Below are 115,343 nucleotides of genomic sequence, written 5' to 3' on the forward strand. Positions count from 1 at the left end.
TGGTCGAAGACGATTCCCGCCTCTTCCACCTCGAGCGGCCGTGCATCCGGCGCGTTGGTCAGCCCTATCGGCTGGGAGATGAGCTCGGCGGAATTCTGGATCGTGCCGATATTGCGCATGATCCCGTTGAGCTGCGTCATCATGCGCCCGAGCAGCATGTTGAGCCGCAGCACGAGCCCCAGCGTGAAGGCAACGCCACCCGCAGTTATCGCGCCCGCGAGCCACAGGTCGACGGAGAGATAGGCAATCGTGGTGATCATGATGCCCGACAGCAGCGCCAGCGAGGAGCGGACCCCGGTCAGGAGCCGCGCGAAGGGCCGCAGCGTCGCCTGGAAACGGTCGAAACCGGACTTGATGTAACTGTCGTTCTCGTCCTCGCGGCCGAAGAGTTTCAGCGTCTGGATATTGCCGAAACTGTCGACCAGCCGCCCATTGAGCATGGAGCCCGCTTCCGCGGTTTCGCGGGCGTGACGGCGAATGCGCGGCACGAAATAGCGCGCCAGAATGGCAAAGATCACCACCCAGACACCGACGACCAGGGCCAGCCGCCAGTCGAGCTGGCCGACCAGCGCCATGGTCGAGACCGTGTAGATCAGCATGAACCAGGCGACCTGCAGAAGCGAGGTCATCAGATCCCCGGTGGCCTGCCCCGCCGACCAGACCTTGGTGACGATGCGGCCGGCGAAATCGTTCTGGAAGAACGACAGCGACTGGCGCGCCACATGGGCATAGGACTGCCAGCGCACCAGATTGAAGAAGTTGAGAACGATCACCTGTTCCTCGATCAGCGCGCCGAGCGCCACGACGAAGAACCGGCCGAACAGGATCACCAGCGCCATGACGGTCAGCTCGAATCCGTGATCGGCAAACATGCCTGACCAGCCGGACGCCTTGTCGGCGGTATCGAGGATGTCGACCACCCGCCCCACGAAGAAGAACAGCGCAGCTTCCAGCACCGCGACCGCACCGCCGAAAAAGGCCATGCCGGCAAACGGCCACCTGGCCTGCCGGACATAGTGCCAGACGAAGGCCAGGGTGGTTTCGGGCGGACGCAAGTCCCCACGGCGCCCGAAGGGATCGATCCAGCTTTCGAACAGACGGGCGACGGATTTGACGATCATGGGGTTGATATAGTCCTCGTCATCCCCGCCTCCAAGCAGGCCGCAGCGCGGATCACTCCGCCGCTGCCGATTTCTGGTCGTCACTGTTTTCGCTGTCGTCGATGAACCCGCCCGACTGACGCGACCACAGATCGGCGTAAAGACCGCCCGCGGCGATGAGCTCGTCATGCGTCCCCATCTCCACGATCCGGCCGTGATCGAGAACGATCAGCCGGTCCATCTCGGCAATGGTCGACAGCCGGTGGGCGATGGCGATCACCGTCTTGTTTTCCATCAGCTGGAACAGGTTTTCCTGGATCGCCGCCTCGACTTCCGAATCGAGCGCGGAGGTCGCCTCGTCGAGCACGAGGATCGGTGCATCCTTGAGGAAGACGCGCGCAATCGCCACACGCTGGCGCTGACCGCCGGAAAGCTTCACGCCACGCTCGCCGACATGGGTATCGAGCCCCTTGCGGCCGCCGGGATCCTCCAGCTCGCCGATGAACTCGAGCGCGTTGGCCTTGCGTGCCGCTTCGATGATGGCGTCTTCGCTGGCATCAGGTCTGCCATAGGCGATATTGTCGCGCACCGAACGGTGGAGCAGCGAAGTGTCCTGCGTGACCACGCCGATGGCCGCGCGCAGCGATTCCTGCGTGAGTTCAGAAATATCCTGTCCGTCGACGAGAATACGGCCGCCTTCGAGATTGTAGAAGCGCAGAAGCAGGTTGGTCAGCGTCGTCTTGCCCGCGCCCGAGCGTCCGACCAGACCGACCTTCTCCCCGGGCTTGATGTCGAGCGACAGATCCTCGATCACGCCACGCGCCTTGCCGTAGTGGAACCGCACGTTCTCGAAGCGGATCCCGCCCGGACCGGTGGCGAACGTCCTTGCCGACGCCGCATCGGTCACGTCGACCGGCTGGGTCATCATCTCCATGCCGTCCTGCACGATGCCGATATTCTCGAAGAGCCCCGAGACTTCCCACATGATCCACTGCGACATGCCGTTGAGGCGAAGCGCAAGGCCGATGGCGATCGCGATCGACCCGACAGACACCGCGCCATTGAGCCAGAAGCCGATGGCGAGCGCGGAGACGAGAAACAGCAGAAGCGCGTTGTTGAGATGCACGGTGATCTGGAACCAGGTGATCTTGCGCATCTGCCGATGCACCGATTGCAGGAACCGGTCCATTCCGCCGCGCGCATAATCCTCCTCGCGACGGCTGTGCGAGAACAGCTTCACCGTGGAGATATTGGTGTAGCTGTCGACCACCCGACCGGTCATGTCCGACCGTGCGTCGGCCTGGATGGCGGACAGATGCTTCAGCCGCGGCACGAAATAGACGAGCAGCCCGACATAGATCATCAGCCAGAGCAGGAGCGGGAGTGCCAGCACCCAGTCGGCACTGGCGACCAGCACCACCATGGCGATGAAGTAGACGCTGACATAGACGAAGACGTCGAGCAGCTTGATCACCGTCTCGCGGATCGAGAGCGAGGTCTGCATCACCTTCGTGGCGACCCGGCCCGCGAACTCGTTCGAGAAGAATGTCAGGCTCTGGCGCAGCAGACGGCGGTGCATCTGCCAGCGCGCGATCATGGCGTAGTTGCCGAGAAGGGTCTGGTGCAGGATCAGCGAATCGAGCGCAACCGCCAGCGGCAGGCCGAAAAGCACGAGCGCCGCCATGCCGGCAAGTCGCCAGCCTTCGCGCTGCAGGAACCCTTCCGGATCGGCCGCCGACAGCCAGTCGACGATCGAGCCCAGAAAGCCGAACAGCATCACTTCGCCGACCGAGATCAGCGCGGTGAGGACACCCATGGCGAGAAGCCAGGGCCAGGCGTCCTTGGAGTAATGCCAGCAGAAAGCCACGAGCCCCTTGGGAGGCGTATCCAGCGCCCTTTCGGGATAGGGATCGAGGCGCTTTTCAAACCAGTTGAACATGGGTCGGATCCTTGAATGCCCGAAACTGTACGGGCGGCATCCGGAGCTGCGGCAACGCGCTCGTCAGATGCGGGAAAAACGGGACGTCACGCAGGCTGCACAGCCGCGGACAGTTTGCAAAACGGGAAACGAGCAGACGCTCGCTAGGCCAGCAGTCGCGGAATGGCGATCCGTGGGCGGCCGGCTGCAGGGAGATATGGCATATTCTCGATCGATTTCATCAATGCCTCCCCGCTCGGATAAACAATGGATGTCCTTTAGCTGTTTCCGATGCCGAATTGAAGTCTCAATCGTCGTCGCGCGCCGCCTTGCCCCCAGGCTGTGGCGCAATCGCCACGACTTGCAGCTCGAACAAACCATCTTGAGCAACAGGGGCCGCTGGCGTAGCAGGACAGGATGACCAGACCAGCCATCGCCCTCTACCAGCCCGACATCCCCGGCAATACCGGCACCATCCTGCGCCTGGGCGCATGTCTCGGTTTCGATATCCACGTCATCGGCCCGGCGGGCTTCGACCTTTCCGACAGGGCGCTCAAACGCGCCGGCATGGATTACCTCGCCATCGCATCGCTGACCGACCACGTGTCCTGGGAAAGCTTCGAGGCCTGGCGCACTTCGGCGGGCCGACGGCTGATCCTGGCGACCACGAAGGCCAGGACGCCCTATTTCGAGATCGACTATCGCGCGGACGATATCGTCCTTTTCGGTCGCGAAAGCGCAGGCGTGCCCGACCACGTCCATGATCGAGCGGATGAACGCGTGACCATTCCGATGCGGCCGCAAGCCCGCTCGATCAACCTCGCCATCTCGGCCGGCATGGTCGCAGGCGAGCTGCTCCGCCGCTTCGGCCCCGGGCCGGACCCGGCGTAAACGCCTTGTCCCAGACATCCGTGCCGACATGATTGAGATCGCCCACGCCGCAACTGTCATTCGCTGCGGTGACAGGAGCGACAATCAGTCGGCGGTCGGAAGTCGCCGCATCGTGAATTCGATCCGGTCATCGGGCAGTTGCCGCCAGCTTTCCACCGCCGTCCAGTAGGCCTGTTTGGGCCATGAATCGAACCATTCCCGCGCCTTGCTGCGGGCTTCTTCGCGATCAAGCCGGAAGGTTTCGCGGATGAAGGAATCGGTCCTGTTGCGCGGACGCGCGTCCTGCGCTCGCGCCCGCCCCATCTGGCGGCGCAATCCATCAAGAGGCGGCGCTGGTCTGTTGTTGCGCATGTCTCTCTCCGACCTGACCTGATTGAATATAGGCCCGGCAAGACGAGATTCCGAGTCCTCTCTCCGCTTGCCGCGACATCGCATGGCTTTGCCTCGTGTCGCGCCGGTGCTATGGGAGCGCCGAAACGACAAGGTGCCCCATGAAACGACCCGAACTTCCCCGCGACATCCCCGCCGATATCGAAGCCAAGAAGCAGACCGCCCGCCAGTGGTTCGAGAAGCTGCGCGACGTGATCTGCAAGGGCTTCGAGGACCTCGAGGACGAGGTTTCCAACCAGCAATGCGAAGGAGAGCCGGGTCGCTTCGTCCGCTCGCCATGGGAACGTGAAGGTGGCGAGAGCGGCGGCGGCGTGATGTCGGTAATGAAGGGCCGGCTCTTCGAGAAGGTCGGCGTTCACACATCGACGGTCTTCGGCGAATTCTCCGAGGAGTTCCGCAAGCAGATCCCCGGCGCCGAGGAAGATCCCCGCTATTGGGCGAGCGGCATTTCGCTGATCTGCCATCCGGTCAATCCGCACGTGCCGACCGTTCACATGAACACCCGCATGGTGGTGACCACGAGCAACTGGTTCGGCGGCGGCGCCGACCTCACGCCCATGCTGGACGATCGACGCACCCAGGAAGACCCGGACACCCGGCTTTTCCACCGCGCCATGGAGCTTGCCTGCAATCGCCACGATGTGGCCGACTACCCGCGGCTGAAGGAATGGTGCGACGAATATTTCTATCTTCCGCACCGCAACGAGGCCCGCGGCATCGGCGGCATTTTCTACGACTGGCTGCACTCCTCGCAGGCAGACGGCGGCTGGGACGCCGATTTCGCCTTCACACAGGATGTCGGCAAGGCCTTCCATGTCGCCTATCCCAAGATCGTGCGTGCCAACTGGCACAAATCCTGGAGCGAGCACGAGCGCCGCGAACAGATGATCCGTCGCGGCCGCTATGTGGAGTTCAACCTGCTCTACGACCGCGGCACCATCTTCGGCCTGAAGACCGGCGGCAACGTGGAATCGATCCTCTCCTCGCTTCCGCCCACCGTTCTTTTTCCCTGAAACGGGTTCACATCGCGCAAAAACGGACTAGATTCGCAATTGTAGCCGGCCGAGCCGGATGCAGTCCGAATGCCTCCGGATGCGGGTCGGCCGGGTGACCGGAACGACCGGTTTCCCGTGACATCTGTCATCAGCAAGGGAGGTAGAAACCATGAAAAAGTTCGAATGTGCCGCTGTCGTGCCTGGTTGCCCATGGCACACGCGTTCCGACGACGAGGCCGATCTCGTCGCCCGCGCGGTCGATCACATGCGCCAGACCCATGGCGAGACGGTGATACGCGAGACGATGGTCGAACGGATCAAGGCCGCCATCACCGACGAGAAGGGCAAGGCCGCCTGATCGGGAATGCCGAACGGGAAGAGGCCTATTTCTTCTGCTCCGTCCGGGTCGCGATCTCCATCAGGCGGTCGCGATCCAGCGCAAAATTGCTTTCCACCCATTTGTCCTCGGCGAGCCTGAGCCGCTGCCCCACTTCCTCGCCCGGCGTCATGCCCGCATCTAGCAGATCCTTGCCTGAAATCGGCAATATCGGGCGGGTCCATTTTTCCGCCCGTTTCAACAGCGCGGACAGCCTGGCCATCTCCGACATCGCAGCCTCTTGCGCGTCCGCCGCACGGACCTTCACACTCGCCATCGCGATCTTCAACCGGTCGATGATCGCCTCGCGTCCGTGGCGGTACATCAGCCGGTCGAGCGCGGTTCCGGCAGTTGCGGGTTGAGGTGGCGTGGCCATCGCCCAATCGCAGATTCGCTGGCTTTCGGCCTTGCTGAACTTCAGCCGCTGGGCGAGCTTTTCCAGCCGGACCCGGTCGGGCGGCAGCATCGTCATCAGCCGCAGCAGCGGATCAGGCGACCAGCCGTGATCGTTCTCAACCTGGATCAGCCCCGGAATGGCATCGATGCCCCATTTCTCGGTTTCGGGAAGCAGGAAGGTCAGCACCCCGGTCTGCCGCATCCAGAGCAGCGCGCGGCCCGGATCGGGGGCCTTCAGAAGCGCCTTCATTTCCTTCCAGACGCGCTCGGCGGAGAGCTTGCCGAGGCTCTCCCTGTCCCGCACGCTCGCCTTGAGCCCCTCGGCGTCCGGCCGGCCGCCGCCATACCAGCCGAAAAACCGGAAGAAGCGCAGGATACGTAGATGATCCTCGGCGATCCGCTTCTCCGCCTCGCCGATGAAGCGGATCGTGCGGCTTTGAATGTCGGCGATCCCGCCCACCGGGTCGAGCACCCGACCGTCAGCGGCAGCGTAGAGCGCGTTGATGGTGAAATCGCGCCGTTCGGCATCGGCCTGCCAGTCGGTCCCGAAGGCCACCTCCGCATGGCGGCCGTCCGTGTCCACGTCCTTGCGCAAGGTGGTGATCTCGAAGCCGCGACCCTCGACGACCAGCGTCACCGTCCCATGGTCGATGCCGGTCGGCACCGGCTTGATGCCGGCAGTCCTGGCCCGCGCCATGACCTCGTCGGGCGTGAGCGTGGTCGCCATGTCGACATCGCCGACCGGCTCGCCCATGAGAGAATTGCGTATCGCGCCGCCGACAACACGCACTTCGCCGCCGTCGGCGTTCAGCAGATCGAATACCCGCCGCAGCGCCTTGTCCTGAAACCAGGCTTCACCGGCGACGCTTCTGTCAGTCCCGCTCACGCATAGAGCCTTTCATAAAGAACGCGGATTATGCCCGCGGTCACGCCCCAGATATATCGCTCGCCATAGGGCATGACGAAATAATGCCTCTCCCGGCCTTCCCACACGCGGCTTTCCTGCCGGTGATTGGCCGGATCCATGAGAAAGTCGAGCGGCACCTCGAAGATCGCGTCGACTTCCGCCGGGTTGGGTACGAGATCGAAACCCGGTTTGACAACAGAGAGAACCGGCGTGATGCGGAAACCGGTCATCGTCAGGTAATCCGGCAGATGGCCGACGACGTCCACGAGATCCGGGTCGAGCCCGATTTCCTCCTGCGCCTCGCGCTTGGCCGCGAAGTCGACACTGCCGTCGCCCGGATCCACCGCTCCGCCCGGAAAGGCGATCTGGCCGGAATGTTTCCGCAGTGTCGCCGTCCGCTGGGTCAGGATCACCCGCGCGTCGTTGCCATCCTCGATCACCGGGATCAGAACCGCAGCATCGCGCAACGTCGTCTGGTCGATCCCGAGCACCATGTCGGCATTGAGTGCATGATCGCCATGGGCAAGATAGGTCGGTCCCGGGCCGGTAACTTCGTCTTCGGGACGGTGCCTGCCGGCACGCGTGCGGAAATCCGCCGCATCATAACGCTGCAATGAGCCGACCATCAGCTCTGGCGCTCCAGTTCGGCCATCTCCATGACCGGGAACGTCGCGCCGCCGGAGCGGATGACGAACATCGCGGTGCCGTCGATGTCGGCCTCTTCCCCGTGTTCCAGAAGCTCGTATGTAACGGCACGCCCGACCAGCGCCTCCAGCCGTCCGCGCACCAGCACGTAAGGCTTGAGCTCATGATGCTCTCCGGAGACGACGAAGCGGATGGGATTATCCGCTGACGCGGTGACGACATCGCCGACATTGGTGCGGAAGCTGATCGATGGTTCCCCGTCCTTGTCTTCGCAGGTCATCTCGACGGCGAGGAAGGGGGCATCCTCGATCCTGATCCCGAGCTTTTCCACAGGCGTGACGAGATAGGTCTTTCCGTCCTCGTCCTTGCGCAGAACGGTCGAAAACAGCCGCACCAGCGCCGGACGTCCGATGGGGGTGCCCATGTAGAACCACGCGCCGTCCGACTTGATCTCCATGTCGATATCGCCGCAGAAGTCCGGGTTCCAGCGCTCCACCGGCGGGAGACCGTCCTTGCCGGCATTGCGGTCGCCGGCGGCACGCTCGATCAGGCTCTGGAGCCCCGCCGCACTAGCTGTTTTTGCCGATGAACTCATTTTCGCCATTCTACTGTCTGTCAATCGGGACCTGTCGCCGGTAACGAGATAGTCAAGTCGAAGCCACTTGTCAGCCTTGGCCGTCGGACTAAGCTTCCTGTTAGGGTATCGCGAATCGCTCTCAGACGAGAGCAGCGCCCCTGAAACGCCGGAGAATACCATGGGCATGATGGACACCTCCCCGCAACCCGCCGACAACACGCCCGATGCGAAAGCGATGGTGGCCGAGGCCGAAAAGGCGCTCGATGACATAGCAGCGATCAAGGACGCCGTCTCCGACGTCATCTTCGGTCAGGAAAGCGTGGTCGAGCGCACCCTGCTAGCCGTCCTGTCCGGCGGCCACGCGCTTCTGGTCGGCGTACCCGGCCTCGCCAAGACCAAGCTGGTGACGACGCTCGGCACGGTGCTCGGCCTGTCAGCCGCCCGCGTCCAGTTCACGCCCGACCTGATGCCGTCCGACATTCTCGGTTCGGAAGTGATGGACCAGGACGAAAAAGGCCGCCGCGCCTTCCGGTTCGTTCCCGGCCCGGTCTTCACCCAGCTTCTGATGGCGGACGAGATCAACCGCGCCTCCCCACGCACCCAGTCGGCGCTGCTGCAGGCCATGCAGGAATATCACGTTACCGTCGCCGGCCAGCCGCACAACCTGCCGACGCCGTTTCACGTGCTTGCCACCCAGAACCCGCTCGAGCAGGAAGGCACCTATCCGCTGCCCGAAGCCCAGCTCGACCGTTTTCTCCTGCAGGTCGACGTCCCCTATCCGGAGATGGATGCGGAACGCCGGATCCTGCTCGAAACCACCGGCGGCCGCGAGGCCGAAACCCGCCAGGCGATCACTGCCGAGCGGCTGATGGAGATCCAGGCGCTGATCCGCCGGATGCCGGTGCCCGACAGCGTGGTCGAGGCAATCCTGAAACTCACCCGATCGGCCCGCCCCGGCCACGGCAACGTTCGCACCGATGCGACGGTCGCCTGGGGCCCCGGCCCCCGCGCCGGCCAGGCGATGATGCTCTGTGCCCGCGCCCGCGCGCTCTATGACGGCCGTCTCGCCCCGTCCGTCGACGATGTTCGCGCCCTCGCCGAACCGGTGCTCCAGCACCGCATGGCGCTGACATTCGCCGCACGCGCCGAAGGCATCGGCATTCGCGACATCATTGCGGAACTCGCCGCATCGGAGGCGCTCTGAGCGTATGGCATCGATTGGCCGCCTTATTGACCCAACGCCGCGGCTGGACGTTCTGGCCCGCGCCAGGATGCGTGCCAGCCTGTTGCCCGACTGTCTTGCCGAGGCGCGTCGCGTCGCCAATACGGTGATTGCCGGCTGGCACGGTCGCCGCAAGCGCGGCATCGGCGAAACCTTCTGGCAGTTCCGGCCCTATGTCGATGGCGAGGCGCAATCGCGCATCGACTGGCGGCGCTCGGCCCGCGACGATCATCTTTATGTCCGCGATCGCGAATGGGAAGCCGCGCACACGGTCTGGCTCTGGGCCGATCTCTCGCCCTCCATGCATTATCAGAGCGATCTCGCCATTGCCTCGAAGGAAAGCCGCGCGCTGGTTCTCATGCTCGCGATTGCCGAATTGCTGTCGCGCTCGGGCGAACGCATCGGCTGCCCCGGCGTGATGGAACCGGTTTCCTCGCGCAGCGCCGCGGAACGGCTGGCGGTTGCCCTCTCGCATGCGTCTCTTGAAGGCGGCATGCCGGATCTCACCCATGTCGGACGGATGAGCGATGTCGTGCTGATCAGCGATTTCCTCGACGAGGAAGCCTCGCTCGAACGCACCATCGCCCCGGCGGCGCAACGCGGCGTGCGCGGCCACGCCGTCGAGATCCACGATCCCGCCGAAGAACGGTTTCCCTATTCCGGGCGTACCGAGTTCCGCGATCCCGAAACCGGGCAAAAACTGGTCGCCGGACGCGCGGAGACGATCGCCGAGGACTACCGCCGCGCCTGGCAGGCGCGCCGCGTCGCCATGTCGGAAGCCATCCGTCGCAAGGGCTGGAGCTTTCTCGCCCACGGAACCGACCGCCTGGCATCGGAAGCGCTCGCAACCCTTCACGGCCATCTTTCCGGACTCCCGACCACCGGCGGGGAGCGGAGCTGATGGGCGGGCTTCCCCTCGCCTTCGGCGCCCCCGCGATCCTGTTCGGCCTTGTGGCGCTGCCGGTCATCTGGTGGCTGTTACGGCTCACCCCGCCGCGACCGCAGGCCGAGCCCTTTGCCCCGCTTGCCATTCTCGCACGCGTTCTCAAACCCGAGGAAACCCCGTCGCACAGTCCTTGGTGGCTGACGGCGCTGCGCCTGCTCGTTGCGGCCCTCATCATCCTGGCGCTGTCGGAGCCGATCCTCAATCCGCGCGACAAGACGCTGTCGGCCAGCGGTCCGCTCGTGCTGATGATCGACAATGGCTGGGCAAGCGCTCCCGACTGGGACGATCGCGTGGCTGCCGCCGAGGACCTGATCTCCGAAGCGCGTGACGCCGACGTTCCGGTTTCGATCGCCTTCACCTCCGACCGCCGCAACGATGCCACCCCGATGAGCGCGTCCAATGCGCTCGAACAATTGCTGGCTGCTGCCCCCCGGCCGGCACGGCCCGAGCGCGGAGCAAGCGTGACAGCCGTGCAGGCGGCCCTGGCCGGAACCCCGCCCGGCACGATCGCCTATATCACCGATGGCATGGCGAGCGACGACGGTACCGAAGCCCTGGGCAGGCTCTTCGCCCTCGGTGCGGCCGATGTTCAGATCATCGGTTCGGCGACCGGCGCACCGGTGGCGCTGACGGATACCTCGAACGGCTCGGACGCACTGCAGATCGCTGCGACCCGGCTCGCGACCGAGGGTTCGATCAGCATCCCCGTCACCGCCCGCGACAGCCGCGGCAGGGACATCGCCCGCGGCGAAATAGCTTTCGAGGGCGGCTCGAACGCCGGGACCGGCGAAATCACCGCGCCTTTCGAAATACGCAACGACATCGCCCGGATCGACGTCGATGCCGGCCTGACGGCCGCCGGCGTCCGCCTCGTTGATGACAGTTTCCGGCGGCGCCGCGTGGCGCTCATCTCGGGCGAAGCGGCCGATCTGGCACAGCCGCTTCTTTCGCCGCTCTACTATATCGACAAGGCGCTCTCGCCCTATGCCGACCTCATCCATGCCCAGAGCGCAGACCTCGCGAAATCCATTCCGGCGCTGATCGAACGCCAGCCTGCCATCATCGTCATGGCGGATATCGGCTCGCTGCCCGAGCAGGAAGCCGTGGAACTGGAGCAGTGGATCGAGAATGGCGGCACCCTCGTGCGCTTCGCCGGCCCCCGATTGGCAGCAGCCGACAACGATACGCTGACGCCCGTCACCCTGCGGCGCGGCGAACGTGAACTTGGCGGCGCTTTGTCCTGGGACGCGCCGCAGCCGCTCGCCGATTATCCCGAAGGCAGCCCCTTTGCGGGACTTCCCGTGCCGCGCGACGTGACCGTGAACCGTCAGGTGCTTGCCGAGCCCTCCGCCGATCTCGCGGCCCGGACCTGGGCATCGCTGGCCGACGGAACGCCGCTGGTCACCGCCGCCGATCGCGGCGACGGCCGCATCGTCCTCTTCCATGTGACGGCCGAGGCGGGCTGGTCGAACCTGCCGATCTCCGGCCATTTCGTCGACATGTTGCGCCGGGTCGTCCAGCTGTCCAACAATGTGGGACGCGCCGGCGGCTCCTCCAACGCCGTCCTGCCGCCCTACCAGCTTCTCAGTGCGGCGGGTGCCCTTCTGCCCGCCTCCGGCGACGCCAAGCCGCTCGATCTTTCGGCCGGCCGGACGCCGCGGGCCGGCCCCGACAATCCGCCGGGCCTCTACGGCACCGAGGACGGATATGTGGCCCTCAATCTCTTCCAGAGCGACGAGCGCATCGAACCGCTTGACATCCCGGACGCCGGCGCCCCCGTCAGCCGTGCCTCGCTCGGCCGTGGCGACGCGCTCGATCTCAAGCCATGGCTTTTCGGCGCCGCTCTGCTCGGTCTGCTGATCGATACGCTCATCGTCCTCGTCATGGGCGGGGCGTTGCGCCGCCTGAGCCGCCGCCGTGTCACCGCCGCAACCGTCATTGTGTTCGCCGCCGGTTTCGCGCTCCTTGTCGCTGCCCCCGGCGCAATCGCGCAGGACAGCCAGCCGGGCGACGTCGATATCGTCGACAAGCTCGACCAGACCCACATGGCCTATGTGATCACCGGCGACGACGAGGTCGACCGCATCAGCCGCGAGGGATTGAACGGGCTTTCCAGCTACCTTGCCAATCGCACGGCGCTCGAACCGGGCGAACCGGTCGGGGTCGATATCGAAACCGATCAGCTCTCCTTCTATCCGCTGATCTACTGGCCGATGAGCGAACAGGCGCCGATGCCCTCGGAAGCCGCGATCAGCCGCATCGATGCCTATATGAAGAACGGTGGCTCGGTGCTGTTCGACACGCGCGATCGGATCGACGATCTGGGTGGTGCCACCGCCGGCCCGACGCGTCGCCTCCAGGCGATCCTGTCCGGTCTCGACATTCCGCCTCTCGAGCCTGTGCCCTCGGATCACGTTCTGACCAAGGCATTCTATCTGCTCGATGTCTTCCCCGGTCGATATGCCGATGGCCCGCTCTGGGTGGAAGCCACCGCAGCCAGCCAGGAAGAGGCAACCGCCGAGCGCCCCGCGCGTGCGGGCGACGGCGTGTCATCGATCCTGATCACCTCGAACGATTTCGCCGCCGCATGGGCCGAGGACGAGAACGGAAACCGGCTCTACCCCACGGTACCCAACGATCCGTGGCAGCGCGAATACGCCTACCGCGCCGGCGTCAACATCATGATGTACATGCTGACCGGCAACTACAAGTCCGACCAGGTTCACATCCCGGCGCTCCTCGAACGGCTGGGGCAGTAGCAGTAGCATGAACCTGAGTTTTGCCCCGTTCATTCCCCTGCCCCTGCTCATCGGCCTCGCGGTCGTCGCGGCGCTGCTCGCCGGCTGGGCGCTCTTCGTGCGTCAGCGCGGTTCGGTGATCCGCGCCATCGCGCTCGCCGCCCTCGTTCTGGCGCTCGCCAATCCCGTCGCAAGCTTCGAGGAACGCGCCCCGGTCAAGAGTGTCGTGGCCGTCGTCGTCGACCGTAGCCAGAGCCAGGATCTTGGCGATCGCACCGACCAGACGGACAAGGCGCTCACCGAACTCAAGGCGCGGCTCGACCGCTTCCCCGATTTCGACACGCGCATCATCGAAAGCCGTGGCGACCCGGATTCAGATTCTCCCTCCACCGATCTCTTCGAGGCGCTTTCCACCGGCATCAGGGACATTCCGACCTCGCGGCTGGCGGGCGCCGTGATGATCACCGACGGCCAGGTTCACGACGTGCCTGCAAGCGCCGAGGCGCTCGGCCTGGACGTGCCCGTCCACGGCCTGATCACCGGAGACGAGAACGAACTGGACCGCCGCATCGAGATTGTCCGCGCCCCGCGTTTCGGCATTGTCGGCGAGGATCAGGACATCGTCTATCGCGTGATGGTCGACGGCCGGCCCTCGAGCGGCCCGCTGCCGGTGACCATCCGCGTCAACGGCGAGGACCGCGGCATTGCCGATGCCGTGCCCGGCGAGGAAAGCACCTACACGCTGGAAGTTCCACGCGGGGGCAACAACATCGTCGAACTTGCCGTCGAGGAGGAACCCTCGGAAGTCTCGACCGCCAACAACCGCGCCGTGGCCCGTATCGAGGGCATCCGCGAAAACCTGCGGGTATTGCTTGTGTCCGGCGAACCGCATTCGGGCGAGCGCGCCTGGCGCAATCTGCTCAAATCCGACGCCTCGGTCGACCTGGTCCATTTCACCATCCTGCGCCCGCCGGAGAAGCAGGACGGCACGCCGATCACCGAACTCTCGCTGATCGCCTTCCCGACACGCGAACTCTTTGTCGAGAAAATAGAGGAATTCGATCTCATCATCTTCGACCGCTACCAGAACCGCGGTGTTCTGCCGGTGCTCTATTACGATTACATCGCCCAGTATGTAGAAAACGGCGGCGCCCTTCTGATCGCGTCCGGGCCTGAAATGTCGGGCATCGAATCCATCGCGCAGACCCCCCTGGCGCCTGTGCTTCCGGCCTTCCCGACCGGCAACATGGATGTCGAAGGATTTTATCCGCGCCTTACCGATGCCGGCCGGCGGCACCCCGTCACCCGCGAACTCCCGGGCGGCCTGCAGGAGCCGCCCGCCTGGGGCCGCTGGTTCCGCTCGGTTGCCGTCCAGAGCGTGGCCGGCGACACCGTCATGAAGGCAGCCAATGATGCGCCGCTGCTCATCCTCAATCGCCATGGCGAGGGCCGGGTTGCGATGCTGCTCTCCGACCAGGGTTGGCTCTGGGCCCGCGGCTTCGAGGGCGGCGGCCCGCATGTGGCGCTCTACCGCCGCATCGCGCATTGGCTGATGAAGGAACCCTCGCTCGAGGAGGAAGCACTCCGCGCCTCCGCCAGCGGCAGAACCCTGCGCGTCGAGCGCCAGACGATGGCCGATACCGCCAACCCGGTCACGCTCACCCTTCCATCAGGGGCAACGCGACAGCTCGCGCTGCAAAGCGAAAGCGACGGCCTTTTCGCCGCCGAACTGCCGCTCGACGAGTTCGGTCTGGTGGAAGCCCGCGACGGCGATCTGACGGCCCTCGCCCATATCGGTGCAATCGACGCGCCGGAGTTCCGCGCCACGGTCTCGACCACCGAGGTCCTGAGGCCCATTGCCGAGGAAACCGGCGGCATGGTCGCGCGGGTCTCGGGCGACAATGCCGTGCCGCAGATCCTGCCCGTCCGCTCCGGCTTCCGCGATAGCGGTGGCCGGCTGACGCTCCGCACATCGTCGGAAACCGTGCTGCTTGGCGTGCGCTCGGTGCCGCTCTTTGCCGGCTTCCTGGGACTGATGCTGATGATCCTGGCGCTCGGCGCCACCTGGTTCCGCGAAGGCCGCTAGAATGCCTCACCCGCGATTGCGGTGCCTGATCTCGCCTTCGAGATCGTCAGCCGTCAGCGTCTCGAAACAGGCGGCAAGCACCCGGCGCTGATCGACCGGCCCCGGCATCTTCAAGGCGCCCGGCCGCGTGGGCTGGAAACCGAGAGGCCCGTAATAGGGCGGATCCCCGATCAGAATAACCGCATGGCTGCCGGCGCGTTTCGCCCCGGCGACCGCGATCCTGACCAGTTCGCGCCCGATGCCGAGATTCTTGTGCGATGGCCGCACGGCAAGCGGGCCGAGAAGATGGGTCGGCGTATTCCCGGCCAGAATGGGCGTCATCCGCACGGAAGCGATCGTTTCGCCGTTGTCGGCGCAAACGAAGGAGAGATGGCGGTCGTGCGGCCCCTGCTCGCGAATGCGTTCGGCTGCGCGCGTAAAGCGTCCCGGTCCGAAAGCTTCCTCGTTGATGAGGTCGATTGCGGCGTCATGGGAAGCGTCTTCGGTGAGATAGACGAGATCGAGCTTGGACATGGGATTTTCCGGACAGGAGACTGAGAACGAGAACGCAGAAAGTGTCCCGCGTTTTCACGCGAGCGAAATCTTCAGCGTCGTCGGGTCGTCCGGCAGGTCATCAAGCTTTCATCTCCTTGAGGCATCGCTGATAGCAGAGCCCCCCGGCCGCGTCTACGGGAAAACACACCGTTCACCCCCTTCGCCTTCGAAAGCGGGCCGATTTGCCCTATGTTCCGGGAAAAGGAGTTTTGATCATGGGTATGCTCGACAATGGCGTCTGGAAGGACGTGTGGTACGACACCAAGTCGACGGGCGGGAAGTTCAAACGCTCGACGTCCTCGTTCAGAAACTGGGTGACGAAGGACGGCTCCGCGGGCCCGTCCGGCGAAGGTGGTTTCAAGGCCGAGGCCGGCCGCTACCATCTCTACGTCTCGCTCGCCTGCCCCTGGGCACATCGTACGCTGATCTTTCGGGAGCTGATGGGACTTCAGGATGCAATCAGCGTCGACATCGTCGACTACCATATGGGCGAGAACGGCTGGGAGTTCAAAAAGCGCGACGGCGCAACCGGCGACAGCCTGATGGACAAGGACTACCTGCACCAGGTCTATACGGAAGCCGACCCGCACTACACCGGCCGCGTCACCGTACCGGTTCTCTGGGACAAGCAGAAGAAGACCATCGTCTCCAACGAATCCGCCGAAATCATCCGCATGTTCAACTCGGCCTTTGCCGGGATCGCAGATCCGAAGGCTAACGACTTCTATCCCGAAGAGCTTCACGACGAGATCGATGAAATCAACGACCTCGTCTACCGGACCGTGAACAACGGCGTCTACAAGGCCGGATTTGCAACCGAGCAGGATGTCTACGAAAACAACGTCAACAAGCTCTTCGACACACTCGACAAGCTTGAAAAGCGACTTTCCGGCCAGCGCTATCTCGTTGGCGGAACGCTGACAGAAGCCGACTGGCGGCTTTTTACCACGCTCATCCGCTTCGATCCGGTCTATGTCGGCCACTTCAAGTGCAACATCCGCCGCATCGCGGACTATCCGAACCTTTACGGCTACATGCGCGAACTCTACCAGATGCCCGGCATCGCCGGCACGGTGAATTTCAAGCACATCCAGCACCACTATTACGGCAGCCACGGCACCATCAACCCGAACGGCATCGTGCCGGTGGGCCCGGTGATGGACCTCGATGCGCCGCATGGTCGCGACAGCCTCAAACAGGCTGCCTGACACACCAGGGCCCGGCGATCATCCGATAGCCGGGTCTTGTCATATAGAATTTACTGCATATATCTGAAGCAGACCATTCATTACGGGAGTTTCAGATGGCCTACACCATCGACCGCACATTCTCCGGCGCGAGCTTCGACGAAATCGTCGAGCGCACGCGTTCCGCGCTGTCCGACAACGGCTTCGGCGTCCTGACGGAGATCGACGTCTCCGCCACCATGAAGAAGAAGATCGACAAGGACGTTCCGCCCTATCTGATTCTCGGCGCCTGCAATCCGAACATGGCCTATCAGGCGATCGGCATCGAGCCGAAGATCGGTGCGATGCTGCCGTGCAACGTCATCGTGCGGAAGACCGGCGGCGACGACGTCACCGTCAGCGCCGTCGATCCCGTCGCTTCCATGCAGGCGATCGAGAACGAAAAGCTTCACTCCGTCGCCGGAGACGTCCGCTCGATGCTGGAGACCGTCGTCAAGGCGATCTGATCCGCCACCTTACGAGCGGATCTTGAAGCCGGTCTTGTACGTCCACCAGATCACGCCGAGGCAGAGAACCAGGAACAGCGCGATCATGGCGAGGCTCACGCCCACAGCGACATCCGCCATGCCGAAGAAGCTCCAGCGAAAGCCGGAGATCAAATAGACGACGGGGTTGAACAACGCCACCGTCTGCCAGCCTTCGGGCAACATCTCGATAGAGTAGAAGCTGCCGCCCAGGAACACCAGCGGCGTGACGACGAGCAGCGGCACCAGTTGCAGCTGCTCGAAGTTTTTCGACCACAGCCCGATGATGAAGCCGAACAGGCTGAACGAGATGCAGGTGAGCGCGAGGAAGGCGAGCATGGCCAACGGGTGCTGGACGTGCAGGTCGACGAAGAAGAACGCCGTGCCGAAGATGATCATGCCGATGAAAAGCGACTTCGTCGCCGCCGCGCCCACATAGCCGAGCACGATTTCCACGAACGACACCGGAGCGGCATTCACTTCATAGATCGAGCCGATGAATTTCGGGAAATAGATCCCGAACGAGGCATTCGAGATACTCTGCGTCAGCACCGAGAGCATGATCAGGCCTGGCACGATGAAAGCGCCGTAGGAGATGCCCTCCACCTCGTCGATGCGCGAACCGATCGCCGCACCGAAGACGATGAAATAGAGCGAGGTCGACAGAACCGGAGAAATCAGGCTCTGGGTGATGGTCCGGAAAAACCGCGCCATCTCGAAATAGTAAATGGAGGAAACCGCGCGGAAGTTCATGCCTGTTCCTTTACCAGTCCGACGAAGATCTCCTCGAGGGAACTCTGTTTCGTCTCGATGTCACGCAGCGTCAGCCCGGCGTTCTTGATGTCGGTGATCAGCGAGGTGATGCCGGTACGCTCGCCATTGGCTTCGTAGGCGTAGACGAGGGTCTGCTTGTCCGCGCCGAATTCCAGATCGTATCCAGCCAGCGCCGCGGGAATTTCGGCGAGCGGTTCGGTGAGCTCGATGCGGAGCTCCCGGTGCCCCATGCGGCGCATCAGCGAACGTGTCGGCTCGACCAGCAGGATCTCTCCCTTGTTGATGATGCCCACACGGTCGGCGATGGCCTCGGCTTCCTCGATATAGTGGGTCGTCAGAATGATGGTGACGCCTTCCTTCTTCAGCTGGCTCACGACCTCCCACATATCCTTTCGCAGTTCCACGTCGACACCCGCGGTCGGCTCGTCGAGAAAAAGGATCTTGGGGCTGTGGCAGAGCGCCTTGGCAATCAGGACGCGCCGCTTCATTCCACCCGAGAGTTCACGCGTCATCGCGTCCTTCTTGTCCCATAGGGACAGCCGGCGCAGCACGTTTTCGAGAAATTCGGGGTCGGGCCTCTTGCCGAAGAGGCCACGGGTGAAACGCAGGCCGTTATAGACCGTCTGGAAGGGTTCGAGCGCGATCTCCTGCGGCACCAGGCCGATGAGCTCGCGCGCCTTGCGGTAATCGCTGACGGTATCGTGCCCGCCCACGAGGATGCGTCCCTCGGAAAGATTGACCAGCCCGCAAATGATGGAAATGAGTGTCGTCTTGCCAGCGCCATTCGGCCCGAGAAGGGCAAGGATCTCACCTTCCTCGATATCAAGATTGACGTCCTTGAGCGCGTGGAAACCGCCCTCATAGGTCTTCGAAATATTCTCGACCTTGATAATCGGTGCCATGGGAAATGTGTCCGGAAAATTGGATCGTAAGATGAGCGGGAAATGTAAGCACTTGCCAGCGGGTTTCAAGTCGCACGAGCGCGATCCCCGTCACCAGAGAGCTTCCTGCTGACGCTTTCCGGCAAGCTCCTCGATCCGCCTGCGGGTGGCAGCCGTCGTTCCCTCCGGCAGGGCGTCGAGCCTGAAGAAGCCCGTCTCGACAATTTCCGCATCCGGCGCTTTGGGCGCGGTCTGCCGCACGAGACAACGGTAGAAGGCAACATGGTCGCGCCTGGACGTGCGCCGATTGTAATAGAGAGCCAGAAGCTCCGGCACGCCTATAATGGCCAGATTGCCCTCCTCCTGCAGCTCCCGCGCCAACGCTTCGCCCGCGGTCTGGCCGCGCTCGACGCCACCGCCGGGCATGTGCCAGCCGGGTACATAGGAGTGTCGCACGAGAAAGATCCGCCCCTCCTCGTCGAAGCAGGCCGCGCGCACGCCGAAGGTCATGGCACGGCTCAGAGCGAACCAGATATGGATGACGCGTGTCACCAGCCGCGCCCGGAACGAACGCATTTCCGGCGGGCGACCGCCATATTCCTGATCAGCCTTCATGTTTTCATTCGGCCCCTGCGCTTGCCGCGCATGCACCCCACCGCTATGTGAGGTGTCATGTTCCGCCTGGCTCATATTTCCGACGTCCATCTGGGTCCCCTGCCCAAGGTCTCCCTTTCCGAACTCGCTTCCAAGCGTATCACCGGTTATGTGAACTGGCGACGCAATCGCCGCAAGCACATGTTCGGCACCGCGCTCGAAGAGATCATCGAGGAGATGGCCGAGACCGAACTCGATCATGTCGCCATTACCGGCGATCTGGTCAATCTCGCAACCTCGACCGAGATCGAGACCGTCACGCAGTGGCTCGAGGTCAATTTCCTGCCCGAGCGGACGACGCTCGTTCCCGGCAATCACGACGCCTACGTGCCCGGCGCGCTCAAACATGCGGTCAAGGCCTGGAAACCATGGATCCTGGCCGGCGGCGAGGCCCATGGCGAAGGCACCTATTTTCCCACGCTCACCGAACGTGGCGACTGCGCCATCATCGGCATCTCGTCGGCCAACCCATCGCTGCCCTTCATGGCGACGGGCGATTTTTCCAGGAAACAGGCGAAGAAGGCCGGCGCCCTGCTGGCCGATGCCGGACGGCGCGGCAAGTTCCGTGTGGTGCTCATCCACCATCCTCCCGTCGAGGATGCGGCCAGCTGGCACAAGCGCCTGAAGGGCATCGGCAAGTTCCAGAAGATGATCCGCAAGAACGGCGCCGAACTGGTCCTGCATGGGCACACCCATCTGGATTCGCTCCATCACATCGCGACCGACAGGGGCAACATACCGGTCGTCGGCGTCGCCTCGGCGAGCCAGGGCCCCAAAGGCAAGAAGCCCAACGCCGGTTTCAACATGTTCGAGATTACCGGCAAGCCCGGCGAATGGCACCTCGTTCACCGTCGCTATACGCTCAACGACGACGGCCGTACCGTAAGCGAGAACACGCAAGCGCCCCGTGCCGCGACGCAAACGCCGGTGCCCGTGGGCTGACCTAGTTGAGCAGCGCGGTAATGCGGTCCCAGAATGCCGCGACAAGCGCCGCCGCCCCCGCCACGCATCCGAGGATGAACCACGACGCGCCGATGACGAAGCCCGCGCCCTTGCCGGGTTTTCTTTCGGGAACGACCGGTGCGGGCTCGATGGGCGCGGATGCGATGGCCGCCGGCTGCGCGGATCGGGAGGGACGCTCTTTGCGCCTGTCCTCTTCGGCCTCCAGGGCAAAACCATTCTGGCGCATGGCATCGAGATCGCCCGAAAGCATCCGCTCGCGCTCGATCACCCTTTCCGCGATGTAACGGGCCACGGTATCGGCGGCTTCCCTGACGTCGTTGGCTTCACCCAGAATGACGCGCCCGAGACGCGTATCGCGCACGACCCGATAGAGCCGCCGGTCGGGGCCCATATGCACATGGGCGACCGCATCGATCCAGAATCGCGGCTGCTGGCCGGTCGATATGCCGAAGTCGAACCTGTCGTCGGCGGGATCGACATCGTCGATCACCGATTGCAGCTCTTCGGCAAGCAGTTCGAGGCGGGCGCGATCGGCATCGCGCATGTCGACGACCACATCCGAACGCTCGGCAGCGGCGATCTTGACCTCGCGCACGATGTCGGTCAGCCGGCGATCGACGCCCTTCCGGCCGTGATTGTCGTTGCTGTTGTTGCTCATGACATTCTCCCGCTCCGGACCCGCATGCCGGGACAATCCGGCATATCCGGATGGTTAGGAATGTCTTAACACGGAAGGCGTTCCGCTGGCGAGTAGCCGAGCGTGGTTACGCCGGCCCCGGCGCAACTGCAGCGCGCAGAAAATCGGCCACGTCCCCGGGCCTTTCCTCGGGCAGCATATGTCCGGCACCGCCGAGCACCTCGAGGATGAAATTGGCCGGAAGATCGCCCTTGTCCGGACAGGGCAGAACCGTGTCGTCGGCTCCCCAGAGCGCGCGAACCGGCATCGGCAAGGCTGAAAGCTGCTCTTTCGGCAACACGCCCTGCCCCCTCTCGCGCCCGTCGGGGAACATCGCGGCATAGGTTTCGGCCAGGGCCTCCATCGCGCCGGGGGCTTGCCGGAACTCTGCAGCCGCCTGGAAGTATCCCTCCGGCACGTCGAGCCCCGGCCCTGCCATCTGCCGGATCACGGCTTCGAGTTCATCCGCATCCTCCGCCTTGGAGAACCGCTCCAGAAGACCCGCTTCGATGTCCGGGGCCATGCCGCCCGGGGCGATCAGATTGAGCGAGAGAACCTTGTCCGGTGCGCGCATCGCGACAAGTGCTGCCACTGCGCCGCCCATCGAGTGTCCGGCGGCATGAAACCGCTCGATCCCGTTCTCTTCGAGCGTCTCGAGGATGGCCTTGGCCATCCGTCCGGCGCCGCCGCGCCCGTCGGAATGGATGGATTTGCCGTGCCCCGGCAGATCGAAGATGATCAGCGGAACATCGTTCTTGAGGAGGGGAAAGACGCGGTTCCATGTCCGCATATTGCCGCCGAAGCCGTGAAGCAGGACGAGAGGCGCTCCCTCTGCCTTGCCGATCCGCCGGAAAGCCGGGTCATTGCGGCTACTCAAGTTGGCTGCCCTGATTCCATCCATTCAATCATGGCATCCAACAGTTCGTTGGTCGGGTATTCCAGTATGTCCTCCTCGGAAGAACCGCGACGAAGTTCGCGCTCCCAATACCACTCTTGAAACGCAGCATACTTACCCTGAATTTCCGAGGGACCAATTTTTGGAGCGTTCGCCTTCGCGACAAGCCAATTCCTGACAGAGCGGATTATCCTTATGAAATCCCCTCCGTGGGGCTGAATATCCCAACCGGATATGTCGGAAAGCGCTCTTTGATAATCCCATTTGTCGGCCTCCAAAACCAGAATGGCCTTCTCCTGGAGCGACTCCGCCCCAAAACGACTGCAACCGTAATCAATGCCAAGCTCAAACGGCATATTCATACGGGCATACTCACCCGCCTCAACCGCTTTACAACGACTGAGGTCATGGATTCCGTATTTGGAACTCCGAACGAGATCCAAAATGCGGTTAAGGCGAGGATTAGCGTTATTTGCATCCTCAGGCGCCAAGCGAGGAAAGAATCCCAAATAAATAACGCAAAAGGCCATCGCCTGAAGCAACGGCTGATATTCATCATCAAAGGGACAATTTATGAAGACCGAATTTTCAAAGGACGCAACCAACATCACCCCTTAGGTGGGAATGGATTACTGCCGTAAGAACTTCTCTCTCTAATTCGCCCGTCCGCCCCATGTATATATAGCTCAGTTTTCTGATTCTTCGCAATCTCACGCCCTTTGGCGATCGCTTCTTCCTGAGTACTGAAACGACTGGTCACTTTTGACGAGCCGGCCTTTCGGACGCTCCATTGCTTGTTTCCAGTCCGGACAACATGCTGGCCTTTGCGAGACATGACGCACCATCCACTCGATTGTTCTATTCGAGAATATAATAAACTCTGACGAGAATTTCATCAGGGAAAAGCGCCCGGAGGATGTTCCGGGCGCTTGTATTCGGTCAGGCGCTTTCCTGCATCTCGAGATAGCGGTTGGCCGCCGACACCACCGCGGCCAGCGAGGCGGCCACGATATTGGTGTTGATGCCGACACCGTAGACCTTGCCGGCCGGGCTTTCCATTTCCATGTAGCAGATCGCCGCCGCGTTGGAGCCGTGCTGCAGCGAGTGCTCGGAATAATTCGCCACAGTCATCTCGAAACCGAGATATTTCGACAGCGCGTTGACGAACCCGTCGATCGGCCCGGTGCCGCGACCCTCGATCTTTTTCGTCTCGCCATTGTCAACGATCTCCGCTTCCACCTGACGAACCTGCTTGTTGGAACTGTCGGTATGCGAGTGATGCTCGACGAAGTCGAGGCGCGCGCCAGGCTGCTCGACATAACGCTCGATGAAGCGTTCATAGATCGCCTTGGACGGAAGTTCCTTTCCTTCCTCATCCGTGATGCGCTGGATATCCTCGCGGAACTCCACCTGCAGGCCGCGCGGCAAATTGAGCCCGTAATCCTGGTTGAGGATGTAGGCGATGCCGCCCTTTCCCGACTGCGAGTTGATGCGGATGATGGCCTCGTAGGTGCGTCCCACATCCTGCGGGTCGATCGGCAGATAGGGCACTTCCCAATGCGGATCGTTGGCGACCTTGATCGCCTTCATGCCCTTGTTGATCGCATCCTGGTGCGAGCCTGAAAAGGCGGTGTAGACCAGCTCGCCCACATAGGGATGACGCTCCGGAATCACCATCTGGTTGGAATATTCGTAGACATCCTTGATGCGCTCGATCTCGGTGCAGTCGAGCTTCGGATCGACGCCCTGGGTGTACATGTTCAGGGCGAGCGTGACGACATCGACATTGCCGGTGCGCTCGCCATTGCCGAACAGCGTGCCTTCGACGCGGTCGGCACCTGCCATCAGACCCAGTTCGGTGGCTGCGATGCCGGTGCCGCGGTCATTGTGCGGATGCAGCGAAATGATGACGTTGTCGCGATTGTCGATATTGCGGCACATCCATTCGATCTGGTCCGCATAGATGTTCGGCGTCGCCATTTCCACGGTGGACGGCAGGTTGATGATGAGCTTGTTGTCGGCCGTCGGCCGGACTTCCTCGATGACCGCGTTGCAGATTTCGAGCGCCACTTCCAGCTCGGTGCCGGTAAAGCTCTCCGGCGAATACTGGAAACGGTAACCGCCGCCCGCCTTTTCGGCCATGTCGGTGATCATCTTGGCGGCATCGACGGCGATCTGCTTGATGCCGGCGACGTCCTTGTTGAAGACGACGCGGCGCTGCAGTTCCGAGGTCGAATTGTAGAAGTGGATGATCGGCTTGACCGAGCCTTCCAGCGATTCGAACGTACGCGTGATCAGTTCCGGCCGGCACTGCACCAGCACCTGCAGCGACACATCGTCGGGGACATTGCCCTGTTCGACGCACCAGCGGGCAAAATCGAAATCGGTCTGCGAGGCTGACGGGAAACCGATCTCGATTTCCTTGAAGCCCATGTTCAGGAGCAGCTGGAACATCCGCGCCTTGCGGTCATGGCCCATCGGGTTGACCAGCGACTGATTGCCGTCGCGCAGATCGACCGAACACCAGATCGGCGCCTTGTCGATAATCTTGCCCGGCCAGGTCCGGTCCGGGATGTTGACCTGCGGATAGGCGCGGTACTTGGCCGATGCGTCCGGCATACCGGGGGTGGCGGATCGCTTCTGGTTGGAAGTTGCGTCCATTGTCATCTCTCGCTTTCGCTCCGGCGCGGCATTAGGTGCCTGCTGAAAACCGGATTTCGACTGTCTAGTCAAGTTTGTGGGATCTGGCTTGAGAGGAGCTTGCGCATACGGCGGATCGACCGCCGGTCGCTCCTCAACGGGCCCGGCGATCGCCGCTAAGCGAGAGAAGAAGGAGGCCGCCGAGAAGCGCACGCGAACGCGCCGCGAAAACTGCGGCGTCGATCAGGGCTGATGTGAAGGCGGTCTTTTTCATGCGCTCCCAATACGCCAAGCCCCGTGGGAAGGCAAGCGGGAACTACACCGTGCGAAGAAAGCGATCAGAAGTCGAGGTTCCGGGAGTTGGAAATGATGTTGTACTCCACGCCTTCCGGCCGGTAGTCGATCTTGGCATTGCCTTCGAAATGGGCCGCGACGAAACGCTCGATCAGCTTGGTGCCGAAGCCCTGGCGTGTCGGCGGTTCCACCGGCGGTCCGCCATGCTCGCTCCAGCGAAACGAGAATTGCGTGTCCGCAAGTGCCCACTTGATGTCGATCCGTCCCGTATCGCTCGACAAGGCACCATACTTGATCGAGTTGGTGAAAAGCTCGTTGAGCGCCAGCGACAACGACAGGGCCTTGCGCCCCCGGAGCGCGATGACCGGTCCGTCTATATCGATGCGTCCGAGCGCAGTCATCCGACTGCCGACAATACTGTCGACGAGTTCCTTGATCGTGGCTTCCGGGTGATCCTCGGCCGTCAGCATCGCCTGGGCTTCGCCAAGTGACTTCAGCCTGTCCTGGAACACGGCCAGCTTGGCTTCCGTCTCCCCCTCACCTCTGAACGTCTGCCCTGCAAGCGCCGAGATCATCGCCACCAGATTGCCCATCCGGTGCCGGAGTTCAGCATTGACCGCGGAGACCTGCCTTTGCACCAGCACGGTTTCCGTGGTCTCCATCACCGTGTCCATCATTCCGCAGATGCGGCCGGTCTCGTCATAAATGGGGCTGTAGCAGAAGGTGAAATAGCAGTCTTCTTCGTAGCCGTGACGATTGATGGTGAGCGGGAAGTTCTCGATATAGATGCTCTCGCCCTGATAGGTCTTCTCCGTCATCGGACCGATCTGGTTCCAGACTTCCGACCAGACATCGCGAAACGAACGCCCCATGGCCTCGGGCTTGTGGCCGAGAATGGGCGCGAAGGCGTCATTATAGATCGTGGTCAGTCCCTCGCCCCAGACCAGCGCCTTCGGGAATTTCGAGGAGAGCATCAGGCTGACGATCGTCTTGAGCGAATTGGGCCAGCCTTCAGGATGTCCCAGCTCGGTGTTTTCCCAGTCGAGATTGCGGATTTTATCTGCACTGGTGCCGCTTCCACTCAGGAAGGACAGGCCATGATCGGCCATCGCAAAGCACCTCCAAACGCATAATCGCGCAAGACAATCATATCATCACCGGCACTGAGCGCTATAATATTTGACATGCCGCGCCATGCGCAACCGGCTCCGGCCGGACGATGGAACAATCCGGCTTCCTCGGTGGTTTGGCTTGAAACGAAATCAAAGGGGAGTTGCTCCATGACGACCGCAACGGAAGTCCGAAATCCAACCGCCTCGGACATCGCATCGGACGCGAAAGTCGCGACCGTCTACCGGATGGTCATGCCCGATCATGTCTGCCCCTACGGTCTGAAGACCAAGGCGCTGCTAGAGCGCAAGGGGTACGAGGTCGATGACCACTGGCTCGAAACCCGGCAGGAAACGGACGACTTCAAGGAGAAGCACGGCGTCAGCACCACGCCGCAGACCTTCATCGACGGCAAGCGCATCGGCGGCTATGACGACCTCCGGGAATTTTTCGGACAGGACGTGCCGAAGGAAGGCGACACGACCTATCAGCCGGTGATCGCCATCTTCTCGGTCGCCTTCCTGATGGCGCTCGCCTTCGCCTGGTCAGCGATCGGAACGGTGCTCGACTTCCGCGTGATCGAGTGGTTCATCGCAATCGCGATGACGTTGCTCGGCATCCAGAAACTGCAGGATGTGGAAGGCTTCTCGACCATGTTCCTGAACTACGACCTTCTGGCGCGTCGGAAGGTGGAATACGCCTATGTCTATCCTTTTGCCGAAACACTGGCTGGTGTGCTGATGATCGCCGGCGCGCTTGCCTGGCTGTCCGCCCCGCTTGCGCTCTTCGTCGGCACGGTCGGCGCGGTATCCGTCTTCAAGGCCGTCTATGTCGACAAGCGCGAACTCAAATGCGCCTGCGTCGGAGGATCATCATCCGTCCCGCTCGGCTTCATCTCGCTGACGGAAAACCTGATGATGGTCGCCATGGGGCTCTGGACGGGTGGTCGCTGGCTCGCAGGCATCTGAACCTGATCGGCCGCGCCAACGAAAAAGGCTCCCCGGATTCCGGGGAGCCTTTCGCATGTCTGAAGCTTTGCGGCGATCAGCCGGCGGCGCGCTGGCCGCCCTGACCGTTACCGCCACCGCCGGACTTGCGGCGCTTGGCGCGGAACGGGCGCTTGCCTTCCGGACGCGCTGCCTGGCCTTCACCGGAGCCGGCTTCCGGACGACCGCCCGGCTTGCCGTTGCGCGGGCGGCGGCGCTTCTGGCCGTTGCCGTTGCCGGCCTTCTGACCGCCCCGACCGGAACCGGTCTTGCCGGACCAGCCGCGATGACCGCGGCGCTGGCTTTCCTGCGGCTCTTGCTCGGCGCCCGAGGTTGCTTCCGCGATGCCCTCAGGCGTGGCGAGAACCGGAATCGAGAGCTTGATCAGCTTTTCGATATCCTTGAGCAGCGGACGCTCGTCCGGCGCGCAGAAAGCGATTGCGAGACCAGCCTTGCCTGCGCGGGCCGTACGGCCGATGCGGTGAACATAGACTTCCGGCACATTCGGCAGGTCGTGGTTGATGACCAGCGTCACGCCGGGCACGTCGATGCCGCGTGCCGCGATATCGGTCGCGACGAGGACATGCAGCGTGCCGTCGCGGAAACGCGCGAGCGCCTTCTCGCGCTGTCCCTGCGACTTGTTGCCGTGAATTGCGGCCGCCTCGATATTGGACTGGGCGAGCTTACGCACCAGCTTGTCGGCACCATGCTTGGTACGGGCAAACACGATGACCCGGTCGCCCTCGTGATCATGGATCACCGCGGCGAGTGCAGCGGGCTTGTTGCCGCTGTTGACATGCATGACGCCCTGCTCGATCCGGTCTGCGGTGCGCGCGGCAGGCGTCACCGCGACTTCGACCGGATTGCGCAGATACTTGGCCGACAGCTTGCGGATCTCGTCCGGCATGGTGGCCGAGAACAGCATCGCCTGGCGCTTTTCCGGCAGATGGCCGAAGACGCGGCGGATCGCCGGCATGAAGCCGATATCCATCATCTGGTCGGCCTCGTCGAGCACGACGAAACGGGTTTCATCGAGCGAGACCGCGCCTTGGCGAATGAGGTCTTCGAGACGCCCCGGCGTGGCAATCAGGATCTCGGCGCCGCCCGAGAGATTCTTCGTCTGCGTGTTGATGGACAGACCGCCGACGGCGAGCACGCTGCGCAGCTTCACACGGCGGGAGAAATCGCGCACCGACTTGTGGATCTGGGCGGCGAGTTCGCGGGTCGGCGACATGATCAGCGCATGGACCTTGCGCGGTTCTGCGCGGCGGCCGCCGGAAATCTTCTCGATGAGCGGCAGCGAGAATGCAGCGGTCTTGCCGGTGCCTGTCTGGGCGAGACCGACGACGTCGTTGCCCTTGAGCGCGGCAGGAATGGCGGCGAGCTGGATCGGTGTCGGCTCGGTGATCGAGAGCGAGTTCAGCGCGTCTAGGATCGGCTGTGAAAGGCCGAGTTGTTCAAATTTCATCTTGTCTTTCTTTCGGGCCGAAATGCGGGGCGCACGCAATTCTCATCAAACAGCGCCACCATTGCGTTCGGCAAACGAGTGTCACCCGGTGCGCGGGACTGCGCATCGGGGGGTCTTGTTTCTGCGCATCGCCGCCGGATGCACGTTGATTCTTCAGGTGGGAAAAGGGGGATCAGTTCGCGCCGCCAGCCCTCATTGGCTGGTCCTTACGCGCGAGAGCGGCCGAGTGGCCCCCATCCGGTTACGCCGCATAAGCCTGACAAAAGCGGCAAAGTCAAGGAATTCCGGTTTTCTCCTCCGGCGCGCTACTTGATCAGCACGCCTTCCTCCTTGGCCTTGTACGCGGGTTCGACGTGGATTGTCACCGTGACACCCGGTACTTCGGCCTTGATCACGCTTTCCAGCCGATCGCAGATCTCGTGGCTTTCCTCCACGGTCATCTGACCGTCGACGACGAGGTGGAATTCGACGAAACGCACCGCTCCGGCCACTCGCGACTTGATGTCGTGCGCCTCGATGGCGCCGGTCGCATTGGCCGCGATCACGTCACGGATACGGCTTTCCTCCATCGGATCGATCGCCCGGTCCATCAAGCCGTCGATCGAGGTACTGATGACCTTCCAGCCCTGCCAGAGAACGTTGCAGGCCACAACGAGCGCCAGCAGCGGATCGAGGATTGGCATGTCGAACGCGAGCGCCAGCACCAGGCCGGCAATGACGCCGCCCGAGGTCACGACGTCCGACATGATGTGATGGCCGTCGGCTGCCAGTGCCGGAGAGCGGTGGGTTCGGCCTTCGCGGATCAGAATGAAGGCCCAGACACCGTTGATGACTGCTGCGACGGCATTGACAGCCAGACCTGCGAGCGGCGCCTCGATCCGTTCCGGCTCGATGATGGCCGGCCAGGCCGCGTTGACGATCATGAGTGCGGCAAGCGCGATCAGGACCCCCTCGATGACGGCGGAAAAATATTCGGCCTTCGAGTGGCCGTAGGGATGGCCCTCGTCAGCCGGCTTGTGCGCATAGCCGATGACGAAAAACGCCACCAGCGCCGCGATCACGTTGACGATGGATTCCAGCGCGTCCGACAACAGCGCCACCGACCCGGTGATGTACCAGGCGCCGAGCTTCAATCCGAACACGATGAAGGCCAGCGGGATCGTCCAGAAGGCGAGCCGCCGAACCAGGGTTGCCCCTTGTGTCAAACCTCAGTCCTCCTGGATCGTATCGATATAGGCGAGGATGGCCTCGACCTGGTCGGGACGGGCAACGAAATCCGGCATGTCCGGATGGCCCGAGGTGATGTGTCCGGCGGCGAATGCCTCTTCCAGCGCATCGAGCGGGTAGCGGCGTGAAAGCGTACGGAACGGCGGTGCCTGATCGTGCGGGCTGGCATCACGCACGCCAACCGCATGGCAATTGGAGCAGTTCAACTCGACGAGTTCCCGCCCCTCTTCGACGAGGGGATCCCCGGCATGCGCCAGACCGGCCGTCAAGACGATGGAGCATGCGGCCGCCACGTGCCAGCCACCCTTTCGCATGTTGTCGGCCATCTGAAAGGACATTCCGCTCTCCCAGTCTCAAGGGTTCAGGCGGCGCGCTCCCTCGCGCGCTTGGCCAGATGCGCCACCACATTCTCGATCATGCGCATGCCGGCATCCTGCCCCAGCGTCATGATCGATTCGGGGTGGAATTGCACGGCCGCAATCGGCAGTTTCTCGTGTTCGATTGCCATGATCACGCCGTCGTCGGTTTCCGCGGTCACCCGGAACTCCTTCGGCAGGGAGGAATAGTCGGCGAAGATCGAGTGATATCGACCGACGGTCACCTCGTTCGGCAGCCCGGAGAAGATCACCCCGTTCCGCGACACCTTGATGCGCGAGGGCTTGCCGTGCATCGGGATCGCAAGCTGCCGGAGATCGCCGCCGAAGCTCTCGGCAAGGGCCTGCAAACCGAGACAGACGCCGAACATCGGCAGCTCACGCCTCCTCGCCGCCTTGATCGTGGCGTTGGTATTGAAGTCCTTCGGTGACCCCGGTCCGGGCGACAGCACCACGAGATCCGGATCAACTCGATCGAAGATTTCTTCGGGCACCGGCGACCGCACGGTCGTCACCTCCGCGCCGGTCTGGCGGAAATAATTCGCCAGCGTGTGGACAAAACTGTCCTCGTGATCGACGAGCAGGATACGCACGCCCTCGCCCACATTCGAGGCGTCGCGGCCGGAAGCCGACGCATTGCCGAGCCGTGCATCCCGGATTGCCGAGATCATCGCCGAGGCCTTGAGTTCGGTTTCGGCTTCTTCGTCCTCCGGGACGGAATCGAACAGAAGCGTGGCGCCGGCGCGGACTTCCGCCACGCCATCCTTGACGCGGATGGTGCGCAGCGTCAGCCCGGTATTCATGTCGCCGTTGAAATTCACCATGCCGATCGCCCCGCCATACCAGGCGCGCGGGCTCTTCTCGTTGTTCTCGAGAAAACGCATGGCCCAGAGCTTCGGCGCACCGGTCACCGTCACCGCCCATGTGTGTGACAGGAAGGCGTCGAATGCATCCATGCCGTCACGCAGACGGCCCTCGATATGATCGACCGTGTGGATGAGACGCGAATACATCTCGATCTGGCGGCGGCCGATCACCTTCACCGAACCCGGTTCGCAGACGCGGCTCTTGTCGTTGCGGTCGACATCCGAGCACATGGTGAGTTCGGACTCGTCCTTCTTCGAATTGAGCAGTTTCAGGATCTGCTCGGAATCCGAGATCGCATCGTCGCCGCGCTTGATCGTGCCCGAAATCGGGCAGGTTTCCACCCGGCGACCGTTGACGCGCACGAACATCTCCGGCGAGGCGCCGATCAGATATTCCTGGTTTCCGAGATTGATGAAGAAGGAATAGGGCGACGGGTTGATGGTCTTGAGCCGGCGCGAGATTTCGGACGGCTTGCTTTCGCAGCGTTCGAAGAAGGTCTGGCCGGGCACCACCTCGAAGAGATCGCCGCGCTGAAAACTCTCCTTGGCCTTGCGCACCAGTTCCGCATATTCGCCGGGCTGGTGATCGCCACGCGGGGGGATCGTGTCGGCAGACCTGAAGTCCTGCGGTGCGATATCGCCGTTCCTGCCCGCGGTGGTGATGTTGCCGAGAGCGAAGTCATAGCGGTCGATCCAGGCCTTGGCCGAATAATGGTCGACCACGAGGATCTCGTCGGGAAGATAAAGCACCATGTCGCGCTGGTCTTCGGGACGTTCGAGCTTGAACGGCACCGGATCGAACTGGAAGGTCAGATCGTAGCCGAACGCCCCGTAGAGGCCGATATTGCCGTCCTCGGACGAATGGAACAGGTCGGTGATCACACGCAGGACCGAAAACACGGTAGGCGCCTTGGAGCGCTCCTCCTCGGCGAAACTCCGGTCGGGTACTGCAACCTGGATTTCCACGAGGTCGGGCGAAGCGGAACTGACCGCGAAATCGGCATGACCTTGGAGCTTCGGCGCGATGATGGCGATCAGCGCCTGGCCGCGCTCGTTATAGGCTTCGAGCCGCACCGTCCGGTCGCGCGAGACGACACCGAGCGGCGGATCGACGATCGCCGTGTCCCAGCGGGTATAGCGGCCCGGATATTCGTAGTTGGAGGAAAAGACCGCTCCGCGGCAGGAATCGAGCTTGTCGATATAGCTCGAGATCGCCTCGCCATAGGCTGTCGGCCTGCGCCGCCGCGTGACTTCGATACCACCGCGCGTGGTGTAGCCCTCGCCGCCGTCTGCCAGTTCCACCGTTACCATCTCACCCTCCGTTTCGCCCGTTTGGTCATGTGCGGACGGCCGAAACAAAAAAGCCGCCTGGACCTGTTCCGGGCGGCTTGTTGATCATGCACACATGCGTGGTCAGCACCGCCTTCAGCGGGTCCACCACCAGTTCATGTTCTGTGCGCGATATTCCATGGCGTTCTCCTTACCGAAACGGGCGCGGCCGCGCAAGATGGATTGCTGGCAGAGACCCGTTGCGGCCTGCAATATCGGTCGCAGGCCGGCCCTGCCTCAGCCCATGTCGTAGGTGATGAAGACCAGGGTCACCAGCATGACGATCGCGGCTGCCACATAGAACGTGATCAGGCCGGCAAATCCGAAGATCGCAACCGAGGCGATGGCAAGCCCGATGATGGCCGCGAAGAAGATCGAAGTCTGCCGGACACCCTTGCGATAGGCGGCGTCATCGCCCGCGTCATGGGTCTTGGAAAGTTCGGCATTGGAGACCTGGCTATCGGTCATGATTTCATTCCTTCGGCGGCGCGGTCAGGCGGCAACAAACGTGCTGGATTGGCGGCAGGACAAGGCATGAGCGGCGGGCAAGCCTGTCTGCGGCTTTCGATACAAGGAACCGCGCCCTTTCGCAACGCGGCAAAAGGGCACGGTTACGAAAGGAAAAGAAGGCTGTCCGGCGACCATCCGTCCAAACTTGACAAAAGCTCTCCAGTTTTTGTTGACTCAAACGATCATGTTTTTTATGTGCCTTCATCGTGGTGCACGGACAGAGGTTCGAAGACCACCTCATAAGCCAGCCCTCTGGACGGATTTACCGCCCGACAGCCAGCCGATCACGTTGAGTCTCAGGAAGCGCAAGACGCGGACGGCCACGCGCGCTTCCGACAGGGGGTATTCATGTACGTAAGGTCTAATTGGCGCGCCATCCTCGCGGGCAGCAGCACTTTGGCGCTTCTCGCAACGCTTCCTGGCACTGCTTTCGCACAGGCAGCCACTTCGGGAGCGACTGAACTCGAAACCATCAGCGTAATCGGTGAAGGAGAGGCCGCGGATAAATCTCCGTTGACCCAGACCACGGATCGCGAAACTTTGGATCAGCGGCAGGTTGTCAGCTTCGAAGATTTCGCCCGGCGCGTTGACGCCGGTGTCAATTACAACTCTTCCAACAAAAGCATTAACCTCCGAGGCCTGGGTGACAATCGCGTCCTTACCCTCGTCGACGGCATCCGCCAGCCTTGGCTGACAGACCCGCGGGATGACGCCAAGGGAGGTGTCAACGCCTATGATTTTGACAGCATCTCCGCGCTCGACATCACCAAGGGCGCCGACTCGAGTCGCTACGGCTCTGGAGCGCTCGGCGGCGTGATCAACATTCGCACACTCGATCCCGAAGACCTCATCAAGGACGGAAGAAATTTTGGCGGAATAGTAAAGTCGACCTATGACAGCGCCGACGAGAGTATCAGCGGATCGGCCGCCGCCGCGGTCCGGTCAGGCGACAGCTGGTTCATGGTCCAGGGCGGCTACAAGCAGGGTCATGAACGAGACAATCAGGGTACCATTGGCGGTTACGAAGCGGATCGTACCATCGCCAACCCGATGGATTTCGACCAAGGCAATTTGCTCGCGAAATTCCATCAATATATCGAGGGCGGACACAGGCTTGGCCTGACCGCCGAATTGTACCGGCGCGATGACGACACTGACAACCTGCTCGGAACTACATCCGCAGATACCGGCACCGTTCTCTACGAACCCGGCACACTGAAAACCGGGGAAATCGTCGATCGTCAGCGCCTATCGCTATCCTATGATTTCCTTTCTCCCGACAATAGCGACTTCGTCGATGAAGCGAGCGTCCAGCTTTACTGGCAGAAGCAAAAACTCAATGGCACAACCCACGGCATTCGCGAGATCGACCCTCGCATGTTTGCTCCCGGTGGAGCGGCGTTGTTCTATGGCCCTCCATATGGTGTCTATAGCCGTGACAACCTGCTTGAACAGACAGCATACGGACTGACGGCAGACGCTTCCAGGGATCTGGCCCTCGGAGAACTCCTCCATACGTTGCGTTTTGGCGGAGAAGCCTATCTCCAGCAGACCCACCAGTATTCAGGTGGTATTGATAATTGTCCGGACGTCGATTGGGAGACAATCGCCCAGCCATACGGACCTCAAACCTGTCGTTTCCTGCATACGAATGCGTCAGACATGCCGGATGTCGACAGCACGGTTCTCGGCTTCTTCGTCGAGGACGACATTCAGCTGATGGACGGTCGCCTCACCCTCACACCTGGCATTCGGTTCGATTGGTTCAGCCATGACCCGAAATCAACCACAGCCTACGAGGATAGCCCGAACTACGATCCGTCATTTCTGCGAGCTACCGACGATTTTGGCATTTCGCCGAAATTGCGCCTTGCCTGGAAGGCGACAAGCGATCTCGAGGTTTTTGCCCAGTGGGCTCAAGGCTTCCGCGCCCCGTCCGTCACGGAACTCTATCAGAACTATGGCGCTCCGGGATCCTATGCCAGAATTGGCAACCCCGACCTCAAAACCGAGCGCAGCGACAACTTCGAGATCGGCGCGAATTATAGCTCCGGTGATTTTGCTCTGTCGGCAACGGTCTTCAACTCCTATTACCGCGACTTCATCGACACGGTCACCTTGGCGCCACCCGGTGGGGAATATCCTGTCGGCGGGATCCAAGGATATATCAACCGCGCCCACGTCAATATTTTCGGCGTCGAACTGGCAGGTCGGTGGAACATCACGAATGAATGGAGCACATGGGGTTCGCTTGCCTGGACCGAAGGTCGCGACACCGATACCGACGAATACCTCAATTCAGTCGCTCCTCTGAGGGCGATCATCGGGCTGGGCTATGCAAAAGAGAATTGGGGCGCGGATGTTTCGCTGACGGCCGCTTCGGAGCGCAACCATGTCAGCGGAAGCGGCTTCGTCGCCCCATCTTACGGGGTGTTTGATACGACCTTCTGGTGGGAGCCCGCGCAGGTGGAAGGCCTAAAGCTCCAGGCTGGCATCTACAATATCTTCGACGAGACCTATTGGGATGCGGTCAGCGTTCCCAACGGCGTGAGCGACACACGGCGGGATTACTATACAGAGGCGGGCCGATCATTCCGTGTGTCTCTGACGAAGACATTCTGAAACCGCAGGTCATTATTACAGACAAGCCTCGCTGCCTTTCAGCGGGGCTTGTTTTTCCGTGGTCGGTCCTCAGAACAGGCCCTCGATGTCGCCATTCTCCGACAGACCGATCCGCTCCGAGGATGGCGAGCGCGGCAGGCCCGGCATCGTCATGATGTCGCCGCAGACCGCGACGACGAAACCGGCGCCCGCCGAAAGCCGGACCTCGCGCACCGGCAGCGTGTGTCCGGTCGGAGCGCCGAGCTGCTTCGGGTCCGCGGAAAACGAATACTGCGTCTTGGCCATGCAGACCGGAAGCTTGCCGTAGCCCTGCTCCTCGAAGCGGGCGAGATCGTCGAGAACCGGTTTGGGTACCGTCACCTCGCCGGCGCGATAGATGCTGCGCGCCACCGTCTCGATCTTTTCGAGAAGCGGCATGCTGTCGGGATAGAGCGGCGAGAACTGCGCCTGTCCGCTCTCGGCGATTTCGGCCACCTTGTGCGCCAGCTCTTCCGTCCCGTCCGAGCCCTGCGCCCAGTGCCGGCAGAGGATCGCCTCGACGCCGAGAGCGTCGCAATAGTTCCGGATCGCCTCGATTTCATTGAGACTGTCGGTGGCGAAATGATTGATCGCCACGACCACGGGCACGCCGAAGCTCTGCACATTCTCGACATGGCGACCGAGATTGGCGCAGCCGGCCTGAAGCGCGCCGATATTCTCGGTCCCGAGCTGGTCCTTGGCGACGCCGCCGTTCATCTTGAGCGCGCGCACGGTAGCCACGACGACGGCGGCAGCCGGGCTGAGGCCTGCCTTGCGGCACTTGATGTCGAAGAACTTCTCCGCGCCGAGATCCGCGCCGAAGCCTGCCTCGGTGACCACGTAATCTGCAAGCTTGAGGGCGGCGCGGGTGGCGACGACCGAATTGCAGCCATGGGCGATATTGGCGAAAGGCCCGCCATGCACGAAGGCCGGCGTATGCTCGAGCGTCTGCACGAGGTTGGGCATCATCGCGTCCCGGAGAAGCACGGTCATCGGGCCTTCCGCCTTCAGGTCGCGCGCGAAGACCGGCGTCTTGTCGCGCCGCGCGCCGATGACGATATTGCCCAGCCGCCGCTGCAAGTCCCTGAGATCGCGCGCCAGGCACAGGATCGCCATGACTTCGGAGGCGACCGTGATGTCGAAACCGCTCTCGCGGGGATAGCCGTTGGCGGGACCGCCGAGCGAGGAAACGATCTGGCGCAGCGCGCGATCGTTCATGTCCACGACCCGTCGCCAGGTCACCCGGCGCACATCGATATCAAGCTCGTTGCCCCAGTGAATATGGTTGTCGATCAGCGCGGCGAGCAGGTTGTTGGCCGTGGTGATGGCATGGAAGTCGCCGGTGAAATGGAGATTGATATCCTCCATCGGCACCACCTGCGCCATGCCGCCGCCGGCCGCCCCGCCCTTGATGCCGAAATTCGGGCCCAGCGAGGGTTCGCGCAGGCAGATCGCCGTTTTCTTGCCGATGGCCGACAGCCCGTCGCCGAGGCCCACCGTGGTGGTGGTCTTGCCCTCGCCCGCAGGTGTCGGGCTGATGGCCGTCACGAGGATCAGCTTGCCATCCGGACGATCGGCAAGGCTGTCGATGAAATCTGCGGAAACCTTCGCCTTGTCATGGCCATAGGGCAGGAGATGCTCGCCCGGAATGCCCAGCCTTTCACCGATTTCGCCGATCGGCTTCTTGCTTGCGGCACGCGCGATCTCGATGTCGCTTCTGAATTCAGCCATGAAAAGGCCTCCCCGAAAAATCCCGTCTTTCGGAGAAGCCTTAATCGTCTTTGGCAAGGAATGCACGACCTGAAAGAACTTCCGGCCAGCCGCTCTCTCATGCCGTTTCCGACATGGGGAGCGGGCTATCCGTCGCCCATCGCAATCAGGCTGGCATTGCCACCGGACGCCGCGGTGTTGATCGAGACGACCTGCTCGAGCGCGAAGCGGGTCAGATAGTTCGGACCGCCAGCCTTGAAGCCGGTGCCCGAAAGCCCCGAACCGCCGAACGGCTGAGTGCCCACCACCGCGCCGATGATGTTGCGGTTGACATAGACATTGCCGGTATCAAGGCGATCGACAACCTTGCGGACCAGATCCTCGATACGGGTGTGAACGCCGAGGGTCAGCCCGAAGCCTGTAGCCTCGATCTTGTCGAGGACCGTGTCGAGGTCCCTGGCCTTCCAACGCACCACGTGAAGGACCGGACCGAAAATCTCGCGATCGAGCGCCTCGGCGCTGGACAGATCGACGATGGTCGGGGCGAAGAAGGTGCCTTCAGCCGGCACCTCGCCCTGAAAGCGCACCTTCTGCGTCTTGCGCATGGTCTCGACATGCTCGGTGAGCATCGCTTTCTGCTCGTTGTCGATCACCGGACCGATATCGGTCGAGGCCAGCATCGGATCGCCCAGAACGAGTTCGCGCGCGGCACCCTCGATCATTTCCAGCATGCGGTCGGCCACGTCCTCCTGCACGAAGAGAAGACGCAGGGCCGAGCAGCGCTGGCCTGCGGAGCGGAAGGCGGACATGACGACGTCATCGGCCACCTGTTCGGGCAGCGCGGTGCCATCGACGATCATCGCATTGAGGCCGCCCGTCTCCGCGATCAGCGGCACGATCGGGCCGTCCTTGGCGGCAAGCGTCCGGTTGATCGCCTGTGCGGTCTGGGTCGATCCGGTGAAAGCCACGCCGCCCAGTTTCGGATGTTTCGTGAGGGCGGCACCGACATCCCCCTCACCCGGCAGGAAGATCAGAGCATCCCCCGGGACCCCGGCATCGTGCAGGATCCGGATCGCCTCATAGGCAATCAGCGGGGTCTGCTCGGCCGGCTTGGCGATCACGGCATTTCCGGCGGCAAGCGCCGCGGTCACCTGGCCGAGGAAGATCGCCAGCGGAAAGTTCCAGGGCGCGATGCAGGCGAAAACCCCGCGTCCGCGCCAGCCCAGGCGGTTGTCCTCACCTGTGGGACCAGGCATGGCAGTCGGCGCGCCGAACATCTCGCGCGAGCGGTTGGCATAGTAGCGCAGGAAGTCTGTCGCTTCCCTCACCTCGGAAATGCCGTCCTCGATCGTCTTGCCGGCTTCGCGCGCCAGGAGCGCCAGCAGCCGGTCGCGCTCGGCTTCGAGCTTGTCGGCCGCGCGCTCCAGAATGACCGCTCGCGCCTCGGCCGAGGTTCGCGACCAGGTCCTGAAGCCCTTGAGAGCGGCTTCCATCGCAGCATCCACGTCGGAAGGCTGTGCGAAGACCACAGTCCCCACCTTCAGCGAGGGATCATGCGGCGCGCAGACGGTGAGCGCCTCGCCCTTCACGGTCAGCCCCGGCACCAGCGGCACGGCATCCACCGGAGCGGTGGAGCGCTGCATGTTGCCCGTCACCTCGTCGAGTTCATGCCGGTCGCCGAATTCGATGCCCGAGGAATTGCGCCGCCCGCCATAGATGGCGCCGGGCAGCGGGATGTTGGAGTTGCGCGCCGACCGGCCGTCCTCGATGCCAAGCTTCGCCGCGGGACGCTCGAGCAGATCCGAGATCGGGATTTTCCTGTCGCCCGCGACCGCGACAAAGGATGAGTTGGCGCCGTTTTCAAGCAACCGCCGCACCAGATAGGCCAGCAGGTCGCGATAGCCTCCGACCGGCGCGTAGACGCGGCAGGACACCCGCTCGTTCGTCTTCATAAGGCTGTCGTAGAGCACTTCGCCCATGCCATGCAGGCGCTGAAACTCGAAGCCCTTCAGTTCGCCCGCCATCTCCATGATGGTGGCAACGGTCAGGGCGTTGTGAGTGGCGAACTGCGGATACAGCACATCGCGCATGTCGAGCATCTGCCTTGCGCAGGCCAGATAGCTCAGGTCGGTCGCCGCCTTGCGGGTATAGACCGCGTAGTCGTCGAGCCCGCGCTCCTGCGCCCGCTTGATCTCGGTATCCCAGTAGGCGCCCTTGACGAGCCGCACCATCATCCGCTGCCCCGTCGACCGGCACAGGTCGCCGATATGGGCGATCACTTCCGGTGCACGTTTCTGGTAGGCCTGGATCGCCAGGCCGAAACCGTCCCAGCCGGCGAGCGAAGGATCGGTGAAGACACGATCGATGACATCGAGCGACAATTCCAGCCGGTCCACTTCCTCGGCGTCGATGGTGAAGTTGAGATCGTGCGCTTTCGCCATCTGCGCCAGTTCGATCACGTCGGGCACGAGTTCCTCGAGCACCTTCGCGGCATGGGTCGGCAGATAGCGCGGATGAAGTGCCGAGAGCTTGACCGAGATGCCCGGACGATCGGGCAGCTTCTTTCCGGCATTCATCTTCTTCGCCGCCTTGCCGATCGCCGCAATCGCGTCCGCGTAGGACTTGAAATAACGCCTGGCGTCGTCGCGGGTCCGGGCCCCTTCCCCCAGCATGTCGAAGGAGTGGCGATAACCCCGCGCTTCGTTCTTCGCCGCGCGCGACAGGGCATCCTCGATGGTTTCGCCGAGAACGAAATGGTGGCCGAGAAAGCGCATGGCCTGCCGCGTCGCTGTCCTGACGGTGGGCATGCCCATGCGCTTGACGAGACCGCGCATGACGCCTTCCGGCGTCTCGCCCGGCTTGATGACGCGGGCCGACATGCCCAGAGCCCAGGCGGAAGCCGATACGAACCAGCTTTCACCATGCGCTTCGTGCTCGCTCCAGTGTCCCTCGCGCAGCTTGTCTTCGATCAGCTTGTCCTGGGTGAGCGCATCCGGCACCCGCAGGAGCGCTTCGGCCAGCACCATAAGTGCCAGGCCCTCACGGGTCGAAAGTCCGTATTCGCGCAGGAAATCCTCGACCCCGCCGATCGTCCCCGCCCCGTCGCGGATCGCTTCGATCATCCGGGTGGCTCTCAGATCGATGGAGCGTTCCTGGGATTCGGTCAGTATGAGCTTCCTGCTGAAAGCCCGGATCAGGCGGTCGTCGTCCGGCGCATGCGGCGCGTGGAACGGTTCGACAGGCTTGGTGTCGAAAGTGGTGCGGGCGGAAACAGGCATCGAATGAACTCCCCGTGTTTTTCACACCATACTGGAAGCATGATTGGAAATCTCACCGATTATCGCTACCCTGACGGGGATAAAACTCGCATTCAGGAGATATTGCCGTGAATTCCAAAAGCCTGGACCGGATAGACCGCAAAATCCTGCGCACGGTGCAGGATGACGGCAAGCTGACGAACCTCCAACTTGCGGAAAAGATCAACCTGTCGCCGACCGCAACCGCCGAGCGGCTCAAGCGCCTGACCCGCGACGGCTTCATACTCGGCTATCAGGCGATGTTGTCCCCGGAAAAGCTGGATCTGGGCATGCTGGTCTATGTCGAGGTCAAGCTCGACCGGACCACGCCCGACGTCTTCGACGAGTTCGCAAGGGCCATTCGCAAGGCGGACGAGGTCATGGAATGCCACATGGTGGCAGGCGGCTTCGACTATCTCATCAAGGCAAGGGTTCAGGGCATGGAAACCTATCGTGCCTTCCTTTCGGATGTGATCCTTTCGCTCCCCGGAATTCGCGAAACGCACACTTATGCGGTCATGGAAGAAATCAAGAACACCGACAAGCTTCCCGTCTAAAGCCTTACGGTGTTAACTGTTTTCGTTCACGAAAAAACTCGACCACAGCGAGCATGGATGGTGACGAGCACCAATTTCGCGTATTAATAAAGCTGACACATGATCAGGTTCACCCCGAACCTGCCAGATTGACGGCGGCATTATCTGACCATGGCGGAACACGTTCAACTGCTCGACCGCTTGCGGACGGTCCATTCTGAAATCGAACTGACGAGATTGTTGCGGGAGACCGCCAGTCAGTTCTCCATGAGCCATTTCGCGATCTATGACGTTCCGGATGCAAATGCAGCAAGCTTGCGGCCCTATATTCGCCTGACGAATATGTCCGCGCAGTTTTATGAGGAATTCGACCGCCACGAATTGCTGCAGCTCTCCGCGCTTTTCCGGCTTTTGCAGAAATCGACCGCACCGAAAGTCTGGTGCAGCTCGTGTGACGGCCTGCGTTCCAGCGATCCGAGGAAACGGAAGTATCATTCCATTCTCGCCAAGGAAGGATTGACCTGCACCGCGATGATCCCCGTTCACCGGTGTGACGGTTCGCGCGGCGCGGTCGCCTTCGGTGGAGCGAGGGGACCGATCAACGCGGATGAACTGAGCAGCCTTTGCTTTATTGCCGCTCACGCCTACGAGGCTTTCGAGACCCTCACGCAGAAAGGCGCAGCCTGCCAGAGCGGGTCGACCGAATGCGGGCTAACCGCGCGCGAACTGGAAGTCCTGGACTGGGCTGCCAACGGCAAGACGACGGGTGAAATCGCATCGATCCTGTCATTGTCCGATCACACGGTAAACACCTACATGAACTCTGCGATGCGGAAAATGGATTGCGTCAACCGCACCCAACTCGTCGCCAAGGCTCTCCGGCTCAACCTGATAAACTGATCGGCGATTGCGCCTGCAGCCGGCCTACCGGTCGAGAATGTCCCGCATTTCGACCAGGTTGGACCTGACCCGCAGCACGTAAAACCCCATGGTCGCCAGATGCGACGGCATGATCCAGCTCGACTCGTTGCCGTTTGAAATGATGAACGGCGTCATGTTGAGCGCGGCGCGCAATTGCTCCTCGGTGCGGCTCCAGACGAGATCGATCCGGCGGTCCTTGTAGACATCGGAAAAGTCGGACTGGGTGGCGCGCAGGATCCCGTAATAGGCATAGAGCTGGCCGTAGGTGAACCAGAACCGGTCGTCGGCACGCACATCGAGCCAACCCATGTTGCTGGCTTCCATCTGCTGACGCAGGATATCCGACGTCGAACCGATGTCACCGGTGATGCGATCGAGGAACTGCAGCAGGTTGTCGGAACGGGCGTCGAACTCGCCGGTGCAATTCTCCAGTTCCGCATTGAATGCATTGAGCGCCTTGAGCGCCTCACGCTGCCGTTCCGGCGTCGACGGCTGCACGAAAGGCGGCGTGAATGTCAGCCACCAGGCATCCTCGTCATAGGCCATCGCCTGACGCGCATCCTGAAGGTTCTGGTTGATCTGCGAGGTTCCCCGGACACGGCCCAGCCTGTCGACGAGCTCGACCGTCGTGCGACGGATCACCTGATTGATGCCGAGCTGGAAGGCCGCCTTGTTGTCGAGGAAGGGGGTGTATTTCCAATCGAGCCCAAACAGGCCCGCCTTCGAGAGCGGCATCGACGGCACCCAGGTGTTCTGGTTGACGTTGTAGTCGATCAGGTCGCTCGTCACGTGCACGATCGCGGAAGGCTGGCACTTGCCGCCCTCGCCTTCGGCGACCGGCTCGCCCGGATTGGCTCCGCCGCTGACGAAGGCGTAACGGTCGGGATAGTCCGGGTCATAATTGGTCCAGCGGGCCGCCGACCAGATGAAATGGCCATAGCCGATGACCAGCAGAAGCAGGAGGAGAAGGATCGGCAGCCGGATCATCCAGCCGCGATGCGAATACCAGCGCCCGACCGCCACGAAGGGCCACAACAGGACTGCGATCAGCCAGCCTATGCCGCGTCCGATGGCGTTGAAAGCACGCGCGAAGAATTCAATCACGGGGTCAAGCATTGTCTCTGGCTCCGTCAATTCCGAACAGACGCGCCCTGAGCGCCGCCTTGTCGGAAAGGTAGGTGTTTGAAAGATGGGCCACAACATGCGACCGGTAATTTTCCGGATAGGTCTCGTAGGTTTCGTAAAAGCCCTGCTTGTCGAAAATGAAGCGGCTGACGAAATCGAAAGGTGAGAGCCGCGCCAGAAGCCTGTTGACCAGCCATTTGTCCTCGTGATGCGGATCCGCGCGCACCAGCAGCAACCGCCTGTCCGCCGCCACTTCGCTCATCCTGATCGTGCCGCCGAGCTCGAGTGCTCTCAGCGCCTCCTGGAAAAACGGATAGAGCCCGTCTTCGGCGACGGCGCGCGCATTGCGCTGGATCCAGGTCTGCAGCCAGACCGCATCCGCCCCGCTCAGATCGAGATCGGGCGAAATCCGGCGAATGACGTCGTGAACCGCCATAAGCGCGCGATGCGTATAAAGCCCCGAGGTCTCGACCCAGGAGGCCTGCGGAAGCTGAAGCCGCCCGGACCTGGCGAGATAGTCGAAGATGCGCTCGTGATCGCGGATATCGATATAGCTGACTTCCCATGGCCGGGAGCGACGGAAGCCCGGCGCTTCGCGGTCGCAAATCACCGTCATTCCCGTGCCGTCATGAAACAGGAAAACGCCGCCGAAATGACCGGCCCAGTAGGACTTGTGCGGGAAGACCAGCTTGTCGGGAACCAGCGGATTGAGGCGGATATCGCCGGTCGCCTTCGACAATTCGACCATCCGGCCGAGCATCGCATCGTCGCGCCAGCCCTCCTTCGATGTGGTCAGCGTATCCACCAGCATACGAAGCTCGGACGCCTTGGACAGCAATCCGTCAGCCGACAGCACCCGGAAACTGACCTCATCGATCTTCAGGAGGTCCTCGATGTCGTTGACCACCGCCACCGTCTCCTCGATCTCGCCGAACAGGGCATCCTTGATCGTCACCGCCGAAATCACCCGGCGGTTGCCGTCGAAGAAATCATGCATCAGCCCTGCGGTGTTGGAGAACTGGGTATGGATGACCGGCAGCCGCTCCTGCTCGGGCGTCAGGATGATGAAGCGGCGATTGACCCCGTTCGGATCGAGATAGGCCTGGTCGCCCAGTTCCTCGGCGATCTCCGGTGAATAGCCGGTCATGTCGATGCGGAAGGACTGCCTGGTCGTCGGCGGCAGGCCGAAGGCGGCAAGCGCCTTGTTGTAGCGGTCGATCAGATGCGGCGCATCGACCTTGAGAAGGTTGCCGAATATCAGCCGTGAGTTGACGAGCTGCCTCATGGGAACCGTGACGTCGTTATTATCGCAACCGGCCGATAGCCGACAGCGGTCGAGAATGCGGGCGCGACGCTGAAAGCACGGGAACCATCACCTAATTCCACCGCCCATCCTCCTTCATCGCGGTGATCTCCTTCAGCGCCCGATCGCGCTGCCGCTCGCGGCGAATGATATCGGTCACGGCCGCGTCGTCGGCGCGGTCGGTGTAGCGGAATTCGGAATCGGCATAGCGGTTGATTTCCTGCATCACCATGTCGATGGTGAAGGGCTCGCGCAATTCGGAAATCATCGCCAGCTTCTCGTCATAGGGTTTGTGAAGAAAGGGTTCGGGCGTCTCGAACCAGTCGTCCGGCAGGTCGAAATCCATCGCCCGCATCTTGATCGCATCGGTGATGTTCTTGATCGCCCGACCGGTGAAGCGCGGCTCGGCTTGCTTGATCATGTGCAGATAGACGCCGATGTCGCGCAGCGTCTTGGGCGCGCCATGCGCCTTTTCAAACCGTTCCCATACCGCCGCAAGCCCGTCCTCGTCGGGACGCGAATGATCCTCATAGGCGGACTTCACCGCCCGCTTGATTTCCTGGCTCGCATAGAGATCGTGGGAACCGAGCGGAATTGCGTGGTTCTTGCCGGCAAGCAGCGCGAAGATGTCGATATAGTCGGCTTCCGATTGCGGCCCGTCGATCAGCCAGCGTGCACCGGCGCGCTGCCTCAGCGCATCGTCGACGTTTTCGGGATAGTTGGAGAACATGCCGAAGCTGCAATTGCCGCGCACCACCGTGGTTGCGCCTGCAAAGGCTTCCATGAGGACGGCGGTAACTTCCTGCTGGCCAGAAGACGCCCTGTCGTCGGATCGCTTGGCCGCCACCTGGTCGATATCGTCGATCGTGCCGAAGCCTATGGCGCGCGGATTGATTACCGCATCGATGAAGGCCTTGCAGTTCTGCCCGGACTTACCCTGGTAGGACGAGATCTGGTCGACGCCGAAATTCTCGTAGTGAAACGCATAGCCGGCGACCTGGCAGTACTCGTTGATCAGCCCCGCCATCATCTGGATCAGGATCGTCTTGCCCGTACCCGGCGCCCCGTCGCCGATAAAGGTGAAGAGAAAGCCGCCGAGTTCCACGAACGGGTTCATCTGCCGCTCGAAGTCGTAGGCCATGATCATCCGGGACAACCGCATCGCCTGATGCTTGGCAAGATGGTTGCCGACGATCTCGTGCGGCTTCTTGAAGCTCATGGCAAGGGGCTTGCGGCGCTGCCCGGGCGCCACCTCGAAACCGTCGAGCGTGAAATTGTCGCTCTCGAGCCGGATGTGCGACTGCGCAAAACCGGAGAGCGCGGCAAAACGCGCAATCCGCGCCAGAAGCGCCTCGATGGCCTCGCGGGCGAAAGCCCGCGCCCGCGCCGTCATCGCCGCCGCATCGGATGCGCTGGAAATGGCACCGTCCAGCCCGGCGATCAGTGATTTGAGTGCATCCTGGGGCGTGTCGAACTCGATCTTCGGCTCGTCCCCCTCCTCGGCGGGCTCGCTTTCTCCCTCCAGCGTCTGCAGAAGATAGGCAGCGAAGGTGAAGGCCGCCACATAGCTCGAAGCACCGAGCAGATCACGAAACCGCTGGGCCTCCTCGCCTTGCAGCGGGGCGCCGAGATTGCGCGCCTTCAGATCCTCGAGATCGCTCTGACGCCCGAATGTATCTGCGACTGCCAGCGCGACTGCGATCCCGCGTCTGGCCCGATAGAGCAGCGTGTGCTGCGGGATCGAAAGCATCGGATCCTGCGGCGGCAGGCTGGCGATCGTCTTGGCCAGTTCCACTTCCTGTGTCCGCCGCATGCCGCCCGTGGAAACGGTGGAGACGAAGCGCCGCCCGGTGCCCGCAAGCGAGGTCCTGGAGGCGCCGTCATCGGAGCTGACGACGACGATCCGTGTCACCATCTGCTGCGCGGTGGATCGATGGGTCTCGATGTCGTCTTCCGACAAAGTGGTCAGTCCCGCGGTCTGGCTCATCGCATCAAACCTCCGTAATCACCTGGTTTCCCGAAATCACGTGCACGCGGTAATCGGCGAAGACACGCTCCGCCTCGCCCTCCGCGTAAAGCGCCTGATAGGCGTCATGCGGCACCAGCGCGTGTTTCTCGTATGCGCTCACCCCCTGGCGGACCGCCTCGAGGTTCTCGGTCTCGATGTGGAATTCCTCGGAGGCCGGCGTCGAACTCCACAAGCCTCGCTCGGCGGGCCGTTCGGCCTTGGAGAAGACTTCCTGGATCGTCCAGGTCAGCACCCAGCCATTGTCGGGATTGCGCACCCGCGACAGGATATCCGCCACCCGGCCGGAATTCTCGGTCACCCCGGCCGAATAGAACGGCCCAAGCACGATGCGGCGCAATTGCTTTGGATGCAGCTCGGGGAATTCCTTGTCGATAGTCTGCGCAATCGTCACCGGCGAGAGCGAATAAGCGCCGTTGCGCTCCACGCACCCATCGAAGGCGCGCGCCAGTTCGGGGTTCAACAGTCCGCCGACAGGCAGCGGAATGCGTACCGTCGGCTCGAGCTTTCCCTGATCGGTCACCAGCATCTCGCGCAGGCGTTCGGTCGAATCCTCGATGCTCGCCACATAGACCATCGGGAGGATATGGCTGCCGTCGAAGACGCCCCAGTGCACCACGTAGCTGGGCCGCATCGTCTTGGGGTTGACCGAGACCTTGATCGTTTCCGGCAGCACCAACGGCCCGAATGGCTCTCCCGCGCGCACGCCCTCGAGATAGAGCCGTTCGGCCATCTGGGTCTGCAACTTGCCGGGAAACGCCTTGTGCCGAAGAATGAAATCCGCCATCTCGGCCTTGATCGCATCGGCTGCCGGAATAGCCGCGAGCCGCTCTTCCGCCGTTTGGCGATCGTTTTCGAGTTCAAGCACGTTCTGGAAAACGGGAAACCCGCTTTCCGCGCGATTGACCCGGAAGCGTTCCATGAAGGCGACGCGGTTCTCCCAGGATGCGAAACTCGCCTCCAGCCGGTTGACGTAACCCGCCATCACCTGGCCGACGATCCCGTGGCCATAGATCGGTGAGGCATCGTCGGCGAGATAGAGGCGCAGCCCCTTGAGCGCCGCACGCATTGCCGCGAAATAGTTTTCGACCGGTTTGCGCGAAGGATCGCTGGCCATGCCGTCTCTCTCCGGAGCCGTCGTGACCATGCCCTACTGAACGTACTTGGCGGAGTTGTGCTTTTCCATCACCTCGGAAAACCGGCGCTGGAAGGCATCGTCGGCAAGCTTCTTGCGGCGCTGGATGTCCTGCGTGGACAGCATGTTCTTCTCATGCATCTCGAGAAGGTCGCCGATATGCTTCTGCGCGGCCGCGCCGATGCCGGCCATGGTTTCCTCCGCCGCCGTGTCGACCTTGGAACCGAGCGTGTTGATCTTGTGCGCCACATCCTGCTGGGCCGCGGTCTTCAGGGAATCCTCGAGCGACTTGTAGAGAACGATGCGCTGCTCGGTGTCGATGGTCAGCTTGTTGATCAGCGTCGACTGTGCCGCGATCTGGTTGTTGAGCGAATCCACGAAGGTCTGGAACATCGAGGTGTAGCGCTCGAGCGTCTGGCTTTCGGCCAGCAGCTCCTGCTCCTTGGCCTGTTTCTCGTTATACTCGGTGGCGAGCGCGGCCCGTTCGGATTCGAGATCCGTGCGCGTCTTCTGGTCGGTCGATGCCGCGATCCGGTTCTCGACATCCAGCAGCATCGGGTTGAGTTCCTCGATGCGCGCCTGCGTTTCCTCGAGCCTCGCCATCGTTGCCTTGCGGCGGTCGATCACCTTGATGAGACTCGCCTCGGAGGTCTTGTAGCGCTCCTCCAGAATGTTCTTCTGATCCTTGAGGATCACGACGATGGAGTCGGACTTGGCCAGAAGTTCCTGCAGGTTGCCGGCAAGCGACATGTTGCGCACACGGTCGGAGCGCATGCGCTGGGCGCGGGATTTGGAGAAGACCGAAACGACGTTCTCCCAGCCCGAATAGCCCTTCATGCTCTCGAACTCCGCGCCGAAGACATTGGTGGCGTCCTCGAGCCCGATGATGAGATCGGCGATATTGGCTTCCATCACCTTCTGCTGCTGCAGCACATCCTCGATGCGGGCATTCTCGATATCGAAATTGGTATCGCCGATCGCCTTGTCGCTGTCAGCCAGGCTTTCCAGCACCACGCCCGACTGCGTCAGCTTGCTGCGCATCTCGTCGATGGTCCGGCGTGTCTGTTGGATTTCCTTGTCGAAACTGGCAATGCTCGCCATGGCTGATCTCCACCTCTTTGCTCGAGTGCGCCACTCGCACCAAAGCCCCGCTGATCTTGTATACCAGCGGGTATCATATGGTAATCCTGAGGCCATGAAAAAAGCCGCCCGGTCCGGGCGGCTTCGATTTTCCTTCTGCGCTGCAAGTCGCTTACTCGGCGGCGGAAGGATCTTTCAGATAGGCGATGACGTTGGCGACGTCCTCGTCCTTGTTCAGGCCTGCAAAAGCCATCTTGGTCTTGGGCACCACCGCCTTGGGCTTGTGAAGATAGGCAGCCAGCGCTTCCTCGGTCCACTCCGGAACTTCAGCGGCATGCTCTTCCATGGCCTTGGAATATTTGTAGTCCTCGACCGAGGCGACCGGACGGCCGATGATGCCGTCGAGATGCGGCCCGACCTTGTTCTTGCCGTCTACGGCATGGCAGGCGGCGCACTTCTTGAAGACGGTCTTGCCGGCCACGGCGTCGCCGTCGGCATGGGCCGCGGTCGCGGCCAGGAGGCCGGCCACCATCGCCGCTCCAGCTAGAAAAATATGGGATTTGAACACGTTTTGTCCTCCGTGGCAGACGGTTGTGGCGGGTCGTCACTATCTGTCCCACCCGCGATCCAAAGGCAAGGAAAGTCGCGCGGCGTGAACGGCACTTTGCCTGAAATGGGCAATATGTCGCGGGATTTCAGGTGCTTGCCGTCAGGCTTCGCCACCCCTCATCGCATCCTCCCAGTGCCGCCGGCAGAGCGAGACATACTTGTCGTTGCCGCCCACCTCTATCTGCGCGCCCTCGCGAATGACCTCGCCGCTCTCATCCTGACGGACGACCATGGTCGCCTTTCGTCCGCAGTGGCAGATCGTGCGAACCTCGCGCAGACTGTCGGAGATCGCCAGCAGCGCCTCGGAGCCGGGGAAAAGCTTGCCGCGAAAATCGGTCCTCAGCCCGTAGGCCATGACCGGCACCCCGAGCCGGTCGGCGACCCGTGCCAGCTGCCACACCTGCTCTTCGGACAAGAACTGCGCCTCGTCGACAAAGACGCAGGCAATCGGGCCTTCCGACATGAGGCCGTTCACCACCTCATGGAGGTCGTCCTCGCTCCGGAACGGAATGGCCTCGGATGAAAGACCGATGCGCGAAGCGATCTTGCCGGCGCCGGCCCGGTCGTCGAGCGCTGCGGTAAACAGCACCGTGCGCATCCCCCGCTCACGATAGTTGTAGGAAGCCTGCAGCAGAAGCGTCGACTTGCCGGCATTCATCGTCGAGTAATTGAAATAGAGTTTGGCCACGGCGGTCAGCTTTCTCGGGGCATGATGATCTTCCTCCTAATGCCAACCCGTACCGGCGAAGACCACCGCCCCCTTGACCCTTTCAACAACTCTCTAAGTTCTGCTAGGAACGCACATGTACCCGCACGGGGCGCCATTTGGGCCATTACCTTCTTGAGTTTGAATCGTTTCAGTGCTTGTTTTTTTCTCAACCAACAGGGGAGCCATCACAGATGAAAAGAACCATCGCTCTTGCCGCGGCACTTGCCGCCGGTACCGTCACCGCATTCGCAGCCGAGCCCGACAGCTGCAAGGACGTTCGTTTCTCCGACGTCGGCTGGACTGACATCACCGCCACGACCGCGACCGCGACGGTTGTTCTCGACGCGCTCGGCTACGACACCGACATCAAGGTGCTCTCCGTGCCGGTGACCTACACCTCGCTGAAGAACAAGGACATCGACGTCTTCCTCGGCAACTGGATGCCGACCATGGAAGGCGACATCGCGCCCTACCGTGAAGACGGTTCGGTCGAAACCGTGCGCGAGAACCTGGAAGGCGCCAAATATACGCTCGCCACCAACGCCAAGGGCGCAGAGCTCGGCATCAAGTCCTTCGAGGACATCGCCAAGCACAAGGACGAACTCGACGGCAAGATCTACGGCATCGAGCCGGGCAATGACGGCAACCGCCTGATCCTCGACATGATCTCCGGCGACCAGTTCGGCCTGAAGGACTTCGAGGTCGTCGAATCCTCCGAGCAGGGCATGCTTGCACAGGTCGCCCGCGCCAAGAAGGCCGGTGAGCCTGTCGTCTTCCTTGGCTGGGAGCCGCACCCGATGAACGCCAATTTCGAGCTGACCTACCTGTCGGGCGGCGATGACGTCTTCGGCGCCGATTACGGCGGCGCGACCGTCTACACCAATGTCCGCCAGGGCTATGTTTCGGAATGCGCCAATGTCGGCAAGTTCCTCGGCAACCTGAAATTCTCGCTCGCCATGGAAAACGAGATCATGGGCGCAATTCTCGACGACGGCGAGGATCCGGAGGATGCAGCCGAAGCATGGCTCAAGAAGAACCCGGCCGTGCTCGACGACTGGCTTGCCGGAGTGACCACCTTCGACGGCGGCGACGCCATGGCTGCCGTCAAGGAAGAGCTCGATCTCTGATCGGACTCCAGCCTGACCGATACCGGGCGGCGATCGCGCCGTCCGGCTTTCATTCCCGCATTGAACTGCTTCCATTACCAAACAGAAGGTCTCCCACGTGGAATGGCTTGAAGACCACACGATCCCCATCGGCAAATGGTCAGAGGTTTTCGTCGACTGGCTCACCGATGATTTCGGCTGGTTGTTCGACGGAATTTCCTACGCCATCAGTCATCTGATCGACGCTCTCCTCTTCTGTCTCCAGACGCCCCACCCGCTCGTCATCGTCGCCGTATTCTGCGGCATCTCCTGGCTCCTGCGCCGCAAGATCGCGCCGGTTGCGCTGACCGGCATCGGACTTCTGTTCATCATCAACCAGGGCTATTGGGAAGAAACGACCGAGACGCTGGCGCTCGTCATCGCGGCAACTGCCGTGTGCATGCTGATCGGCGTGCCGCTCGGCATCGCCGCAGCGCGCCGCAAGTGGCTCTATTCCATTCTGAGACCCGTTCTCGATCTGATGCAGACGATCCCGACCTTCGTCTATCTCATTCCCGCATTGATCCTCTTCGGACTTGGCATGGTTCCGGGCCTGATATCGACCGTCATCTTCGCCATCCCCGCCCCCGTGCGCCTGACCCGTCTGGGCATTGCGGCCACGCCCACGCCGCTCAAGGAAGCCGCACTTGCCTTCGGCGCCACCAAGGGACAGGTGCTGACCAAGATCGAGCTGCCCTATGCGCTGCCGCAGATCATGGCCGGCCTGACCCAGACCATCATGCTCTCGCTGTCGATGGTGGTCATCGCCGCCCTCGTGGGTGCCGACGGTCTCGGCGTTCCTGTCGTGCGCGCGCTCAACACGGTCAATGTCGCCAAGGGCTTCGAAGCGGGGCTTTGCATCGTAATCCTCGCGATCGTGCTCGACCGCATGTTCCGCACCGAAGGGGAGGACGTGCAATGAGCAAAGCAGCCGTCACCATCCGCGACGTCGATATCATCTTCGGCGACAAGCCGGACAAGGCCCTCGGCCTTCTGGACCAGGGCGCGACCCGTGACGAGATCGCGGCCGAAACCGGCGCGGTCCTTGGGGTCGCCAATGCCGACATCGATATCCGGCAGGGCGAAATCCTCGTTCTGATGGGCCTCTCGGGCTCAGGCAAGTCGACGCTTCTTCGCGCCGTCAACGGGTTGGCGCCCGTTCGCCGCGGCACGGTCGAAGTGCAGTGCGGCGACGAGGTCACCAATCCCTATGCCTGTACGCCCAGACAACTCCGTCAGCTCAGGGCCGACCACGTCTCGATGGTCTTCCAGCAGTTCGGCCTCCTGCCATGGCGCACGGTTGCAGAGAATGTCGGGTTCGGCCTCGAACTCGCGGGCCAGAAACCGGCGCAGCGCAAGAAGCGCGTTGCCGAACAGCTCGAACTCGTCGGTCTCGCCGAATGGGCGGATCGCAAGGTCGGCGAACTTTCGGGCGGGATGCAGCAGCGCGTCGGACTGGCTCGCGCCTTCGCGACGGGTGCCCCGATACTCCTTATGGACGAGCCCTTTTCGGCGCTCGATCCGCTGATCCGCACGCGGCTTCAGGACGAATTGCTCGACTTCCAGCAGAAGCTGCACAAGACGATCCTCTTCGTCAGCCATGATCTCGACGAAGCCTTCCGCATCGGCAACCGCATCGCCATCATGGAAGCCGGGCGCATCGTCCAGTGCGGCACACCGCGCGAGATCGTCGACAATCCGGCCAACGAATATGTGGCCGATTTCGTGGCCAACATGAACCCGATCTCCATGCTGACGGCCGGCGACGTCATGGTTCCGGTCAGGCCCGGCACCGAGCAGGGACAGGTCACGGCGACAGTCAGACCGGAGACGCCGCTGGCGGAAGTCATGGATGCGCTCTCGCGCCGTCCCGGCACGATCGGCGTCATCCAGCGGGGAAGTGTCGCAGGGTCGATCTCGGCCCAGGACGTGGTCTCCGGCTTGACACGCCACAAGCGCGGGTGAACAAACCTCCCCGAGTTCATCAACCCGGGGAGGACAACCATGAAGGCTCAGGACAAGGCAGCGATCGTCACCGGCGGCGGCTCGGGACTGGGAGCGGCAACCGCCCGCAGGCTGGCCGCCGAAGGTGCGAAAGTCGCCCTGCTCGACGTCAATCTCGACCAGGCCGAAAAGGTCGCCGCCGAGATCGGCGGCATCGCCATTGCCTGCGACGTCTCGAGCGCGGATGCCGCCCAGGCGGCAGTCACCCAGGCGGCCGATGCCCATGGCGACGCCCGCATCCTCGTCAACTGTGCCGGCATCGCACCGGCGTCGCGCGTCGTGGGCCGGGAAGCCCCCCACGATCTCGATCTCTTCCGCAAGGTGATCGAAGTGAACCTCGTCGGCTCCTTCAACATGCTCCGCCTTGTCGCCGACCGCGCCGCCAAGCTCGATCCGCTGGAAGACGGAGAACGCGCGATCATCGTTTCCACCGCATCGGTCGCAGCCTTCGACGGCCAGATCGGCCAGGCCGCCTACTCGGCCTCCAAGGGCGGCGTCCACGCCATGGCATTGCCGATTGCCCGCGAGCTCGCCCGTTTCGGCATCCGCGTCAACACCATTGCGCCCGGCATTTTCGGCACCCCCATGGTCAAGGCCATGCCGCAGGAAGTCCAGGACAGCCTCGCGGCGTCCATCCCCTTCCCCTCGCGCCTGGGCACGCCGGAGGAATATGCCTCTCTCGTCATGCATATGGTTGAAAACGTGATGCTCAACGGCGAGACGGTTCGTCTCGACGGAGCCATCCGCATGGCACCCAAATAAGAGCCAGCTCAGCCCAACCGGAATGCGCGAATGACCGAGAAGAAAAAAGACGTGCTGCGCGAAACCGACGACGACGCGCGCACGCTCGCTCGCGGATTGGTGCGCGCGGCGCGTTACGCGGCGATCGCTGTCATCGATGCCGAGACCGGCCACCCCAATGCAAGCCGGGTTCTGACCGGCACCGACGTCGACGGCGTACCGGTGATCCTGATTTCCGCGCTGGCGCCGCACATGGCCGCGCTGAGGGCCGATCCGCGCGCCTCGCTTCTTTTCGGAGAGGTCGGCAAGGGCGACCCCCTCGCCCATGCCCGCCTCACGCTCAAATGTGTGGCCGAGGAAGTCGGACGCAACGACGATGCACATGCCCGCATCAAGCAGCGCTTCATCGCCCGCCATCCCAAGGCAAAACTCTATGTCGATTTCCCCGACTTCGCCTTTTTCCGCCTGGTGCCGAAAGCTGTCAGCCTCAATGGCGGTTTCGGGAAAGCCTATGCACCGACAGCGGATGATCTGATCATCGCCTCGCCCGTGATGACGGAACTCGCACAGCTTGAACCGTCGGGCGTCGCGCACATGAACAGCGACCACAAGGAGGCTGCGGATCTCTACGCAAAGGCCTTCGGTAAGTCCAAAAAGACCGGCTGGCGATTCGTCGGAATCGATGCGGCTGGTGTCGATCTGGCGTGCGGCGACGAAATCCTGCGTGTCAACTTCCTGGAAACACTCGTAAAAATTGAAGACTTGCGACCTTACCTGTCAGCACTTTTACGTAACGCACGAGAAATAACCTGAAATTTCTCATATTCGCTAGCAATTCATCAGGGAATCGCGATACAATATGTGCCAGTTCGGTTTACGGGATTGCTCATGAAGAATTGTAGCGCGAATTTAACGAAGAATGTCGATCAGGCGGCCAAGCTCCTCTCCACGATGGGGAATGCGAGACGCCTCCAGATCATTTGCATATTGCTGAACTCGGAGATTGCTGTCGGGGCCTTGGCAGACAAGATCGGCCTGAGCCAGTCGGCACTCTCGCAGCACCTTGCAAAGCTCCGCAAGCTCAACCTCGTCACCGCTCGCCGCGATGCCCAGCACCTGTACTACTCCCTGAATTCGGATGCCGCAGTGAAGGTCCTCGAAACGCTCGAGACCATCTACGGCGAGACGCGGATGAAAGCCAGCGCCTGAGCGGCTTGACCCGCCACCCAGCAGATCCCCATATGGAATCTGTCCCGGCAATCGCGCCGGGCAGACTGTGAGGATATGGGCATGGCTATCACCCTGAAAATCGAAGGCATGCACTGCGGCGGCTGCGTCAGCTCCGTGGAGAAGGCCGCGCGCAGCATCGACGGCGTCGACAATGTGACCGTAAGCCTGGACAAGGGCGAGCTCACCGCCGACGCGCAGGCCGGCAAGCTGGACCAGCTCGTCGCGGCGATCGAGGACAGCGGCTTCGACGTGGTCTCCCGCCGGACCGACTGACCCCGCCATTTTTCAATGCACGAGGGCAAGCCGGTGACCGCCACCCCCGATCATCTGACATTCGACATCACCGGCATGACCTGTGCAGCCTGTTCCGCACGCGTTGAAAAGGTGCTCTCGCGCCAGCCGGGCGTCGACAAGGCAAGCGTCAATCTGGCGCTCGAGCGCGCCGACATCTCCGGGTCCGGTCTCGACAGCGATGTCCTGGCGAAGGCCATAGGCAAGGCCGGCTACGGCGCGATCCTGCGCCGGACGGATTTCGCCGCCGCACGTCTGGCGGATGCGAAGCGCGATGCCGCCCGACGCGCCGAAGAACGCCAGACGTTTCTGCGCCTTGTCGTTTCCGCCCTTCTCACGCTGCCCATCATGATCGGCACGCTGCCGATGATGACCGGCCTTGGCGACTCCTGGATTGGCGCGGGATGGCAGGCCATCCTGACCACCGGTGTCATGCTCGCCTCAGGCACGCGCTTCTGGCGCGAGGCCTTTGGCGCCTTGCGCGGGGGATCGGCCAACATGGCAGTGCTGGTCAGTCTCGGCACCGGCGTGGCCTATTTCTGGTCGCTCTGGGTGATGGCGGCCCCTGGCACGGGCACCCATCATGCGCAAAGCATGGCATCGCATCTTCATTTCGAGGCGGCAGCCATGGTGCTCACCCTCGTCATGCTCGGCAAATATCTCGAAGCGCGCGCCAAGTCGGGTGCCGCGGGAGCCTTGAGGGCCCTCGGCAAGCTGCAACCGGATACCGCGGAAAGGATAATCGATACGGCCGGCAAGACGGAAAGGGTAGGTATCGAGACCCTCGCGATAGGCGACCGCATCATTATCCGCCCCGGCACCCGTGTTCCGGCGGATGGCCGCATCATCGAAGGCCGTTCTTCTCTCGATGAGGCCATGGTGACGGGCGAAAGCCTGCCGGTGCCCCGCGAACCCGGTGACATGGTGGTGACCGGCACCACCAATACCGATGGCGTGCTTACCGTGGAAGTGACCGCCGCCGGCGCCGATACGCGTCTGGCCCGCATGACGAGGCTCGTGGAGGAGGCCCAGACCGGCCAGGCGCCGGTTCAGAAACTGGTGGACCGCATCTCGGCAGTCTTCGTGCCGATCATCCTGGTGATCGCCGCCCTGACATTCGCGGGCTGGCTGATGGCCGGCTACGGCGTGGAACCCGCCATGGTCGCGGCGGTTGCCGTTCTGGTGATCGCCTGCCCTTGCGCACTCGGCCTGGCCACGCCGACGGCGCTCGTTGCCGGGACAGGAGCGGCAGCTCGCGCCGGGATCCTGATCCGCGATATAGAGACACTCGAGCGCGCCACATCGATCCACGCGATCGCGTTCGACAAGACGGGCACGCTGACCCGTGGCGAGCCGGAGATCACAGACATCCTGCCGGCGGACGACGTCGCTCCCGACGACCTGCTTGCGATCGCCGCGAGCATCGAAACCGCAAGCGAACATCCCCTCGCCCGCGCCGTCATTCGTCGCGCCGAAGGTAACGGCCTCGCCGTGCCGCAGGCCGAAGCAATCCGCGCCGTGCCCGGCATGGGTCTCGAAGGCCGGATCGACGGAACGATGATCCGCGTCGGCTCGCGGGCGTTTCTCCTGGCCGAAGCCGTCCATATTCCGGTTGAGGACGACCTGCACGCGGCCGGCACGCTTGCCCATGTTGCCCGTGGCGACCGCTGGATCGGCGCTCTCCGGCTGGCCGACGAATTGAGAGAGAATGCAGCCTCAACTATCGCGGAGCTGAACGAAGCCGAGATCCGGACCGTGATGCTGACCGGCGACAATGAGCCGACGGCACGCGACATCGCCACCCGCATCGGCCTTTCCGATTTCCGCTCGGGACTGAAACCCGATGACAAGCTGAAGGCGATCCGTACGCTTTCGCAGGAGACGAAGGGCCATGCTGCATTCGTCGGCGACGGTCTCAACGACGCCCCCGCCCTCGCCGCTGCAGATCTCGGCATTGCGATGGCCGGCGGCACCGACGCCGCGCGGGAAGCCGCCGACATCACCCTCATGCGCCCGGATCTGCGGCTGATCGCAGCCGCGCTCGACGTCGCGGGCAAGACCCGCCGGACCATCCGCTCGAATCTCGTTTGGGCCCTGATCTACAATCTGGTGGGCGTTCCGCTTGCCGCGTTCGGCATCTTGCCGCCGGTCTTTGCCGGGGCTGCCATGGCCTTCTCTTCCGTGTCGGTCGTGACCAATTCGGCCTTGATGGCGCGCTGGCGCCCGCGTTTCGAAAGAAGCTGAGTTTTCTGCAGAGAAAATTCGACGGGCATCGATGCCTTTGCAGGATCGATGCCCGTCGTGCGACAGCGAGTTGCCTCGTTGTGCCGCCGGTCGCACATATAGTAGCAGTAGCAAACTTGCCCAAGCCTTACGCAAATTTCCACTTGTCGATGACGTGATGCGGTGGCAGTAAAATACTTAGAATTCAATCAATTGGCACATGGGTAAGCCTGCCAACGCGCGGCAAACAGGCATTGCATGAGCAGACAAGACGGCAAAATTCGCTGGGGAATCGCCTCAACAGGCGCGGTTGCACATGCCTTCGCGCAGGATATCCGGTCGGCAAAAGGCGCCGTTCTGGCGGGCGTGGCATCGCGCGATCCGCAAAAGGCGCGACGCTTTGCCGGGAAACATCCGGGCATCAAGGCTTTCGACAGCCTGGACGCGATGGTCGCCTCCGATCTCATTGACGCCGTCTATGTCGCCAGCCCCCATTCGGCCCATCTCTCCCAGGCTCTGACAGCGCTCGAGGCACGCAAGCCGGTGCTGGTCGAAAAGCCGCTGACGACCTCCACAAGGGGGGTCAAGAGACTTTCGGAAGCCTCTTTCACGTCCAGGACCTTTGCCATGGAGGCCATGTGGACGCGTTATCTGCCGGCCGTCAGGGCCGCGCGCAAGGTGATCCGCGCCGGCCAGATCGGCACGATCCGCTCCATCCGCTCTGAACTCACCCGGCGACGCCCGTTCGACCCGAAGAACCGTTTCTTCGATCCCGCACAGGCTGGCGGTGCGCTCCTCGATATCGGCGTCTACCAGATTTCGCTTGCCTGCTTCTTTCTGGGCAAACCGGAGACCATCGAGGGCAGCTGGACCGAGGCGCCGACAGGTGTCGACGTGGCAGCCGAGCTGACCCTCGGTTTCGGAACGGCAACCGCCCACCTCTCCTGCGGCTTCGATCGCGACGGCGACAACCGCTTCATCATCGAGGGTGACAAGGGAACGCTGGTGCTCGGCATTCCCTTCATCGGCGCGCGCATCCTGGGTCGCTACAATTCGCCCGCGATGGCCGATCTCGCCTTTCCCGGGGGCGAGGGCTTCGCCGCGCGCTGGCGCCGCAAGATCGGCGCGAGGCTCCCGCTGCCCGGAGCGAAGCGCAAGATCTTCCCCGTGCCGGGGACCGGTCTGAGTTGCGAGATCGAGGCCGCCTCGAACGCGATCCGGGAAGGCCGCATGGAGGAACCGGACAACACCCTGTCCGACTCCCTCATGGTGATCGAGATCGTCGAGACAATTCTCGCGCAGGACCCGAAGAAGAGCTGGAAACCCGGACGATAACCGGGACTAGTGGAACTCCATCCCGGCCCCGCCCCGGCCGAGCGCCAGTGCGAGTTCGGTCAGATGCACCGCCCGTTCCGCGGTAAGAAGCGGTGCCGTTCCGCCTTCGATGGCCTTGGCGAGATCGGCGATGCCGGCGGCAAAATCGATCCGCGAGGGATAGCGAGGAAGCTTGCGGCCGCCATTGGCCGGATAGGGCACCACATGCCCTCCGAACAGCTTGCCGGGCAGATGTTTGCCGGACTTGCGCTCGTAGAGTTTCAGTAGCCGGGTCACGAACGGGTCCTTCTCGCCGAAGCGCGACAGGTGAACCGGCGAACGGTCATCCCAGAGATCGCGCACGATGATTGTTCCCGCATCCCCCACGATGGTGAGCGAACGGTCGCGCGGAGCAGCCAGCCCGCAGGTGATCCGCGCCACCGGTCCGGAGGCAAACTCGATACACCCCACCGAAAAGTCGGACGCCATCGCGAGATTCTCCGTCCCCGGTCCCTTGTCCGGAAACGCAAGTGCGGAGAAGCTCTGCACGCTCTTCGCCCGTCCGAAGAGGGCGAACAGCCAGGACAGCGCGTAACCGGCATGTTCGAGCGTGCAGCCGATCTCGAATTCGTGCATCCCTGGCCAGGGCGCTCCGGAAGCGGATCGCCATTCCTGCCAGTTGTCCCGGAAGACCGCGCCGTCCTCCATTTCGGCATAGACGAGCCGCGGCGTGCCGATCCGCCCCTCCTCGATCAACCGAGCGGTCAGAATCTGTGCATCGGACAGGGCGTTGGCCGGGGCACCGGAGAGAAAGAGCCCCTTGCTGTTCGCCAGATCGACGAGTTCGGCGGCCTGACCCGGCTCCATCGCCAGCGGCTTTTCGCAATAGACGTGGCGACCGGCTTCCAGCGCCAGGCGGTTGATCTCGAAATGAGCCTGGGGCGGCGCCAGATTGACGACGATATCCACAGTATCGTCGGCGAGAGCGGCCTCCAGCGAGGCGTAGCTGTGATGGCCATGAAAACGGCAGAACGCCTCGAGCCGCGCCGCATCGATGTCGAATGCACCGGCCACAACGAGGTTCGCATGATTGGCGAGTGTCCTGGAATAATAGTCGGCGACGAAACCCGTGCCGATGAGCGCAATTCTGGCCATCGATATCCTCTTCTATCGACAGTCGTATATAGCGCATCAGGTTAATTAGCAGTTTCCGATATTTCTGTATCGGCGAGAAACGCGGCCACCCACGAGAGCGCCGCATTCCAGTTGATGGCGACTTCGTTGGTCGAGTAGGACCAGTAGTCGTCGATGAAGCAGGCTTGCGGCGCACAGCCCTTGAGCTTTTCCTCCGCCACCGGATCGGCGGGCTGCTCGTTTGGACCGCCCGACAGCGCGCCCGTCGGTATCGGTGGCAGCGACGGCTCGATCGAATGCCCGAACATCAGCGAGAACTGGTTGTGCGCGTAGTCCGTGCCATAGCCTGTCACATAGGACAGTCCCATCGCGTTTCGGCCGAGAAGATAGTCCATGCTCTCGCGGACCCCCTCGAGATAATAGGACTTGCCGGAGATGTCGTAGGCAATGGCGGCGACGATCATGTTCTCCAAAACGGAGTGGTTCGAACCCCAGCCATAGCCCTGCCGAGGCTTGTACATCAAAGCGAAGCCCTCGCCCTTCTGGACCGCGAGATAGGTCTCCGCCGCCGCACGCACCGAAGCGCGGATCATGTCGAGTTCCGTCTTGGCGAGCTTTGATGGCACCGATGCCAGCTGCAGCCGCGCCCAGCCCGCAGTCTCGCGCCAGTCGATCCCGTCCGAGGAAAATACCCGTCCGTTCCAGTGCGGCGATGCCTTCAGCCGGTCGTGCCATTCCGCCTCGCCGGTGGTGAGATAGAGTTCGGCGGCTGCCCAGTAGAACTCGTCGGACACCTCCGGATCGTGGTAGTCGCCGCCGCCGTTCTGGCCGTCGGAAGCGGGTGCGATCATGTCAGGATGCGCTTCGGCTGCCGCATATGTCCGTCTGGCGATGTCCAGCAGTTTCTCCGCATAGGCGTCGTCATAGGGCTTGAACAGCCGCGCGCCCTGCGCCGCAGCTGCCGAGACATTCAGCGTTGCCGCCGTCGAGGGCGGATAGAGCACGCGCTGCTCGGGATCCTCGCTCGGCCGCATCGGACCGGGCAGCCAGCGCTCGCCGTGGACCTTGTGGTGGACCATGCCCGCCAGCGGCTCGCCATCCGGTACGATCATCGAAACCAGGAAGTCGAGCTCCCATTTCGCCTCGTCGAGAATGTCGGGGACGCCGTTGCCGGCTTCGGGGATGCGCAGGAGGCTGTCGGCGACATTCCCGGACTCCTTGCCACCGGAATGAAGCGACCGTTCATAGGCACCCATCAGCTGCGCCACCGCAATGCCGCCATTGACGACATATTTGCCGAAGTCGCCCGCATCGTACCATCCGCCGAGCACGTCGAGCCGATAATCGCAGGTCCTGGTCGTTCCAAAGATTTTGCGCGCGGTCTCGCCGTCGAGGCAGGGCACATCGGCATCGCCCTTGTTGGGCGCCACGCCGGCATGGCCGGCCGGTCTGCCATAGCCCTCACCTGCGATTGCGCCCTCGATCTCGAGCCCGGAGCGGAATGGATAGAAATAGGACATCGCATCCGTGCGCAGCCCGCCATACAGATGTTCGGAAATCGCGAAGGGGAAACTCTCTTCGCCCTCCACGTCCAGACGGTAGCCCTCGCCTGTCGCAGCGTTTTTCGAGAAATCGATCCAGTGAACTTTCAGTCCGGATGCGCGATCGAGGCCCATCGGCAGCGTGGTGCCCGATGCAATCTCGACGCCGGCTCCATCCACAAGCCGCCACGCGACGGGCTTGTTTTCCTCGTGAACCAGCGTCGCCCGCTTCGGACCGTCGCTCAGGTAACCGAGCTGGTTGATCCGGATCGATCTGGGCTCTTGCGCTTCCGCAGCCGCGGGAAGAGACGAGCAGTAAAATGCCGCAACGCCTGCGACGAGCGCAGGGAGAACTACGATGCGAGCCTTGGAAATTGCCATCTGCCGAACTCCGTTTTGCCGGGCCTGACCGCGCCGGCCGCTTCCGACCTTAAAAACATTTTCGCCTGAAGGAAGATTTAAGCCGGCCGCAAGCGCGACTGTACCGCAGGCGCGAACAATAAATTTGACCTTTTGATAAAATCGCCTCACACTGCCAATCGTCCCGAACAGGCGATGGTTCCGACCATATGACCTCAAAGAACGGGCATCCGGAAAACCGGACCTTTGGTTAAAGGGGAACACATGACCAGCACGCTTGAATCGGGCGATGTCCGTGCAGGACGCTTGTCGTCCGCGGAATACGCCGAGAATTTTTCCGATCTGCATCCGCCGCTCGACCGCCACGAGGCGCTCGTGGAGGCGGACCGCTGCTATTTCTGCTACGACGCGCCCTGCATGAACGCCTGTCCGACGTCGATCGACATTCCGCTGTTCATCCGCCAGATCCAGGCCGGCAATCCGGTCGGCGCGGCAAAGACCATTTTCGACCAGAACATTCTCGGCGGCATGTGCGCCCGCGTCTGCCCGACCGAAACGCTCTGCGAGGAAGTCTGCGTCCGTGAAGTGGCCGAGGGCAAGCCGGTCAAGATCGGCGAACTCCAGCGCCACGCGACGGACACCTACATGGCGCGCAATCTGCCCCATCCGTTCACGCGGGCTGCGTCCACCGGCAGGAAAATCGCCGTTGTCGGCGCAGGTCCAGCCGGCCTGTCCTGCGCCCACCGGCTGGCGCGCTACGGTCATGACGTCGTCATCCTGGAAGCGCGCGAGAAACCCGGCGGTCTCAACGAGTACGGCATCGCCTCCTACAAATCGACGAACGACTTCGCCCAGCGCGAGGTGGAATGGCTGATGCAGATCGGCGGGATCGAGATCCGGCTCGGCCAGAAGCTCGGCGATGATTTCGAGATCGAGGATCTGGTCAAGGACTACGACGCCGTCTTCGTCGGCATCGGCCTGCCTTCGGCCTACGCGCTCGACATTCCCGGGTCCGACCTGCCGGGCGTGGAATCGGCAATCGACTTCATTTCCCGCCTGCGCCAGACCGAAGACAAATCGACCCTGCCGGTCGGGCAGGACGTCGTGGTGGTCGGCGGCGGCATGACCGCGGTCGATGCAGCGATGCAGTCCAAGCTTCTCGGCGCACGCACCGTCTCCCTCGTCTATCGCCGCGGCCGCGAGCAGATGCCCGCCAGCCGCTACGAACAGGACCTGGCCGCAGCCAACGGCATTCACCTCATCTTCAACGCCATGCCGTCGAGGATCAACGGCGCCAACGCGGTCGAAAGCATGACCTTCGACTACACCACCAGCGAAGGCGGCAAGCTCAGGGCGACCGGCGAAACGTTCGAGGTCCCCGCGGATCAGATACTGGTCGCCATCGGACAATGGATGGACGCCGATACCGGCAACCTCCAGGCCTCTGGCAGCAAGACGCTCGAGCGCTCCGCGGCCAACAAGAGCCCCGCGCCCTACAACAAGGTCTGGGTGGGCGGCGACTGCGCTTACGGCGGCGAGGACCTCACGGTCACCGCCGTGGAGGACGGCAAGATTGCCGCCGAAAGCATTCACGCATCGCTTGCGGGTTAAGGAGAACGGACATGGCTGATCTTTCGACGAACTTCATCGGCATCAAGTCTCCCAATCCATTCTGGCTCGCCTCCGCCCCACCCACCGACAAGGCCTACAATGTCGAGCGCGCCTATGAAGCCGGCTGGGGCGGCGTCGTGTGGAAGACACTCGGCGAGGCCGGTCCGCCCGTCGTCAACGTCAACGGCCCGCGCTATGGCGCCATCTGGGGTCCCGATCGCCGGCTGCTCGGCCTCAACAACATCGAACTGATCACCGATCGCGATCTCGAAACCAACCTGCGGGAGATGACGGAAGTCAAGAAGCGCTGGCCCGACCGGGCGCTGATCGCCTCGATCATGGTCCCCTGCGAGGAGAAGAGCTGGCGTGATATCCTGCCGCGCATCGAAGACACCGGCGCCGACGGTATCGAGCTCAATTTCGGCTGCCCGCACGGCATGAGCGAACGCGGCATGGGCGCCGCTGTCGGCCAGGTGCCGGAATACATCCAGATGGTCACCGAGTGGTGCAAGCAATACGGCAAGCTGCCGGTGATCGTGAAGCTCACGCCCAACATCACCGATATCCGCTACCCGGCGCGCGCGGCGAACAAGGGTGGCGCGGATGCGGTATCCCTGATCAACACCATCTCTTCCATCGTCTCGGTCGATCTCGACAGTTTCTCGCCCAACCCGTCGATCGATGGACGTGGATCCCATGGCGGCTATTGCGGCCCGGCGGTCAAGCCGATCGCCTTGAACATGGTGGCGGAAATCGCTCGCGATGCCGAAACCCGCGGCCTGCCCATCTCCGGCATCGGCGGGGTCAACACCTGGCGTGATGCGGCCGAGTTCATCGCACTGGGCTGCGGGACGGTGCAGGTCTGCACCGCAGCGATGACCTACGGCTTCAAGATCGTTCAGGAGATGATTGAAGGCCTCTCCAACTACATGGACGAAAAGGGCTTCGAAACCATCGAGGACTTCCGCGGCATGGCCGTGCCGAACGTCACCGACTGGCAGTATCTCAACCTCAACTACATCACCAAGGCGAAGATCGATCAGGATCTCTGCATCAAGTGCGGCCGCTGCCACATCGCCTGCGAGGACACCTCGCATCAGGCGATCACGAGCCTGGTGGACGGGGTCCGTCACTTCGAGGTGATGGACGACGAGTGTGTCGGCTGTAATCTCTGCGTCAATGTCTGCCCGGTCGAGAACTGCATCTCGATGGTACCGATGGCGACCGGCGAAACAGACCCGCGCACCGGCAAGACCGTCCAGTCCGATTACGCCAACTGGACGATGCATCCGAACAACCCGATGGCCACCGAGGCCGCCGAATAGGCTCCCGCGAACAGTTCCTGATCACGTTCCGGCAGAAGGAGAGCCGCCCGGTCATTCGGGCGGCTCTTTTTGTGCGTGAGCGCCTACTCGTCCGGTCCGATGCGGATCACGCGCTTGCCGAAATTTTCGCCGCGCAGCAGGCCGATGAAGGCGCGTGGCGCATTCTCCAGGCCGTCGATCATCTCTTCGCGATACTTGATCCGGCCGTCCTTGAGCCAGCCGCCCATCGCCTTGGAGAATTCCGGGTAGAGATGGCCGAACGTGTTGAAGATGATGAAGCCGCGAACGGTAAGCTGCTTGCGCAGAATCTGTCCCATCAGCCAGTTCATCCTGTCCGGGCCGCCCGGCAGACTGGTCGCGTTGTAGCCGGAGACCAGTCCGCAGACGGGAACGCGGGCATTGACGTTGAGGAGCGGAATGACCGCGTCGAGCACCTTGCCACCGACATTTTCGAAATAGACGTCGATGCCATCCGTGCAGGCGGATTTCAGCTGATCGGCGAAATCACCGGCCTTGTGATCGATACAGGCATCGAAGCCGAGATCGTCGACCGCATGCCTGCACTTGTCCGGACCGCCGGCGATGCCGACGACGCGGCAGCCGAGAATCTTGCCGATCTGGCCGACCGTTGCGCCGACCGGGCCCGTGGCCGCGGCCACGACGATCGTCTCGCCTTCCTTCGGCGCGCCGATCTGCGTCAGTCCGGCCCAGGCGGTGAATCCCGGCATTCCCAGAATGCCGAGCGCCCAGGACGGATGGTCGGGGGACTTTCCGAGGTTCATCGCACCCTCGCCCGTGGAGATCGAGTAATCCTGCCAGCCGCCCTGCGAGAGCACCCAGTCGCCTTCTTCGAACCGCTTGACGTTGCTCTTCACCACTCGGCTGACCGTACCTGCCGTCATGACGCCGCCGATCTCGACGGGAGCCGCATAGGAGGGCGCGTCGCTCATCCGCCCGCGCATGTAGGGATCGAGCGAGAGATAGACCGTGCGAAGCAGCATCTCGCCCTCGCCCGGCTCCGGTACGGAGACGGTCTCCATGCGCAGCGTATTGTCGTCGGGCTCGCCCTTCGGGCGCTCGGCGAGCACCAGTTGGCGGTTGTTCTCGGATGCCTGGGACATGGATGACCTCCTTTGTCGTTCGAACCGTGCGGTCCGGGGATGGAAGTCTATCTAGGGCGATCGCCCAGTTCTCAAGCCCGCGGCTTCAATCCGTCGAGAAACAATGTTTCGAGAAAACGCGCAGCATCCTCGAAGCGCCCTTCGCCCCCCCGGCCAGGGCCGAGAATGGCACGCACCTGAACGTCGAAATCGGCGTAATGCTGTGTCGTCGACCAGATCGCGAAAAGCATGTGGCGCGGGTCGGCCTTGTTGAGACGCCCGGCTTTCATCCAGCCTGAAATCACCTCGGACTTTTCGTCCACCAGTTCCCTGAGCCGGGTCTCGAGCATCTTCCGGATACGCGGAGCCCCCTGCAGTATCTCGTTGGCGAAGAGGCGGCTTTCGCGCGGGAAATCACGCGACATCTCGAGCTTGCGGCGGATATACATCCTGAGTTCCGGAATGGGGTCGCCGTTCTCGTTGAGACTTTCGAGCGGCTCCAGCCAGGTATCGAGAAGCCGGTCCAGAAGCGCTTCGTAAATGTCCTGCTTGCGGCGGAAATAATACAGGAGGTTCGGCTTGGACATGCCCGCACCATCGGCGATCTGGTCGACGGTGGCGCCACGGAATCCGTGAAGGGAAAAGGCGTCGAGCGCAGCATCGAGAATGCGCGCCTCGTTCTCGGTCTGGATGCGCGTCTTGCGCGGTTCCGGATTGTGATCCATCGCCGCTATGCCTCTATCCGTCTCGTTGCGCGCTTCGCAAATTTCACCCCCACATTCCCGTCCTTCCAATCGCCTCTTTCGCCCTTGACCGCGTCATTGGCGCTGATAGAGTTTTATCAAACAGTCAATTTCCGTAGCACAGCTTTGCGCGCGGAACCAAGCACCACAAAAACGGGCACTGACTGGATACATAAGCTTCAGGCTATGGGGAACACATGTCGAACCGTACCACCGTCACGCCGAACGACCTTCGGGCATTCTGGATGCCGTTTACGGCAAATCGCCAGTTCAAGCAGGACCCGCGCATGCTGGTCGCTGCGAAGGACATGCATTTCACCTCTTCCGACGGCCGCGAGATCCTTGACGGCACCGCCGGACTCTGGTGCGTCAATGCCGGCCACTGCCGCCCGAAAATCACCGAGGCGATCAGCCGGCAGGCCGGCGAGCTGGACTATGCGCCCGCCTTCCAGATGGGCCACCCCAAGGCTTTCGAACTGGCCAACCGCCTCATCGACATCGCGCCCGATCACATGGGCCATGTGCTCTTCACCAATTCCGGATCGGAGTCCGTCGATACCGCGCTGAAGGTCGCGCTCGCCTATCACCGCGCCAGGGGCGAGGGTTCGCGCTTCCGCCTGATCGGTCGTGAGCGCGGCTATCATGGCGTCAATTTCGGTGGCATCTCGGTCGGCGGCATCGTCACCAACCGCAAGATGTTCGGTACGCTGCTGACCGGCGTCGACCACCTGCCCCACACCCACCTCCCGGGCAAGAACACCTTCACCAGGGGCGTGCCCGAGCATGGCGCCGACCTGGCCGACGAACTCAGCCGCATCGTCACGCTGCACGATCCCTCCACCATCGCGGCCGTGATCGTGGAACCGGTCGCAGGCTCGACCGGCGTGCTGATCCCGCCGAAGGGCTACCTGCAGAAGCTGCGCGAGATCTGCACCCAGCATGGCATTCTTCTGATCTTCGACGAGGTCATTACCGGCTATGGACGTCTCGGCGCTGCCTTCGCGGCCGATTATTTCGGCGTGAAGCCGGACATCATGGTCACCGCCAAGGGCCTGACCAACGGCGTGATCCCGATGGGTGCGGTCTTCGTCACGCCCGAGATCCACGACGCCTTCATGAACGGCCCGGAACACCTGATCGAGTTCTTTCACGGCTACACCTATTCGGGCAATCCGATCGCCTCGGCCGCCGCTCTTGCCACCCTCGAGACCTACAAGGAAGAGGGGCTTTTCGAACGCGCAAGCGAACTCGCGCCCTATTGGGAAGAGGGGCTGCATTCGCTCAAGGGCGAACCGCACGTCACCGATATCCGCAATATCGGCCTCGTCGGCGCGGTCGAGCTGGAACCGATCGCGGGCTCGCCGACCAAGCGCGCCTTCTCGTGCTTCCTGCGCGCATGGGAAAAGGGCCTCCTGATCCGCACCACCGGCGACATCATCGCGCTGTCACCGCCGCTGATCATCTCGAAAGACCAGATCGACCAGATCATCGATACGCTGCGCTCCGTCCTCAACGAGGTCGATTGATGGCCCCCATTCGGGCCATCGCGCAGTCACCGGCAGCCGCCTCGCGGCACGCCGCCAAAACAATCCCGCCGCTGAACGAACACGGACCGGGCATGATCGTCATGCCCGGCTCGAGACGACACGTTTCGGACTGACAGGAGACAGACCATGGCCGCACCGGCAGCTAACATGAAGATCAACGCCGACAGGCTCTGGGATTCGCTGAGGGAGATGGCCGGGATCGGCCCCGGCGTTGCGGGCGGCAACAATCGGCAAACGGTCACCGACGAGGACGGCGAGGGCCGGCATCTGTTCCGGAAATGGTGCGAGGATGCAGGCCTGACCATGGGCGTCGATACCATGGGCAACATGTTCATGACGCGTCCCGGCACCGATCCCGATGCCCTCCCCGTCTATGTCGGCTCTCACCTCGACACCCAGCCGACCGGCGGCAAATATGACGGCGTTCTGGGCGTGCTCGGCGGTCTCGAGCTCGTCCGCACGCTCAATGATCTTGGCGTGAAGACCAGGCATCCGATCGTGGTCACCAACTGGACCAACGAGGAGGGCACCCGCTTTGCGCCGGCCATGCTCGCCTCCGGGGTCTTCGCCGGCATTCACGAGCAGGACTGGGCCTATGAGCGCACCGACGCCAAGGGCAGGAAATTCGGCGACGAACTGGCGCGCATCGGCTGGAAGGGCAAGGAGCAGGTGGGCGCGCGCAAGATGCACGCCTTCTTCGAACTCCACATCGAGCAGGGTCCCATCCTCGAGGCCGAAGGCAGGGATATCGGTGTCGTCACCCATGGCCAGGGGCTCTCCTGGACCCAGGTGACCATCACCGGCAAGGAAGCGCATACCGGCTCCACCCCGATGCCGATGCGGCGCAATGCGGGCCTCGGCATGGCGAAGGTGCTCCAGCTCGTCGACGAGATCGCCTGGAGCCACAAGCCCGACGCGGTGGGAGCTGCCGGCCATATCGACGTCCATCCGAATTCGCGCAACGTCATTCCCGGCAAGGTCGTCTTCACCGTCGACTTCCGCTCGCCCAATCTCGCCGTCATCGAGGACATGGAAAAGCGCCTCAAGGAGGGCGCCAGGAAGATCTGCGACGAGATGGAGCTCGGCATCGAGTTCGAGAAGGTCGGCGGCTTCGATCCGGTCGAGTTCGACGAGACATGCGTAACCGCCATCCGCAACGCCGCCGAGCGGCTGGGCTACTCGCACCGCAACATCATCTCCGGCGCCGGCCACGATGCCTGCTGGATCAACCGCGTGGCGCCCACCGCCATGGTCATGTGCCCCTGCGTCGACGGCTTGTCCCACAACGAGGCCGAAGAGATCACCAGGGAATGGGCCGCCGCCGGCGCAGAGGTGCTGATGCATGCGGTCGTCGAAACCGCGGAGATTGTGGAGTGAGCCCCGATCGCTTATATTTCGCCCATCGAAGGGTGATGCGATGTCCGACGAGGTCACGAACGAACTCATCTACGAGACACTCCGGCGCGTGCAGGAAACCCTCTCTCTGCACACGCAGTATCACCTTGAGGTCAAGGAACGTCTCGGCTTTCTCGAACAACAATATGCGAGGATTTCGCGTCGCGTTGATCGCATCGACGAACGCCTCGACCGCGTCGAGCGGCGGCTCGACCTCACCGACGCCTGAGCTGCGCTTCGCTTCACGATACAGTTTGCGGGGGCACGCTTTATGACGACCGCAACCATCTTCGCCTTCGCCGCAATGGCAGCACTTCTCATCATGTCGCCCGGCCCGAATGGGGTGCTGATCGCCAAGACGGTGCCCACCTCTGGACGTGGCGCGGGCTTTGCCAATATCGCCGGTTTCATGCTTGCCTTCTTCGTCCACGGCACCTTCGCGATATTCGGCCTGTCGCTCGTTCTCATGCAGTCGGCGCACCTCTTTCTCGCCGTCAAGCTTCTGGGCGCGGGCTATCTGATCTGGATCGGCATCAAGGCGCTGCGCCAGGCATGGCGTAACCCTCCCGCGCCAGTCGCCGAGGTCGCTCCGGCGCGGCGCCGGCGAAAGCTGACCGCGGCATTCATCGAGGGCTTTCTCACCAACGCGCTCAATCCCAAGGTGGCGATGTTCTATCTCGCTGCGTTCCCGCAGTTCATCCCGCATGACACGGCTTCCCCGGCTTCGGCCTATCTGCTGGTCGCCATCCATGCCACGCTGAATGCGGTCTGGTTCGTTCCGATGGTCCTGCTTTTCGACCGGCTGTCGGTCGCAGCCCGCAGCGGTCGCATGCAGCGATGGATCAAGGGCGCGACCGGAGCGATCTTCGTCGGCTTCGGCATCAAGCTTGCGACATTGCGCCCATGACCCGGCAATCTGGAGAAATTTCATGAGTTCGGCAGCCAAGGTCGTCCCGATCGAAAAGACCGACGAGCGCCAGCTCCGCATCGACCTCGCCGCCGCCCTAAGGCTCGCCGCACGCAATGACTGGCACGAGGGCGTCGCGAACCACTTCTCGGCAGCCGTCTCGCCGGAGGGAAAGACGTTTCTCGTCAATCCGCGATGGAAGCATTTTTCCCGCGCCAAGGCCTCCGAGCTCCTGCTTGTCGATGCCGACGATCCCGAGACCATGAAGCGCGAGGATGCGCCCGATCCGTCCGCCTGGTCGATCCACTCGGCGATCCATCGCAACCTGCCTCATGCCCGCGTCGCGCTGCATCTGCATCCGCCCTATGCGACGACGCTGGCGACGCTGAAGGACCCGGCCATCCATCCGATCGATCAGGTCACCGCGCGCTTCTACAATCGTCTCGCCATCGACCGGTCCTTCGGCGGCATCGCAACCGAGGAAGCCGAGGGCGAGCGCATCGCCGCCACCATCGGCAACCATTCCGCCGTCATGATGGGCAATCACGGCGTGACCACCGTCGGCCAGACGGTCGCCGAGGCCTTCGACGCCATGTACCATCTCGAGCGCGCGGCCCGGACGATGGTGCTGGCCTATTCGACTGGCCGCGAGCTCAACATCATGCCGCACGACCTCGCCGAGGCGACGGCTGCGGAATGGGACGTCTACAAGGACGCCGAAGAAGCCCATTTCGCCGAGATGAAACGGATCCTCGACGCGGAGGACCCCTCCTACGCCGATTGATCCGACCACATGAAAAAATGAGACAAGGGGAATGCAAATGAGCAGCAAGGTCATCAAGAACGGAACCATCGTAACGGCCGACCTGACCTACAAGTCGGATGTGAAGATCGAGAACGGCATCATCACGGAAATCGGCCCGGATCTTTCCGGCGACGAGACGCTCGACGCGACCGGCTGCTACGTGATGCCGGGCGGCATCGATCCCCACGTCCACCTCGAAATGCCCTTCATGGGCACCTACTCCTCTGACGATTTCGAGAGCGGCACCCGCGCCGCGCTTGCCGGCGGCACCACCATGGTGGTCGATTTCTGTCTGCCCAACCCGGACCAGTCGCTGCTCGAGGCGCTGCAGCGCTGGGACAACAAGTCGACGCGGGCCAATTGCGACTACTCCTTTCACATGGCGATCACCTGGTGGGGCGAGCAGGTCTTCAACGAGATGGAGACGGTCGTCCGCGAAAAGGGGATCAACACCTTCAAGCACTTCATGGCCTACAAGGGCGCGCTGATGGTGCAGGACGACGAGATGTACGCCTCCTTCCAGCGTTGCGCCGAGCTGGGCGCCATGCCGCTGGTCCATGCCGAGAACGGCGACGTGGTGGCGGACCTCTCGGCCCGTCTTCTGGCCGAGGGCAATAACGGACCGGAGGCGCACGCCTATTCCCGCCCGCCGCAGGTCGAGGGCGAGGCCACCAACCGCGCCATCATGATCGCCGACATGGCGGGCGTGCCGCTCTATGTCGTCCACACCTCCTGCGAACAGAGCCACGAGGCCATCCGCCGCGCTCGCCAGAACGGCATGCGCGTCTATGGAGAGCCGCTCATCCAGCATCTCACCCTCGATGAAAGCGAATATTTCGACAAGGACTGGGACCACGCCGCCCGCCGGGTGATGTCGCCGCCCTTCCGCAACAAGCAGCACCAGGATTCGCTCTGGGCCGGCCTGCAGTCGGGCTCGCTGCAGGTGGTCGCCACCGACCATTGCGCCTTCACCACCGACCAGAAGCGTTTCGGCGTCGGCGATTTCACCAAGATCCCGAACGGCACCGGCGGCCTCGAGGACCGGATGCCGATGCTCTGGACCTATGGCGTGGCGACGGGCCGGCTGACGATGAACGAGTTCGTCGCCGTCACCTCCACCAACATCGCCAAGATCCTCAACTGCTACCCGCAGAAGGGTGCCATCCTCGTCGGCGCGGACGCCGATATCGTCGTCTGGGATCCGGAAAAGGAAAAGACGATCTCCGCCAAGTCCCAGCAATCGGCGATCGACTACAACGTCTTCGAAGGCAAGAAGGTGAAGGGCCTGCCACGCTTCACGCTTTCGCGCGGCAAGGTCTCGGTGACCGACGGCAAGATGACCAATGAGGAAGGCTGGGGCAAGTTCGTCAAGCGCGAACCCTACGGCGCCGTCAACAAGGCGCTTTCGACCTGGAAGGAAATTTCCGCCCCGCGCAAGATCGAGCGGACAGGCATTCCCGCTTCGGGAGTGTGAGGCTTGGTTGGCGCCAGCTCCACTCCGCCCCTCGCCAGCGTTCTCGAAGCCGCGCTCTATGTCGATGACCTCGACGCGGCGAAGGGGTTTTACGGCGACGTGCTCGGCCTCGAAAAGATCACCGAGGTGGAGGGCCGTCATGTCTTCTATCGCGCCGGCGAAACCGTGGTGCTGCTCTTCATTGCCGAACAGACGCGCATTCCGACGACCAACGCAAAGCTTCCCGTCCCGCCGCATGGCGCGGACGGGCCGGGCCATCTGTGCTTTGCCGCCGATGCGGCGGCGCTGGAAGCCTGGCACGAGAGGCTGGAGCATGCCGGCATCGGGATCGAGGCCGATTTCGAATGGCCGAACGGCGCCCGCTCGATCTATGTCCGTGATCCGGCGGGCAATTCGATCGAGTTCGCCGAGCCGAAACTGTGGGCGTAGGCCCAAACAAGGGGATAGACAGTCATGATCAACGTCGCACTCGTCACCGCCGGAGGCTCGGGCATGGGCGCCGCAGCTGCGCGCAAACTCGCAGAGACCGGCCATGCGGTCGCCATTCTCTCCTCCTCCGGCAAGGGCGAGGCGCTCGCCGACGAGCTCGGCGGCCTCGGCGTCACCGGCTCGAACCAGAACGAGGACGACCTTAAAAAACTTGTCGACGGCGCCATGGAGCGCTGGGGCCGCATCGACGTGCTGGTCAATTCCGCCGGCCACGGGCCGCGTGCGCCGGTGCTCGAACTCACCGACGAGGACTGGCACACCGGCCTCGATGTCTACATGCTTTCGGCGGTTCGCCCGACCCGCCTCGTGACCCCGATCATGGTCGAGCAGAAGGCCGGCGCGATCATAAACATCTCGACCTTCGCCGCCTTCGAGCCCGATCCGGTCTTCCCGACCTCGGGCGTCTTTCGCGCCGGTCTCGCCGCCTTCTGCAAGCTCTATTCGGACAGATATGCGCCCGATAACGTGCGAATGAACAATGTATTGCCAGGCTTCATAGACAGCCTGCCTGAAAAAGAGGCATTCCGCGGACGAATCCCCATGGAACGCTATGGAAAAGTCGAGGAAATCGCGGAAACCATTGCGTTTCTGGCCTCCGACGGTGCAGGGTACATCACAGGCCAGAACATCAGGGTAGACGGGGGAATTACGCGGTCGGTATGAGTACAATGCCAGTCATTTCAGCAAGAAACCTGGACCTCGTCTTCCAGACCGGCGACGGCTCGGTCCAGGCGTTGTCCGATATCACGCTCGACATCGAAAAGGGCGAATTCGTCTCCCTCATCGGCCCCTCGGGCTGCGGCAAGACCACACTCCTGAGGGTGATCGCCGATCTTGAGAAACCGACCGCCGGCTCGATCACCGTCAACGGCACGACGCCTGAAAATGCACGCCTCGACGGCGCCTACGGCTATGTCTTCCAGCAAGCAGCCCTCTTCCCGTGGCGCACGATCGCCGACAACGTGGCGCTGCCCCTGGAGATCATGGGGCTGGGCGCCGAGGAAAAGGCGTCCCGCATCAAGCGCAATCTCGACCTCGTCAACCTGACCGGCTTCGAGAAGAAGTTTCCCTGGCAACTCTCCGGCGGCATGCAGCAGCGCGCGTCCATCGCCCGCGCACTCGCCGTCGAGCCCGACATGCTTCTGATGGACGAACCCTTCGGAGCGCTGGACGAGATCGTCCGCGACCACCTCAATGAAGAACTGCTGAAGCTCTGGGCCACCACGAAGAAGACCGTCGTCTTCGTCACGCACTCGATCCCGGAAGCCGTCTATCTGTCGACGAGGATTGTCGTCATGAGCCCGCGACCGGGCCGCATTCACGAGATCATCGACTGCGACCTCGGCGACGACCGGCCGCTCGACATACGCGAAACCCCGGAATTCCTGCGGATCGCTCACCAGGTCCGCGACGGCCTGCGCGAGGGACATAGCGATGAGGCGTGAGGCGCGACCATGATTACCATGCGCGACTTCTTCACCGGAAGGCTGGTGCCGGTTCTCACCATTCTCGCGGCGATCGTGGTCATCTGGTACGGCGCGGCCGTGGCGCTCAACGCGCCTGTCCTGCGCGACTTCGAAAAACGCGCCGGCGAGCAGACCCAGGGGATGGAGTTCATCCTCAAGACCTGGTCGCAGCCCAAACCCACAATGCCCGCGCCACATCAGGTGGCTGCCGCCTTCTGGAAATACACCGTCGGCGTCAAGCTCAGTTCCAACCGCAGCCTGATCTACCACTCCTGGGTCACGCTTTCCGCCACGCTTCTGGGCTTCGCCATGGGCACCGCGCTCGGCGTCGTCATCGCGATCTCGATCGTTCACGTGCCCGCGCTCGACAAGTCGCTGCTGCCCTGGATCATCACCTCGCAGACCGTGCCCATCCTGGCGGTGGCGCCCATGATCATCGTGCTTCTCGCAGCCATCGGCGTGACCGGACTTCTGCCCAAAGCGCTGATCTCGACCTATCTCTCATTCTTCCCTGTCGCCGTCGGCATGGTGAAGGGCCTGCGCTCGCCCGACATCCTGCACATGGACCTGATGCGCACCTATTCGGCAAGCCGCTCGCAGGTGCTGTGGAAGCTCAGGATTCCCGCTTCGGTGCCGTTCTTCTTCGCCTCGATCAAGGTGGCGATCGCCGCTTCGCTGATCGGCGCCATCGTCGGTGAACTGCCGACCGGCGCCGTCGCGGGCATCGGCTCCAAACTGCTGGCGGGCTCGTATTACAGCCAGACGATCGACATTTTCGCAGCGCTCATCGCAGGCTCGATCTGCGCCATCCTGCTGGTAACACTTGTCGACATCACCGGACGCTTTGTCGAACGCCGCATGGGAGTAAAGCCATGATCGCGTTTCGTCCCAACTGGCAGGCGATTGCCGCCTTCCTCGCCGGTCTGGCGAGCCTCGTCGCCCTGCCCTTCACGGCCACGATGGAAACCGGCGCCTCGCTCCTGGTCACGGTGATCGTGGTTGGCGCGTCGGTTCTCTCGATGCTGAAGCTGCGCCCCGCAGTCGAAGCCGTCATTCTCGCGGTCGCCAGCCATGGCGCAGCCTGGCTCTTGATAGGCGGACTGGAGGATGCCTTCGGCACCGCCACCTTCGGCTATTTCGCGAGCCTCGCCGCCGCCTGGCTTCTTGCCTGGCGACTGGTGACGGTTCTCTCGGAAATGAAACTGACTTCGGTCACGGCACAGCGCACGGTATCCCTGATCGTGCCCGCCATCTTCGGCATCTGGATCCTGATCCTGTGGGAGGCGCTGACGCGCGGCGGAGGTGTGCCCTTCGTGCTTCTGCCGCCGCCCTCCTCCATCGGTGCGCGCATCGTCACCTCGACCAACATCCTCGCCGCCGACTTCGTGCAGACCGTCTTGAAGGCCGTGTTCATCGGCTATCTGATCGGCACCCTGTCGGGCTTCGTGGTCGCGGTCCTCGCCGACCGGTTCCGGTTTCTCGCAGCCGGGCTTCTGCCCATCGGCAACATGGTGGCTGCCTTGCCGATGATCGGCATCGCCCCCATCATGGTGATCTGGTTCGGCTTCGACTGGCATTCCAAGGCCGCCGTCGTGGTCGTCATGACCTTCTTCCCGATGCTCGTGAACACGCTCGCAGGCCTCGCCGCCACCGGTCACATGGAGCGCGACCTGATGCGCACCTATGGCGCCAGCCACTGGCAGGTGCTGGGCAAGCTGCGGTTGCCGGTCGCCATGCCCTTCATCTTCAACGCCCTCAAGATCAATTCGACTCTCGCGCTCATCGGTGCGATCGTGGCCGAATTCTTCGGGACGCCGGTCGTCGGCATGGGCTTCCGCATTTCGACCGAGGTCGGTCGGATGAACCTCGACATGGTATGGGCGGAAATCGCGCTCGCGGCTGTGGTGGGGTCCTTGTTCTACGGCCTGCTCGCGCTTGCCGAGCGGATCGTGACATTCTGGCATCCAAGCTATCGTTGATGGCGCGGGGCCACTTCCAGAGGAGAATAAACGCATGAAAAAAATGCTCAGCACCCTTGCTACCACCGTCGCCATCACTTTTCTCGCCGGCAGCGCCCATGCCGCCGACGAGGTGACCCTGCAGCTCAAATGGGTGGCCCAGGCCCAGTTCGCCGGCTACTACGTCGCCAAGGACAAAGGCTTTTACGAGGACGCCGATCTCGACGTCACCATCAAGCCCGGCGGTCCCGACATCGCCCCGGAACAGGTGATCGCCGGCGGTGGCGCCGATGTGATCGTCGACTGGATGGGTGGCGCGCTTGCGGCCCGCGAGAAGGGCGTCGGCCTCGTCAACATCGCCCAGCCCTTCAAGAAGGCCGGCATGGAGCTGGTCTGCCCGAAGGACGGCCCGATCCAGACCACCGAGGACTTCCCGGGCCACACGCTCGGTGTCTGGTTCTTCGGAAACGAGTATCCGTTCTACGCCTGGATGAACAAGCTCGGCATTTCCACCGAAGGCGGCGATGGCGGCGTGACCGTGCTCAAGCAGAGCTTCGACGTCCAGCCGCTCATCCAGAAACAGGCCGACTGCATCTCGGTGATGACCTATAACGAGTACTGGCAGCTGATGGATGCCGGCTACAAGCCGGAAGACCTCGTCGTCTTCAACTATTCGGAACTGGGCGTCGACCTTCTCGAGGACGGCCTCTATGCCATGGAAGACGATCTCAAGGATCCGGAATTCGCCGACAAGATGGTGCGTTTCGTTTCGGCTTCGATGAAAGGCTGGAAATATGCCATCGAAAACCCGGATGAAGCCGCCGAAATCGTCATGGACAATGGCGGTCAGGACGAGAACCATCAGAAGCGCATGATGGGTGAAGTCGCCAAGCTCATCGGCGAGCCGGATGCCAAGCTGATCGAAGCGGCCTACGAGCGTACCGCGCAGGCTCTTCTCGACCAGAAGATCATCGAGACAGAGCCTTCAGGCGCGTGGACCGCGGACATCACCGACAAGGTGACCGTGGAATAACGCGTTCCAGCTTGTGAAAAGTCATGCGGCCGGCGGCAACGCCGGCCGTTTTGCTATAGTGAGCAAACGAGATTCGAACGGAGCCTTCGCCAATGACCAGCCGCCTTACCGACCGCATCGACCAGGGACAGGGCAAGACGAAAGCGGACATCGTCTTGAAGGGCGGCCGCCTCTACGATCTCGTCAGCGGTGAATTGCGCGAGGGCGACATCGCCATCTGCGGCGAGACTGTCGTGGGAACGCTGGAGCGTTATGAGGGCGTCGAGGAGATCGACATCTCCGGCCGCATCGTGGTGCCGGGCTTCATCGACACCCATCTCCACATCGAATCCTCGCTCGTCACGCCGCATGAATTCGACCGCTGCGTCCTGCCGCGCGGTATCACCACTGCGATCTGCGATCCCCACGAGATCGCCAACGTGCTCGGCGTGCCCGGTATCCGTTTCTTCCTCGATTCCGCCGAGCGCACGATCATGGATGTGCGTGTTCAGCTCTCCAGTTGCGTGCCGGCCACGCATCTCGAAACCGCGGGCGCCGAACTGAAGATCGAGGATCTGCTCCCGTTCCGCGACCACCCCAAGGTCATCGGTCTCGCCGAGTTCATGAACTTCCCGGGCCTGCTGGCAAAGGATCCCATCTGCATCGCCAAGCTGGAGGCCTTCCAGGGCGGACACATAGATGGCCATGCGCCTCTGGTGCGCGGTTATGCCTTGAATGGCTATCTTTCAGCCGGCATTCGCACCGATCACGAGACGACCACCGCGGAGGAAGCGCTCGAAAAGCTCTCCAAGGGCATGCATATTCTCGTCCGCGAAGGATCCGTCAGCCGCGATCTCGACGCGCTGATCCCGATCATGACCGAGCGCAACTCGCCCTTCCTGGCGCTGTGCACGGATGATCGCAATCCGCTCGACATCGCCGAGCACGGCCATCTCGACTACATGATCCGCCATGCGATCGCGCAAGGCGCCGATCCCCTCGCCGTCTATCGCGCCGCCTCGATCTCCGGTGCCCGAGCGTTCGGACTGCGCGACCGCGGCCTCGTGGCGCCGGGCTGGCGCGCCGATCTCGTGGTGCTCGACAGTCTCGAGGGCTGTAATGCGCAGATGGTGTTTTCCGCCGGGCGGCTGGTGACAGACGAACTCTTCGCCACCCGCGAAGACGTTGCGCCCGTGGGACTTGAAAGCGTGAGGGCACCCCGCGTCGAACCGGCAACCTTCGCCGTGCGCAAGAACAATCCGGAGACCGCCGTCATCGGCATCCTGCCGGGCAAGATCATTACCGAGAAACGCATGCTCACCCTCGATGTCTCCGAGGGCGAGAAACATGCCGACATCGACCGCGACATCCTGAAGGTCACGGTCATCGAGCGTCACGGGAAAAACGGCAACATCTCGACCGGCTTTGTGCAGGGCTTCGGCCTCAAGCACGGCGCCATCGCCTCCACCGTCGGCCATGACAGCCATAATCTCTGCGTCATCGGCGCCGACGAGGTCTCGATGGCGACGGCAGCCAACCGCATGGCCGAGATCGGCGGCGGCTTCGTGGTGGCCGAGGACGAAACGGTGATAGCGGAGATCGCGCTTCCGGTGGCGGGCCTGATGAGCCTCGAACCCTACGAAAAGGTGCGCGAGCTCTTGATCCCGCTCCGCAAGGCCGCTCGCGATCTCGGCGGCACGCTGGAAGAACCCTTCCTCCAGCTCGCCTTCCTGCCGCTGCCGGTCATCCCCCACCTGAAGATCTCCGACCGCGGCATGGTCGACGTCGACGCCTTCGAGATCATCGAGGCGTAAGCGAGATCGGCAAAAGCGACTTTCTGATAGGAAAACCCAAACTCTCTACTCGTCATTCTCGGGCTTGCCCCGAGAATCCATACCGTGATGCTGGCCGAACGGCATGGATGCCCGGATCAAGTCCGGGCATGACGACAGAGTGGCACTTCACTCAGCCTTCACGCTGTCTGCCGAAAGCCCCTTGATCAGCGCGAAACCGTTGGCGCCGAGTTTGAGGATCTCGCCGGCCATCTCGCAGTTTCGCGAGACGGGCTCGGGCGTGGCCTTCTGGCCAAGTGTCAGCGCCTGAGGCGCGCTGGAGAGATTGAACAGGCAGAGCAGGCCGTCCGCCCCCTCGCCCCGCGCAAAGCCGAGCACCGGCTCGGGCAGATCGGCAAAACTCGTCACCCCGCTCATCAGGGCGTCAGAGCTTTTTCGGTACGCCAGCATCTCGCGGTAATAGGCGAGCACCGAATTGGGATCGTCGTCCTGCCGGTCGACCGCGTGCGCCGCCTGTTCGGGCTTGACCGGCAGCCACGGCTTGGCGTCGGAAAACCCGCCATGCTCGGCCTGCGCCTGCCAGACCATCGGCGTGCGGCAGCCGTCGCGGCCCTTGTATTCGGGCCAGAAGGTGATGCCGGGCGGGTCGACGAGCTCCTCGAAGGCGAGTTCCGTTTCGGTCTGCCCGAGTTCTTCGCCCTGATAGAGGCAGATCGTCCCTTCGAGCGAGAGGAGAAGGGCAGCGGCCTGGCGGGCGAGCGCATCGGGATCGTCGGAATGCCTGGCCCAGCGGCTGACATGACGGATGACGTCGTGGTTGGAAAAGCTCCAGCACGGCCAGCCGTTGCGGTCACGCGCGGCGTCGTAAAAGGCCTTCACGCATTTCCGGAAATGTGCCGCGGAGAACTGATCGCTCAGCATTTCGAAGGAATAGGCCATGTGCAGCTTGTCGCCGTCGGCGGTGTACTCGGCCATGATGGCGTTCGCCTTGTGGCTTTCGCCGACCTCGCCCACCATCATGCGTGCGTCGTACTTGTCCATCGTCTCGCGCATGCGCCTGAGGAAAGGGACGTTCTCGGGGCGGGTCTTGGAATAGACATGGTCCTGCATGTCGTAGGGACGCACCGCGTTTCGTCCGGCGGCCGTCATCAGCGGCGGGTTGTTCCTCAGCCGCGTGTCGTGGAAATAGTAGTTCACGGTGTCGAGCCGGAACCCGTCGACGCCGCGGTCGAGCCAGAACTCCATGATGTCCAGGATTTCGTCCTGCACCGCCCTGTTGTGGAAATTCAGGTCCGGCTGCGAGGTGAGGAAGTTGTGCAGGTAATATTGCCGCCGGCGGGTATCCCACTGCCAGGCGGAACCACCGAACACGGAAGGCCAGTGATTGGGCACGAAGCCGTCCTCGTCGGCATCCGCCCAGACATACCAGTCGGCTTTCGGATTGTCGCGCGACGAGCGGCTTTCCTCGAACCACGGATGCCGGTCGGATGAATGGGAATAGACCTGGTCGACGATGACTTTGAGGCCGAGCTCGTGCGCACGCGCGATCAGCCTGTCGAAATCCTCCAGCGTGCCGAAAGTCGGGTCGATATCGCGATAATCGGAGACGTCATAGCCCATGTCCTCCATGGGCGAGGTGAAGATCGGAGACAGCCAGATGGCGTCGACCCCGAGCGAGGCGACATGATCGAGCCGGCCGGTGATCCCCTTGAGGTCACCCATGCCGTCGCCGTTGGAATCCTGAAAGGAGCGAGGGTAAATCTGGTAGATGACCGCGCCACGCCACCAGTCGGATTTCGTCTCTGCCATTCTAGCCTCCGCTATCGGGTTTCACCTGAAGCTGATCAGCCCCGGAACCCGAATGCAAGGGTCAGGCGGCAGGTTGTTCCTCGATACCGAGAAGAAGATTGATCGATGGACGGGATTTGACCAGATCATCGATCGAATATTGCGACAGAACCTCGAAGAAGGCGCCGAGTGCCTTTCGGAGCGCGCCGTTCAGGCCGCAGGAATCGACCAGCGGGCAATCCGCCATGTCGTTCTCGAAACATTCCGCCATGGCGAAATTCTCTTCCGTCACGGTCACGACATCCACCAGCGTGATCTCTTCGGCGGGACGCGCCAGGCGAATTCCGCCGTTGCGGCCGCGCACGGTTTCGACAAGCCCGGCCTTTGTCAGCGGCTGCAGGATCTTGAACAGAAACAGTTCGGAGACGTTGTAAGCCTTGGCGATCTCGGCAATACGGCTGAGTTGCCCCTTGTTCGCGCCGCAATACATCAATATCCGGATAGCGTAGTTGGTCTGGCGGGTCAGTCGCATCATGCACTCCTCGGTGGCGCTATCCTAGTTTAGAATGATTCAAGCAGAAAAGTGAACCTTTTTATTCAGGTTTTTTCCACAAATCACGGCTGGCGCGGTTTACGCGGATGAAACCTTGCAAGCATTGAATGTGTTGGCAAGGGAATTGGGAATGACAATGGCAATCGAAGACGAATTCGAAAAGAAAAACGGTTTCCCGCGCTCGGCGGCGACATTGGAGAATTGGCGCCGGCAACCTTTCAGCCGCTGGTCGTTCCGCAACGCCGCGGAACTGGTGCCCTCCGCGCGCATCGCCACGGATATGCCGCGTCCCCTGCCCCAGCGCATCCGCAATCAGGAACTCATGGCAAGCCCCGTGCAGCCCGGTTCGGGTGAAACCGTTGCGTGGTTCCTCGCCCGCAGCCAGACCGACAGCTTCGTCATGTCGCGCGATGGCCGCATCGTTGCCGAGTGGCATGCGACAGGCGTCGACCGGGAAGACCCGCATCTCGTCTTCTCGATCACCAAGTCGATCACCGCGCTGGTCTTCGCCATCCTCGAGGAAGACGGTCTCATCGATCCGTCCCTCTCCGTCGGCATGATCCTGCCCGAAACGCGCAAAAGCGCTTTCGGCGACGCCACATTGCGGGAACTTCTCGACATGCGCGTGAGCCTCGACTTCGAGGAATCCTACCTGTCGGATGGCGACTATGCCCGCTATCGCCGCGCCATGCTGTGGAACCCGCCGCAGGCAGGCCAGCCGGACGAAGGCCTCTTCAAGATGCTCTGCAGCTTGCGCAAGGGAGAGGCAGCCCACGGCGGAGCGCATGCCTACCAGTCGCCCAATTCCGACATGCTGGGCATGGTCATCGAGAAGGTGTCAGGCCGCCGCTTCACCGATCTGGTGTCCGACCTCATATGGAAGCCGCTCGGTGCTTCCGCGGACGCATTCCTGACGGTTGACCGCCTTGGCGCCCCGCGCACGGCCGGCGGCTTCTCGTGCCGTCCGCATGATCTGCTTCTGCTGGGCGAAATGATGATGAACGAAGGCGTCGGCCAGGCCGGGCGCATCATCCCCGCGCGTTTCATCCACGACATGATGAAAAACGGCGACGAGAAGATCTGGGCCGAAGGCGACCAGGCGGACTTTCTTCCGCACGGACGCTACCGCAGCCAGTGGTATCAGGTCGGGGGCGACCGCCAGGCATTCCTGGCGGCAGGCATCCACGGCCAGTATCTGTATGTCGATCCGGAAACACGCACCGTCATCGTCAAATACGCCTCGCAGGACGAACCGGCGGACGATCCTCTCGATCAGGAAAACCTCGCCTTTTTCCGCCGCCTCTGCACGGAGCAGGTGGCAGCGGAAAGCTGGAGCTGACCGCCCTATTCGAAAACGATCCTGGGTGCTGAACGGGCCTGCCCTCCGGCACCCTCAAGTCCGGCCTTAACGCCCTCGGCAATATCGAGATAGGCCCTGGCGTGCGGACCATCCGGTTCGCAGGCGACCACCGGCTTGCCCGCATCCGAGGTCTCGCGGATCGGCATGGCGAGCGGCACTTCGCCCAGGAACGGCACACCCAGCTTTTCCGCTTCGGCACGCGCGCCGCCATGACCGAAAATGTCATGACGTCCGCCGCAGTCGGGACAGACGAAATGGCTCATGTTCTCGACTAGGCCCAGGATCGGGATATTCACGCGCTTGAACATGTTGATGCCCTTGCGCGCGTCGAGAAGTGCGAGATCCTGCGGCGTCGATACGATGACCGCGCCGGCCAGCGGCACCTGCTGCGCCATGGTCAGCTGCGCGTCGCCGGTGCCTGGCGGCATGTCGACCACCAGGACATCGAGTTCGCCCCAGGCGACCTCGCGCAGCATCTGTGTCAGCGCCGACATCACCATCGGACCGCGCCAGATCATCGGCGTCTCTTCCTCGACGAGGAATCCGATCGACATGATCTTCAGCCCGTAATTCTCCATCGGCTTGAGCATGCGGCCCTCAAGCTGCTCGGGACGCCCGCTCACCCCCGTCAGCCGCGGCACCGAGGGGCCGTAGATATCGGCATCGAGAAGCCCGACGCGGAGACCCTTGGCCTTCAGCGCCAATGCGATATTGACGGCGGTCGTCGACTTGCCGACGCCGCCCTTGCCCGAGGCGACGGCGATGATCTTCGAGACACCGGGGATATCGACCTTGGCTCTTCCGCCACCCTGGCCTGGGGCACCCTGTCCCGGCGCCGTAGCGTGGGAATGGCCGTGACCGCCCTGCGCAGGACGCTGCTGCGGAGCGGACGAGGCCGGCGTGCTGCCGCCTTCACGTGCAGCGGTAAGTGCCACCATCGCGCTCTTCAGACCCTCGACCTGCAGCGCGGCTTTTTCCGCGGCCATCCGCATGGGCTCGAGTTCCTGAGCCTTTTCGGCCGGAACGGTCAGCGAGAAATAGGCCTTGCCGTCGGCAATGAAGATATCCGACACGATGCCGAGCGTAACGATATCGGTTTCCAGGTCCGGGCCGCGCACACTTCGCAGCTTGTCGAGAATCTGTTCCTTGGTGACTGTCAATTGACGCTCCCATGCCTTCATTCAGTTCCTCACATAAGGGTCATCGCATCGCGTTCCAATGGCTTTCGGCCCGAAGCGCTCAATTCCTTTTCTCGCGGACAAGAAAGAGCGGGATAACGCGGCAATCGCCGCCGATCTCCAAAGGCGAGGAGATTTCCCGCAGCCCGTCACGGCTCAGCCCGGCTGAACGCCGTGCCGGTATTGCGCAATGTGCGAAGAACTGATTTCGGTATGGTTGCGCTGCGCGATGAATTGAAGAAGCTGCTGCTCTGAACGCGGTATTGTGAGGTGCCGGCCATGTCTTTGGAAACCCTGCTCGCATTCGTGCTGGCGTCGAGCATTATCGAGATCACGCCGGGCCCGAACATGGGTTATCTCGCCGTGGTTTCGCTCGGCGAAGGCCGGCGCGCCGGTTTTCTCACCGTTCTCGGCATCGCCCTGGGCCTCGCGACGATCGGCACCGCATCCGCCATGGGACTTGCGGGCATCGTCTCCAACTCGCCACTGGCCTATGAATTCCTGCGCTGGAGCGGCGTGATCTTCATGCTGTATCTCGCCTATGACGCCTGGCGATCGGGGAATGAAGAAGAGGTCAGGCATTCCTCTGTCGCCCACTTCCGGCGCGGGCTGGTCACCAATCTCCTCAACCCGAAAGCCGCGATATTCTTTCTCACTGTCATCCCCGCATTCCTGCCGGGCGAGGTCGAAAATCTTGCCGCCAACCTGCTTCTCGTGGCGATCTATGTCGCTGTCGCAACGGTCATTCATGGCGGGATCGTGCTGCTTGCCGACAGTCTCGCGCCGTTTCTCACCGATCCGCAAAGATCGCTTCGCATCAGGCGGCTTCTGGCCGTTCTTCTCGCTTGCGTGGCGATCTGGTTCGGCTTTTCGACGGCAAACCCGGGATAGGTCCGGCTCAAAACATCAGGGAAGCAATACCAAGGAGTGCCGGCAGCGCCTGAACATAGAAAATCCGGCGTGACACGGTGACAGCGCCGTAGACACCTGCGGCGGCAACACAGCCGAAGAAGAAGAGCGCAATGTGCGACTGCCAGACCGGATTGGTGATCATCAGCGACCAGATCAGCCCGGCTGCGAGAAAGCCGTTATACAGCCCCTGATTGGCGGCCATCGCCTTGGTCGGCGCGAACATCTCTTTCGGCAGACCGCGAAAGACCTTCGGTCCGCGGCTCTCCCAGACGAACATCTCCAGCCACACGATGTAGAGATGAATTGCTGCCACCAGAACAGCGATGATAGCGCTGACGACCGACACGTGCGCCTCCCCGATTGAAACGAGAAACGACACTGACCGCATAGTCCGGCGCTGGCAACGCCCGAGCTTGCCTCATCCCCTGCTTTGCGCAGCCTAGCCGCAGGAGGCGGAGCGTCCGGCATTGCGACCGGAGAAAATGCAGCCGCCGAGGAAGGTGCCCTCAAGCGCGTTGTAGCCGTGATAACCGCCACCGCCGAACCCGGCCGCCTCTCCCACGGCGAAGAGCCCGGGAACGGGATTGCCGTCGAGACCGAGCACCCGCGCGTCGAGATCCGTCTCGAGACCGCCCAGCGTCTTGCGGGTGAGGATATGCAGCTTCACCGCGATGAGCGGCCCCTTGTCCTTGTCGAGGATCTTGTGCGGGCGCGCGGTGCGGATCAGCTTGTCACCGCGATAGTTCCGCGCGCCGTTGATTGCCACAACCTGCATGTCCTTGGAGAAGGGATTGTCGATCTGCGCATCGCGCGCGGCGATCTGGCTGCGCAATTTCTCGGTATCGATGTGATGATCCGGCGCAAGCCCGTTCATCCGTTCGACGAGCGTATCGAGATCATCCGCGACGATGAAATCCGCACCGTTTTTCTTGAAGGCCTCGACCGGAGCCGGCGCGCCCCTGGCGCCGAGCCTGGCTTTCAGCACCTCGATCCACTTCTTCGACACCAGGTCCGGGTTCTGCTCGGAACCGGAGAGCGCGAATTCCTTCTCGATGATTTTCTGGGTCAGCACGAACCAGGAGTGCTCATGGCCTCGCCTGCGGATTTCCTTGAGCGTGGAAAGTGTATCGAATCCGGGCAGGCAGGGGACCGGAAGACGCTCGCCATCGGCGTCGAACCACATCGATGACGGCCCGGGCAGGATGCGGATCCCGTGATTGGGCCAGATCGGATTCCAGTTCTGCAGGCCCTCGGTGTAATGCCACATGCGGTCGCCATTGATCACCCTGCCCCCCGCCTCCTGGGTGATGCCGATCATGCGGCCATCGACATGGGCCGGCACGCCGGCCACCATGAATTTCGGCGGCGGCCCCAGCCGGTCGATCGGCCAGTTCCTGCGCACCAGGTCGAAATTGCCGCCAATGCCGCCCGAGGCCACGATCACCGATGAGGCGCCGAGCCGAAAATCACCGGTCACATCCCGGTTCGTCGGCTGCCCGCGCGCGGCGGTGTCGCTTGCCAGAATGGCGCCATGTACGCCGGTCACCACGCCATCCACCGTGTCGATACCATCCACCCGATGGCGAAAGCGGCATTCGATCAGCCCCTTCTGGCGATGTTCGTTGACCCGGCGGAGGAACTGCTCCATCGAGCCGGGACCGCTGCCCCAGGTGATGTGGAAGCGCGGCACCGAATTGCCGTGGCCGTATCCCAGCCCACCGCCGCGTTCGGCCCAGCCGACCACGGGAAACCAGCGCAGCCCCATCCGATGCAGCCAGGAACGCATTTCGCCGGCGGCAAAATCGACATAGGCCTCGGCCCAGCGGCGCGGCCAGAAGTCTTCCGGGCGATCGAAGCCGGCCGACCCCATCCAGTCCGAAAGGGCGAGCTCACGGTTGTCGCGAATGCCCATGCGCCGCTGCTCGGGCGTGTCGATCATGAACAGCCCGCCCAGCGACCAGAACGCCTGGCCGCCGAGAAATCCTTCCGGCTCCTGATCGAGAATGATGACCTTCTTGCCGCGATCGCCCAGTTCGGCGGCAGCTGCGAGACCCGCAAGCCCTCCACCGACGACGATGACATCCGCATCCGCCATGCCTGCCTCCCTGCAGGTTGTTCATTAGCGGTGACTATGACGAATATTGCGGCTTACGCAAACCCCTGACTGCGTAAGCTCGGCGGAGGGATCAGAAGGCAACCGCCTTGAACCTGCGGGTCTGTTCCGTCAGCGCCTGCTCCGTGGGCAATCGCTCCATCGAGGACGCGCCGTAGAAGCCGTGGCAGTTCCCTGTATTGGCGAGCATGTAGGCGGCATCTTCCGGCGAGGAGACCGGGCCGCCATGCACGAGCACGATCGCGTCCCTGTTCACCTTCATCGCCGCTTCCGCCCATTCCTCCGCCATGGCGGGGCAGTCCTCGAGCTTGAGCGCCGTCTCCGCGCCGATCGAACCGCCGGTCGTGAGGCCGAAATGGCAGACGATGATGTCGGCCCCCGCTTTGGCCATCTCGGCCGCTTCGTCGGCATTGAAGACGTAGGGCGTGGTCAGCATGTCCATCTTGCTCGCAAGCCGGATCAGATCGATCTCCCGGCCGTAGGACATCCCGGTCTCCTCGAGATTCTTGCGGAAATTCCCGTCAATCAGCCCGACGGTCGGAAAATTCTGGATGCCGGCGAAGCCGAGATCCTTCAGGTGAGCGAGAAAATGGTCGAAGATGCAGAAGGGATCGGTCCCGTTGACGCCCGCGAGCACCGGCGTTTTCGTCACCACCGGAAGGATTTCCCGCGCCATCTCGACGACGACGTCATTGGCGTTGCCATAGGCCATCATGCCGGAAAGCGAACCTCGCCCCGCCATGCGGTAACGGCCTGAATTGTAGATGACGATGAGATCGATGCCGCCGGCTTCCTCGCACTTGGCAGAAAGGCCCGTGCCCGCACCACCGCCGATGATCGGGACACGCTCGGCCTTCATCTTCTGGAACCTGGCCATCAGGTCCCTGCGCTCGAATCTCGGCATGCCGTCCCTCCCTTGCGCGAACCAAACTGGTCCGACCAGATTTTCGCCGAGAGTATGAGAGGGTGCGTGCGGGATCAACAGAAATGATCGACCCCGCACGAAATGTCTTGGAATCAGTCGACGTGAACGCCGATGACGCCGAGGCAGTCCCCCGGCTGAACGAGGCCCGGGAAGTGTCTCGATATCAGCACGCCGGTCTTGTGCGAGAGATATTCGACGGGCGCCTCACCCGTCTTTTCGGTCGCCCAGATACGCGCGATCGGCTGCCCCTTCTCAACCGCCTCGCCGAGATCGACGAGCGGCTCGATAAGGCCGCGGACTTCCGAGAAGACGAAGCACTCGTGATCCGGCATGTCGAGGAAGGTGCTCGGCTGGCGCTCGATCTCCCCCTTCATGATCCCCGCATGCTTGAGAACGTTGCGCACGCCGCGCCTGGCGATCCGCGCGGAATTGGCCGAAGCCGTTCCGCCGCCGCCGAGTTCTGTCGTCACGAATACCTTGCCGTGGTTTTCGACCTCGGTATCGTACATGCCGACATTGTCGATCTCCAGAAGCCGCATCGTGTAGGGCGCGTTGAACGCGTCCACCGCTTCGGCGCATTGCCGCTCCTGCTCCTTGTCCTCAAGCACGTGCGAACAGGCGAACGGGACGAAATCGAGCGTCTTTCCGCCCGAGTGGAAATCGACCACCAGATGCGCCATCGGCACCAGTTGGGTCGCGAAGTAATCGGCAATCTTCTCGGTCACCGTTCCGTCGGGCTTGCCGGGGAAGGTGCGGTTGAGATTGCGTCCGTCGATCGGCGAAACCCGCCTTCCGGCCATGAAGGCCGGAAAGTTGAACGCCGGCACGATGATCACGCGACCGGTAATGTCGGACGGTTCGAGACTGTGAGCGAGATCCTGAAGGGCGATCGGCCCCTCATATTCGTCGCCGTGGTTCGCGCCGGTCAGAAGGGCCGTCGGCCCCTCCCCGTTCCTGATCACACAGATCGGGATCATCACCGATCCCCAGGCGGAATCATCCCGGCTGTAGGGCAGCTTCAGAAAGCCGTGATGCTTGCCGTCGACGTCGAAGGGGATCGTCGGCGAAATCGGATTGGTCGCCATCCGGTCAGCCCTTCACGAACATCTTGCGGGGGACGTTGGCGAAGCATTCCGGCCCGCCTTCCTTGATGACGATGCTCTCGGTGATCTCGAAGCCCCAGCTGTCCATCCAAAGGCCGGTCATGAAATGGAAGGTCATGTTCTCCTCGAGCACCGTCTTGTCGCCCGAGCGGAGCGACATGGTGCGCTCGCCCCAGTCCGGCGGATAGGACAGACCGATCGGGTAGCCGGTGCGGTTGTCCTTGGTGATCCCGTGTTTCTTCAGAACGCCGTAGAAGGCGTTTGCGACGTCCTCGCAGAGATTTCCCGGCCGGGCCATTTCGAGCCCCGCCTCCATGCCCTCGAGCACCGCCTTTTCGGCATTGACGAAGGTATCCGTCGGCTTGCCGAGAAACACCGTGCGCGACAGCGGGCAGTGATAGCGGCGATAGACACCGGCGATCTCGAAGAAGGTACCCTCGCCCAGCCGCAGGGGTTCGTCGCTCCAGGTCAGGTGTGGTGCCGATGCATCGATACCCGACGGCAGGAGCGGCACGATGGCCGGATAGTCGCCGCCGAAACCATAGTCGCTGTCGAACCTCAGGGCGGCGTCATAGATGTCGGCCACCAGATCGCATTTGCGAATGCCGGGTTCGACCTTCTCGAAAATGCGCTGGTGCATGCGCTCGACGATACGCGCGGCGCGGTGCATGTAGAGAAGTTCCTGATCGGATTTCACCGCGCGCTGCCAGTTCACCAGACTGTTGGCATTGACGAAGGTGGCATTGGGAAGATGCTGCTGCAGCGAGGCATGGGCCTGCGCGCTGTAGTAGTAATTGTCCATCTCGACGCCGACGCGCTTCTTGTCCCAGCCGCGCTCCTCGAGCCGCTCGGCGAGAAAGTCCATCGGGTGGCGAACCTCGGACTGCACATAATGGTCGGGATAGCCGATCATGTCGTCTTCCGACATGAAACAGGTGCGCTTCGCACCGTTGCGATCCTGGCCGCGACCGAACCAGACGGGGTCGCCGTCGGGACCGACGATGACGCATTGGTGCACATAGAACGACCAGCCGTCATAACCTGTCAGCCAGGCCATGTTGGAGGGGTCCGAGACGATCAGGACCTCCACCTCGCGTTCTTCCATAGCCTTGCGCGTCTTGTCGATACGCCGGGCAAACTCACTGCGGGAAAAGGCCAGTTGCGGTGCAGACATGTCTGTTACTTTCTATGCCGTATGACTGCTGATCATGCCTCGGAGTCGAAAGCGACGCCGAGACCCATTTGACCTGCCCTCTTCAGGGCCAGGGTTGCGATGGCCGTGTCCTGGACCCCTGTTCCGGTCAGGTCGGCAATGGTGATGGCGGAAGGCGACAGGCGCGCCTTGGCCGCACCCGTGATGATCTCTCCGAGTTCGGCGAAGCGCTTGTCGGCAGACACAACGCCCGCCTCGATCGCCGAACGCAGCTCGCCGAGTTCGGCGGTCTGCGACTGTCGGTCGGGCACATAGGCATCAGCCCTGGCCAGACACTCAGGCTCGATCTCGTTCTTGGAATGCTGGTCGGACCCCATGGCGGTGACGTGCTGCCCCGGCCTGAGCCAATCCGCCTTCAGAACCGGCTCGATCGCGGGCGTTGTGGTGATCACGATATCCGCCTCGCTGACGGCAGCCTCCGGATCGGTCATAGCCACAGCCTCGATCCCGTCCTCGGTCTTGATCCGCTCGGCCAGCGCCTCTGCCTTGGCCATGTCACGCGCCCAGAACAGCGCCTTCTTCACCGGACGGACGAGCGTCAGCGCCTGCAGTTGAAGCCGCGCCTGCATGCCCGCACCGAAAATGCAGACCGTCGCCGCATCCTCACGCGAGCAGTGTTTCGCCGCCACCGCGCCGGCCGCCGCCGTGCGCACATCGGTGAGATAGCCATTGTCGAGAAGCAGGGCCTCGAGCACCCCGGTCTTCGCCGAGAAGACCATCATCAGGCCGGACGTACTCGGCAGACCGATCTTCGGATTGTCGAAGAAGCCGGGCGAGACCTTGATGGCAAAACTGTCGAGACCCGGCACATAGGCCGTTTTGACATCGACCTCGCCATTGGCCTCCCTGATCGCAAGGCTCAGGATCGGCGGCATGACGACTTTTCCTCCGGCAAGCGCGGCAAAGGCCTTCTCGACGCAATCGACCGCGTCGCCGTCGAGCGGCACGGCTTTCCTGAGGTCGGACTGGGTGAGGATCTTGACCTTCGGCATCAGGCTACCTCCTTCATCAGATCGACATCCTCGCCGCCGATGACGCGGAAGTGCTGTTCCATGTCCACATTGCCGCCAGACAGGATCAGCGCGATCGGTCCCTTCGGCTTGAATTTTTGCGCGATGACCGCGGCGATCCCGACGGCGCCGGAGCCTTCGACGATCTGCCGCTCCTGCCAGTAGGCATGGCGCATGCCGGTGGCGATCTGGGCCTCGTTGATCAGGTAGGTTTCATCGACCAGGTCGCGGGTCATCGCGAAGGTCAGGCGGTTGAACAAACCGATGCCGCCGCCGAGGGAATCCGCGAGCGTCGGCAATTCCTCGACCTCGACGGGCTGACCGGCCTCGAGGCTTGCAATCATCGCCGCCCCGCGCTCCATCGTGATGCCGATGATGCGAATGTCCTTGTTGATGGCCTTGCAGGCTGCCGCCACTCCGGCGATCAGCCCGCCGCCCGACAGCGGCACGACGACGGTCTCGACATCCGGAACCTGGTCGACGATTTCGAGACCCAGCGTCCCCTGTCCCGCAATCACCGAGGGATGATCGAAGGGCGGGATCATCGTCATGCCGTCGGCGACCAGCTTGTCGACTTCCGCCTGGGCTTCGTCCTGCGACCTGCCGACGATGCGCACTTCCGCGCCGAGCGCGCGAATGCCGTCGACCTTCACCTGCGGCACCAGCCGCGACATGCAGATCACGCAACGCACACCCGCAGCCTTCGCGGCATGAGCCAGACCCCGGCCGTGATTGCCGGTGGACACGCCGACGACACCGGCCGAACGTTCCGTGTCCGACAGACGGGCAACCGCATTGGCCGCCCCGCGCAGCTTGAAACTGCCGGTATGCTGGAGGTGTTCGAGCTTGAGATGCACCGGCACGCCGGCGATCCGTGAAAGCGTGTCGGAGAGATTGACCGGCGTCTGGCGGATGGTCGAGGCAATGCGATCGCGCGCCGCCTCGATTTCCTCGAGACCGATGAAATCTGACTGTGTCATGCTGCAAATCCTTCATCCACGCCATCGAGCTGCAGCGTGAAAAGTCGTCCGTATTCTGTGGGGCGCCAGTCCTTGAACCCGCCGCGGCGCAGCATCTCCCAGGCACTCGCCTGGTTGGACGTCACCACTGGTTTGCCGGTGCGTTTCTCGATCTCGGAAATCGCGCCAACCGCCGGGAAAGCGGTGCAGGAGAGAAAGATCGCCTCGTTGTCCGGCCCGTCGGCGGCAATTGCCGCTTCGACGATCGTCCGTTTCGAAACCCGCGCCATGTCGCGGTCGTCAGCAAGCCCGAGGCAGTGATGGCTCGTGATGTCGAAACCACTCGAGGCGAAATAGTTTGCCACCGCTTCGCTCGCCTCCGGCAGATACGGGGTGACGATGGCGATGCGCTGCACGCCGAGGGCCTTGAAAGCACGCGCCGACGCGCCCGTCGGCAGCACCACCGGAATGCCGGGCCGCGCGGCATGGATGAACCGCTCGACCGTTTCCACTCCGATTGTGGCGGATGCCGAGGTACAGGAATAGCAAATCCCGACAAGCGGCACGCCGGGTGTTATCAGCGCCGCAGCGTCGGTGAGCAGCGGCGCCATCTTGCGCAGGTTCTCGGGAGTGGTCGGATTGGCATAATGCACGCGCGTCGTGTGCACGACCGCTTCGGGCGGAAAGATCCGCACGAAATCCGGCTCCGTGGTCATGTCGGTCGCAAGCGCGATGAGCCCGAAGCGCACCGTGTTGCCCGGGCTCTCGTAGCCGATCTGTTGCGGCGATATGGAAACTTGTGGCTCCGCCATCACGCTCTCCGGGAAACCTGCCAAAGCACCGCGTCAGACAACGAGCACCGGGCACGACGCCAGGCTCGTCACCTTGTGGGAGACGCTGCCCAGCAGAAAGCCCTCGATATCGCCCATGCCCCGGCTGCCGACGACGATCAGATCGGCGTCGTGCTCGGCGGAGAACCTGACAATGGTGCGCGCCGGCTGGCCACTCTTGATGAAGGCGCGGAACCTGGTGGCTCCGGCTTCCTTGGCAAGCACCTTGGCCTCGTCCGCCACCTCCTTGGCATAGCCGCGCATGGCGTCGTCTATGTTCTCGGGATTCTGCGGGCGTACCATCGACATCGAAGCCTCCAGCAGCGAGTGGTGCCGGAAGACGGTCAGCATGAGCAGCTCGGCATCATACTGCACCTGCATCTTCGCGCCGTAGTGGATGGCCTTCTTGGAGCCTTCCGAACCGTCGACAGCGACGACAATCGTCTTGAACATCCGTTTTCCTCCCGGTTGTTATCTGAACGCCAGGTCGCGGGCGAAGAGTGCGATCTGCGGGAAGAAGATCAGGGCCACCGCAACACCCAGAAGGATCAAGATGAAGGGCGGCGTCCCGCGGATCACCTCGATATAGGGTCGCTTGAAGACCGCTATCGCCGTGAAGATGTCGCAGCCGAACGGCGGCGTGGCGGAACCGATCGCCACCTGCAGCGTGATGATGGTGCCCACGAGCACCGGATCGAGACCGACCGCATCGACCACCGGTGCGAAGATCGGTACCAGAACGAGGATGACCACGATCGGATCGACGAACATGCAGCCGATGAAGAACGCGATCGAAATGACGAACAGAACGCCGATGGGGCCCATCTCGGTGATGCCGATGGCACCGAGGATGGCCTGAGGCACCTGCGCGAACGAGATCACCCAGGAGAAGGCCGCGCCGGCGGCCACCAGGATGAACACCACCGCCGTGATCAGGCCGGTCGACTTGGCAGTCTGGTAGACCTCGGCGACCGTGATCGACCGGAAGACGATTACTTCCAATAGCAGGGCATAGAGCACGCAGGCCGCAGCGGCCTCGGTGGGGCTGAACACGCCGCCATAGATGCCGCCGATGATGATGACCGGAAAGCCCATCGGCCAGAGAGCCGCAAGCAGGGCCTTGCCGCGCTCTGACCACGTCGCGCGCTCCTCGGTCGGCACGTTGTTACGCACCGCGTAGATGTAGCTGTAGATAGAGAACAGGACGAGGATGAGCAGTCCCGGACCGATGCCGGCAATGAAGAGCTCTGCAATCGACGTATTGGAGACCACGCCATAGATGATCATGCCGATCGACGGCGGGATCAGGAAGGCGATGTCCGAGGCGTTGACGATCAGCGCCAGGATAAAGCTGTCCTTGTAGCCGGCCTTCAGCATGCGCGGACGCAAGGGCGAGCCGACGGCGACGACCGTTGCCTGGGTGGAACCGGATACCGCGCCGAAAAGCGTGCATGCCGCAGCCGTTGAGACGGCCAGACCGCCACGGATGTGGCCCACGAAAGCCATCACCAGATCGATCAGACGTCCGGCGGACTGCCCGCGCGTCATGATGTCGGCGGCGAAGATGAACATGGGGACCGCGATCAGCGAGGCAGGACGGATGCCCGCCATCATCTGCTGGACCATGGTTTCCATCTGCCCCATGCCGCCGAACATCGTGAAGAAGCCGATGAAGGCGCCGACGATCAGCGGGATCATCATCGGAAAGCCGAGGAGCAGGAGGACGATCATCGCGATGAAAATTGTAGCTGCCATGATTGCGTCCTCAGATCTCGAGTTCGTCTTCTTCGTATCCCTCGAGCACGCTCGTCGAGAGATAGATGTCCCGTGACGTCATGTTCTTGATGGCCGTCAGCACGTATTGCGCGCCGGTCATGAAGAAGCCGATCGGCACCCAGATCAGGGTGATCCAGACGGGAATCTGAAGGGCGGGAAGAACGCGGCCGCGCGAGGCCTGCGTCAGGATGTAGGTGGTTGCGTAATAACACAGCCCGAACATGAAGACCGCGGTCACCAGCGCGATGCCGACCATCAGCGACTTGCGGACATTGCTGGGCAGGGCATCGTAGATCGCCGACATGCGGATGTGGCGTCCGTGCCGCGCTGCATAGGAAATGCCCGCGAATGTGATGAGAATGATGAGGATGCGGTTGAGCTCTTCGGAGAAGAAGAGGCTTTGCTGGAATACGAAACGGCCCACCACGTTGGAGACCGTATTCAGCGCCATCAGCAGGACGCCGCTGGCGAGAAAGAAGGATTCGATCCGGCTGATGGTCGTGTCGATCACGCCCAGAACGCCGGGCAGGCTGGTTTCATGCCGGTCGATACTATCGTCACCGCTGTCGGTCATGGCACATGTCCCCGATACTGGAGGAGACCGGGCGGGCCGAAACCCGCCCGGTCCTGTTTCTGATGATTAGTCCGGACGGATCGGGGCTCAGCCTTCTTCGGCGGCCTTCAGATCGGCCTTCATCTGGTCGAGGATCTTCTGACCGGAATCGCCGGTCATCTCGATGAAGGTCTTCTCGACGTCCTTGGCGGCTTCCTTGAAGCACTTGCGCTGCTCTTCATCGAGCACCGTGACCTTCATCTCGGGCTTGGCATCCGTGATCTTCTTCAGCTCGGAATCGGCCAGGCCCTTCTGGTAGTCGACGATGTAGTCGTAGGCTTCCGTCGAGGCCTTCTCGATGAGCTTCTGGTCGTCTTCGCCCAGTCCGTCGAAGAAGTCCTTGTTGGCCATCACCGCAGTGGTGAAGTTGTTGTGGCCGGCATAGGTGATGTAGTCGGTCACCTCATAGAGCTTCGTCGAATACAGGAAGAAGGTCGGGTTTTCCTGTCCCTGAATGATGTTGGTCTGCAACGAACCGTAGACTTCACCCCACGGCAGCGGCGTCGGCGTGGCGCCGAAAGCCTTGTAGCTCTCGACCAGGAGCGGGTTGGTCATCACGCGGAACTTCACGCCCTCGAGGTCGGCGCAGGATTCCACCGGCTCCTTGGTGGTCATGGCGACTTCGCCTTCAGGGAACATCGTGAGGAGCTCGAGACCCTGCTGGGCATAGAGCTCGGGGAACATCTCGTTGACGGCCTTGGAATCCTTGTAGAAACGCGCGAGCTGGTCCTGGTCGGTCGGCAGCAGGTACGGCACGAAGAAGACCTGGGCTTCCGGGATCAGCGAACCGGTGAAGCCGGGCGACTGATCGACGAACTGGAGAATGCCGGCCTGGGCCTGTTCCATGATGTCGGCGGATTCACCGAGCGTACCGAACGGGAAGAGCTGGATCTCGTGATCGGAATTGGCCTCGATCACTTCCTTGAACTTCTGGGCGTACTTGCCCTGCACCTCGTCCATGGCTTCCTCGAAGGCATACTTCCAGGTAGCTGCATGGGCGGTTCCGATACCTGCGATGGTGATCACGGCCGCAGCGACGGAACTGAAAAGGGTTCGCTTGTTGATGCGCATAAATGGTTACTCCTCTTGTGTTTGTGCGCGACCGCAATGGAGTAAGGGCCTGCCACGGCGATGCCGGGCAGGAATGTTGCCTCGATTTCGGTCTGCGCTGTCTCCGGCGTCTACGATCCGAATTGATCGTGGCCGGTGTTCCCGCTCTATGTTTATTATTGTTCTGATTTCACAACGGTGAAACAATGACAATTTCGAGTCAACGATTATATTAAATCATTACAATCTGAGTTCAACCCCGCTGACGGACAAAGCCAGCCGCGCCGGCGGACTTTGCCTGTTCTTCGAACTAGGGGACTGGTCGCCCGCGGCAACCCTAATTGGTCAGAAGCGCCGGCTCGAAGCGGCTTCGGACGAGCCGGGCGATGACCCTCAGGCCACTTTCCAGCATCTCGATCGACTGCCCGCCGAGGCACACGCGCACCGCCGGCTCGGGATGATCCTCGGCAATCGCGAACGCGCCTCCCGGCGCCACCGCCACACCCTGCTGGCGGGCATGGGAGACGAAATCATCCTCGCTCCAGCCGGCAGGCATCGGCAACCAGATATGCATGCCGTTCGGCGAGGATCTGAAGGGAACGCCCGCCAGAATGATCTCGGCCAGCCGGTTGCGTTCTGCGAAGGCTTCGCTCTGGTAGCGTGCAAGCTTCTCGGCCGTTCCGTCCTCTATCCAGCGCGCGGCGATTTCCGCCAGCATCGGCGTTGCCATCCAGTTGGTAACGAGATGCCTGTTCGCAGTAGCCGCTTCCAGCACCTCCGGCATGACGAGAAAACCCAGCCGGAGGCCCGGCATGACGCATTTTGTCAGCCCCGTGAAATAGAAGGAGCGCTCCGGCGCCATGTTGGCGATGGGTGCCGGCCGATTGGCCTGGATGGGGCCCCAGGCGTCGTTCTCGATGATGATCATGTCGCGCTGACGCGCGACCTCCACGAGCGCGCGACGCCGCTCTTCAGGCATGATGCGAGCCTGCGGGCCAAGGCCTGCGGGCATGAGATAGACAGCGCGAACGGTCTCGCGCAGGCTCAGCCGCTCGAGCGCCTCGGGTATCATGCCATGGTCGTCCGACGGCACCCCGCGAAGACGATAGCCCAGATAGCCGGCAAGAGGCTTGAGCGTATGATGCGTCAGCGCCTCCGCTGCGATCAGGTCGCCGCCATTGGCCGCGGTCAGGATCGCCAGCGTCATCGAGGGGCTCGACCCGTTGGTGATCATCAGCCCTTGCGATTGCAGGTCGATGCCGCAATTCTTCAGCCACTTGAGCGAGCTCTCGCGGTATTTTCCGAGCGCGGTTACGGGCCTGAAAGAGGCGTAGACCGACGTCGGAAGTGTCTCGGCGAGATCCCTCAGCGCCTGCTTCATCAGTTCCGCATGCATAGGCTCGAGCACCGGCTTGAGCAGCGACAGATCGATCGTCGGACCGTCCGGATTGCGCGGCAGATAGGGTGTCCGGGTCTCGTTGCGTATCGCCCGCACAAAGGTGCCCCGGCCCACTTCGCCGGAGATGACGCCACGCCTGATCAACTCGTCATAGGCGCGCCCCACCGTCTGCACGCTCAACCCGAGATCATAGGCGAGATTGCGATGAGTGGGGAGACGGTCGCCGTGCTTCAACTGACCGCTTTCGATCGCCTGCATGACCGCATCGGCCAGCGAACGATAGGCGGGACGACGAAGCGTCCCGGGTTGTGGAGGCCATATTGTCATGGTTTAGTGTGACCCGAAAAAGGGACAATTGACAAGCCCCTGCCCGCTCTTTGGAAACCCGTAATGATCAAGCTCGACGACCGCGATATCAAGATTTTGTCCGTACTCGACCGCGAGGGACGCATCTCCAAGACGGAGCTGGCCAGGCGCGTCTCCCTCTCGGCCACACCTTGCTGGGAACGGCTGCAGCGGCTTGAAAAGGCGGGCATCATTTCCGCCTACCGTGCGGAAATCAGCCTGAAGAAGATTGCTGCCCATGTTGAGGTCTTCGTGATGGCCGAACTCGAGAATCACCGGGTCGAAACCATGCAGGGTTTCGAGCGTGCGGTAGAGCGCTACGACGAGATCGTCAATTGCTGGGCACTGGGAGGCGGCTACGATTATCTGCTTCATATCGTCTGCAGGGACATCGACACCTACCAGCGCATGATCGACCAGCTGCTCGGCGAGGGCGCGGGCTTTGCGCGTTATTTCACCTATATCGTCACCAAGCCCGTCAAATCCGGCAGCATTCCCTTCGAGAGCCTGCTGCCGGCGAGCGGCAGGCGGTGACTTTCTCTCCCTTTCACCCCGGCAAGAAGAGGAATCCTCTGCCAGAGCGCTGTCGATAAGAGGATCCGACTGCCAGTCCCCGGTTAGTCTCGACGCATCGGATTGCCCGCCTGAAGGGCGATCCCTCACAGACGAAACGGGAGAGAGACATGGCAAAAGCGCACCGCATCGATATCGACCGTCCGGACATGTCGCGCCTCGACGATCCCAAGCTCCTGCGCAGCTTCTCCTACATTGACGGAAAGTGGACGGCTGCGACCGACGGCGCGGCGTTGCGCGTGACGAACCCGGCTGACGGCTCCGAATTCGGCGAGATCGCCGCCTTGAGCAGCGACGAGAGCGCGGCCGCAGTCGAAGCCGCACAGACCGCCTTCGCCGGATGGGCGGCCCTGCTGCCGCAGGTACGCTCGAAAATCCTGCGCCGCTGGTTCGACCTCATGGGCGAACACCGTGAGGATCTCGCCCGCATCATGGTTCTCGAACAGGGCAAGCCGATCTCGGAAGCCCGTGGCGAGATCGACTATGCGGCAGCCTTCATCGAGTTCTACGCGGAGGAGGCCAAGCGCCCCAATATCGAGAGCGTCACCTCCCACCTGCCCGACGCGGAGGTGGAGGTCTGGCGCGAGCCGCTCGGCGTTGCAGCTCTCATTACCCCCTGGAACTTCCCTTCCGCCATGATCACCCGCAAGGCCGCGGCAGCCCTTGCCGCCGGCTGCACGGTGCTGGTTCATCCCTCGGCGGAAACCCCGTTCTCGGCGCTCGCACTGGCAGAGCTCGCCGAACGCGCAGGGCTTCCCGCCGGTGTCTTCAATGTGGTGACCGGCGACGCCGCCACGATCGTCGAACCGTGGCTCAACGATGCCCGCGTCCGGGCCCTGTCCTTCACCGGCTCCACGGAAATCGGAAAACACCTCTTCCGCCGTTCCGCCGATACGGTAAAGCGGCTGGTGCTCGAACTGGGCGGTCATGCGCCCTTCATCCTCTTTGCCGATGCCGATATGGATCAGGCCGTCGACGAGGCGATCAAGGCCAAGTTCGCGACCTCCGGGCAGGACTGCCTGGGCGCCAACCGCTTCTTCGTGGAACGCTCGGTCTACCAGGCGTTCTGCGAAAAATTCGCCGCCCGCACGGCCATGCTGTCCGTCGGCATCGGCATGGACGATCCCGATATCGGGCCGCTGATGAACGAGAAAGCGGTCGCCAAGCAGCGACAGCATGTCGAAGACGCAGTCAAGAAGGGGGCGCACGTTCTGACCGGCGGCAAGGGCCATGAGGCCGGCGATCTCTTCTTCGAGCCGACCGTTCTTGCCGATGTGTCCGCCGACGCCCTCATCATGCACGAGGAAACATTCGGCCCCGTCGCTGCGATCGCCCCCTTCGACACGGAAGAGGAAGCGCTCGCCCGCGCCAACGACACCGAATATGGCCTCGTGGCCTATCTCCACACCCAGGACCCACGCCGCATCTACCGCGCCAGCCGGGCGCTGCAATTCGGCATGGTCGCCGTCAACCGCACCAAGGTCACCGGCGCACCGATACCCTTCGGCGGCATGAAACAGTCCGGCGTCGAACGCGAAGGGTCGCGTCTCGGCATGGAAGCCTTCACCGAAGTCAAATATGTCTGCCGCGACTGGGCCTGAGCCCGCGGCAGAGCCTCGCAAGACGACGCACGAACGATAATCGAAAGGAAAGCCGATGCTACGCAACGACCAGCTCGACCAGTGGGATCACGACCACTTCTTCCATCCCTCGACCCATCTGGGTCAGTTCGCCCGTGGTGAGCTGAAGAACCGGATCGTCACCGGCGGCCAAGGCGCCCACATCTCCGACCGCGAAGGCAACAAGCTGCTCGACGCCTTTGCCGGCCTCTATTGCGTCAACATCGGCTATGGCCGTCAGGAAGTGGCCGACGCCATTGCCGAGCAGGCAAGGGAGCTCGCTTATTATCACTCCTATGTCGGCCACGGCACGGAAGCCTCGGTCACCCTCGCCAAGATGATCATCGACCGCGCGCCCGCCAACATGAGCCGCGTCTATTTCGGCCTTTCGGGTTCGGATGCCAACGAGACCAACGTCAAACTCGTCTGGTACTACAACAACATTCTCGGCCGTCCCGAGAAGAAGAAGATCATCTCGCGCTGGCGCGGCTATCATGGATCCGGCCTGATGACCGGCTCGCTGACCGGCCTCGCACTGTTCCACAAGAAGTTCGACCTGCCGCTCACCAACGTCATCCATACGGAGGCACCCTATTATTACCGCCGCGACGATCTCACCCTGTCGGAAGACGATTTCGTCGTTCATTGCGCCCGTGAACTCGAAGCCCTGATCGAGCGCGAAGGTGCCGACACCATCGCAGCCTTCATCGGCGAGCCGGTCCTCGGCACCGGTGGCATCGTGCCGCCGCCCGCAGGCTACTGGGAAGCCATCCAGGACGTCCTGAAAAAGCACGACATCCTGCTGATCGCCGACGAAGTGGTAACCGGCTTCGGCCGTCTCGGCACCATGTTCGGCTCCGCCCATTACGGCATCGAGCCCGACATCATCACCATCGCCAAGGGGCTGACTTCGGCCTATGCCCCGCTGTCCGGCTCGATCATCTCGGACAAGGTCTGGAAGGTGCTAGAGCAGGGTACCGACGAGAACGGCCCGATCGGACACGGCTGGACCTATTCGGCGCACCCGATCGGCGCGGCAGCCGGCGTTGCCAACCTCCAGCTTCTCGACAAGCTGAACCTTGTTTCGAATGCCGGCGAGACCGGAGCCTATCTCAACAAGGCCATGTCCGATGCGCTGGGCGATCACGCCAATATCGGCCAGATCCGCGGCGAAGGCATGCTGTGCGCCGTCGAATTCGTCGAGGACCGCGACAGCCGCACCTTCTTCGATCCGTCGAAGAAGGTCGGACCGTCCGTCTCCGCCGCCATGCTCAAGCGGGGCGTGATTGCCCGCGCCATGCCGCAGGGCGACATCATCGGCTACGCGCCGCCATTCTGCCTGACCCGCGAGGAAGCCGACACCATCGTTTCGGCCACCGTCGATGCGGTCAGGGAAGTGCTCGGCTAAGCACCGCCGCAACCCGAAAGACGAAAGCGCGGGATCGCAAGACCCCGCGCTTTTTCATTGCCGAGCAATCGCTTCGTTCAGCGCTTGCGCAATCCGTCGACGAAGACGTCGATGAGCCGCAGGGCCGCCGTCGGCCCGCCGCTCTGGTTCTGCGAATAATAGATGCCGACGAGCGCGCGGAAGACGTCTTCCGGCCCGATGTCGTCCCGGAGCGTGCCGTCGCCGACCCCGCGATCGATCAGCATGCCGATCGACCCCGTCATCTTGTCCATCGAATAGGTTTTCAGTTCGTCCGATGCCTGTGTGGCCAGCTGCAGCGCCTCGATCATGCCTTTCTTGGTCGCGAAAAGTCGGACGCTCGCATGGATCCAGCGCTGGAGCGCCGTCACCGGCTCCACCTGCTCGCGCAGCAGTTCCTCGGCGAGCGCATGGAGGATGTCGACCTCATTGCGGTAAACCGCCTCGAACAGCTCTTCGCGTGTCGGGAAATGCCGGTAGAGTGTCCCGATCCCCACGCCCGCCTCACGCGCCACGGCCTCGAGACTCGCCTGCCCGCCGCCCGCGCCGAAGACAGTGGACGCTGCCGCCAGAAGCTTCTCCCGGTTCCTCAGTGAATCCGCCCGCGGTTTGCGCCTTGCCTTGCTCGTTTCCGGTGCCATTTTGTTTTTATACACTCATACTCTTGATAAACGGAGGGGTCCTCCGTATATTATCGCTACGCGCGGAATCCTCACAAGCTGCAGCTCGTGTCGTTCCGTCCGGATGCCGAACCGTGCGCGTCGGTCCCCGTCCCTGCGTCCCATCTCCGCGTTCCCGCGCGGCCAGTCCCGAACATATCCTGAATGGAGTACCTCATGTCACTCTCCATCAGCCTCGCCATCAATGGTCGTCAGCATGACGTCGCGCTTAACGATCCGCGCGTCACACTGCTCGACCTGCTTCGCGAGCGCCTCGATCTTCCCGGAACCAAGAAAGGCTGCGACCGCGGTCAGTGCGGCGCGTGCACCGTACTCGTCGACGGTCGACGCATCAACTCCTGCCTCGCTCTTGCCGCCAGCATGGACGGCGCCGAAATCACCACCATCGAAGGCCTTGCGGAGGGAGACGAGCTCCACCCGGTCCAGGCCGCCTTCATCGAGCACGACGCCTTCCAGTGCGGCTACTGCACTCCCGGGCAGATCATGAGCGCCGTCGGCCTCATCAAGGAAGGCATGGCCGGCGACGATCCCGAACGCGTCCGCGAACTCATGAGCGGCAATATCTGCCGCTGCGGCGCCTATCAGGGCATCACCGAGGCCGTGCTGGAGGCCGGCCGCAAGGCCGCCGAGAACGCACAGCCCCAGACCGGAAACCCGGATACCGGAAAGGACGCCGCATGAAACCCTTCGACTATATCCGTCCCGCCACCCTCGCCGAGGCAGTCACCGAAGCCGCCAGACCCGGATCTGCCTATCTTGCCGGCGGAACCAACATGCTCGATCTCATGAAGGTCGGGGCTGCCGCTCCCGAACGCCTCGTCGACATCACCCGGCTTCCCGGGCTCGATGCCGTCGAGTGGCTGCCCGATGGCGGGGTGCGCATCGGCGCGCTGGTGCGCAACTCCGACCTCGCCTACGACGCCCGCTTCGCAGCAAGCTTTCCGATGGTGGCCGAAGCGCTGCTGTCGGGAGCCTCGGCGCAACTGCGCAACGCCGCCACCGTCGGCGGCAACCTGATGCAGCGCACCCGCTGCGCCTATTTCCAGGATCCCGCAAGCGCCTGCAACCGGCGTGAATCGGGTTCGGGTTGCGATGCCCGCGACGGCGAGAACCGGATGCACGCCGTTCTGGGCTTCACCGAGCACTGCATTGCCGTGCATGCGTCGGATTTCTGCGTCCCGCTGGTCGCACTCGGCGCCGAAGTCGAGGTCGAAAGCTCCGACGGCAAGCGCACGATCCCGATCGACGAGCTGCATCTTCTGCCCGGCGACACCCCGCAGATGGAGACGGCGCTGCGGCGCGGCGAACTGATCACCGGCGTGAAGCTGCCGGCCGGAGCTGCCGCCTTTTCCGGTCATGCCCGCTACCTCAAGCTGCGCGAACGCACCTCCTATGCCTTCGCCGTGGTTTCGGCCGCCGCTGCGCTCCAGATCGAGGACGGGCGCATTGCCGAGGCCCGCATCGCCCTCGGGGGCGTTGCCGCCAAGCCCTGGCGCGCCGCGGAAGCCGAGGCCTCGCTCGTCGGCATCGAACCCTCGCAACCGGCCTTTGCCCGTGCCGGCGAGATCGCGCTCGCCAGTGCCCATCCCTCCGGCGCCAACGCCTTCAAGATCGAACTCGCCCGCCGGATCGTCACCCGCGTCCTGACCCGCGCCCTCGAGGGGACGCCGGAGCGGATGCCCGCCCTGCCTGGCTCGCCCTTCGCGGCCCGGCCGGACAAAACCTCGGGAGTTGCCCATGTCTGAACAAATGTCGCCTGAACGGATGTCACCCGAAACGCAGACCACATTCCCTCGCCATGTCCGGCACGGCTCCAATTCCGGCCAGCCTGTCAGCCGCCGCGACGGCCGGCTCAAGGTCACGGGGGCGGCCACCTATGCGGCCGACAATCACCCCGAGGGACTGCTTCACGCGGTGATCGCCACCTCGACGATCGCCCGCGGCCGGGTCCGCTCTCTCGATGTCGAGGCCGCCAAGGCACACCCCGGGGTGGTCGAGGTGATCACGCCGGCCAACCGCATGCCCCTCCACCACGACCCGAACGAAAAGATGCCGCCCTTCGGGTTCCGGGTCGAGGTTTTGCAGGACGACACCGTTCGCTACGTCAACCAGCCGATCGCCGTCGTCGTCGCCGAGACACTGGAAGCCGCCACCGAAGGTGTGCGCCTTCTCGCTCCCCGCTATGAGGAGGAGGACGCCCGCACCGGTCTCGACAACGGTCTTCGCCATGAGGCGCAATCCGTCGGCGTCGGCGCGCCGGGCACCGTTTCCTTCGGCGATCTCGATGCGGGCCTCAAGGGCGCAGCGCGGGTGACCGAAGGCGACTACTCGACGCCCCCGCAATATCACAACGCCATGGAGCCGCATGCGGTCGTGGCCGAGTGGGACGGCGACACCGTCACCATCGACATGCCCAACCAGGCGCTTCGCATGAGTGCGGCTTCCTATGCCGCCTATTTTGGCATTCCCGCCGAAAACGTGCTGATCCGCTCGCCTTTCCTCGGCGGCGGGTTCGGCTCCAAGGCGATCCTCAACGGTCCGCAGATCCTCGGCATCCTGGCTGCGCGTCAGCTCGGTCGCCCGGTCAAACTGGTCCTCACCCGGGCGCAGATGTATGGCCCCGTCGGCCATCGTGGCCGGACATGGCAGAAACTCCGGCTCGGAACGGGCGATGACGGGAAACTCACCGCGCTCCATCACCACTCGATCGGAGCGACCTCGAGTTTCGACGACTTTGTCGAGCCCGCCGCCAACGCCTCGCTCATGCTCTACGAAAGCCCGGCGATCCGCGTCGAGCACGAGGGCCTGCGTCTGGATATCGGCACACCGGGGCCGATGCGCGCGCCGGGCGAAGCCTCCGGTTCCGCCTCGCTCGAAATCGCCATGGACGAAGCGGCCGAGGCCTGCGGCATGGATCCCCTGGCCTTCCGGCTTGCCAACTATGCCGAAACCCAGCCGGGAACAGGCAAGCCCTTCTCCTCCAAGGCACTGCGCGAGTGCTACGAGCAGGGAGCCGCAGCCTTCGGATGGGCCGGTCGTCCGCTCGAGGCGGGCACCATGCGCGACGAGAACGGCTTTCTGGTCGGCTGGGGCATGGGAACTGCGGTCTTCCCCTGCCCGCAGTTCCCCGCCGAGGCCCGCGCGACGCTGCGTGCCGACGGCACCGCGCTCGTCGAGACCGGTGGCGCCGACATGGGCCAGGGCGCATGGACCGCGCTGGCTCAGCTCGCCGCCGAATCCCTCGGCCTCGACCTCGACAAGGTCGAGTTCCACTCGGGCCGGTCCGACCTTCCCGATGGCGGTGTCGCGGGTGGTTCCGGCCATACCGCGAGCGCTGGTCAGGCGCTGTCGAATGCCGGTGGCGACGTGATCGCCCGGCTCACGGAACTTGCCACCGGCGACCCGGACTCGCCTCTCTTCGGAGCCGGCAATATCGGGGTCGTGGCAGCCGAGGGGCGGCTCCACCGCCGCGACGACGAGACCCGCAGCCAGTCCTACGCGGACATCCTCGCGCGAGCCGGGCAGAAGGAGCTTGTCGGCACCGGCAAATCGGGCCGCGATCCGGCCTCGGCCGAGGCCTTCGCCATGCATTCGCACGGTGCGGTCTTCGCCGAGGTGAAGATCGATCCCAACCTGATGCAGGTCAGGGTCTCACGTCTCGTAGGCGCCTTCGCGGCCGGCCGGATCATCAACCCCAAACTGGTCCGCAGCCAGTATTATGGCGGCATGATCTGGGGCATCTCCTTCGCGCTGCAGGAAGAGGCGGTCGCTGACCGCCGCACCGGACGGATCATGAATGCCGACCTTGCCGAGTACCATGTCCCGGTCAATGCGGACGTGCCGCGGATGGAGGCGATCCTGGTGCCTGAAGAGGATCCCCGCGTCAGTCCGCTCGGCATCAAGGGCGTGGGCGAGATCGGCGTCACCGGCACCGTCGGCGCCATCGCAAACGCCGTCTGGCACGCGACAGGAATCCGTGTGCGGAACTACCCGATCCGCATCGAGGATCTCCTCAGGAGGCGCTGACGAAAAAGGCCGGCGGAGACCATGTGCTCCGCCGGCCGGTATCTTCAAAGCTAACGGTCCATCGAAAGATCAGAGCAGTCCGCGACCCGCGAGATTGCGCATCAGCGCGCCCGTGCCGAATGTCCATTCCGGGCATTTGGTGGACAGTTCCACCGTGTTGGACAGCGCTCCGAGTTCGGCATTGGTGATCGTCACCACGTCGCCCACATGATGGGTAAAGCCCTTGCCCTCGCCATCGCGGTCCTGGGTCGGCGCGAAGAGCGTGCCGAGAAACAGCATGAAGCCGTCGGGGTACTGGTGGTGCCGGCCATGGGTCTGCTTGACGAGATCGGTCGGATCGCGGCTGATCTTGCCCATGTTGGAATGTCCCTCGAGCTTGTAGCCGTCGGTACCGGACACTGCGAGATCGAGCTCGGCCTTGCGCACGTCGTCCATGCCGTAGGTCTCGTCGAAAAGACGGATCATCGGGCCCATCGAACAGGACGCATTGTTGTCCTTGGCCTTGCCGAGAAGCAGTGCCGAGAGCCCTTCGAAATCGCGCAAATTCACGTCGTTGCCAAGCGTGACGCCGATAATGTCGCCCTTGGAATTGACCGCGAGGACGATTTCCGGCTCCGGATTGTTCCAGCGGGATTCCGGGTGGATGCCGACGAGCGCACCCGTGCCGACAGCCGACATCGGCTGCGACTTGGAAAACACCTCGGCGTAAGGGCCGATCCCCACTTCGAGATATTGCGACCACAGGCCCTCGCGGATCAGCGCCTGCTTGGCGAGCGCTGCCTTTTCGGAACCGGGGACGACTTCGGAAAGGCTGGCCCCAATTTCCGCGCCGATCTTCCGGCGCAGTTCGTTGGCCTTGTCCGGATCGCCGGCCGCGCGCTCCTCGATGACGCGCTCGACCATGGATTCGGCGAAAGTGACCCCGCAGGCCTTGATGGCCTGCAGGTCGGACGGCGCCATGAGCGTGATGCCATCCGCGCTGTCGACATCCTCGACCGCGCAGAGATCGCGACCTTCCGCCTGTCTCACATGCGCAAGCGGATCGTCCAGTTCGAAGACATCGCGTACCGTCGGTGCCGTTTTCGAGGTGATGTCGACGAGACGACCGTCACGCACGGTGACGACAGACGGTCCCGCGATATCCGCGAGCCAGACGCGGCCGACATAGGTGCCGCCGTTCTTGGTGTAGGCAAGTGTAGTCATGACAATCCTGTCGGCTCTCAGTGGTTGTTCCGCGGGGTGAACTTCGATGCGATCTTCTGGAAATCGGTCGAGCCGCGCAGCACCATGCCTTCGGAGAAGGGCTCGGCGAGTTCGCGGAAATATTTCTGCCAGGGCGACTGGCTTTCCGGCGTCGGATAACCGCCTTCGCCCGCCAGCTTCTCGGCCCGGGCGGCCCACTCGCTTTCGTCCACCAGTGCATCGACGCGTCCGCTCTTCAGGTCGATGCGAACGCGGTCGCCGTTCTGCAACAGGGCAAGGCCTCCGCCTGCGGCTGCTTCCGGCGAAGCGTTGAGGATCGACGGTGAGCCGGACGTACCGGACTGACGGCCGTCACCAATGCACGGCAGTGCGCTGATCCCCTTCTTCAGCAGGTAGCTCGGCGGACGCATGTTGACCACTTCCGCACCGCCCGGATAGCCGAGCGGGCCTGTGCCGCGCATGACGAGAATGCAGTTCTCGTCGATGTCGAGATCCGGATTGTCGATCGTCTTGTGGAAGATTTCCGGACCGTCGAAGACGATTGCCCGGCCCTCGAAGGCTTCCGGATCGTCAGGGTTCGAGAAATAGCGCTTGCGGAATTCCTCGGAGATCACCGACGTCTTCATGATGGCGGAATCGAAGAGATTGCCCTTGAGGTTCATGAATCCGGCGCTCTTCATCATCGGCGCGGCCACGGTACGGATCACGTCCTCGTTCTCGCTGGCCCGCTCCTTGCAGTTCTCGCCGATCGGCTTTCCGTTGACGGTGATCGCATCCGGATGCGGCAGAAGGCCCGCCTTCAGGAGTTCGCCGATCACGGCCGGCACGCCGCCAGCCCGGTGGAAGTCCTCGCCGAGATAGGCCCCGGCGGGCTGCAGGTTGGTCAGAAGCGGAATGTCGTGACCGAGCGCCTGCCAGTCGTCATTGTCGAGCTTGACGCCGACATGACGCGCAACGGCATTGAGGTGGATCGGCGCGTTGGTCGAACCGCCGAGGGCGGAATTGGCAACGATCGCGTTCTCGAAGGCTTCTCGGGTCATGATGTCGGATGGTTTGAGGTCTTCCCAGACCATGTCGACGATACGCATGCCCGTGGCGTGCGCCATCTGGCCCCTTTCGCGGTAGGGCGCGGGGATCGCCGCGGAACCCGGAAGCTGCATGCCGAGAGATTCGGCCAGCGAGTTCATGGTCGTGGCGGTACCCATCGTGTTGCAGTAGCCGACCGAAGGCGCGGAGGATGTGACGAGTTCTGCAAAACCCTCGTCGTCGATCTTGCCTTCGGCGTGCAGTTCGCGCGCCTTCCACACGATGGTGCCCGAACCGGTGCGTTCGCCGCGGAAATAGCCGTTGAGCATGGGTCCGACGGAGAAGGCGATGGCCGGAATGTCGACGGTGGCGGCTGCCATGAGCAATGCCGGGGTGGTCTTGTCGCAGCCGATTGTCAGCACCACACCGTCGATCGGATAGCCGTAGAGCGCTTCGACGAGACCGAGATAGGCGAGATTGCGGTCAAGCGATGCCGTCGGGCGCTTGCCGGTTTCCTGGATCGGGTGGACCGGGATCTCCAGCGGCAGGCCGCCCTTGGCGATGATGCCGTCGCGGATGCGCTTGGCGAGTTCCATGTGGTGCCGGTTGCACGGCGAAAGATCGGAGCCCGTCTGCGCGATCCCGATGATGGGGCGGCCGGACTGCAGTTCCTCACGTGTCAGCCCGTAATTGACGTATCGCTCGACATAGAGCGCCGTCATCTCCGGATCGTCCGGATTGGAAAACCACAGTTTCGACCTGAGGTCTTCGGGGCGTTTACGCTGCGTCATTAACTTCTCCATTTTCAGTTTATCGAGCGCCGCCGCTTGGGAAAGACGGGCCGGATTTCAGGTTTTCGTTGCGCGGCGCTACAGGCCGCGGGCATTGACGTAGAGGGCGTAGAGCGAGGTGGTGGCGCAGATCGCCAGCCGGTTTCGCTTCGGCCCCATGAAACACAGATTTGCGACCACTTCCGGGATCAGGATCTTGCCGAGAAGCTCTCCTTCGGGCGAGAAACAGTGAACCCCGTCGCCGGCGGAGGACCAGACATTGCCGTTCGTGTCGATCCTGAAACCGTCGAACAGGCCGGCGTCCGAGGTCACGAAATCCGATCCCTCGCCGACGCCAGAACCATCGGCCAGAACCGGATAGGCGCGGATCTTCGGTTCGCAGTCCGGCTGGTGGGTTCGACCGGTATCGGCGACATAGAGAACGCTTTCATCGGGCGAGAAGGCAAGCCCGTTCGGCTGCACCATATCCTCGATCACAAGACTGACGCGACCGTCCGGACCGATGCGATAGACATTGCTCGAACCGATGTCCGAGGGCGCGGCATGGCCTTCATAATCGCTGTCGATGCCGTAGGTCGGGTCGGTGAACCAGACGGTGCCGTCCGATTTGACGACGAGATCGTTCGGCGAGTTGAGTTTCTTGCCCTCGAACCGGTCGGCAAGAACACGCACGCTTCCGTCATGCTCGATCCTGCTGACACGGCGGCCGCCATGTTCGCAGGAAACCAGCCGCCCCTCGGCATCCGTCGTATGACCGTTGTGAAAGCCGCACGGGGTTTCGAACACCGAGACGTTGCCGTCAGTCGAATCCCAACGCATCAGCCGGTCGTTCGGAATGTCCGACCAGATCAGATACTTGCCGGCGGGGAACCAGGCCGGCCCCTCGCACCAGCGCCCTCCCGTCCACAGACGCTCCAGATGGGCATTGGTATGGATGAGCCTGGAGAAGCGCTCGTCGCGAATGTCGTAATGCAAAGTCATAGTGTCCTCACGCCGTCACCTTGGTGCCCCGACCATAGACAAGAAGCATGCCGATGATCACCGAGCCGTATATCACCTGCCGTCCCGCTTCCGGCATCTGCATGATCGAAAGCACCGAGTTCAAGAGCACGATCAGGATCACGCCGACCAGCGTTCCGACATAGCGCCCCTGCCCGCCCAGAATGCGGGTACCGCCCAGCACCACCGCGGCAATGGCCGGCAGCAGATAGGGCGTCCCCATCCCCTGATAGGCTTTCGCCGAATAGCCGGCGAGCAGCACACCGGCAATCGCCGCGCAGACGCCGGACATCATAAAGGCGCCGATGATCACCAGCCGGGTGCGGATACCCGACAGGTAGGCCGCACCTTCGCGGATACCGGTCGCGTAGATCGAGCGGCCGAAGCTGGTCCGTGTCAGCACGATCGTGATGATCACCGAAACCAGCGCCCAGACGAAGATCGCCATCGGAATGCCGAGGACCTTTTCGGCCGCCAGAAAGCGCATGAAGGGGGTCGCCTGATCCTGCGGCGCGAAACCGCCGGTATGGGCCACCATAAGCCCGCGCATCACCGAATCCACGCCGAGCGTGAAGATCATCGACGGGATACGCAGATAGGCCACCCCGAGACCGTTGACGAGGCCGACGATGAGACCGACGGCAAGCCCCGTCGGCACCGCCATATCACCACCGACCGCCGTCGCCATCATGGCTGCTGCGGTCAGCGTCCAGGGTACCGAGAGATCGATGTGACCGAGCAGGATCACCATCATCATGCCGGCGGCCACGATGCCGAGGAACGAACCGATCTGCAGCTGCTGGAGAACGTAGCCGGGCGACAGCAAGGGTGCGGTGCCGGCTGTGGAGAGCGTGAAGGCGGTTCCCACCATGAGGATTACCAGGATGAAGGCCGAGGCAATCAGGATCGGCCTGTTTTCCGGTTTGATGTGCGAAAAGAGCTTTGTCATCCTGGCCTCCTACCGGAACAGTTCGAGCCGGTTTTTCACCCGCAGGGTCCGGATCGCGCCGAGGCTGACGGCAGCGAGCAGAACCAGTCCCTCGATCAGCGGCTGCAGCAGCGGATCGATCGAGACGATGCGGAAGTAGAACGAGATCACACGCAGGATCAGCGCGCCGACGAGCGAGCCGATCGCCCCGCCCGCGCCGCCGAGCAGCGACGTGCCGCCGAGAACGACGGCCGCGATCGAGTTGAGCGTGTAGGCGCCGGCCTGCATGACGTCGGCATTGCCCGAGGAGGTCTGGATGGCGAGGTAGAGCCCGCCGCAGGAGGCCAGAAAACCGCCGAGCGTGAAGGCCGCGATCCGCGCCCGGTCGATCGGAAGACCGGACATATAGGCCGCTCCCTCCGCCGAGCCGATGGCATAGACCGTGCGGCCAGTGACCGATTTCTTGAACGGGACCCAGACGAGCGCCGCAATGCCGAAAAGCAGGATCAAAGGAACAGGTATCCAGGCGATCGGCTGGAACCACGCGGCGTCGGGATCGAAGAGCCCGTAGGTATCGACAAGATCCCATAGCGAGTTGGTCAGCGCCCAGTTGAGGTCGCCGTCGACATCACCGCCAGGCTTTGGCCGGATGAAGAGCGCAAGACCGAGAGCAACTGCTCCCGTCGCCAGCGTCGCGATGATCGGCTGCAAGCGTCCATAGACGATGATGACGCCGTTCATGAAACCGAAGGCCGCGCCGACCGCAAGCGTTGCTGCCATGCCGAACAGGATCTCCGCCGGCGAGCCGTTGACGAGGACCGAGGCGACGCAGGCCGTCAGCGTCATCACGGCGCCGACCGACAGGTCGAGGCCGCCGAGGAGGACGGGAAGCGTCTGCGCCATGGCGACAAACGCGATCGCAACCACCTCGTTGGCGTTCTGGACGAGGACGGCCGTCGAGAACCCCCGCGGATGCATGAAGTTGTAGGTGATATAGAGCACCGCCAGCATGGCGAGCGCTCCCACGAAGGCGCGGTTCTGCCGCCACATGTTCATGCGGCTTCTCCCGTGTCGATATTGAGAGAGGCGGCAACGATCGCCTCCTCGCTGATCGCATCGCCCGTCAGTTCGGTGAGGATCGCGCCGTCATACATCACCGCGATCCTGTCGCAGCAGCCGATCAGTTCGGCATAGTCGGTCGAGTAGAACAGGATCGCACGGCCCTCGTCGGCCAGATCGCGCATCAGTTTGTAGATTTCCTGCTTGGTGCCGACATCGATGCCGCGCGTCGGATCGTTGAGCAGGATGATTTCCGGATCGGTCATCAGCCACTTGGCAATGACCACCTTCTGCTGGTTGCCGCCCGAAAGCGTTGCGACCGGATCCTGCGCGCTGCCGATCTTGATCTGCAGCTTCCGAATGCCTTCCCTCACCGCGGCCTTTTCCTTGGCCGGATCGATCATCGGACCGTTCGAAACCTTGGCATAGGATGCGGCAAGCAGGTTGTCGGCAATCGACATCGGCAGCATCAGCCCTTCGGTCTTGCGATCCTCGGGCACCAGCGCGATGCGCGCCTTGCCGCCCTTGGCGGCATCGGGCGAAGACGGAATGCCTGCCACCTCGCCCGCCTTCACTGTCCCCTCGACACCGCGCAGGACACCGAAGAGCGCCAGAAGCAGCTCCTTCTGCCCCTGACCGTCGAGACCGCCGAGACCGACGATCTCACCCTTGCCGACTTCGAGGTTCACGCCCTTGAGGCGGTTCTCCCAGGTGAGGTTCCTGATCGACAGATGAACGGAGCGCGCGACAGGCTCGGGCCTGGGCGGAAATTGCGCTTCCACGTCGCGACCGATCATCATCCGGACGATCTCCGAGGGGCTGCGCTCACCCTTCCTGAATGTTTCGACATGGCTGCCGTTGCGAAACACCGAAAGCGTGTCGCAGAGCTTGTCCACTTCGTGCATGCGGTGGGAAATGAACAGGCTCGCCACGCCATCGGCCTTCAGCCGGCCGAGAAGATCGTAGACGGTTTCGACGTCACGGCTGGTCAGCGCCGACGTGGCTTCGTCGAGAATAAGGACTTTGGGCTGCTTGCCGAGCGCCTTGGCGATCTCGACCATCTGTCGCCGGGACAGCGACAGGTCGCGAATGAGCGCGCGCGGATCGACATCCTCGCAGCGGATGCGCGCGAGCAGTTCCTCGGCCCGGCGGCGCTGCGCGCGACCGTCGATGAGACCGAAACGGCGCGGCGGACTGGAAATCGAGATATTGTCTGCCACCGACAGGTCGGGCAGCAGCGACAGTTCCTGAAAGATGCAGACGATGCCCGCATCTGCGGCTTCGGAAGGCGAGCGGAACTGGACCGGCTTTCCCGCGACCCTCATCTCGCCGGCGCTGGGCTGCAGCACACCCGACATGATCTTGATGAGTGTCGACTTGCCGGCGCCGTTCTCGCCGAGAATGGCGTGAGTGGAGCCAAGCTCGCAGGCGAAATTGACATCTTCCAGCGCCCGGATACCCGCGAAATATTTCGAGATTCCGGATAGTTGCACATATGGAGCGTCGCCGCTCTGGCTTGTCACGGGCTCCCCCGTTTTCGACATTGTCAAAATTCTTCCCCCACCAGGAACAAGCGCCGCCCGCGCGCAGATCCGGAACCGGATCCGTCAACCAAACGCGCGCGAGGCGGCCCGCTGCCACGGGTGCAGCGGAAAATGATGCCGGACGCCACCGGGACAGACCGGCGGCGTCCGGAGCCTGTTCGCTCAGTTCACGTCACTTTCATCCTGCGCCATGATCGCCGGACCCGAGATATTGACGCCGCAGGGCGGAAACTCGTTGACCGTGAAGAAGTTGTCGGGAAGGTCGGACCAGTAGTTCTCGCCGTCCTTCAGCTCGTCGTAAGTCGCCACCGGCAGCGGCACCGAGATGAGCTGCGGCATGACGTTGCCCTCGAGCGCCGAGACGGCGGCCTTCATGGCCACAGCCACGAGACCGGGCGACTGGCCGATCGAGATACCTTTCAGGCCGTCGCCGGAATATTGCGCGATGGCCTTGCGGAAACCGTTCTCGGATTCACCGGCCACCGGCACCCAGGGATGCCCGGCATCCTTCAGCGCCTGGATGACCCCGTTGGAACCGCCCTGACCGACCACCGCCTCGAACTGG

104 protein-coding genes (2 of these 104 running past the window's edge) are annotated in these 115,343 nt (G+C 62.8%); 46 read left to right on the forward strand and 58 right to left on the reverse strand.

Annotated features, from left to right (window positions below; all coding sequences use genetic code 11):
* Both E2A64_RS17095 and E2A64_RS17100 read right to left on the reverse strand, forming a co-directional pair.
* Positions 1-1,121 carry the 5' portion of an ABC transporter ATP-binding protein gene (locus E2A64_RS17095; protein ID WP_133285729.1) on the reverse strand. The gene continues 748 nt to the left of window position 1, outside the view, so only the first 1,121 of its 1,869 coding nucleotides appear in the window; the start codon lies at positions 1,119-1,121; its stop codon lies beyond the left edge, outside the window.
* Between the two features lie 52 nt (positions 1,122-1,173).
* Positions 1,174-3,039 (reverse strand): ABC transporter ATP-binding protein, encoded by a 1,866-nt coding sequence (locus tag E2A64_RS17100; protein WP_133285730.1) that lies wholly within the window; start codon positions 3,037-3,039, stop codon positions 1,174-1,176.
* A gap of 396 nt (positions 3,040-3,435) precedes the next feature.
* Here E2A64_RS17100 and E2A64_RS17105 point away from each other — a divergent pair, with 396 nt between their 5' ends.
* Complete coding sequence (locus tag E2A64_RS17105) at positions 3,436-3,909, forward strand: tRNA (cytidine(34)-2'-O)-methyltransferase (RefSeq protein WP_133285731.1); 474 nt, start codon at positions 3,436-3,438, stop codon at positions 3,907-3,909.
* An 84-nt stretch (positions 3,910-3,993) separates the two neighbouring features.
* Here E2A64_RS17105 and E2A64_RS17110 read toward each other — a convergent pair whose 3' ends face one another.
* Entirely contained in the window at positions 3,994-4,212 is a 219-nt protein-coding gene (locus E2A64_RS17110; protein ID WP_428977506.1) for a hypothetical protein, read from the reverse strand.
* A gap of 188 nt (positions 4,213-4,400) precedes the next feature.
* On the opposite strand from E2A64_RS17110, the gene hemF reads away from it, so the two are divergent.
* Positions 4,401-5,312 carry an oxygen-dependent coproporphyrinogen oxidase gene (gene hemF / locus E2A64_RS17115; protein WP_133285733.1) on the forward strand — a complete coding sequence of 304 codons (912 nt, stop codon included), beginning with the start codon at positions 4,401-4,403 and terminating at the stop codon, positions 5,310-5,312.
* A gap of 151 nt (positions 5,313-5,463) precedes the next feature.
* Positions 5,464-5,652 carry a DUF1059 domain-containing protein gene (locus E2A64_RS17120; RefSeq protein ID WP_133285734.1) on the forward strand — a complete coding sequence of 63 codons (189 nt, stop codon included), beginning with the start codon at positions 5,464-5,466 and terminating at the stop codon, positions 5,650-5,652.
* 25 nt (positions 5,653-5,677) lie between these two features.
* On the opposite strand, the gene E2A64_RS17125 is transcribed toward E2A64_RS17120, so the two are convergent.
* Genes E2A64_RS17125 through E2A64_RS17135 form a run of 3 tightly spaced genes read right to left on the reverse strand, consistent with a single transcriptional unit; the run spans position 5,678 to position 8,222 of the window.
* Positions 5,678-6,952: a CCA tRNA nucleotidyltransferase gene (locus E2A64_RS17125; protein ID WP_133285735.1), complete on the reverse strand. Its 1,275-nt coding sequence runs from the start codon at positions 6,950-6,952 to the stop codon at positions 5,678-5,680.
* Positions 6,949-7,599 (reverse strand): CoA pyrophosphatase, encoded by a 651-nt coding sequence (locus E2A64_RS17130; RefSeq protein ID WP_133285736.1) that lies wholly within the window; start codon positions 7,597-7,599, stop codon positions 6,949-6,951. Before E2A64_RS17130 ends, E2A64_RS17125 begins: the two co-directional genes overlap by 4 nt.
* Positions 7,599-8,222, reverse strand: coding sequence for a DUF1285 domain-containing protein (locus E2A64_RS17135; RefSeq protein ID WP_133285737.1), 624 nt, complete (start codon positions 8,220-8,222; stop codon positions 7,599-7,601). The genes E2A64_RS17130 and E2A64_RS17135 overlap by 1 nt, the downstream gene beginning before the upstream one ends.
* 151 nt (positions 8,223-8,373) lie before the next feature.
* On the opposite strand from E2A64_RS17135, the gene E2A64_RS17140 reads away from it, so the two are divergent.
* The 4 genes from E2A64_RS17140 to E2A64_RS17155 are packed head-to-tail and all read left to right on the forward strand — an operon-like array spanning position 8,374 to position 15,187.
* On the forward strand, positions 8,374-9,399 hold the full coding sequence (locus E2A64_RS17140) for an AAA family ATPase (protein ID WP_133285738.1): 1,026 nt from the start codon (positions 8,374-8,376) through the stop codon (positions 9,397-9,399).
* Positions 9,400-9,403: 4 nt separating this feature from the next.
* A complete protein-coding gene (locus E2A64_RS17145; protein WP_133285739.1) occupies positions 9,404-10,318 on the forward strand; it encodes a DUF58 domain-containing protein in 915 nt (304 codons plus the stop codon).
* Positions 10,315-13,122 (forward strand): DUF4159 domain-containing protein, encoded by a 2,808-nt coding sequence (locus E2A64_RS17150; RefSeq protein WP_133285740.1) that lies wholly within the window; start codon positions 10,315-10,317, stop codon positions 13,120-13,122. Before E2A64_RS17145 ends, E2A64_RS17150 begins: the two co-directional genes overlap by 4 nt.
* Before the next feature lie 7 nt (positions 13,123-13,129).
* A complete protein-coding gene (locus tag E2A64_RS17155) occupies positions 13,130-15,187 on the forward strand; it encodes a hypothetical protein (protein WP_133285741.1) in 2,058 nt (685 codons plus the stop codon).
* A gap of 6 nt (positions 15,188-15,193) precedes the next feature.
* Here E2A64_RS17155 and E2A64_RS17160 read toward each other — a convergent pair whose 3' ends face one another.
* Positions 15,194-15,700, reverse strand: a complete 507-nt coding sequence (locus tag E2A64_RS17160) for a GNAT family N-acetyltransferase (RefSeq protein ID WP_133285742.1) — start codon at positions 15,698-15,700, stop codon at positions 15,194-15,196.
* A 236-nt stretch (positions 15,701-15,936) separates the two neighbouring features.
* On the opposite strand from E2A64_RS17160, the gene E2A64_RS17165 reads away from it, so the two are divergent.
* Both E2A64_RS17165 and E2A64_RS17170 read left to right on the forward strand, forming a co-directional pair.
* Positions 15,937-16,929 (forward strand): glutathione S-transferase family protein, encoded by a 993-nt coding sequence (locus tag E2A64_RS17165; RefSeq protein ID WP_133285743.1) that lies wholly within the window; start codon positions 15,937-15,939, stop codon positions 16,927-16,929.
* 95 nt (positions 16,930-17,024) lie between these two features.
* Complete coding sequence (locus E2A64_RS17170; protein ID WP_133285744.1) at positions 17,025-17,414, forward strand: DUF302 domain-containing protein; 390 nt, start codon at positions 17,025-17,027, stop codon at positions 17,412-17,414.
* Positions 17,415-17,423: 9 nt separating this feature from the next.
* Here E2A64_RS17170 and E2A64_RS17175 read toward each other — a convergent pair whose 3' ends face one another.
* The 3 genes from E2A64_RS17175 to E2A64_RS17185 all read right to left on the reverse strand — a co-directional run bounded on the left by E2A64_RS17175 (position 17,424) and on the right by E2A64_RS17185 (position 19,702).
* A complete protein-coding gene (locus E2A64_RS17175) occupies positions 17,424-18,185 on the reverse strand; it encodes an ABC transporter permease (RefSeq protein WP_133285745.1) in 762 nt (253 codons plus the stop codon).
* Positions 18,182-19,108 (reverse strand): ABC transporter ATP-binding protein, encoded by a 927-nt coding sequence (locus tag E2A64_RS17180; protein ID WP_133285746.1) that lies wholly within the window; start codon positions 19,106-19,108, stop codon positions 18,182-18,184. Before E2A64_RS17180 ends, E2A64_RS17175 begins: the two co-directional genes overlap by 4 nt.
* A 90-nt stretch (positions 19,109-19,198) precedes the next feature.
* Entirely contained in the window at positions 19,199-19,702 is a 504-nt protein-coding gene (locus tag E2A64_RS17185) for an NUDIX domain-containing protein (RefSeq protein ID WP_428977502.1), read from the reverse strand.
* A 57-nt stretch (positions 19,703-19,759) separates the two neighbouring features.
* Here E2A64_RS17185 and E2A64_RS17190 point away from each other — a divergent pair, with 57 nt between their 5' ends.
* Positions 19,760-20,683, forward strand: coding sequence for a metallophosphoesterase family protein (locus E2A64_RS17190; RefSeq protein ID WP_133285748.1), 924 nt, complete (start codon positions 19,760-19,762; stop codon positions 20,681-20,683).
* 1 nt (position 20,684) lies between these two features.
* Here E2A64_RS17190 and E2A64_RS17195 read toward each other — a convergent pair whose 3' ends face one another.
* The 6 genes from E2A64_RS17195 to E2A64_RS17220 all read right to left on the reverse strand — a co-directional run bounded on the left by E2A64_RS17195 (position 20,685) and on the right by E2A64_RS17220 (position 26,318).
* Complete coding sequence (locus tag E2A64_RS17195) at positions 20,685-21,362, reverse strand: hypothetical protein (RefSeq protein WP_133285749.1); 678 nt, start codon at positions 21,360-21,362, stop codon at positions 20,685-20,687.
* 106 nt (positions 21,363-21,468) lie between these two features.
* Positions 21,469-22,257 (reverse strand): alpha/beta fold hydrolase, encoded by a 789-nt coding sequence (locus E2A64_RS17200; protein WP_158285796.1) that lies wholly within the window; start codon positions 22,255-22,257, stop codon positions 21,469-21,471.
* Positions 22,254-22,883, reverse strand: a complete 630-nt coding sequence (locus tag E2A64_RS18090; RefSeq protein ID WP_244598348.1) for a hypothetical protein — start codon at positions 22,881-22,883, stop codon at positions 22,254-22,256. The genes E2A64_RS17200 and E2A64_RS18090 overlap by 4 nt, the downstream gene beginning before the upstream one ends.
* Positions 22,883-23,110, reverse strand: coding sequence for a DUF2188 domain-containing protein (locus tag E2A64_RS17210; protein WP_133285751.1), 228 nt, complete (start codon positions 23,108-23,110; stop codon positions 22,883-22,885). The genes E2A64_RS18090 and E2A64_RS17210 overlap by 1 nt, the downstream gene beginning before the upstream one ends.
* A 104-nt stretch (positions 23,111-23,214) precedes the next feature.
* Positions 23,215-24,936 (reverse strand): 2-isopropylmalate synthase, encoded by a 1,722-nt coding sequence (gene leuA / locus E2A64_RS17215; protein WP_133285752.1) that lies wholly within the window; start codon positions 24,934-24,936, stop codon positions 23,215-23,217.
* Between the two features lie 317 nt (positions 24,937-25,253).
* Positions 25,254-26,318 (reverse strand): PAS domain-containing sensor histidine kinase, encoded by a 1,065-nt coding sequence (locus tag E2A64_RS17220; RefSeq protein ID WP_133285753.1) that lies wholly within the window; start codon positions 26,316-26,318, stop codon positions 25,254-25,256.
* Between the two features lie 171 nt (positions 26,319-26,489).
* Between E2A64_RS17220 and E2A64_RS17225 the strand changes: the two genes are divergently transcribed.
* Positions 26,490-27,287, forward strand: coding sequence for a glutaredoxin family protein (locus E2A64_RS17225; RefSeq protein ID WP_244598349.1), 798 nt, complete (start codon positions 26,490-26,492; stop codon positions 27,285-27,287).
* A gap of 76 nt (positions 27,288-27,363) precedes the next feature.
* On the opposite strand, the gene E2A64_RS17230 is transcribed toward E2A64_RS17225, so the two are convergent.
* The 5 genes from E2A64_RS17230 to E2A64_RS17250 form a co-directional block, all read right to left on the reverse strand.
* Positions 27,364-28,773: a DEAD/DEAH box helicase gene (locus tag E2A64_RS17230; RefSeq protein WP_133285754.1), complete on the reverse strand. Its 1,410-nt coding sequence runs from the start codon at positions 28,771-28,773 to the stop codon at positions 27,364-27,366.
* 305 nt (positions 28,774-29,078) lie between these two features.
* On the reverse strand, positions 29,079-29,978 hold the full coding sequence (locus E2A64_RS17235; protein ID WP_133285755.1) for a cation diffusion facilitator family transporter: 900 nt from the start codon (positions 29,976-29,978) through the stop codon (positions 29,079-29,081).
* 3 nt (positions 29,979-29,981) lie between these two features.
* A complete protein-coding gene (locus E2A64_RS17240) occupies positions 29,982-30,338 on the reverse strand; it encodes a c-type cytochrome (protein WP_244598350.1) in 357 nt (118 codons plus the stop codon).
* Between the two features lie 23 nt (positions 30,339-30,361).
* Positions 30,362-32,551 carry an anthranilate synthase gene (locus E2A64_RS17245; protein ID WP_133285756.1) on the reverse strand — a complete coding sequence of 730 codons (2,190 nt, stop codon included), beginning with the start codon at positions 32,549-32,551 and terminating at the stop codon, positions 30,362-30,364.
* Between the two features lie 255 nt (positions 32,552-32,806).
* A complete protein-coding gene (locus E2A64_RS17250; protein WP_133285757.1) occupies positions 32,807-33,037 on the reverse strand; it encodes a hypothetical protein in 231 nt (76 codons plus the stop codon).
* Between the two features lie 390 nt (positions 33,038-33,427).
* On the opposite strand from E2A64_RS17250, the gene E2A64_RS17255 reads away from it, so the two are divergent.
* Positions 33,428-35,701, forward strand: coding sequence for a TonB-dependent hemoglobin/transferrin/lactoferrin family receptor (locus E2A64_RS17255; protein WP_133285758.1), 2,274 nt, complete (start codon positions 33,428-33,430; stop codon positions 35,699-35,701).
* A 69-nt stretch (positions 35,702-35,770) separates the two neighbouring features.
* Here the strand turns inward: E2A64_RS17255 and E2A64_RS17260 are convergent, their stop codons facing one another.
* Positions 35,771-37,450 carry a formate--tetrahydrofolate ligase gene (locus E2A64_RS17260; RefSeq protein ID WP_133285759.1) on the reverse strand — a complete coding sequence of 560 codons (1,680 nt, stop codon included), beginning with the start codon at positions 37,448-37,450 and terminating at the stop codon, positions 35,771-35,773.
* Between the two features lie 125 nt (positions 37,451-37,575).
* Positions 37,576-40,707, reverse strand: a complete 3,132-nt coding sequence (putA, locus tag E2A64_RS17265; RefSeq protein ID WP_133285760.1) for a bifunctional proline dehydrogenase/L-glutamate gamma-semialdehyde dehydrogenase PutA — start codon at positions 40,705-40,707, stop codon at positions 37,576-37,578.
* Between the two features lie 107 nt (positions 40,708-40,814).
* On the opposite strand from putA, the gene E2A64_RS17270 reads away from it, so the two are divergent.
* A complete protein-coding gene (locus E2A64_RS17270) occupies positions 40,815-41,282 on the forward strand; it encodes an Lrp/AsnC ligand binding domain-containing protein (RefSeq protein ID WP_244598352.1) in 468 nt (155 codons plus the stop codon).
* A 150-nt stretch (positions 41,283-41,432) separates the two neighbouring features.
* A complete protein-coding gene (locus tag E2A64_RS17275; RefSeq protein WP_133285761.1) occupies positions 41,433-42,161 on the forward strand; it encodes a helix-turn-helix transcriptional regulator in 729 nt (242 codons plus the stop codon).
* Positions 42,162-42,185: 24 nt separating this feature from the next.
* On the opposite strand, the gene E2A64_RS17280 is transcribed toward E2A64_RS17275, so the two are convergent.
* The 7 genes from E2A64_RS17280 to E2A64_RS17310 all read right to left on the reverse strand — a co-directional run bounded on the left by E2A64_RS17280 (position 42,186) and on the right by E2A64_RS17310 (position 50,148).
* On the reverse strand, positions 42,186-43,298 hold the full coding sequence (locus tag E2A64_RS17280; protein ID WP_133285762.1) for a DUF2333 family protein: 1,113 nt from the start codon (positions 43,296-43,298) through the stop codon (positions 42,186-42,188).
* On the reverse strand, positions 43,291-44,592 hold the full coding sequence (locus E2A64_RS17285) for a DUF6638 family protein (protein ID WP_133285763.1): 1,302 nt from the start codon (positions 44,590-44,592) through the stop codon (positions 43,291-43,293). Before E2A64_RS17285 ends, E2A64_RS17280 begins: the two co-directional genes overlap by 8 nt.
* 91 nt (positions 44,593-44,683) lie before the next feature.
* A complete protein-coding gene (locus tag E2A64_RS17290; protein WP_133285764.1) occupies positions 44,684-46,597 on the reverse strand; it encodes an AAA family ATPase in 1,914 nt (637 codons plus the stop codon).
* 4 nt (positions 46,598-46,601) lie between these two features.
* Positions 46,602-47,753: a hypothetical protein gene (locus E2A64_RS17295; RefSeq protein ID WP_133285765.1), complete on the reverse strand. Its 1,152-nt coding sequence runs from the start codon at positions 47,751-47,753 to the stop codon at positions 46,602-46,604.
* Positions 47,754-47,786: 33 nt separating this feature from the next.
* On the reverse strand, positions 47,787-48,872 hold the full coding sequence (locus E2A64_RS17300) for a hypothetical protein (RefSeq protein WP_133285766.1): 1,086 nt from the start codon (positions 48,870-48,872) through the stop codon (positions 47,787-47,789).
* Positions 48,873-49,023: 151 nt separating this feature from the next.
* Positions 49,024-49,383, reverse strand: coding sequence for a c-type cytochrome (locus E2A64_RS17305; RefSeq protein ID WP_133285767.1), 360 nt, complete (start codon positions 49,381-49,383; stop codon positions 49,024-49,026).
* Positions 49,384-49,560: 177 nt separating this feature from the next.
* A complete protein-coding gene (locus E2A64_RS17310; RefSeq protein WP_133285768.1) occupies positions 49,561-50,148 on the reverse strand; it encodes a thymidine kinase in 588 nt (195 codons plus the stop codon).
* 212 nt (positions 50,149-50,360) lie between these two features.
* On the opposite strand from E2A64_RS17310, the gene E2A64_RS17315 reads away from it, so the two are divergent.
* The 9 genes from E2A64_RS17315 to E2A64_RS17355 all read left to right on the forward strand — a co-directional run bounded on the left by E2A64_RS17315 (position 50,361) and on the right by E2A64_RS17355 (position 59,138).
* Positions 50,361-51,296 carry a choline ABC transporter substrate-binding protein gene (locus E2A64_RS17315; RefSeq protein ID WP_133285769.1) on the forward strand — a complete coding sequence of 312 codons (936 nt, stop codon included), beginning with the start codon at positions 50,361-50,363 and terminating at the stop codon, positions 51,294-51,296.
* A 97-nt stretch (positions 51,297-51,393) separates the two neighbouring features.
* Positions 51,394-52,236 carry a choline ABC transporter permease subunit gene (gene choW / locus E2A64_RS17320; protein ID WP_133285770.1) on the forward strand — a complete coding sequence of 281 codons (843 nt, stop codon included), beginning with the start codon at positions 51,394-51,396 and terminating at the stop codon, positions 52,234-52,236.
* Positions 52,233-53,279, forward strand: coding sequence for a choline ABC transporter ATP-binding protein (gene choV / locus E2A64_RS17325; protein ID WP_133285771.1), 1,047 nt, complete (start codon positions 52,233-52,235; stop codon positions 53,277-53,279). The genes choW and choV overlap by 4 nt, the downstream gene beginning before the upstream one ends.
* A gap of 39 nt (positions 53,280-53,318) precedes the next feature.
* Positions 53,319-54,080, forward strand: a complete 762-nt coding sequence (locus tag E2A64_RS17330; RefSeq protein WP_133285772.1) for an SDR family NAD(P)-dependent oxidoreductase — start codon at positions 53,319-53,321, stop codon at positions 54,078-54,080.
* A gap of 30 nt (positions 54,081-54,110) precedes the next feature.
* The gene (locus E2A64_RS17335; RefSeq protein ID WP_133285773.1) at positions 54,111-54,872 is read left to right on the forward strand and encodes a HugZ family pyridoxamine 5'-phosphate oxidase; all 762 of its coding nucleotides are present in this window, start codon (positions 54,111-54,113) and stop codon (positions 54,870-54,872) included.
* A 75-nt stretch (positions 54,873-54,947) separates the two neighbouring features.
* Positions 54,948-55,268, forward strand: a complete 321-nt coding sequence (locus E2A64_RS17340) for an ArsR/SmtB family transcription factor (RefSeq protein ID WP_133285774.1) — start codon at positions 54,948-54,950, stop codon at positions 55,266-55,268.
* 81 nt (positions 55,269-55,349) lie between these two features.
* On the forward strand, positions 55,350-55,562 hold the full coding sequence (locus E2A64_RS17345) for a heavy-metal-associated domain-containing protein (protein ID WP_133285775.1): 213 nt from the start codon (positions 55,350-55,352) through the stop codon (positions 55,560-55,562).
* Between the two features lie 33 nt (positions 55,563-55,595).
* Positions 55,596-57,824, forward strand: coding sequence for a heavy metal translocating P-type ATPase (locus E2A64_RS17350; protein WP_244598353.1), 2,229 nt, complete (start codon positions 55,596-55,598; stop codon positions 57,822-57,824).
* Between the two features lie 237 nt (positions 57,825-58,061).
* The gene (locus E2A64_RS17355) at positions 58,062-59,138 is read left to right on the forward strand and encodes a Gfo/Idh/MocA family protein (RefSeq protein ID WP_133285777.1); all 1,077 of its coding nucleotides are present in this window, start codon (positions 58,062-58,064) and stop codon (positions 59,136-59,138) included.
* 6 nt (positions 59,139-59,144) lie between these two features.
* On the opposite strand, the gene E2A64_RS17360 is transcribed toward E2A64_RS17355, so the two are convergent.
* A complete protein-coding gene (locus E2A64_RS17360) occupies positions 59,145-60,272 on the reverse strand; it encodes a Gfo/Idh/MocA family protein (RefSeq protein WP_133285778.1) in 1,128 nt (375 codons plus the stop codon).
* Between the two features lie 41 nt (positions 60,273-60,313).
* Positions 60,314-62,173, reverse strand: a complete 1,860-nt coding sequence (locus tag E2A64_RS17365; protein ID WP_244598354.1) for a glycoside hydrolase family 9 protein — start codon at positions 62,171-62,173, stop codon at positions 60,314-60,316.
* Positions 62,174-62,416: 243 nt separating this feature from the next.
* Here E2A64_RS17365 and E2A64_RS17370 point away from each other — a divergent pair, with 243 nt between their 5' ends.
* Entirely contained in the window at positions 62,417-63,763 is a 1,347-nt protein-coding gene (locus tag E2A64_RS17370; protein ID WP_133285780.1) for an NAD(P)-dependent oxidoreductase, read from the forward strand.
* Positions 63,764-63,774: 11 nt separating this feature from the next.
* On the forward strand, positions 63,775-65,088 hold the full coding sequence (gene preA, locus E2A64_RS17375) for an NAD-dependent dihydropyrimidine dehydrogenase subunit PreA (RefSeq protein WP_133285781.1): 1,314 nt from the start codon (positions 63,775-63,777) through the stop codon (positions 65,086-65,088).
* An 83-nt stretch (positions 65,089-65,171) separates the two neighbouring features.
* On the opposite strand, the gene E2A64_RS17380 is transcribed toward preA, so the two are convergent.
* Together E2A64_RS17380 and E2A64_RS17385 are read right to left on the reverse strand one after the other, a co-directional pair.
* Positions 65,172-66,209: an NADP-dependent oxidoreductase gene (locus E2A64_RS17380; RefSeq protein WP_133285782.1), complete on the reverse strand. Its 1,038-nt coding sequence runs from the start codon at positions 66,207-66,209 to the stop codon at positions 65,172-65,174.
* Between the two features lie 71 nt (positions 66,210-66,280).
* A complete protein-coding gene (locus E2A64_RS17385; RefSeq protein ID WP_133285783.1) occupies positions 66,281-66,913 on the reverse strand; it encodes a TetR family transcriptional regulator C-terminal domain-containing protein in 633 nt (210 codons plus the stop codon).
* A gap of 215 nt (positions 66,914-67,128) precedes the next feature.
* Here E2A64_RS17385 and aptA point away from each other — a divergent pair, with 215 nt between their 5' ends.
* From aptA to ade, 13 genes are all read left to right on the forward strand, one after another.
* A complete protein-coding gene (gene aptA, locus E2A64_RS17390) occupies positions 67,129-68,457 on the forward strand; it encodes an omega-aminotransferase AptA (protein ID WP_133285784.1) in 1,329 nt (442 codons plus the stop codon).
* Positions 68,458-68,604: 147 nt separating this feature from the next.
* Positions 68,605-69,855, forward strand: coding sequence for a Zn-dependent hydrolase (locus tag E2A64_RS17395; protein ID WP_133285785.1), 1,251 nt, complete (start codon positions 68,605-68,607; stop codon positions 69,853-69,855).
* Between the two features lie 40 nt (positions 69,856-69,895).
* Positions 69,896-70,102 carry a hypothetical protein gene (locus tag E2A64_RS17400; protein ID WP_133285786.1) on the forward strand — a complete coding sequence of 69 codons (207 nt, stop codon included), beginning with the start codon at positions 69,896-69,898 and terminating at the stop codon, positions 70,100-70,102.
* Positions 70,103-70,144: 42 nt separating this feature from the next.
* A complete protein-coding gene (locus E2A64_RS17405) occupies positions 70,145-70,780 on the forward strand; it encodes a LysE family translocator (RefSeq protein ID WP_133285787.1) in 636 nt (211 codons plus the stop codon).
* 22 nt (positions 70,781-70,802) lie between these two features.
* Positions 70,803-71,564 carry a class II aldolase/adducin family protein gene (locus E2A64_RS17410; protein WP_133285788.1) on the forward strand — a complete coding sequence of 254 codons (762 nt, stop codon included), beginning with the start codon at positions 70,803-70,805 and terminating at the stop codon, positions 71,562-71,564.
* A 37-nt stretch (positions 71,565-71,601) separates the two neighbouring features.
* Positions 71,602-73,059, forward strand: coding sequence for a dihydropyrimidinase (gene hydA, locus E2A64_RS17415; RefSeq protein WP_133285789.1), 1,458 nt, complete (start codon positions 71,602-71,604; stop codon positions 73,057-73,059).
* Positions 73,060-73,062: 3 nt separating this feature from the next.
* Positions 73,063-73,488 carry a VOC family protein gene (locus E2A64_RS17420; protein WP_133285790.1) on the forward strand — a complete coding sequence of 142 codons (426 nt, stop codon included), beginning with the start codon at positions 73,063-73,065 and terminating at the stop codon, positions 73,486-73,488.
* Positions 73,489-73,512: 24 nt separating this feature from the next.
* On the forward strand, positions 73,513-74,211 hold the full coding sequence (locus E2A64_RS17425; RefSeq protein WP_133285791.1) for an SDR family oxidoreductase: 699 nt from the start codon (positions 73,513-73,515) through the stop codon (positions 74,209-74,211).
* A 5-nt stretch (positions 74,212-74,216) separates the two neighbouring features.
* Positions 74,217-74,993: an ABC transporter ATP-binding protein gene (locus E2A64_RS17430; protein WP_133285792.1), complete on the forward strand. Its 777-nt coding sequence runs from the start codon at positions 74,217-74,219 to the stop codon at positions 74,991-74,993.
* 18 nt (positions 74,994-75,011) lie between these two features.
* On the forward strand, positions 75,012-75,890 hold the full coding sequence (locus E2A64_RS17435) for an ABC transporter permease (RefSeq protein ID WP_133285853.1): 879 nt from the start codon (positions 75,012-75,014) through the stop codon (positions 75,888-75,890).
* The gene (locus tag E2A64_RS17440; RefSeq protein ID WP_133285793.1) at positions 75,887-76,993 is read left to right on the forward strand and encodes an ABC transporter permease; all 1,107 of its coding nucleotides are present in this window, start codon (positions 75,887-75,889) and stop codon (positions 76,991-76,993) included. Before E2A64_RS17435 ends, E2A64_RS17440 begins: the two co-directional genes overlap by 4 nt.
* Positions 76,994-77,036: 43 nt before the next feature.
* Positions 77,037-78,005 carry an ABC transporter substrate-binding protein gene (locus E2A64_RS17445; RefSeq protein ID WP_428977507.1) on the forward strand — a complete coding sequence of 323 codons (969 nt, stop codon included), beginning with the start codon at positions 77,037-77,039 and terminating at the stop codon, positions 78,003-78,005.
* A gap of 92 nt (positions 78,006-78,097) precedes the next feature.
* On the forward strand, positions 78,098-79,798 hold the full coding sequence (gene ade, locus E2A64_RS17450; protein WP_133285795.1) for an adenine deaminase: 1,701 nt from the start codon (positions 78,098-78,100) through the stop codon (positions 79,796-79,798).
* Positions 79,799-79,945: 147 nt separating this feature from the next.
* On the opposite strand, the gene E2A64_RS17455 is transcribed toward ade, so the two are convergent.
* Positions 79,946-81,586, reverse strand: coding sequence for an alpha-amylase family glycosyl hydrolase (locus E2A64_RS17455; RefSeq protein ID WP_133285796.1), 1,641 nt, complete (start codon positions 81,584-81,586; stop codon positions 79,946-79,948).
* 61 nt (positions 81,587-81,647) lie between these two features.
* Entirely contained in the window at positions 81,648-82,097 is a 450-nt protein-coding gene (rirA, locus tag E2A64_RS17460) for an iron-responsive transcriptional regulator RirA (RefSeq protein ID WP_133285854.1), read from the reverse strand.
* Positions 82,098-82,248: 151 nt separating this feature from the next.
* On the opposite strand from rirA, the gene E2A64_RS17465 reads away from it, so the two are divergent.
* Entirely contained in the window at positions 82,249-83,457 is a 1,209-nt protein-coding gene (locus tag E2A64_RS17465; protein WP_244598355.1) for a serine hydrolase domain-containing protein, read from the forward strand.
* 5 nt (positions 83,458-83,462) lie between these two features.
* Here the strand turns inward: E2A64_RS17465 and E2A64_RS17470 are convergent, their stop codons facing one another.
* Entirely contained in the window at positions 83,463-84,659 is a 1,197-nt protein-coding gene (locus tag E2A64_RS17470; protein WP_133285797.1) for an Mrp/NBP35 family ATP-binding protein, read from the reverse strand.
* Between the two features lie 276 nt (positions 84,660-84,935).
* Between E2A64_RS17470 and E2A64_RS17475 the strand changes: the two genes are divergently transcribed.
* Positions 84,936-85,547 carry a LysE family translocator gene (locus E2A64_RS17475; RefSeq protein WP_133285798.1) on the forward strand — a complete coding sequence of 204 codons (612 nt, stop codon included), beginning with the start codon at positions 84,936-84,938 and terminating at the stop codon, positions 85,545-85,547.
* A 7-nt stretch (positions 85,548-85,554) separates the two neighbouring features.
* On the opposite strand, the gene E2A64_RS17480 is transcribed toward E2A64_RS17475, so the two are convergent.
* The 13 genes from E2A64_RS17480 to ehuR all read right to left on the reverse strand — a co-directional run bounded on the left by E2A64_RS17480 (position 85,555) and on the right by ehuR (position 98,886).
* Positions 85,555-85,914: a DUF1304 domain-containing protein gene (locus E2A64_RS17480; protein ID WP_133285799.1), complete on the reverse strand. Its 360-nt coding sequence runs from the start codon at positions 85,912-85,914 to the stop codon at positions 85,555-85,557.
* A 93-nt stretch (positions 85,915-86,007) separates the two neighbouring features.
* Positions 86,008-87,663 (reverse strand): FAD-binding dehydrogenase, encoded by a 1,656-nt coding sequence (locus E2A64_RS17485; RefSeq protein WP_133285800.1) that lies wholly within the window; start codon positions 87,661-87,663, stop codon positions 86,008-86,010.
* Between the two features lie 91 nt (positions 87,664-87,754).
* Positions 87,755-88,585: a phosphoenolpyruvate hydrolase family protein gene (locus E2A64_RS17490; RefSeq protein WP_133285801.1), complete on the reverse strand. Its 831-nt coding sequence runs from the start codon at positions 88,583-88,585 to the stop codon at positions 87,755-87,757.
* A 113-nt stretch (positions 88,586-88,698) separates the two neighbouring features.
* A complete protein-coding gene (gene doeB, locus E2A64_RS17495) occupies positions 88,699-89,691 on the reverse strand; it encodes a N(2)-acetyl-L-2,4-diaminobutanoate deacetylase DoeB (RefSeq protein ID WP_133285802.1) in 993 nt (330 codons plus the stop codon).
* 4 nt (positions 89,692-89,695) lie between these two features.
* Positions 89,696-90,883 carry an ectoine hydrolase DoeA gene (doeA, locus tag E2A64_RS17500; RefSeq protein WP_133285803.1) on the reverse strand — a complete coding sequence of 396 codons (1,188 nt, stop codon included), beginning with the start codon at positions 90,881-90,883 and terminating at the stop codon, positions 89,696-89,698.
* Positions 90,884-90,915: 32 nt separating this feature from the next.
* On the reverse strand, positions 90,916-91,914 hold the full coding sequence (gene eutC / locus E2A64_RS17505) for an ectoine utilization protein EutC (RefSeq protein ID WP_133285804.1): 999 nt from the start codon (positions 91,912-91,914) through the stop codon (positions 90,916-90,918).
* Positions 91,914-92,912, reverse strand: a complete 999-nt coding sequence (gene eutB, locus E2A64_RS17510; RefSeq protein ID WP_133285805.1) for a hydroxyectoine utilization dehydratase EutB — start codon at positions 92,910-92,912, stop codon at positions 91,914-91,916. Before eutB ends, eutC begins: the two co-directional genes overlap by 1 nt.
* Positions 92,909-93,703, reverse strand: a complete 795-nt coding sequence (locus tag E2A64_RS17515; protein WP_133285806.1) for an aspartate racemase/maleate isomerase family protein — start codon at positions 93,701-93,703, stop codon at positions 92,909-92,911. The genes eutB and E2A64_RS17515 overlap by 4 nt, the downstream gene beginning before the upstream one ends.
* A gap of 33 nt (positions 93,704-93,736) precedes the next feature.
* Complete coding sequence (locus E2A64_RS17520; protein ID WP_133285807.1) at positions 93,737-94,174, reverse strand: universal stress protein; 438 nt, start codon at positions 94,172-94,174, stop codon at positions 93,737-93,739.
* Between the two features lie 18 nt (positions 94,175-94,192).
* Positions 94,193-95,476 carry a TRAP transporter large permease gene (locus tag E2A64_RS17525; protein WP_133285808.1) on the reverse strand — a complete coding sequence of 428 codons (1,284 nt, stop codon included), beginning with the start codon at positions 95,474-95,476 and terminating at the stop codon, positions 94,193-94,195.
* A 10-nt stretch (positions 95,477-95,486) separates the two neighbouring features.
* Positions 95,487-96,071, reverse strand: a complete 585-nt coding sequence (locus E2A64_RS17530) for a TRAP transporter small permease (protein WP_133285809.1) — start codon at positions 96,069-96,071, stop codon at positions 95,487-95,489.
* Between the two features lie 87 nt (positions 96,072-96,158).
* Positions 96,159-97,181: a TRAP transporter substrate-binding protein gene (locus E2A64_RS17535; protein ID WP_133285810.1), complete on the reverse strand. Its 1,023-nt coding sequence runs from the start codon at positions 97,179-97,181 to the stop codon at positions 96,159-96,161.
* Between the two features lie 316 nt (positions 97,182-97,497).
* Positions 97,498-98,886 carry a MocR-like ectoine utilization transcription factor EhuR gene (gene ehuR, locus E2A64_RS17540; RefSeq protein ID WP_133285811.1) on the reverse strand — a complete coding sequence of 463 codons (1,389 nt, stop codon included), beginning with the start codon at positions 98,884-98,886 and terminating at the stop codon, positions 97,498-97,500.
* Positions 98,887-98,949: 63 nt separating this feature from the next.
* Between ehuR and E2A64_RS17545 the strand changes: the two genes are divergently transcribed.
* The 3 genes from E2A64_RS17545 to E2A64_RS17555 all read left to right on the forward strand — a co-directional run bounded on the left by E2A64_RS17545 (position 98,950) and on the right by E2A64_RS17555 (position 102,504).
* Complete coding sequence (locus tag E2A64_RS17545; RefSeq protein ID WP_174235815.1) at positions 98,950-99,438, forward strand: Lrp/AsnC family transcriptional regulator; 489 nt, start codon at positions 98,950-98,952, stop codon at positions 99,436-99,438.
* 149 nt (positions 99,439-99,587) lie between these two features.
* Positions 99,588-101,078: an NAD-dependent succinate-semialdehyde dehydrogenase gene (locus E2A64_RS17550; RefSeq protein ID WP_206662470.1), complete on the forward strand. Its 1,491-nt coding sequence runs from the start codon at positions 99,588-99,590 to the stop codon at positions 101,076-101,078.
* A 55-nt stretch (positions 101,079-101,133) separates the two neighbouring features.
* Positions 101,134-102,504 carry an aspartate aminotransferase family protein gene (locus E2A64_RS17555; protein WP_133285812.1) on the forward strand — a complete coding sequence of 457 codons (1,371 nt, stop codon included), beginning with the start codon at positions 101,134-101,136 and terminating at the stop codon, positions 102,502-102,504.
* A 77-nt stretch (positions 102,505-102,581) separates the two neighbouring features.
* On the opposite strand, the gene E2A64_RS17560 is transcribed toward E2A64_RS17555, so the two are convergent.
* Positions 102,582-103,178: a TetR/AcrR family transcriptional regulator gene (locus E2A64_RS17560; protein ID WP_244598357.1), complete on the reverse strand. Its 597-nt coding sequence runs from the start codon at positions 103,176-103,178 to the stop codon at positions 102,582-102,584.
* A gap of 180 nt (positions 103,179-103,358) precedes the next feature.
* Between E2A64_RS17560 and E2A64_RS17565 the strand changes: the two genes are divergently transcribed.
* Genes E2A64_RS17565 through E2A64_RS17575 form a run of 3 tightly spaced genes read left to right on the forward strand, consistent with a single transcriptional unit; the run spans position 103,359 to position 107,228 of the window.
* Entirely contained in the window at positions 103,359-103,883 is a 525-nt protein-coding gene (locus E2A64_RS17565) for a (2Fe-2S)-binding protein (protein WP_133285813.1), read from the forward strand.
* Positions 103,880-104,947 (forward strand): FAD binding domain-containing protein, encoded by a 1,068-nt coding sequence (locus tag E2A64_RS17570; RefSeq protein WP_133285814.1) that lies wholly within the window; start codon positions 103,880-103,882, stop codon positions 104,945-104,947. The genes E2A64_RS17565 and E2A64_RS17570 overlap by 4 nt, the downstream gene beginning before the upstream one ends.
* The gene (locus E2A64_RS17575; protein WP_428977503.1) at positions 104,940-107,228 is read left to right on the forward strand and encodes a xanthine dehydrogenase family protein molybdopterin-binding subunit; all 2,289 of its coding nucleotides are present in this window, start codon (positions 104,940-104,942) and stop codon (positions 107,226-107,228) included. Before E2A64_RS17570 ends, E2A64_RS17575 begins: the two co-directional genes overlap by 8 nt.
* A 69-nt stretch (positions 107,229-107,297) precedes the next feature.
* On the opposite strand, the gene E2A64_RS17580 is transcribed toward E2A64_RS17575, so the two are convergent.
* From E2A64_RS17580 to E2A64_RS17610, 7 genes are all read right to left on the reverse strand, one after another.
* Positions 107,298-108,431 carry a fumarylacetoacetate hydrolase family protein gene (locus E2A64_RS17580; protein WP_133285815.1) on the reverse strand — a complete coding sequence of 378 codons (1,134 nt, stop codon included), beginning with the start codon at positions 108,429-108,431 and terminating at the stop codon, positions 107,298-107,300.
* Positions 108,432-108,448: 17 nt separating this feature from the next.
* Positions 108,449-110,248 carry an IlvD/Edd family dehydratase gene (locus tag E2A64_RS17585; RefSeq protein WP_133285816.1) on the reverse strand — a complete coding sequence of 600 codons (1,800 nt, stop codon included), beginning with the start codon at positions 110,246-110,248 and terminating at the stop codon, positions 108,449-108,451.
* A gap of 78 nt (positions 110,249-110,326) precedes the next feature.
* Entirely contained in the window at positions 110,327-111,229 is a 903-nt protein-coding gene (locus E2A64_RS17590) for an SMP-30/gluconolactonase/LRE family protein (RefSeq protein ID WP_133285817.1), read from the reverse strand.
* Positions 111,230-111,236: 7 nt separating this feature from the next.
* Positions 111,237-112,196, reverse strand: a complete 960-nt coding sequence (locus tag E2A64_RS17595) for an ABC transporter permease (protein ID WP_133285818.1) — start codon at positions 112,194-112,196, stop codon at positions 111,237-111,239.
* 9 nt (positions 112,197-112,205) lie between these two features.
* A complete protein-coding gene (locus E2A64_RS17600; RefSeq protein WP_133285819.1) occupies positions 112,206-113,231 on the reverse strand; it encodes an ABC transporter permease in 1,026 nt (341 codons plus the stop codon).
* Positions 113,228-114,778: a sugar ABC transporter ATP-binding protein gene (locus E2A64_RS17605; RefSeq protein ID WP_133285820.1), complete on the reverse strand. Its 1,551-nt coding sequence runs from the start codon at positions 114,776-114,778 to the stop codon at positions 113,228-113,230. The genes E2A64_RS17600 and E2A64_RS17605 overlap by 4 nt, the downstream gene beginning before the upstream one ends.
* Positions 114,779-114,940: 162 nt before the next feature.
* Positions 114,941-115,343: the end of a sugar ABC transporter substrate-binding protein gene (locus tag E2A64_RS17610; RefSeq protein WP_133285821.1), read on the reverse strand. It continues 734 nt past the right edge of the window; the window shows 403 of its 1,137 coding nt (coding positions 735-1,137); the start codon falls outside the window, past its right edge; its stop codon occupies positions 114,941-114,943.

Source organism: Pseudohoeflea suaedae (assembly GCF_004354915.1).
In the GTDB taxonomy this organism is placed as follows: Bacteria; Pseudomonadota; Alphaproteobacteria; order Rhizobiales; family Rhizobiaceae; genus Pseudohoeflea; species Pseudohoeflea suaedae.

Bases quoted from the DNA above. Each gene is read 5' to 3' on its own strand.
- E2A64_RS17100 (WP_133285730.1), bottom strand. From the start codon at position 3,039: ATGTTCAACTGGTTTGAAAAGCGCCTCGATCCCTATCCCGAAAGGGCG.
- E2A64_RS17105 (WP_133285731.1), top strand. From the start codon at position 3,436: ATGACCAGACCAGCCATCGCCCTCTACCAGCCCGACATCCCCGGCAAT.
- E2A64_RS17110 (WP_428977506.1), bottom strand. From the start codon at position 4,212: ATGGGGCGGGCGCGAGCGCAGGACGCGCGTCCGCGCAACAGGACCGAT.
- hemF (WP_133285733.1), top strand. From the start codon at position 4,401: ATGAAACGACCCGAACTTCCCCGCGACATCCCCGCCGATATCGAAGCC.
- E2A64_RS17120 (WP_133285734.1), top strand. From the start codon at position 5,464: ATGAAAAAGTTCGAATGTGCCGCTGTCGTGCCTGGTTGCCCATGGCAC.
- E2A64_RS17130 (WP_133285736.1), bottom strand. From the start codon at position 7,599: ATGGTCGGCTCATTGCAGCGTTATGATGCGGCGGATTTCCGCACGCGT.
- E2A64_RS17135 (WP_133285737.1), bottom strand. From the start codon at position 8,222: ATGGCGAAAATGAGTTCATCGGCAAAAACAGCTAGTGCGGCGGGGCTC.
- E2A64_RS17140 (WP_133285738.1), top strand. From the start codon at position 8,374: ATGGGCATGATGGACACCTCCCCGCAACCCGCCGACAACACGCCCGAT.
- E2A64_RS17145 (WP_133285739.1), top strand. From the start codon at position 9,404: ATGGCATCGATTGGCCGCCTTATTGACCCAACGCCGCGGCTGGACGTT.
- E2A64_RS17155 (WP_133285741.1), top strand. From the start codon at position 13,130: ATGAACCTGAGTTTTGCCCCGTTCATTCCCCTGCCCCTGCTCATCGGC.
- E2A64_RS17160 (WP_133285742.1), bottom strand. From the start codon at position 15,700: ATGTCCAAGCTCGATCTCGTCTATCTCACCGAAGACGCTTCCCATGAC.
- E2A64_RS17165 (WP_133285743.1), top strand. From the start codon at position 15,937: ATGGGTATGCTCGACAATGGCGTCTGGAAGGACGTGTGGTACGACACC.
- E2A64_RS17170 (WP_133285744.1), top strand. From the start codon at position 17,025: ATGGCCTACACCATCGACCGCACATTCTCCGGCGCGAGCTTCGACGAA.
- E2A64_RS17175 (WP_133285745.1), bottom strand. From the start codon at position 18,185: ATGAACTTCCGCGCGGTTTCCTCCATTTACTATTTCGAGATGGCGCGG.
- E2A64_RS17180 (WP_133285746.1), bottom strand. From the start codon at position 19,108: ATGGCACCGATTATCAAGGTCGAGAATATTTCGAAGACCTATGAGGGC.
- E2A64_RS17185 (WP_428977502.1), bottom strand. From the start codon at position 19,702: ATGAAGGCTGATCAGGAATATGGCGGTCGCCCGCCGGAAATGCGTTCG.
- E2A64_RS17190 (WP_133285748.1), top strand. From the start codon at position 19,760: ATGTTCCGCCTGGCTCATATTTCCGACGTCCATCTGGGTCCCCTGCCC.
- E2A64_RS17195 (WP_133285749.1), bottom strand. From the start codon at position 21,362: ATGAGCAACAACAGCAACGACAATCACGGCCGGAAGGGCGTCGATCGC.
- E2A64_RS18090 (WP_244598348.1), bottom strand. From the start codon at position 22,883: ATGTTGGTTGCGTCCTTTGAAAATTCGGTCTTCATAAATTGTCCCTTT.
- E2A64_RS17210 (WP_133285751.1), bottom strand. From the start codon at position 23,110: ATGTCTCGCAAAGGCCAGCATGTTGTCCGGACTGGAAACAAGCAATGG.
- leuA (WP_133285752.1), bottom strand. From the start codon at position 24,936: ATGGACGCAACTTCCAACCAGAAGCGATCCGCCACCCCCGGTATGCCG.
- E2A64_RS17220 (WP_133285753.1), bottom strand. From the start codon at position 26,318: ATGGCCGATCATGGCCTGTCCTTCCTGAGTGGAAGCGGCACCAGTGCA.
- E2A64_RS17225 (WP_244598349.1), top strand. From the start codon at position 26,490: ATGACGACCGCAACGGAAGTCCGAAATCCAACCGCCTCGGACATCGCA.
- E2A64_RS17230 (WP_133285754.1), bottom strand. From the start codon at position 28,773: ATGAAATTTGAACAACTCGGCCTTTCACAGCCGATCCTAGACGCGCTG.
- E2A64_RS17240 (WP_244598350.1), bottom strand. From the start codon at position 30,338: ATGTCCTTTCAGATGGCCGACAACATGCGAAAGGGTGGCTGGCACGTG.
- E2A64_RS17245 (WP_133285756.1), bottom strand. From the start codon at position 32,551: ATGGTAACGGTGGAACTGGCAGACGGCGGCGAGGGCTACACCACGCGC.
- E2A64_RS17250 (WP_133285757.1), bottom strand. From the start codon at position 33,037: ATGACCGATAGCCAGGTCTCCAATGCCGAACTTTCCAAGACCCATGAC.
- E2A64_RS17255 (WP_133285758.1), top strand. From the start codon at position 33,428: ATGTACGTAAGGTCTAATTGGCGCGCCATCCTCGCGGGCAGCAGCACT.
- E2A64_RS17260 (WP_133285759.1), bottom strand. From the start codon at position 37,450: ATGGCTGAATTCAGAAGCGACATCGAGATCGCGCGTGCCGCAAGCAAG.
- putA (WP_133285760.1), bottom strand. From the start codon at position 40,707: ATGCCTGTTTCCGCCCGCACCACTTTCGACACCAAGCCTGTCGAACCG.
- E2A64_RS17275 (WP_133285761.1), top strand. From the start codon at position 41,433: ATGGCGGAACACGTTCAACTGCTCGACCGCTTGCGGACGGTCCATTCT.
- E2A64_RS17280 (WP_133285762.1), bottom strand. From the start codon at position 43,298: ATGCTTGACCCCGTGATTGAATTCTTCGCGCGTGCTTTCAACGCCATC.
- E2A64_RS17285 (WP_133285763.1), bottom strand. From the start codon at position 44,592: ATGAGGCAGCTCGTCAACTCACGGCTGATATTCGGCAACCTTCTCAAG.
- E2A64_RS17290 (WP_133285764.1), bottom strand. From the start codon at position 46,597: ATGAGCCAGACCGCGGGACTGACCACTTTGTCGGAAGACGACATCGAG.
- E2A64_RS17295 (WP_133285765.1), bottom strand. From the start codon at position 47,753: ATGGCCAGCGATCCTTCGCGCAAACCGGTCGAAAACTATTTCGCGGCA.
- E2A64_RS17300 (WP_133285766.1), bottom strand. From the start codon at position 48,872: ATGGCGAGCATTGCCAGTTTCGACAAGGAAATCCAACAGACACGCCGG.
- E2A64_RS17305 (WP_133285767.1), bottom strand. From the start codon at position 49,383: ATGGTGGCCGGCCTCCTGGCCGCGACCGCGGCCCATGCCGACGGCGAC.
- E2A64_RS17315 (WP_133285769.1), top strand. From the start codon at position 50,361: ATGAAAAGAACCATCGCTCTTGCCGCGGCACTTGCCGCCGGTACCGTC.
- choV (WP_133285771.1), top strand. From the start codon at position 52,233: ATGAGCAAAGCAGCCGTCACCATCCGCGACGTCGATATCATCTTCGGC.
- E2A64_RS17330 (WP_133285772.1), top strand. From the start codon at position 53,319: ATGAAGGCTCAGGACAAGGCAGCGATCGTCACCGGCGGCGGCTCGGGA.
- E2A64_RS17335 (WP_133285773.1), top strand. From the start codon at position 54,111: ATGACCGAGAAGAAAAAAGACGTGCTGCGCGAAACCGACGACGACGCG.
- E2A64_RS17340 (WP_133285774.1), top strand. From the start codon at position 54,948: ATGAAGAATTGTAGCGCGAATTTAACGAAGAATGTCGATCAGGCGGCC.
- E2A64_RS17345 (WP_133285775.1), top strand. From the start codon at position 55,350: ATGGCTATCACCCTGAAAATCGAAGGCATGCACTGCGGCGGCTGCGTC.
- E2A64_RS17355 (WP_133285777.1), top strand. From the start codon at position 58,062: ATGAGCAGACAAGACGGCAAAATTCGCTGGGGAATCGCCTCAACAGGC.
- E2A64_RS17360 (WP_133285778.1), bottom strand. From the start codon at position 60,272: ATGGCCAGAATTGCGCTCATCGGCACGGGTTTCGTCGCCGACTATTAT.
- E2A64_RS17365 (WP_244598354.1), bottom strand. From the start codon at position 62,173: ATGGCAATTTCCAAGGCTCGCATCGTAGTTCTCCCTGCGCTCGTCGCA.
- E2A64_RS17370 (WP_133285780.1), top strand. From the start codon at position 62,417: ATGACCAGCACGCTTGAATCGGGCGATGTCCGTGCAGGACGCTTGTCG.
- preA (WP_133285781.1), top strand. From the start codon at position 63,775: ATGGCTGATCTTTCGACGAACTTCATCGGCATCAAGTCTCCCAATCCA.
- E2A64_RS17380 (WP_133285782.1), bottom strand. From the start codon at position 66,209: ATGTCCCAGGCATCCGAGAACAACCGCCAACTGGTGCTCGCCGAGCGC.
- E2A64_RS17385 (WP_133285783.1), bottom strand. From the start codon at position 66,913: ATGGATCACAATCCGGAACCGCGCAAGACGCGCATCCAGACCGAGAAC.
- aptA (WP_133285784.1), top strand. From the start codon at position 67,129: ATGTCGAACCGTACCACCGTCACGCCGAACGACCTTCGGGCATTCTGG.
- E2A64_RS17395 (WP_133285785.1), top strand. From the start codon at position 68,605: ATGGCCGCACCGGCAGCTAACATGAAGATCAACGCCGACAGGCTCTGG.
- E2A64_RS17400 (WP_133285786.1), top strand. From the start codon at position 69,896: ATGTCCGACGAGGTCACGAACGAACTCATCTACGAGACACTCCGGCGC.
- E2A64_RS17405 (WP_133285787.1), top strand. From the start codon at position 70,145: ATGACGACCGCAACCATCTTCGCCTTCGCCGCAATGGCAGCACTTCTC.
- E2A64_RS17410 (WP_133285788.1), top strand. From the start codon at position 70,803: ATGAGTTCGGCAGCCAAGGTCGTCCCGATCGAAAAGACCGACGAGCGC.
- hydA (WP_133285789.1), top strand. From the start codon at position 71,602: ATGAGCAGCAAGGTCATCAAGAACGGAACCATCGTAACGGCCGACCTG.
- E2A64_RS17425 (WP_133285791.1), top strand. From the start codon at position 73,513: ATGATCAACGTCGCACTCGTCACCGCCGGAGGCTCGGGCATGGGCGCC.
- E2A64_RS17430 (WP_133285792.1), top strand. From the start codon at position 74,217: ATGCCAGTCATTTCAGCAAGAAACCTGGACCTCGTCTTCCAGACCGGC.
- E2A64_RS17435 (WP_133285853.1), top strand. From the start codon at position 75,012: ATGCGCGACTTCTTCACCGGAAGGCTGGTGCCGGTTCTCACCATTCTC.
- E2A64_RS17440 (WP_133285793.1), top strand. From the start codon at position 75,887: ATGATCGCGTTTCGTCCCAACTGGCAGGCGATTGCCGCCTTCCTCGCC.
- E2A64_RS17445 (WP_428977507.1), top strand. From the start codon at position 77,037: ATGCTCAGCACCCTTGCTACCACCGTCGCCATCACTTTTCTCGCCGGC.
- ade (WP_133285795.1), top strand. From the start codon at position 78,098: ATGACCAGCCGCCTTACCGACCGCATCGACCAGGGACAGGGCAAGACG.
- E2A64_RS17455 (WP_133285796.1), bottom strand. From the start codon at position 81,586: ATGGCAGAGACGAAATCCGACTGGTGGCGTGGCGCGGTCATCTACCAG.
- rirA (WP_133285854.1), bottom strand. From the start codon at position 82,097: ATGCGACTGACCCGCCAGACCAACTACGCTATCCGGATATTGATGTAT.
- E2A64_RS17465 (WP_244598355.1), top strand. From the start codon at position 82,249: ATGACAATGGCAATCGAAGACGAATTCGAAAAGAAAAACGGTTTCCCG.
- E2A64_RS17470 (WP_133285797.1), bottom strand. From the start codon at position 84,659: ATGAAGGCATGGGAGCGTCAATTGACAGTCACCAAGGAACAGATTCTC.
- E2A64_RS17475 (WP_133285798.1), top strand. From the start codon at position 84,936: ATGTCTTTGGAAACCCTGCTCGCATTCGTGCTGGCGTCGAGCATTATC.
- E2A64_RS17485 (WP_133285800.1), bottom strand. From the start codon at position 87,663: ATGGCGGATGCGGATGTCATCGTCGTCGGTGGAGGGCTTGCGGGTCTC.
- E2A64_RS17490 (WP_133285801.1), bottom strand. From the start codon at position 88,585: ATGCCGAGATTCGAGCGCAGGGACCTGATGGCCAGGTTCCAGAAGATG.
- doeB (WP_133285802.1), bottom strand. From the start codon at position 89,691: ATGGCGACCAATCCGATTTCGCCGACGATCCCCTTCGACGTCGACGGC.
- doeA (WP_133285803.1), bottom strand. From the start codon at position 90,883: ATGTCTGCACCGCAACTGGCCTTTTCCCGCAGTGAGTTTGCCCGGCGT.
- eutC (WP_133285804.1), bottom strand. From the start codon at position 91,914: ATGCCGAAGGTCAAGATCCTCACCCAGTCCGACCTCAGGAAAGCCGTG.
- eutB (WP_133285805.1), bottom strand. From the start codon at position 92,912: ATGACACAGTCAGATTTCATCGGTCTCGAGGAAATCGAGGCGGCGCGC.
- E2A64_RS17515 (WP_133285806.1), bottom strand. From the start codon at position 93,703: ATGGCGGAGCCACAAGTTTCCATATCGCCGCAACAGATCGGCTACGAG.
- E2A64_RS17520 (WP_133285807.1), bottom strand. From the start codon at position 94,174: ATGTTCAAGACGATTGTCGTCGCTGTCGACGGTTCGGAAGGCTCCAAG.
- E2A64_RS17525 (WP_133285808.1), bottom strand. From the start codon at position 95,476: ATGGCAGCTACAATTTTCATCGCGATGATCGTCCTCCTGCTCCTCGGC.
- E2A64_RS17530 (WP_133285809.1), bottom strand. From the start codon at position 96,071: ATGACCGACAGCGGTGACGATAGTATCGACCGGCATGAAACCAGCCTG.
- E2A64_RS17535 (WP_133285810.1), bottom strand. From the start codon at position 97,181: ATGCGCATCAACAAGCGAACCCTTTTCAGTTCCGTCGCTGCGGCCGTG.
- ehuR (WP_133285811.1), bottom strand. From the start codon at position 98,886: ATGACAATATGGCCTCCACAACCCGGGACGCTTCGTCGTCCCGCCTAT.
- E2A64_RS17545 (WP_174235815.1), top strand. From the start codon at position 98,950: ATGATCAAGCTCGACGACCGCGATATCAAGATTTTGTCCGTACTCGAC.
- E2A64_RS17550 (WP_206662470.1), top strand. From the start codon at position 99,588: ATGGCAAAAGCGCACCGCATCGATATCGACCGTCCGGACATGTCGCGC.
- E2A64_RS17555 (WP_133285812.1), top strand. From the start codon at position 101,134: ATGCTACGCAACGACCAGCTCGACCAGTGGGATCACGACCACTTCTTC.
- E2A64_RS17565 (WP_133285813.1), top strand. From the start codon at position 103,359: ATGTCACTCTCCATCAGCCTCGCCATCAATGGTCGTCAGCATGACGTC.
- E2A64_RS17570 (WP_133285814.1), top strand. From the start codon at position 103,880: ATGAAACCCTTCGACTATATCCGTCCCGCCACCCTCGCCGAGGCAGTC.
- E2A64_RS17575 (WP_428977503.1), top strand. From the start codon at position 104,940: ATGTCTGAACAAATGTCGCCTGAACGGATGTCACCCGAAACGCAGACC.
- E2A64_RS17580 (WP_133285815.1), bottom strand. From the start codon at position 108,431: ATGACTACACTTGCCTACACCAAGAACGGCGGCACCTATGTCGGCCGC.
- E2A64_RS17585 (WP_133285816.1), bottom strand. From the start codon at position 110,248: ATGACGCAGCGTAAACGCCCCGAAGACCTCAGGTCGAAACTGTGGTTT.
- E2A64_RS17590 (WP_133285817.1), bottom strand. From the start codon at position 111,229: ATGACTTTGCATTACGACATTCGCGACGAGCGCTTCTCCAGGCTCATC.
- E2A64_RS17595 (WP_133285818.1), bottom strand. From the start codon at position 112,196: ATGACAAAGCTCTTTTCGCACATCAAACCGGAAAACAGGCCGATCCTG.
- E2A64_RS17600 (WP_133285819.1), bottom strand. From the start codon at position 113,231: ATGAACATGTGGCGGCAGAACCGCGCCTTCGTGGGAGCGCTCGCCATG.
- E2A64_RS17605 (WP_133285820.1), bottom strand. From the start codon at position 114,778: ATGTCGAAAACGGGGGAGCCCGTGACAAGCCAGAGCGGCGACGCTCCA.